Annotated in this window: 101 protein-coding genes (2 of these 101 cut by a window edge); 40 read left to right on the forward strand and 61 right to left on the reverse strand. The window is 70.8% G+C overall.

Features of this window, described 5'->3' with window-relative positions; all coding sequences use genetic code 11:
* On the reverse strand, nt 1-234 hold the 5' portion of the coding sequence (locus ACSDR0_RS03055; RefSeq protein ID WP_435287156.1) for a DNA translocase FtsK. 2,295 nt of this gene lie to the left of the window's left edge; the window shows 234 of its 2,529 coding nt (coding positions 1-234); its start codon is at nt 232-234; its stop codon lies off the left edge, out of view.
* 219 nt (nt 235-453) lie between these two features.
* On the opposite strand from ACSDR0_RS03055, the gene ACSDR0_RS03060 reads away from it, so the two are divergent.
* A complete protein-coding gene (locus tag ACSDR0_RS03060) occupies nt 454-1,968 on the forward strand; it encodes a sodium:solute symporter family protein (protein WP_435287157.1) in 1,515 nt (504 codons plus the stop codon).
* 202 nt (nt 1,969-2,170) lie between these two features.
* Here ACSDR0_RS03060 and ACSDR0_RS03065 read toward each other — a convergent pair whose 3' ends face one another.
* The 4 genes from ACSDR0_RS03065 to kduI all read right to left on the reverse strand — a co-directional run bounded on the left by ACSDR0_RS03065 (nt 2,171) and on the right by kduI (nt 4,790).
* Entirely contained in the window at nt 2,171-2,356 is a 186-nt protein-coding gene (locus ACSDR0_RS03065) for a tautomerase family protein (protein WP_435287158.1), read from the reverse strand.
* 105 nt (nt 2,357-2,461) lie between these two features.
* A complete protein-coding gene (locus ACSDR0_RS03070; RefSeq protein ID WP_435287159.1) occupies nt 2,462-3,223 on the reverse strand; it encodes an IclR family transcriptional regulator in 762 nt (253 codons plus the stop codon).
* Nucleotides 3,224-3,240: 17 nt separating this feature from the next.
* The gene (locus ACSDR0_RS03075; RefSeq protein ID WP_435287160.1) at nt 3,241-3,978 is read right to left on the reverse strand and encodes an SDR family oxidoreductase; all 738 of its coding nucleotides are present in this window, start codon (nt 3,976-3,978) and stop codon (nt 3,241-3,243) included.
* A complete protein-coding gene (kduI, locus tag ACSDR0_RS03080) occupies nt 3,978-4,790 on the reverse strand; it encodes a 5-dehydro-4-deoxy-D-glucuronate isomerase (RefSeq protein ID WP_435287161.1) in 813 nt (270 codons plus the stop codon). Before kduI ends, ACSDR0_RS03075 begins: the two co-directional genes overlap by 1 nt.
* 212 nt (nt 4,791-5,002) lie before the next feature.
* Between kduI and ACSDR0_RS03085 the strand changes: the two genes are divergently transcribed.
* The gene (locus ACSDR0_RS03085) at nt 5,003-5,677 is read left to right on the forward strand and encodes a hypothetical protein (RefSeq protein WP_435287162.1); all 675 of its coding nucleotides are present in this window, start codon (nt 5,003-5,005) and stop codon (nt 5,675-5,677) included.
* A 199-nt stretch (nt 5,678-5,876) separates the two neighbouring features.
* Here the strand turns inward: ACSDR0_RS03085 and ACSDR0_RS03090 are convergent, their stop codons facing one another.
* Together ACSDR0_RS03090 and dapA are read right to left on the reverse strand one after the other, a co-directional pair.
* On the reverse strand, nt 5,877-7,562 hold the full coding sequence (locus tag ACSDR0_RS03090) for a ribonuclease J (protein ID WP_435287163.1): 1,686 nt from the start codon (nt 7,560-7,562) through the stop codon (nt 5,877-5,879).
* Between the two features lie 164 nt (nt 7,563-7,726).
* The gene (gene dapA, locus ACSDR0_RS03095; protein ID WP_435287164.1) at nt 7,727-8,653 is read right to left on the reverse strand and encodes a 4-hydroxy-tetrahydrodipicolinate synthase; all 927 of its coding nucleotides are present in this window, start codon (nt 8,651-8,653) and stop codon (nt 7,727-7,729) included.
* A gap of 615 nt (nt 8,654-9,268) precedes the next feature.
* Between dapA and ACSDR0_RS03100 the strand changes: the two genes are divergently transcribed.
* From ACSDR0_RS03100 to ACSDR0_RS03110, 3 genes are all read left to right on the forward strand, one after another.
* Nucleotides 9,269-9,991 (forward strand): GntR family transcriptional regulator, encoded by a 723-nt coding sequence (locus tag ACSDR0_RS03100; RefSeq protein ID WP_435287165.1) that lies wholly within the window; start codon nt 9,269-9,271, stop codon nt 9,989-9,991.
* A 302-nt stretch (nt 9,992-10,293) separates the two neighbouring features.
* A complete protein-coding gene (locus tag ACSDR0_RS03105) occupies nt 10,294-11,361 on the forward strand; it encodes a glycerophosphodiester phosphodiesterase family protein (RefSeq protein WP_435287166.1) in 1,068 nt (355 codons plus the stop codon).
* Nucleotides 11,362-11,610: 249 nt separating this feature from the next.
* Nucleotides 11,611-12,267 carry a JAB domain-containing protein gene (locus ACSDR0_RS03110; protein WP_435287167.1) on the forward strand — a complete coding sequence of 219 codons (657 nt, stop codon included), beginning with the start codon at nt 11,611-11,613 and terminating at the stop codon, nt 12,265-12,267.
* A 191-nt stretch (nt 12,268-12,458) separates the two neighbouring features.
* Here the strand turns inward: ACSDR0_RS03110 and ACSDR0_RS03115 are convergent, their stop codons facing one another.
* The gene (locus ACSDR0_RS03115) at nt 12,459-12,782 is read right to left on the reverse strand and encodes a hypothetical protein (RefSeq protein WP_435287168.1); all 324 of its coding nucleotides are present in this window, start codon (nt 12,780-12,782) and stop codon (nt 12,459-12,461) included.
* A gap of 107 nt (nt 12,783-12,889) precedes the next feature.
* Here ACSDR0_RS03115 and ACSDR0_RS03120 point away from each other — a divergent pair, with 107 nt between their 5' ends.
* Nucleotides 12,890-13,375 (forward strand): GntR family transcriptional regulator, encoded by a 486-nt coding sequence (locus tag ACSDR0_RS03120; RefSeq protein ID WP_435287169.1) that lies wholly within the window; start codon nt 12,890-12,892, stop codon nt 13,373-13,375.
* A gap of 146 nt (nt 13,376-13,521) precedes the next feature.
* Here ACSDR0_RS03120 and ACSDR0_RS03125 read toward each other — a convergent pair whose 3' ends face one another.
* Both ACSDR0_RS03125 and ACSDR0_RS03130 read right to left on the reverse strand, forming a co-directional pair.
* On the reverse strand, nt 13,522-13,998 hold the full coding sequence (locus ACSDR0_RS03125; RefSeq protein WP_435287170.1) for a peroxiredoxin: 477 nt from the start codon (nt 13,996-13,998) through the stop codon (nt 13,522-13,524).
* Nucleotides 13,999-14,212: 214 nt separating this feature from the next.
* Complete coding sequence (locus tag ACSDR0_RS03130; protein ID WP_435287171.1) at nt 14,213-15,004, reverse strand: YoaK family protein; 792 nt, start codon at nt 15,002-15,004, stop codon at nt 14,213-14,215.
* 154 nt (nt 15,005-15,158) lie between these two features.
* Between ACSDR0_RS03130 and ACSDR0_RS03135 the strand changes: the two genes are divergently transcribed.
* Nucleotides 15,159-15,368 (forward strand): hypothetical protein, encoded by a 210-nt coding sequence (locus ACSDR0_RS03135; protein ID WP_435287172.1) that lies wholly within the window; start codon nt 15,159-15,161, stop codon nt 15,366-15,368.
* Between the two features lie 84 nt (nt 15,369-15,452).
* On the opposite strand, the gene ACSDR0_RS03140 is transcribed toward ACSDR0_RS03135, so the two are convergent.
* Nucleotides 15,453-16,475, reverse strand: coding sequence for a hypothetical protein (locus ACSDR0_RS03140; protein ID WP_435287173.1), 1,023 nt, complete (start codon nt 16,473-16,475; stop codon nt 15,453-15,455).
* Nucleotides 16,476-16,609: 134 nt separating this feature from the next.
* The gene (locus ACSDR0_RS03145; RefSeq protein WP_435287174.1) at nt 16,610-17,557 is read right to left on the reverse strand and encodes a DMT family transporter; all 948 of its coding nucleotides are present in this window, start codon (nt 17,555-17,557) and stop codon (nt 16,610-16,612) included.
* A 46-nt stretch (nt 17,558-17,603) separates the two neighbouring features.
* Here ACSDR0_RS03145 and ACSDR0_RS03150 point away from each other — a divergent pair, with 46 nt between their 5' ends.
* A complete protein-coding gene (locus tag ACSDR0_RS03150) occupies nt 17,604-18,998 on the forward strand; it encodes a PLP-dependent aminotransferase family protein (protein WP_435287175.1) in 1,395 nt (464 codons plus the stop codon).
* 131 nt (nt 18,999-19,129) lie between these two features.
* Here ACSDR0_RS03150 and ACSDR0_RS03155 read toward each other — a convergent pair whose 3' ends face one another.
* Complete coding sequence (locus ACSDR0_RS03155; RefSeq protein WP_435287176.1) at nt 19,130-19,435, reverse strand: hypothetical protein; 306 nt, start codon at nt 19,433-19,435, stop codon at nt 19,130-19,132.
* A 153-nt stretch (nt 19,436-19,588) separates the two neighbouring features.
* Here ACSDR0_RS03155 and ACSDR0_RS03160 point away from each other — a divergent pair, with 153 nt between their 5' ends.
* From ACSDR0_RS03160 to ACSDR0_RS03180, 5 genes are all read left to right on the forward strand, one after another.
* On the forward strand, nt 19,589-20,182 hold the full coding sequence (locus ACSDR0_RS03160) for a CGNR zinc finger domain-containing protein (protein ID WP_435287177.1): 594 nt from the start codon (nt 19,589-19,591) through the stop codon (nt 20,180-20,182).
* 132 nt (nt 20,183-20,314) lie between these two features.
* Nucleotides 20,315-20,926 (forward strand): GNAT family N-acetyltransferase, encoded by a 612-nt coding sequence (locus ACSDR0_RS03165; protein WP_435287178.1) that lies wholly within the window; start codon nt 20,315-20,317, stop codon nt 20,924-20,926.
* A 25-nt stretch (nt 20,927-20,951) separates the two neighbouring features.
* Nucleotides 20,952-21,821 carry a 1,4-dihydroxy-2-naphthoate polyprenyltransferase gene (locus ACSDR0_RS03170; protein WP_435287179.1) on the forward strand — a complete coding sequence of 290 codons (870 nt, stop codon included), beginning with the start codon at nt 20,952-20,954 and terminating at the stop codon, nt 21,819-21,821.
* Between the two features lie 353 nt (nt 21,822-22,174).
* A complete protein-coding gene (locus tag ACSDR0_RS03175; protein WP_435287289.1) occupies nt 22,175-22,621 on the forward strand; it encodes an RNA polymerase sigma factor in 447 nt (148 codons plus the stop codon).
* Nucleotides 22,614-23,561, forward strand: a complete 948-nt coding sequence (locus tag ACSDR0_RS03180; protein ID WP_435287180.1) for a hypothetical protein — start codon at nt 22,614-22,616, stop codon at nt 23,559-23,561. Before ACSDR0_RS03175 ends, ACSDR0_RS03180 begins: the two co-directional genes overlap by 8 nt.
* A gap of 255 nt (nt 23,562-23,816) precedes the next feature.
* Here ACSDR0_RS03180 and ACSDR0_RS03185 read toward each other — a convergent pair whose 3' ends face one another.
* From ACSDR0_RS03185 to rimP, 15 genes are all read right to left on the reverse strand, one after another.
* Nucleotides 23,817-24,326: a GNAT family N-acetyltransferase gene (locus ACSDR0_RS03185; protein ID WP_435287181.1), complete on the reverse strand. Its 510-nt coding sequence runs from the start codon at nt 24,324-24,326 to the stop codon at nt 23,817-23,819.
* Nucleotides 24,295-24,471 carry a hypothetical protein gene (locus ACSDR0_RS03190; protein WP_435287182.1) on the reverse strand — a complete coding sequence of 59 codons (177 nt, stop codon included), beginning with the start codon at nt 24,469-24,471 and terminating at the stop codon, nt 24,295-24,297. Before ACSDR0_RS03190 ends, ACSDR0_RS03185 begins: the two co-directional genes overlap by 32 nt.
* A gap of 191 nt (nt 24,472-24,662) precedes the next feature.
* Nucleotides 24,663-25,400 (reverse strand): 4-hydroxy-tetrahydrodipicolinate reductase, encoded by a 738-nt coding sequence (gene dapB, locus ACSDR0_RS03195; RefSeq protein WP_435287183.1) that lies wholly within the window; start codon nt 25,398-25,400, stop codon nt 24,663-24,665.
* Between the two features lie 93 nt (nt 25,401-25,493).
* A complete protein-coding gene (locus ACSDR0_RS03200) occupies nt 25,494-26,807 on the reverse strand; it encodes a M16 family metallopeptidase (RefSeq protein WP_435287290.1) in 1,314 nt (437 codons plus the stop codon).
* Nucleotides 26,807-29,155 carry a polyribonucleotide nucleotidyltransferase gene (locus ACSDR0_RS03205; RefSeq protein ID WP_435287184.1) on the reverse strand — a complete coding sequence of 783 codons (2,349 nt, stop codon included), beginning with the start codon at nt 29,153-29,155 and terminating at the stop codon, nt 26,807-26,809. The genes ACSDR0_RS03200 and ACSDR0_RS03205 overlap by 1 nt, the downstream gene beginning before the upstream one ends.
* A gap of 318 nt (nt 29,156-29,473) precedes the next feature.
* The gene (gene rpsO, locus ACSDR0_RS03210) at nt 29,474-29,743 is read right to left on the reverse strand and encodes a 30S ribosomal protein S15 (RefSeq protein WP_389912439.1); all 270 of its coding nucleotides are present in this window, start codon (nt 29,741-29,743) and stop codon (nt 29,474-29,476) included.
* A 284-nt stretch (nt 29,744-30,027) separates the two neighbouring features.
* The gene (locus ACSDR0_RS03215; RefSeq protein ID WP_435287185.1) at nt 30,028-30,981 is read right to left on the reverse strand and encodes a bifunctional riboflavin kinase/FAD synthetase; all 954 of its coding nucleotides are present in this window, start codon (nt 30,979-30,981) and stop codon (nt 30,028-30,030) included.
* A 162-nt stretch (nt 30,982-31,143) separates the two neighbouring features.
* Entirely contained in the window at nt 31,144-32,043 is a 900-nt protein-coding gene (gene truB, locus ACSDR0_RS03220) for a tRNA pseudouridine(55) synthase TruB (RefSeq protein ID WP_435287186.1), read from the reverse strand.
* Nucleotides 32,044-32,073: 30 nt separating this feature from the next.
* Complete coding sequence (locus tag ACSDR0_RS03225; protein WP_435287291.1) at nt 32,074-33,069, reverse strand: DHH family phosphoesterase; 996 nt, start codon at nt 33,067-33,069, stop codon at nt 32,074-32,076.
* Entirely contained in the window at nt 33,069-33,557 is a 489-nt protein-coding gene (gene rbfA, locus ACSDR0_RS03230) for a 30S ribosome-binding factor RbfA (RefSeq protein WP_435287187.1), read from the reverse strand. The genes ACSDR0_RS03225 and rbfA overlap by 1 nt, the downstream gene beginning before the upstream one ends.
* Before the next feature lie 68 nt (nt 33,558-33,625).
* The gene (locus ACSDR0_RS03235) at nt 33,626-33,925 is read right to left on the reverse strand and encodes a DUF503 domain-containing protein (RefSeq protein WP_329091737.1); all 300 of its coding nucleotides are present in this window, start codon (nt 33,923-33,925) and stop codon (nt 33,626-33,628) included.
* Between the two features lie 109 nt (nt 33,926-34,034).
* The gene (infB, locus tag ACSDR0_RS03240) at nt 34,035-37,229 is read right to left on the reverse strand and encodes a translation initiation factor IF-2 (protein WP_435287188.1); all 3,195 of its coding nucleotides are present in this window, start codon (nt 37,227-37,229) and stop codon (nt 34,035-34,037) included.
* Between the two features lie 143 nt (nt 37,230-37,372).
* Complete coding sequence (locus ACSDR0_RS03245; protein ID WP_435287189.1) at nt 37,373-37,675, reverse strand: YlxR family protein; 303 nt, start codon at nt 37,673-37,675, stop codon at nt 37,373-37,375.
* Nucleotides 37,659-38,666, reverse strand: coding sequence for a transcription termination factor NusA (gene nusA, locus ACSDR0_RS03250; protein ID WP_435287190.1), 1,008 nt, complete (start codon nt 38,664-38,666; stop codon nt 37,659-37,661). The genes ACSDR0_RS03245 and nusA overlap by 17 nt, the downstream gene beginning before the upstream one ends.
* A gap of 12 nt (nt 38,667-38,678) precedes the next feature.
* Nucleotides 38,679-39,179 carry a ribosome maturation factor RimP gene (gene rimP, locus ACSDR0_RS03255; RefSeq protein ID WP_435287191.1) on the reverse strand — a complete coding sequence of 167 codons (501 nt, stop codon included), beginning with the start codon at nt 39,177-39,179 and terminating at the stop codon, nt 38,679-38,681.
* Between the two features lie 191 nt (nt 39,180-39,370).
* On the opposite strand from rimP, the gene ACSDR0_RS03260 reads away from it, so the two are divergent.
* From ACSDR0_RS03260 to ACSDR0_RS03275, 4 genes are all read left to right on the forward strand, one after another.
* Nucleotides 39,371-39,856: a hypothetical protein gene (locus ACSDR0_RS03260; protein ID WP_435287192.1), complete on the forward strand. Its 486-nt coding sequence runs from the start codon at nt 39,371-39,373 to the stop codon at nt 39,854-39,856.
* The gene (locus ACSDR0_RS03265; RefSeq protein ID WP_435287193.1) at nt 39,853-40,320 is read left to right on the forward strand and encodes a ferritin-like domain-containing protein; all 468 of its coding nucleotides are present in this window, start codon (nt 39,853-39,855) and stop codon (nt 40,318-40,320) included. The genes ACSDR0_RS03260 and ACSDR0_RS03265 overlap by 4 nt, the downstream gene beginning before the upstream one ends.
* 191 nt (nt 40,321-40,511) lie before the next feature.
* On the forward strand, nt 40,512-40,709 hold the full coding sequence (locus ACSDR0_RS03270) for a DUF4236 domain-containing protein (RefSeq protein WP_435287194.1): 198 nt from the start codon (nt 40,512-40,514) through the stop codon (nt 40,707-40,709).
* An 83-nt stretch (nt 40,710-40,792) separates the two neighbouring features.
* Nucleotides 40,793-41,002 (forward strand): DUF4236 domain-containing protein, encoded by a 210-nt coding sequence (locus ACSDR0_RS03275; protein WP_435287195.1) that lies wholly within the window; start codon nt 40,793-40,795, stop codon nt 41,000-41,002.
* A 100-nt stretch (nt 41,003-41,102) separates the two neighbouring features.
* Here ACSDR0_RS03275 and ACSDR0_RS03280 read toward each other — a convergent pair whose 3' ends face one another.
* From ACSDR0_RS03280 to ACSDR0_RS03305, 6 genes are all read right to left on the reverse strand, one after another.
* On the reverse strand, nt 41,103-42,845 hold the full coding sequence (locus tag ACSDR0_RS03280; protein ID WP_435287196.1) for a proline--tRNA ligase: 1,743 nt from the start codon (nt 42,843-42,845) through the stop codon (nt 41,103-41,105).
* Between the two features lie 98 nt (nt 42,846-42,943).
* Entirely contained in the window at nt 42,944-43,510 is a 567-nt protein-coding gene (locus ACSDR0_RS03285) for a hypothetical protein (protein WP_435287197.1), read from the reverse strand.
* Between the two features lie 372 nt (nt 43,511-43,882).
* A complete protein-coding gene (locus ACSDR0_RS03290; RefSeq protein WP_435287198.1) occupies nt 43,883-44,494 on the reverse strand; it encodes a hypothetical protein in 612 nt (203 codons plus the stop codon).
* A gap of 121 nt (nt 44,495-44,615) precedes the next feature.
* Complete coding sequence (locus ACSDR0_RS03295) at nt 44,616-45,656, reverse strand: fatty acid desaturase family protein (protein ID WP_435287199.1); 1,041 nt, start codon at nt 45,654-45,656, stop codon at nt 44,616-44,618.
* Between the two features lie 138 nt (nt 45,657-45,794).
* Complete coding sequence (locus ACSDR0_RS03300) at nt 45,795-46,730, reverse strand: pyridoxal-phosphate dependent enzyme (RefSeq protein WP_435287200.1); 936 nt, start codon at nt 46,728-46,730, stop codon at nt 45,795-45,797.
* 161 nt (nt 46,731-46,891) lie between these two features.
* Nucleotides 46,892-54,619 (reverse strand): amino acid adenylation domain-containing protein, encoded by a 7,728-nt coding sequence (locus tag ACSDR0_RS03305; protein ID WP_435287201.1) that lies wholly within the window; start codon nt 54,617-54,619, stop codon nt 46,892-46,894.
* A gap of 318 nt (nt 54,620-54,937) precedes the next feature.
* Between ACSDR0_RS03305 and ACSDR0_RS03310 the strand changes: the two genes are divergently transcribed.
* Together ACSDR0_RS03310 and ACSDR0_RS03315 are read left to right on the forward strand one after the other, a co-directional pair.
* On the forward strand, nt 54,938-56,269 hold the full coding sequence (locus tag ACSDR0_RS03310) for an FAD-dependent oxidoreductase (protein ID WP_435287202.1): 1,332 nt from the start codon (nt 54,938-54,940) through the stop codon (nt 56,267-56,269).
* 160 nt (nt 56,270-56,429) lie between these two features.
* The gene (locus ACSDR0_RS03315; protein WP_435287203.1) at nt 56,430-57,644 is read left to right on the forward strand and encodes a DUF6986 family protein; all 1,215 of its coding nucleotides are present in this window, start codon (nt 56,430-56,432) and stop codon (nt 57,642-57,644) included.
* Between the two features lie 96 nt (nt 57,645-57,740).
* Here the strand turns inward: ACSDR0_RS03315 and ACSDR0_RS03320 are convergent, their stop codons facing one another.
* From ACSDR0_RS03320 to ACSDR0_RS03330, 3 genes are all read right to left on the reverse strand, one after another.
* Nucleotides 57,741-58,415 carry a copper homeostasis protein CutC gene (locus ACSDR0_RS03320; protein WP_435287204.1) on the reverse strand — a complete coding sequence of 225 codons (675 nt, stop codon included), beginning with the start codon at nt 58,413-58,415 and terminating at the stop codon, nt 57,741-57,743.
* Nucleotides 58,416-58,458: 43 nt separating this feature from the next.
* Complete coding sequence (locus tag ACSDR0_RS03325) at nt 58,459-59,082, reverse strand: GNAT family N-acetyltransferase (RefSeq protein ID WP_435287205.1); 624 nt, start codon at nt 59,080-59,082, stop codon at nt 58,459-58,461.
* Between the two features lie 272 nt (nt 59,083-59,354).
* Complete coding sequence (locus tag ACSDR0_RS03330; protein ID WP_435287206.1) at nt 59,355-60,101, reverse strand: GntR family transcriptional regulator; 747 nt, start codon at nt 60,099-60,101, stop codon at nt 59,355-59,357.
* Nucleotides 60,102-60,238: 137 nt separating this feature from the next.
* Here ACSDR0_RS03330 and ACSDR0_RS03335 point away from each other — a divergent pair, with 137 nt between their 5' ends.
* The 3 genes from ACSDR0_RS03335 (at nt 60,239) to ACSDR0_RS03345 (ending at nt 65,350) form a co-directional block, all read left to right on the forward strand.
* Nucleotides 60,239-60,589 (forward strand): hypothetical protein, encoded by a 351-nt coding sequence (locus ACSDR0_RS03335; protein ID WP_435287207.1) that lies wholly within the window; start codon nt 60,239-60,241, stop codon nt 60,587-60,589.
* 234 nt (nt 60,590-60,823) lie between these two features.
* A complete protein-coding gene (locus tag ACSDR0_RS03340) occupies nt 60,824-64,045 on the forward strand; it encodes a BTAD domain-containing putative transcriptional regulator (protein ID WP_435287208.1) in 3,222 nt (1,073 codons plus the stop codon).
* 102 nt (nt 64,046-64,147) lie between these two features.
* Complete coding sequence (locus ACSDR0_RS03345) at nt 64,148-65,350, forward strand: FAD-dependent monooxygenase (protein WP_435287209.1); 1,203 nt, start codon at nt 64,148-64,150, stop codon at nt 65,348-65,350.
* Nucleotides 65,351-65,451: 101 nt separating this feature from the next.
* Here the strand turns inward: ACSDR0_RS03345 and ACSDR0_RS03350 are convergent, their stop codons facing one another.
* Together ACSDR0_RS03350 and ACSDR0_RS03355 are read right to left on the reverse strand one after the other, a co-directional pair.
* Nucleotides 65,452-66,252, reverse strand: a complete 801-nt coding sequence (locus tag ACSDR0_RS03350; RefSeq protein ID WP_435287210.1) for an alpha/beta fold hydrolase — start codon at nt 66,250-66,252, stop codon at nt 65,452-65,454.
* A gap of 58 nt (nt 66,253-66,310) precedes the next feature.
* Nucleotides 66,311-67,057: an alpha/beta fold hydrolase gene (locus tag ACSDR0_RS03355; protein WP_435287211.1), complete on the reverse strand. Its 747-nt coding sequence runs from the start codon at nt 67,055-67,057 to the stop codon at nt 66,311-66,313.
* A gap of 126 nt (nt 67,058-67,183) precedes the next feature.
* Between ACSDR0_RS03355 and ACSDR0_RS03360 the strand changes: the two genes are divergently transcribed.
* Both ACSDR0_RS03360 and ACSDR0_RS03365 read left to right on the forward strand, forming a co-directional pair.
* Complete coding sequence (locus ACSDR0_RS03360; protein ID WP_435287212.1) at nt 67,184-67,834, forward strand: GntR family transcriptional regulator; 651 nt, start codon at nt 67,184-67,186, stop codon at nt 67,832-67,834.
* Between the two features lie 2 nt (nt 67,835-67,836).
* The gene (locus tag ACSDR0_RS03365; RefSeq protein WP_435287213.1) at nt 67,837-68,874 is read left to right on the forward strand and encodes a 1-aminocyclopropane-1-carboxylate deaminase; all 1,038 of its coding nucleotides are present in this window, start codon (nt 67,837-67,839) and stop codon (nt 68,872-68,874) included.
* Nucleotides 68,875-68,925: 51 nt separating this feature from the next.
* Here the strand turns inward: ACSDR0_RS03365 and ACSDR0_RS03370 are convergent, their stop codons facing one another.
* Nucleotides 68,926-69,669 carry an SDR family oxidoreductase gene (locus ACSDR0_RS03370; protein WP_435287214.1) on the reverse strand — a complete coding sequence of 248 codons (744 nt, stop codon included), beginning with the start codon at nt 69,667-69,669 and terminating at the stop codon, nt 68,926-68,928.
* Nucleotides 69,670-70,002: 333 nt separating this feature from the next.
* Between ACSDR0_RS03370 and ACSDR0_RS03375 the strand changes: the two genes are divergently transcribed.
* Nucleotides 70,003-71,301 (forward strand): DUF2252 domain-containing protein, encoded by a 1,299-nt coding sequence (locus ACSDR0_RS03375; protein ID WP_435287215.1) that lies wholly within the window; start codon nt 70,003-70,005, stop codon nt 71,299-71,301.
* On the opposite strand, the gene ACSDR0_RS03380 is transcribed toward ACSDR0_RS03375, so the two are convergent.
* The 5 genes from ACSDR0_RS03380 to ACSDR0_RS03400 all read right to left on the reverse strand — a co-directional run bounded on the left by ACSDR0_RS03380 (nt 71,298) and on the right by ACSDR0_RS03400 (nt 77,362).
* Nucleotides 71,298-72,281 carry an ABC transporter ATP-binding protein gene (locus tag ACSDR0_RS03380; protein ID WP_435287216.1) on the reverse strand — a complete coding sequence of 328 codons (984 nt, stop codon included), beginning with the start codon at nt 72,279-72,281 and terminating at the stop codon, nt 71,298-71,300. The two genes, ACSDR0_RS03375 and ACSDR0_RS03380, sit on opposite strands and share 4 nt — an antisense overlap.
* Entirely contained in the window at nt 72,278-73,285 is a 1,008-nt protein-coding gene (locus ACSDR0_RS03385; RefSeq protein ID WP_435287217.1) for an ABC transporter ATP-binding protein, read from the reverse strand. The genes ACSDR0_RS03380 and ACSDR0_RS03385 overlap by 4 nt, the downstream gene beginning before the upstream one ends.
* A gap of 64 nt (nt 73,286-73,349) precedes the next feature.
* Nucleotides 73,350-74,222, reverse strand: coding sequence for an ABC transporter permease (locus ACSDR0_RS03390; protein WP_435287292.1), 873 nt, complete (start codon nt 74,220-74,222; stop codon nt 73,350-73,352).
* Nucleotides 74,223-74,356: 134 nt separating this feature from the next.
* Nucleotides 74,357-75,406 carry an ABC transporter permease gene (locus ACSDR0_RS03395; protein WP_435287218.1) on the reverse strand — a complete coding sequence of 350 codons (1,050 nt, stop codon included), beginning with the start codon at nt 75,404-75,406 and terminating at the stop codon, nt 74,357-74,359.
* Between the two features lie 6 nt (nt 75,407-75,412).
* Nucleotides 75,413-77,362: an ABC transporter substrate-binding protein gene (locus ACSDR0_RS03400; RefSeq protein WP_435287219.1), complete on the reverse strand. Its 1,950-nt coding sequence runs from the start codon at nt 77,360-77,362 to the stop codon at nt 75,413-75,415.
* Nucleotides 77,363-77,601: 239 nt separating this feature from the next.
* Here ACSDR0_RS03400 and ACSDR0_RS03405 point away from each other — a divergent pair, with 239 nt between their 5' ends.
* Complete coding sequence (locus ACSDR0_RS03405; protein ID WP_435287220.1) at nt 77,602-78,363, forward strand: SDR family oxidoreductase; 762 nt, start codon at nt 77,602-77,604, stop codon at nt 78,361-78,363.
* Nucleotides 78,364-78,576: 213 nt separating this feature from the next.
* A complete protein-coding gene (locus ACSDR0_RS03410; protein ID WP_435287221.1) occupies nt 78,577-81,108 on the forward strand; it encodes a M14 family zinc carboxypeptidase in 2,532 nt (843 codons plus the stop codon).
* Between the two features lie 100 nt (nt 81,109-81,208).
* Here ACSDR0_RS03410 and ACSDR0_RS03415 read toward each other — a convergent pair whose 3' ends face one another.
* From ACSDR0_RS03415 to ACSDR0_RS03425, 3 genes are all read right to left on the reverse strand, one after another.
* Nucleotides 81,209-82,042, reverse strand: a complete 834-nt coding sequence (locus ACSDR0_RS03415) for an ATP-grasp domain-containing protein (RefSeq protein ID WP_435287222.1) — start codon at nt 82,040-82,042, stop codon at nt 81,209-81,211.
* Between the two features lie 733 nt (nt 82,043-82,775).
* Nucleotides 82,776-83,789 (reverse strand): nitronate monooxygenase, encoded by a 1,014-nt coding sequence (locus ACSDR0_RS03420; RefSeq protein ID WP_435287223.1) that lies wholly within the window; start codon nt 83,787-83,789, stop codon nt 82,776-82,778.
* A 357-nt stretch (nt 83,790-84,146) separates the two neighbouring features.
* Nucleotides 84,147-85,352 (reverse strand): barstar family protein, encoded by a 1,206-nt coding sequence (locus ACSDR0_RS03425; RefSeq protein ID WP_435287224.1) that lies wholly within the window; start codon nt 85,350-85,352, stop codon nt 84,147-84,149.
* 28 nt (nt 85,353-85,380) lie between these two features.
* Between ACSDR0_RS03425 and ACSDR0_RS03430 the strand changes: the two genes are divergently transcribed.
* Entirely contained in the window at nt 85,381-85,503 is a 123-nt protein-coding gene (locus ACSDR0_RS03430) for a hypothetical protein (RefSeq protein WP_435287225.1), read from the forward strand.
* A 256-nt stretch (nt 85,504-85,759) separates the two neighbouring features.
* Here the strand turns inward: ACSDR0_RS03430 and ACSDR0_RS03435 are convergent, their stop codons facing one another.
* The 3 genes from ACSDR0_RS03435 to ACSDR0_RS03445 form a co-directional block, all read right to left on the reverse strand.
* Nucleotides 85,760-86,662, reverse strand: a complete 903-nt coding sequence (locus ACSDR0_RS03435) for an SDR family oxidoreductase (RefSeq protein ID WP_435287226.1) — start codon at nt 86,660-86,662, stop codon at nt 85,760-85,762.
* Nucleotides 86,663-86,770: 108 nt separating this feature from the next.
* On the reverse strand, nt 86,771-87,472 hold the full coding sequence (locus ACSDR0_RS03440; protein WP_435287227.1) for a pentapeptide repeat-containing protein: 702 nt from the start codon (nt 87,470-87,472) through the stop codon (nt 86,771-86,773).
* 67 nt (nt 87,473-87,539) lie between these two features.
* Nucleotides 87,540-89,060, reverse strand: coding sequence for a glycoside hydrolase family 3 protein (locus tag ACSDR0_RS03445; protein WP_435287228.1), 1,521 nt, complete (start codon nt 89,058-89,060; stop codon nt 87,540-87,542).
* A gap of 540 nt (nt 89,061-89,600) precedes the next feature.
* On the opposite strand from ACSDR0_RS03445, the gene ACSDR0_RS03450 reads away from it, so the two are divergent.
* Both ACSDR0_RS03450 and ACSDR0_RS03455 read left to right on the forward strand, forming a co-directional pair.
* Nucleotides 89,601-90,290 (forward strand): TetR/AcrR family transcriptional regulator, encoded by a 690-nt coding sequence (locus tag ACSDR0_RS03450; RefSeq protein ID WP_435287229.1) that lies wholly within the window; start codon nt 89,601-89,603, stop codon nt 90,288-90,290.
* 82 nt (nt 90,291-90,372) lie between these two features.
* Entirely contained in the window at nt 90,373-91,056 is a 684-nt protein-coding gene (locus ACSDR0_RS03455; protein ID WP_435287230.1) for a DNA alkylation repair protein, read from the forward strand.
* 42 nt (nt 91,057-91,098) lie between these two features.
* On the opposite strand, the gene ACSDR0_RS03460 is transcribed toward ACSDR0_RS03455, so the two are convergent.
* On the reverse strand, nt 91,099-91,722 hold the full coding sequence (locus ACSDR0_RS03460; RefSeq protein ID WP_435287231.1) for an NYN domain-containing protein: 624 nt from the start codon (nt 91,720-91,722) through the stop codon (nt 91,099-91,101).
* A 569-nt stretch (nt 91,723-92,291) separates the two neighbouring features.
* A complete protein-coding gene (locus ACSDR0_RS03465) occupies nt 92,292-92,906 on the reverse strand; it encodes a TetR/AcrR family transcriptional regulator (RefSeq protein ID WP_435287232.1) in 615 nt (204 codons plus the stop codon).
* 95 nt (nt 92,907-93,001) lie between these two features.
* Between ACSDR0_RS03465 and ACSDR0_RS03470 the strand changes: the two genes are divergently transcribed.
* Complete coding sequence (locus tag ACSDR0_RS03470; protein WP_435287233.1) at nt 93,002-95,194, forward strand: MMPL family transporter; 2,193 nt, start codon at nt 93,002-93,004, stop codon at nt 95,192-95,194.
* 364 nt (nt 95,195-95,558) lie between these two features.
* On the opposite strand, the gene ACSDR0_RS03475 is transcribed toward ACSDR0_RS03470, so the two are convergent.
* The 6 genes from ACSDR0_RS03475 to ACSDR0_RS03500 all read right to left on the reverse strand — a co-directional run bounded on the left by ACSDR0_RS03475 (nt 95,559) and on the right by ACSDR0_RS03500 (nt 101,776).
* Nucleotides 95,559-96,443 (reverse strand): chitosanase, encoded by an 885-nt coding sequence (locus ACSDR0_RS03475; RefSeq protein WP_435287234.1) that lies wholly within the window; start codon nt 96,441-96,443, stop codon nt 95,559-95,561.
* A gap of 291 nt (nt 96,444-96,734) precedes the next feature.
* Nucleotides 96,735-97,646, reverse strand: a complete 912-nt coding sequence (locus ACSDR0_RS03480) for a carbohydrate ABC transporter permease (RefSeq protein WP_435287235.1) — start codon at nt 97,644-97,646, stop codon at nt 96,735-96,737.
* Nucleotides 97,646-98,548 carry a carbohydrate ABC transporter permease gene (locus ACSDR0_RS03485; protein WP_435287236.1) on the reverse strand — a complete coding sequence of 301 codons (903 nt, stop codon included), beginning with the start codon at nt 98,546-98,548 and terminating at the stop codon, nt 97,646-97,648. Before ACSDR0_RS03485 ends, ACSDR0_RS03480 begins: the two co-directional genes overlap by 1 nt.
* A 142-nt stretch (nt 98,549-98,690) precedes the next feature.
* Nucleotides 98,691-100,100, reverse strand: coding sequence for an N-acetylglucosamine/diacetylchitobiose ABC transporter substrate-binding protein (ngcE, locus tag ACSDR0_RS03490; RefSeq protein ID WP_435287237.1), 1,410 nt, complete (start codon nt 100,098-100,100; stop codon nt 98,691-98,693).
* A 39-nt stretch (nt 100,101-100,139) separates the two neighbouring features.
* Nucleotides 100,140-100,898, reverse strand: coding sequence for a sugar isomerase domain-containing protein (locus ACSDR0_RS03495; RefSeq protein ID WP_435287238.1), 759 nt, complete (start codon nt 100,896-100,898; stop codon nt 100,140-100,142).
* Between the two features lie 2 nt (nt 100,899-100,900).
* On the reverse strand, nt 100,901-101,776 hold the full coding sequence (locus tag ACSDR0_RS03500; RefSeq protein WP_435287239.1) for a MurR/RpiR family transcriptional regulator: 876 nt from the start codon (nt 101,774-101,776) through the stop codon (nt 100,901-100,903).
* Nucleotides 101,777-102,060: 284 nt separating this feature from the next.
* Between ACSDR0_RS03500 and ACSDR0_RS03505 the strand changes: the two genes are divergently transcribed.
* From ACSDR0_RS03505 to ACSDR0_RS03540, 8 genes are all read left to right on the forward strand, one after another.
* Nucleotides 102,061-102,429: a hypothetical protein gene (locus ACSDR0_RS03505; RefSeq protein WP_435287240.1), complete on the forward strand. Its 369-nt coding sequence runs from the start codon at nt 102,061-102,063 to the stop codon at nt 102,427-102,429.
* A gap of 167 nt (nt 102,430-102,596) precedes the next feature.
* Nucleotides 102,597-103,190 (forward strand): HAD family hydrolase, encoded by a 594-nt coding sequence (locus tag ACSDR0_RS03510; protein WP_435287241.1) that lies wholly within the window; start codon nt 102,597-102,599, stop codon nt 103,188-103,190.
* 61 nt (nt 103,191-103,251) lie between these two features.
* Nucleotides 103,252-103,887 carry a MerR family transcriptional regulator gene (locus tag ACSDR0_RS03515; RefSeq protein WP_435287242.1) on the forward strand — a complete coding sequence of 212 codons (636 nt, stop codon included), beginning with the start codon at nt 103,252-103,254 and terminating at the stop codon, nt 103,885-103,887.
* Between the two features lie 258 nt (nt 103,888-104,145).
* On the forward strand, nt 104,146-105,159 hold the full coding sequence (gene glnII, locus ACSDR0_RS03520; protein ID WP_435287243.1) for a glutamine synthetase: 1,014 nt from the start codon (nt 104,146-104,148) through the stop codon (nt 105,157-105,159).
* 204 nt (nt 105,160-105,363) lie between these two features.
* The gene (locus ACSDR0_RS03525) at nt 105,364-105,954 is read left to right on the forward strand and encodes a TetR/AcrR family transcriptional regulator (protein ID WP_435287244.1); all 591 of its coding nucleotides are present in this window, start codon (nt 105,364-105,366) and stop codon (nt 105,952-105,954) included.
* A 339-nt stretch (nt 105,955-106,293) separates the two neighbouring features.
* On the forward strand, nt 106,294-107,220 hold the full coding sequence (locus tag ACSDR0_RS03530; protein ID WP_435287245.1) for a TrmB family transcriptional regulator: 927 nt from the start codon (nt 106,294-106,296) through the stop codon (nt 107,218-107,220).
* Nucleotides 107,221-107,304: 84 nt separating this feature from the next.
* Complete coding sequence (locus tag ACSDR0_RS03535) at nt 107,305-108,984, forward strand: FAD-dependent oxidoreductase (protein WP_435287246.1); 1,680 nt, start codon at nt 107,305-107,307, stop codon at nt 108,982-108,984.
* A gap of 44 nt (nt 108,985-109,028) precedes the next feature.
* Nucleotides 109,029-110,450: an ATP-binding protein gene (locus ACSDR0_RS03540; RefSeq protein ID WP_435287247.1), complete on the forward strand. Its 1,422-nt coding sequence runs from the start codon at nt 109,029-109,031 to the stop codon at nt 110,448-110,450.
* Nucleotides 110,451-110,560: 110 nt separating this feature from the next.
* On the opposite strand, the gene ACSDR0_RS03545 is transcribed toward ACSDR0_RS03540, so the two are convergent.
* Complete coding sequence (locus ACSDR0_RS03545) at nt 110,561-111,820, reverse strand: alpha/beta fold hydrolase (protein WP_435287248.1); 1,260 nt, start codon at nt 111,818-111,820, stop codon at nt 110,561-110,563.
* Between the two features lie 418 nt (nt 111,821-112,238).
* Here ACSDR0_RS03545 and ACSDR0_RS03550 point away from each other — a divergent pair, with 418 nt between their 5' ends.
* Complete coding sequence (locus ACSDR0_RS03550; protein WP_435287249.1) at nt 112,239-113,624, forward strand: GH1 family beta-glucosidase; 1,386 nt, start codon at nt 112,239-112,241, stop codon at nt 113,622-113,624.
* 255 nt (nt 113,625-113,879) lie between these two features.
* On the opposite strand, the gene ACSDR0_RS03555 is transcribed toward ACSDR0_RS03550, so the two are convergent.
* Nucleotides 113,880-113,899 carry the final stretch of a hydroxyacid dehydrogenase gene (locus ACSDR0_RS03555; protein ID WP_435287250.1) on the reverse strand. 1,003 nt of this gene lie beyond the right edge of the window, so 20 of the gene's 1,023 nt are visible here — the last part of the coding sequence; its start codon lies off the right edge, out of view — the gene reads right to left on this strand; its stop codon occupies nt 113,880-113,882.

The following is a 113,899-nucleotide window of genomic DNA, read 5'->3' on the forward strand; positions in this document are numbered from 1 at the left end:
GATGCCCCCGGCGAGGAGCATCCAGATGCCCATGAACAGCTTGCCGATCATGATGAGCACCCAGCTGATCGGGTCGTGCTGGGGCGAGGGTTTGCGGGCCTGGCTCGTGCTCCTCGCCCGGCCGGCGGGCGCCCGCCTGGCGGAGGCCGTACGGGCCTGGGAGGCGCCCGAACGGCCGGAGGACCCCTTGCCGGGGGGCTTTCCTGAGGAGCCTTTAGACGTACGGGTGGCCATGCTAGGGAGGTTAACGAGACGGATGGTGGATTGCGCGCCGACTCGCCGGAGCGGTCGGCCCTCGTGGGCGTTTCACAGGATCGGCCGATACCTCGTGAACAGTGATGAAGAGCACTAAAAGTCCCATTAGTCCACCGGAAAGCGTCTTCCATTCCATGTATTGACATTGCGTTTCATGTAGTAGAACCTCCTGACCAACAGGGCGTTGGGAGGAGACACATGTCCGCACTCGACTGGTCCGTTCTGGGCGCGTACTTCCTTGTCATGATCGGTATCGGCGTGTGGTCGAAGCGCCGCATCAAAACCGTGATCGACTTCTTTACCGCCGGGGGCCGTATCCCCTGGTGGCTGTCCGGCATCTCGCACCACATGTCGGGATACAGCGCGATCATGTTCGTGGCGTTCGCGGCCGTGGCCTACAACTACGGGCTCGCCATGTACGTCTGGTGGGCGCTGACGATCGGCCTCGGCGTCGGGATCGGCGCCTTCGTGTGGGCGGCCCGCTGGAACCGGCTCCGTTCCAAGCACGGCGTGGTCTCCCCGCTGGAATACCTGGCCCGGCGCTACAACCTGCCGACCCAGCAGGTGCTGGCCTACAGCGGCGCGCTGCTGAAGGTCGTGGACATCGCGGCCAAGTGGGTGGCGATCGCCATCCTGCTCAAGGGCTTCGCGGGCATCCCGATCCAGTGGGGCATCCTGGTCACCGGGGCCGTCACGCTGGTCTACATCACCGCCGGAGGCTTGTGGGCGGACGTGCTCACCGACTTCGGGCAGTTCCTCATCCAGGGCGTCGCGGGCATCGCCATGTTCGTCGCGATCATGGCCCAGCTGGACGGCGTCGCCACCCTGTGGACCATGTGGGACAAGCTGCCCCCGGGCCACGGCGAACCGTTCGCCGGGCCGTACACCACGACGTTCTTCCTCGCCCTGCTCTTCATCAAGACCTTCGAGTACAACGGCGGCATGTGGAACCTGGCCCAGCGCTACATGGCCTCGCCCTCGGGCTCGGCCGCCAAGCGTTCGGCACTGCTGTCCAGCGCGTTGTGGCTGGTCTGGCCGCTCATCCTGTTCATCCCGATGTTCGCCGCGCCGCTCATCGTGCCGGGCCTGGCCAACGCCGAGGAGGCGTACGTGCGGCTGGCGCAGACCCTGCTGCCCCAGGGCGTGATCGGGCTGGTGCTCGCGGGCTTCTTCTCGCACACCATGGCCATGGTCGCCTCCGACGCCAACGTGATCTCCTCGGTCATCACCAGGGACATCGCCCCGGTGATCGTCCGCAAGGTGCGCGAGCTGTCGGCGCGGGCCGAGCTGACCTTCGCCCGGGTGACCACGTTCACCTTCGTCCTGATCAGCATGGCGATCGCGATCTCGACCGAGGGGCAGGGCGTCGTCCTGAAGATCGTCGTCGACCTGGTCGCCGCGACGATGGGACCGATCTCGATCCCGCTGATGCTGGGCATGCTGCCGTGGTTCAAGCGAAGCGGCCCGACCGCGGCCATCGTCTCCTGGGCCGCCGGGCTGGGCGTCTGGGCGTACGTCAAGTGGATCATCGAGTCCAAGGACACGGCGATGGTCGTCGGCGTGCCGCTGGTCACCTCACTGGTCCTGTACGTGGCGATCGGGTTCCTGAAGCCGGAGAACCGCGAGGACAGTGACGCGCTCGTCGACTCCCTGTCCACCGAACCCGGGTCCACCGACCCCGAGCAGCAGCAGCGGGCCGGGGCGGTCGGCTGACGGCCCCCTCCGGCGCGGCGCCGGGCCCCCACCGCCGGTGGGGGCCTTCGGGCGCGGCGCGGCCGCGTGGCCGTCCCGGCCGTCCCCGGGCGCGGCGGGCTCCAGGACCCGCCCGCCCGGGGACATGCTCCTTCCACCGGGAGGGGGAGGGAAACACCCGGACCGCGAACTCGGCCGGTCCCGGAGCCGGGCTCCGTGCGGGTTACCTGTCGGACTGCAGGAGGCCGCCGTTGGCCACGTCCGACTTCTCGATCTCGGTGAAGACGATGCGCACCGACTCGCGGCGCGCCTTCAGGATGTCCACGGCCGCCTCGGTCAGCGCGGCCACGAACTCGCGGCGCTGGTCGAGGGTCCTACCGGACAGGAGTTCCACGGTGATGTTCGGCATGTCGAAGTATCCTCCAAGCTCAAGTTGTTGCATAACATGAGATCACATTCCATTACATGGAACAACCTGTCGCCGTAACCTGATCCGGAACCGAAGGCCGGCGGATCACTTGAGCACCGGGGCTGGGGCGCCGAGGGCGGCGGAGACCTCCCGGGCCGCGGAGACGACCTCGGGGGCGAACCGCTCCAGGTCGTCGCGGCCCATGTCCATCGCCAGGGCGGAGATGGAGATGCCGCCGAGCACCTGGCCGGTGTGGTCGAAGACCGGGGCGCCGACGCAGAGGATGCCGGGCAGGTTCTCCTCGTTGTCGAGCGAGTAGCCGCGGGACCGTACCAACGCCAGGTCGGCCAGCAGGTCCTCCGGCGTCGCCAGCGTGGTGGGGGTCGGGGCGGGCATGCCCGTACGGGCGCAGATGGCGCGGACCTCGTCGGCGCCGAGCTGGGCCAGGACCGCCTTGCCGATCGCGGTGCAGTGCAGGCGCAGGCTCATCCCCACGCGGGAGGGCATCTGGTAGGGCCGCCGGCCCTCCAGCTTGTCGACGTAGACCGCCTCGTCGCCGCTGCGGATCGCGAAGTGCGTGGTGTAGCCGATCCTCTCGTGCAGGGCGTTGAGCGCGCCGGAGGCCTGGCGGGCCGGGTCGAAGCGGCTCATGACCCGGCCGGCCAGCGTGAGGATCCGGGGACCGGGCTCGTAGCCGCCGTGACCGTCGGCCCGCGCGAACCCCCACTCGACGAGCGACTGGAGGATGCGATGGACGGTCGACTTGGACACCCCCGTCGCGGCGGCTATGTCGGTCACGCGGTGGTGCTCGGCGATCGCCTCCAGCACCGCCAGCGCCTTGTCGATGGAACTGCCTTCCCTGACCACGATCGTGAGCCTACTGGTCAGCGCGCCAACCAGCCTCCGTCGACCGCCAGCAGGTGCCCGTTGACGTAGTCGGAGGCCCCGGACGCCAGGAAGACGGCGGCGCCCACGAGGTCCTCGGGGGTGCCCCAGCGCCCGGCGGGGATACGGCCCCTGATCTCGGCCTCGCGCGCGGGGTCGTCCCAGAGCCGCTCGGTGTTGCCGGTCCTGATGTAGCCGGGGGCGATCGCGTTGACCTGCACCCCCGAGCCCGCCCACTCGCAGGCCAGCGCCCGCGTGAGCCCCGCCACGCCGTGCTTGGCCGCGGTGTAGCCGACGACGTTGACGCCCCCCTGGAAGGACAGCATGGAGGCGATCATGATGATCTTCCCGGAGCCCCGGGCGAGCATCCGCGTCCCGAGAACCTGGCTGAGCAGGAAGACCGCGTCCAGGTTGACGTCGAGCACCTCGCGAAAGGACTCGTGGGGGTGCTCGGCGGCCGGGGCCCTGCGGATGATCCCGGCGTTGTTGACCAGCACGTCGACCGCTCCCAGGCGCCCGGCCGCCTCGGGGACGTTCCGGGGGTCCGACAGGTCGAGGATCCACCGGGAGGCCTGTCTGCCGGTCTTGCGGACCTCGGCCTCGACCTCGTCCAGGTCGTCGTCGCGGCCGTGGAGCACGATGTCGGCCCCCGCCGCCGCCAGGCCCACGGCCAGGGCCCGCCCGATCCCGGTCCGCGCGCCGGTGACGAGCGCGGTCCTGCCCTCCAGCGAGAACATCAGCGCAGCTCGCCGATCTCGACCTGCTCCATGTCCTCGAAGGCCTGGTTCTCCCCGCCCATGGCCCAGACGAAGGCGTAACTCCTCGTGCCGAAGCCGCAGTGCACCGACCAGGACGGGGAGACGACCGCCTGCCGGTCGGCGACCACCAGGTTGCGCGTCTCGTCGGGCCGTCCCATCAGGTGGATCACCCGTTCGCCGGGCGGCAGGTCGAAGTAGAGGTAGACCTCGGTCCTGCGCTCGTGGGTGTGGCAGGGCATGGTGTTCCACATGCTGCCGGGCTCCAGCACGGTCACGCCGAGCACGAGCTGGCAGCTCTGGATGCCCTTGGCGTGGATGTACTTGTAGATCGTCCGGTCGTTGGAACCGTCCTGGCCGCCCAGCCGCACGGGCTCGGCGTCCTCCAGGGTCGCGGCGGTCGTCGGCAGGGCGGCGTGCGCGGGGGTGGAGACCAGATAGAACACGCCCCCCTCGAAAACCACCTCGCGGGCCCCTCGGCCGACGTAGAGGCACTCCTTGGAGGCCAGGGGGTACGCGGTGCCGTCGACGGTCACCGTGCCGGGCTCGCCGATGTTGACCACGCCGAGCTCACGGCGTTCCAGGAAGTACTCCGACCTGAGCGGGTCGGGGCTGTGCAGTCTCAGTGGCCCGTCGTCCGGCAGGGCTCCGCCGACCACGATGCGATCCTCGTGGGAGTAGAGCAGGCGGACCTCCCCGGGTACGAAGAGCTGCTCCACCAGGAACCGGCGGCGCAGCCAGTCGGTGGTCGCCCCGGTGATCTGGTCGGGTGCCGTGGCGTGCCGTACCTCCATCGCCCCTCCATTGTTCTATTACATGAAATTAGAAGCTGCTACATAGAACACTGTGAGCATACAACGGCCCCCTTCCCCGTGCACTCACCGCGATTCCGGCCGGATGCCGGCGCCCGGAAAACGACCGCCCCGAGCGAGAACTTTCCGCGCCGAACCCGGGTCCCACATAGGGGATCGCCACCGAACGGATGGGAAGACCGATGACGACTGGCATGGCACGGACGACGACCCGGCTGGTAGCGGCGGGCACGATCGCGGGCGCGGTTCTCGCGACCTCCCTCGTGGGCGGCACCGCCCTCGCCGAGACGGGCGAGACGGGAGGGACCGTCGCGGGAATCCCGAAGAACTTCCTCCTGCACGAGGCCCAGGCTCGCAAGCCGGTGAGATATCCGGACGAGGAGAAGTGGACCATCAGCGACAGGCTGGGAGGGAACCTGGAGATCAACCCGTGTGACCTGCGCCGCCCCGCCGATCGCGACCGGACGGCCATGCGGACCGTGACCTACCAGGCCCCCGAGCACCACTCCGGCGAGCAACTGGTGATCTACCGCTCCGCGTCCGCCGCGCGCAAGGCGCTGACCGGGCTTCTCGGGCAGGTCCGCAGGTGCGCCCGCGTCAAGTCCGAGGGATCGGTCACCAAGACCTGGGCCGAACCCGTCCGCGCCGGCGACCAGGCCATGAAGATCGCCGTTCAGGGCTACGACGCCAAGGGCGTGCGTCCCGCCATCGGCGGGCAGCGGGCCGTCGTCGTACGCGAGGGCCGGGCCGTGGCGATCTATCTGGTGGCGGGTGAGTACGGCAAGGTGCGCGGCTCCGACTTCACCCGGCAGCTGAAGGACGCCAGGAAAATGGCGGCCAAGCTCTGCTCCCTGCCCGGCGTCTGCTGACCCGCCGGGGAGCCCGTACGCCGGCGTCCGCTGACCCACCGGGGAGAGCCCGTACGACGGCGGACCCCTGTCAGGGCCCGAGGATCCGCATAGTGACGGACGCCCCGTCAGGGCCCGAGGGTCCGCATGACGGCGGACACCGCCGTCAGGGCCCGAGCGTCCGTACGGCGGCCGGCGAGGCCGCCGTACGGTGCGGGGGTCAGACCTCGACCACCACGGGGATGATCATCGGGCGGCGGCGGTAGGTGTCGCTCACCCAGCGGCCCACGGTCCTGCGGACCACGCGGCGGACCTGCTGGATGTCCACCACCCCGTCGGCCGCGTTGTCCTGCAGGGCCCTCTCGACCTGCGGCAGGATGTCGTCGAACATGGCGGGGTCGATGCCGGATCCCCTGGCGTGGATCTCCGGGCCCCCGGCGAGCTTGCCGGTGGCGGTGTCGACCACGATGACGATGGAGATGAAGCCCTCCTCGCCCAGAATGCGGCGGTCCTTCAGCGCGAAGTCGGTGACGTCGCCCACCGAGGTCCCGTCCACGTAGACGTAACCGGCCGGAACCGCGCCCACGATCTTGGCGCGGCCGTCGACCAGGTCCACCACGACGCCGTCCTCGGCGATCACGATGTGGTCGTCGGGCACCCCGGTCAGCGCGGCGAGCTTGGCGTGCGCCCGCAGGTGACGCCACTCGCCGTGCACCGGCATGAAGTTGGACGGCCGCGTCAGGTTGAGCACGTACAGCAGCTCACCCGCGGCGGCGTGCCCGGAGACGTGCACCTTCGCGTTGCCCTTGTGCACCACGCGGGCGCCCCAGCGGGACAGCCCGTTGATCACGTTGTTGACGGCGGTCTCGTTGCCCGGCACCAGCGAGGAGGCCAGAAGGACCGTGTCGCCCTCGGCGATGCGGATCGGGTGGTCGCGGTTGGCCATGCGCGACAGCGCCGCCATCGGCTCGCCCTGGGACCCGGTGCAGATCAGCACCACGTCCTCCGGCGGCCAGCCCTCGATCTCCTTGGCGTCGACGATCAGGCCCGGAGAGACCCTCAGGTAACCCAGGTCGCGGGCGACGCCCATGTTGCGCACCATCGAACGGCCGACCAGCGCGACCTTGCGGCCGTGCTTCTCCGCCGAGTCGATGACCTGCTGAACGCGGTGGATGTGGGAGGCGAAGCTCGCCACGATCACACGCTTGCCCGCGGTGCGGATGACCTCGTCGATGACCGGCGCGATCTCCCGCTCACTGGTGACGAAGCCCGGCACCTCGGCGTTGGTCGAGTCGGACATCAGCAGGTCGACGCCCTCGGCGCCGAGCCTGGCGAACCCGCCCAGGTCGGTCAGCCGCCCGTCGCTGGGCAGCTGGTCCATCCGGAAGTCGCCGGTGTGCAGGACGATGCCCGCGGGCGTCCTGATCGCGACGGCCAGCGCGTCGGGGATGGAGTGGTTGACGGCGAGGAACTCGCACTCGAACGGCCCGAACCCGTGCCGCTCGCCCTCCACGACCTCGCGCTTGTTCGGCTGGATGCGGTGCTCGGTGAGCTTGGCCTCGATCAGCGCCAGCGTCAGCCTGGATCCCACGATCGGGATGTCGCGGCGCTCGCGCAGCAGGTAGGGCACGGCACCGATGTGGTCCTCGTGCGCGTGGGTCAGGACCACGGCCTCGATGTCGTCCAGGCGGCCCCGGATGTATTCGAAGTCGGGCAGGATCAGGTCGATGCCGGGCTGGTCGGGCTCGGGGAAGAGCACCCCGCAGTCGACGATCAGCAACCGGCCTTCGTACTCGAACACGGCCATGTTGCGGCCGATCTCACCGAGACCGCCCAGCGCGACGATGCGCAGGGCACCGTCGGGCAGTGCGGGCGGCAGCCCGAGTTCGGGATGGGGGTGACTCATTCGGCCACACCTCTCTCAGAGATCTCACATGCGACGGAGGCCCTCGCGGGCAGCAGGACTACTCCCTCGCCGAGCACTCCGTCCCCCAGCGGACCGTTGTGTCTTCTTTCTCGCAAACTCTCGTTCCTCCCGGATGCGGCCGGTGAAGGCCGCGGCGTTTTATCTCATGTCACAACTTCGTCGGGCAGCTTCACACCGCCCGCGATCAAGTCTTCGCGCAGCCTGGCGAGCTGCTCCCGGGTCGCCTCCACGAGGGGCGACCGCATCGGTCCCGCGGGCTGCCCGACCAGGGACAGCGCCGCCTTCGCCATGATCGCGCCACCGGCCCGCATCATGATCCCCGAGACCACGGGGAGCAGCCTGCGGTGGACGGCGAGCGCACCCGCGACGTCACCCGAACGGTACGCCTCGATCATCGCGGCGATCTCCGCGCCGGCGACGTGTCCGATCACGCTGACGCACCCCACGGCCCCCACCGACAGCCACGGCAGGTTGAGCGTGTCGTCACCCGAGTAGTAGGCGAGGCCGGTGGACGCGATGATCTGCGACCCCTCGAACAGGTCGGCCTTGGCGTCCTTCACCGCGACGATCCGCTCGTGCCCTGCGAGCCGCACCAGCGTCTCACTCTGGATCGGCACGCCGCTCCGGCCGGGGATGTCGTAGAGCATCGCCGGCAGGGCCGTCGCGTCCGCCACCGTGGTGAAGTGGCGGTAGATCCCCTCCTGGGGGGGCTTGCTGTAGTACGGCGTCACCAGCAGGAGACCGTGGGCCCCGGCGCGCTCGGCGGCTTTGGCCAGCTCCACGCTGTGGCGGGTGTCGTTGGTCCCGGCCCCGGCGACGACCGTGGCGCGGTCGCCGACCGCCTCGACGACGGTGCGCAGGAGGCGCTCCTTCTCGTCGTCGGTGGTCGTCGGGGACTCCCCCGTCGTACCGCTCACGACGATGCCGTCGTTACGCTGCTCGTCCACCAGGTAGGTGGCGAGGCGCCCCGCTGTCTCGTAGTCGACCGCTCCGTCACTCGTGAACGGCGTGACCATGGCGGTCAGCATGCGGCCGAAGGGGGCGTCGGAGGTTCCAGTTGGCGCTGCCATAGACCGAACGCTACCTGGATCCGCTGAAACGGTGGACCCCGCCACCCCGCCTAACCTCCGTCCACCGATGGGCCCAAGAGCGAACATCCCCCCGAGGTGCCCGCTGCACACCGTACACGCGGATATACACCGCCGCGGCGACGGACCCCGGGCGACGCCCTCCCCCCGGCCGTTCCAGCCCGTCGTATAGGGGACGGAACGCCGACCGGAGCGGGCGGCAGGGCCGCCGGGCCGGGCGGGACGGATCCGGCCGGTCGCCGTCGCGAGGGAAGCCGGTCGACCGCGAGGGGGCGAGGGAGAGAAGCGGCCCGAAAACGGCATTCGCAGGCCCTGTGTCCGGTTACATGAAATAACGAGAACTTTGTCCGCTTTGTCGGCGGCGAGGGCGTCCTTGAACGAGAAAGAGGCCGCCGATATGTGCTCGGGGGTACACACATCGACGACCTCTACCTTGAATCGGTGGTCCTTACGCGGGCGTTACAGGGTCTCTGAGATATTTTTGGACACTTCTGGGAGTGGCCGTAAAGTTGGAGCTCCAAATCGGAGCCATTACCCTGCGTTGTGCATTGAATACGACAGGATGGGACAACGCCCCAGACCCCCAGGGATGGACACGTGGCAAGCTCCGATCCTGTCTACCTGCGCGTCGTCGCCGACATCCGGCGCCAGATCGTCGACGGCTCCCTTTCCCCCGGCGCCTCGATCCCCTCGCGCGCCCAGCTGACCAGGAAGTACGGCGTGGGCGAGACCGCCGCCCGGCACGCGCTGCGCGTGCTCGCCGCCGAGGGCCTGATCGTCGGCCGCGTCGGCTCGGGTCACTACGTACGAGAACAGCCGGTGCTGCTCCCCCTGCACCGATGGCGTTTTCACGACCACCACGCCCCCTTCGGGGCCGACATCCAGTCGCAGGGCACCCGGGCCACCTGGGACTGGCGGGCCGAGCCCGCCGACGCCACCCCCGACATCGCCCACCGCCTCCGGCTGGACGAGTCGGCCCCGGTCACCCGCACCCACTACGTCTTCCGCGGCGACGGCAAGCCGATCCAGCTGGCCACCTCCTACGAGCCCGCCGAGTTCGGCGAGACCGCCGAGGAGAGCCCCCGGAGCCTGATCGCCCGCCTGTCGGCCATCGGCGTCAAGGTCACCGAGATCGTGGAACAGGTCTACACCCGCGTCCCGCAACCGGCCGAGAGCGACGCCCTCGCCCTGCCCGCGGGCGTCCAGGTCCTGCACGTGGAGCGCACCCACTGGGCCGGAGACCGCCCGGTGGAGACCAGCGACATCGTCATCCCCGGTGACCGCTTCCGCCTCGTCTACGCCCACCCCCTGCACCCCTGACACCCTGGTCCGAAGACCGGCGCCTCCCGTCGGCGCGGCACGTTTCCGTGCGGCCGGGAGCGGGTCCTCACCGTCTCCGTATCGCGGCAACCGCGTGTCGCCCGTCATGGAAGCCCCGGAAGCCGGAAGGACGCCTGCCGACCCGCGATGCCACACCGGGCAGGAAAACGGTCATAAAGCTTTAAAATTCCCTTCAACCCCAATACCCTCTCTGGCCGCACGTGTGGCTGATTCTTCGACGGAACGGATCGTTCAACCATGATCCGTTCATCTGATTGATCAGCTATGAAGAGGGACAACAGATGCGTAGATGGCGTGCGGCCACAGCAATCGCAACGATCGGTGTCGCGGTGGGGGCGCTGTCCGGGACGGCGATCGCCGACGGGGACGGCGACGGCGACAGGCACCACCGTCGCGCCTTCGACCTGCAGGCCCACCGGGGCGGGCTGGGGTTGGTCGTGGAGAGCACTCTCGCCTCGTTCGCCAACGGGCTGGAAGTCGGGGTCAGCACGCTCGAACTCGACGTGCAGATCACCGAGGACGGCAAGGCGGTAGTGACCCATGACCGGCAGATCAACGGCAGGAAGTGCCGGGACACCGCCCCCGCGTTCGACGGCGACCCCGAGTTCCCCTATGTCGGCAAGTTCATCAACACGCTGACCCTGGCGCAGGTCAGGACCATGGACTGCGGCAGCCAGACGCTGGCGGAGTTCCCCGGCCAGCGGCCGGACCCCGGAGCCCGGATGCCCCTGCTGAGCGAGGTGTTCGACCTGGTCAAGCGCTACCGCGCGCACGACGTCATGCTCAACGTCGAGACCAAGGTCGAGGCCGGGGCGCCGCAGCAGACGGCTCCCAGGGAGCAGTTCGTCCAGGTCACGGCGGCCGAGATCCGCAAGGCCGGGATGCGGCGCCAGGTCACCGTCCAGAGCTTCGACTGGGGCGCCCTGATGCGGATGCGCCAGGTCGACCGCAAGCTGCCCCTCGTGGCTCTGACCAACCGGGACTTCCTCCAGACCGGACAGCCCGGCGCGTCCCCCTGGCTCGGCGGAATCGACATCGACGACTTCGGCGGCGACCCGCTCAAGGCGATCAAGTCCTTCGGCGCGACCGCCTTCTCCCCCGTGCACGGCACCCCGCAGAACGGGAAGATCACCGACCCCGGCTACCAGCCCTACGTCACCAAGGAGATGGTCGACCAGGCGCACCGCCTCGGCATCAAGGTGATCCCGTGGACCGTCGACGACGAGCCGACGCTGAACAAGCTCATCGACGACGGCGTCGACGGCATCATCACCGACTACCCCGACCGCCTGCGGAAGGTGATGTCCGACCGCGGGTTCAGGCTTCCCCAGGCGTACTCCCCCAGGTAGTCCCGGCCGGGGGTCCTGCGCCGGTTTCGCGACCACACCGTCGTCACCGACACCGCCTGGCGCCGCATCCCCCGTGACGGGGGAGCCCGGCAGGTGAGTGGGGAAAGGACACCTGACGGGCCGCTGTCCGGCGGTCCCGCACCGGCCCCTCCGACCGATGCGGAACCGCCGCCCGGCCTCTCGCCATCCGGCCGGAATGTCGGCGCCACCTGGTACAACCGACCTGGTTTCCCGAGCCGGAGGTGCCGATTGCGCGTCAAGGACATGCCCGCCAACGACCAGCCGCGCGAGCGCCTCCTGGCCGGTGGGGCGACCGCGCTGGCCGACCGGGAGCTGCTCGCCCTGCTGATCGGCTCCGGCAGCCGGGGCACCAACGCGATGGAGCTGGCCTCCCATCTGATCGCCCACTGCGGCGACCTGCACGGCCTGGCCCGCTCCGACGCCCACCGCCTGATGCGGGTGCCGGGCATCGGCCCCGCGAAGGCCGCCAGGGTCATCGCCGCCTTCCATCTCGTACGGCAGGCGCAGGCGGAGCCCGAGCGCCGCCGCGTCACCTGCTCCGGGGACCTGGCCGCCGTGGCGGCCCCGCTCCTGCGCGGTCTCAGCCACGAGCGGGTGGTCGTCGTGGTGTGCGACCCGAGCGGCGCGGTGACCCGCAAGGCGATCGTCAGCGAGGGCGGCAGCGACCACGCGCCCGCTCCGGTCCGCGAGATCATGAGCACCGTCCTCACCTCGGGTGGTTCCTCGTTCGGCCTGGCCCACAACCACCCCAGCGGCTCCCTCGACCCCAGCCCCGCGGATCTGGAGGTCACCGCCCGCCTCCGCGACGCCGCCGAGACCGTCGGTCTCCGCTTCCTCGACCACCTCGTCGTCACCGACACCGCCTGGCGCCGCGTTCCGCCGTGACGAGGGAAAGAGCCCGGCAGGTGGTGTGGGAAGGGACGCCTGCCGGGCCGCTGTCCGGCGGTCCCGCACCGGACCCTCCGACCGATGCGGGACCGCCGCCCGACCTCCCCGGACGACATGGCTCCTTCAGGGAGGTCGGGGGCTTTTCGTGGGCGCCGGTCCGGAGTCGTCCTCATTCCGGCGCCCGATCGTCAGTGGGCGGCGCCCATCAGGAGCCGAAGCCACAACTCCTGTGTTCGCTTGGCGACCACCCAGGGCGACTCGTGCACGACCACTCCCTTTCTCGCCCGTTCCGTTCGCCGTACGAACATCAGCCCGCCCGCCTGACAGAGCTCGTAGAAGGTGGGAAGGCAGTCACAGGTGTGCTCCTTGATCCGCAACCGGTCGGCCCTCGGCCGCTCGGGCCTCCAGTCGATCGGCTCGTAACCCACCTGCAACGGCGCCACGTGATGCCCGTGATGCCGCCCACCCGGCACCCCCGCCACCACGAGGACTCCCACCCCCCACGTGCTCACCGAGCCATCATAGTTCACTCGGTCTCTACTGGTCTAGCTCACCTATCTGCTCGTTCATCAAATGTCTGGTTTGCGGGTATACGTACCTTGTGGTCTATGATGCGGGCATGCTTGACCGCGAAGGCCCCGTCCCGGTCTACAAACAGGTCGCCGAAATGATCCGTGCGCGCATCGAGGCGGGCGATCTCGGCCTCGGCGAGGCCGTGCCCAGCGAGACGGAACTCGAAGTCGAATACGGCATCGCCAGGACGACGGCACGTCGAGTCGCGAGGGAGTTGCGCGAGCAGGGCCTGGCGTACACGGTCCAGGGAGAAGGAACCTTCGTCGGCGAGCCCGGGACCCCACGGCCAGAGGACCAGATCCCCGTATATCAGCAGATCGCAGCCGATATACGGCGTCAGATTCAGGCGGGCGAGCTACGCCCGAACCGGCGGGTGCCCAGCGAGAAAGAACTCATGCAGAAGCACGGCGTCGCCAAGGCCACCGTGCGCCAGGCGATGGCGTTCCTGCGCGACCGGGGATGGGTTTTCACCGTGTCATATCGCGGCACATACGTGTCGCCCGCCGAAAACTGGCCCGAGGCGACAAAGTAGCGTCGATGCCCACAAACTCATCTCTATGGGTCTAGCACTCGTATCGGCTGGTCGAAAGTCGTTCCCCGACGCAGCCCTTACATGTTGTCGCCGGAGAAGTGGCTGAAACGCACGCACAAGGGCACGGTTCTTCAACCAACGAACGGTTACGGGTGAGGGCGGGAGCGGAGGACCTCCAGGGCGCGGTCGGCGTGGGCCTCCATGGAGCTCTCGCTGTGGATCACTTCCAGGAGGCGGTGGTCCACGTCGATGACGAAGGTCATCCGGCGGGTGAGGAACGGGCCCACCGCGACGGTACGGCGGGCGCCGAGGCGCCGGGCGACGATGCCGTCAGGGTCGGAGAGCAGGGGATAACCCAGCTGGTTGGCCTGGGCGAACCTCGCCTGCCGGTCGACCTGGTCGCGGCTGATCCCGATTCTGGTCGCCCCCTCGGCGGCGAAGTCGGCCGCCAGGTTACGGAAGTGGCAGCTCTGGGCCGTGCATCCGGAGGTCATGGCCGCCGGATAGAAGAAGAGCACCACCGGCCCCTTGGCCAGGAACTCGCTGAGCCGCCTCCGCGTACCCGTCTCGTCGAGAAGCTCGAAGTCCTCGACCACATCTCCCACCGCGAGGCTCACGCCCACAAGTCATCTCCTAACGTCATCGGAAGATCTCCGCTCGCCCCCGGCCGTCGTGATCGGCGAGGGTGGGAGTCGGAGTCCCAGCCTCATTTCTAAGCGATTCACCGGCCGAGTGACAGGCCCACAGCCGACCCACCCTGGAATATCCGTTCTCGTCCTTCGGAAACCCCACGAATCACCGCTGCACCTCCCAGCCGTCACTCCGGCTCGGCCGCCCTCAGTGTCCCCTGAGGCGGACCCCTCGCACGTGCGGGTGTACGACGAGCGCGAGCAGCGTGAAGACCGGGGCGACCACGGCGGCCCAGGGCGGCGCGAGGCGCAGGAGCAGGGACGCGCAGAGGGCACCGAGGACGAGGGCGACGACGATGGCGGCGCGACGCCGGTTGTCGGTGGACCAGCCCGACGCCGAGGTCTCGAACAGCGCGGTGAGGGTGCCCGTGACGAACGTGGTCGTGATGCCGGCGAGGTCGACCCGGCGGGCCGCGGCGGCCTGCATGCCCATGGCGCAGGATCCCGCCCCGATCAGCGCGAGGACCACGGCCGGGCCGGGTGCGCCCCCGCTGAGCGCCCAGCCGGCGAGGAAGACGATCTGGAGGGCCAGGTCGGCCCACAGGAGCCTGGTGACGGTCAGCGGCCACGACGCGCTCCCCCTGTGACGCCCCGGCATTCTGAAGCCGATGAGAAGCCCCATACAGAACCCCGCGCAGGCGAGTCCGGAACGCAGCGCGTGAAGCACCCAGTCCTCGCGGCCGGCGAGGGCGAAGAGGATGAGATTGCCCGTCATGTTCGCGGTGAAGACACCGCCCAGCCCGAGAAAGGCGATCGCGTCCATCGCCCCCGCCGCCAGCGTCAGCAGCACGAGAGCGACATGACTGCGCCGCTGGACGGACCTCGTCTCGGATGCTCGTACGGGAACGGGCTTCTCGCCGGACGCGGGAGCCGGACCGGAAGCGGGCTCGGAAGATGGGCCGACGGGCACCGCGGGGTCTTCGCCCTCAGGGCGAGTCATGGGGCTGATCGGCCATCTGCCGTCCTCCGGGGTCATGCGGTTGCGCGCATGGTGCATTTTCCCAGCTTGAAGCGGTTTCACCCGGCTTCCCACCCCGGAAGCAATTGCTTCGAAGTCGGCCTCACGCTTGCGGGGATCGCCCTATCTTCGTCGCGTGCCCTGGATCGAGGAGCGGACCAACACCGTCGACACCGACATCACCGAGATCAAGAATCATCTCGGCGCCATGAAGCGCTCGGCCGACGCCATCGAGAAGAACATCGATGTCATGCGAGACGACATCGCCGGACTCAAGGCCGGGCAGATCGAGATCCGCGATCTGCTCGCCCGTGTCGTCGCGCGGCTGGAGGGCGTGGCCTCGTAGTCCGTATGAGGTCCGGACGGCAGCGAGCCCCGGCCCGGGGAAGGCCGGGGCTTTCGTATGCCACCGATCAGGCACTCGTTCGTGCTAGAACACCGGGATGATGTCCTCGGGGTCGAGGATGTCGACCTGGACGCCGTCGATGTCGAGTTCGGGGATGGCGGGGAACTCGATGCCCCAGCGTTCGACGATGGCGCGGATCCTGGCCATGGCCACCCGCCAGTTGTCGGCCTGTTCCTCGTAGGAGAGCACGCCGAGGCCCGCGTCGCGGGCGTGGTCCATCAGGACGCGGTGGTTGTGCAGGAAGTACGGCGGGAGCTCCCAGAAGCCGCCGGGGGGCTCCCAGAGGATCATCGAGAGGAAGACGAAGCCCGCGCGCAGCTGGCGGGTGATCAGGGAGCGGGTGTCGTCGGTGAGGCCCGGCCACTCGTTCTCCAGGATGGTCATGCAGATCTGGAGATGACGCGACTCGTCGCGGCCGATGCGGTGGAACATGTCGCCGAAGACGGGGTGCCTGGTCCCGGTGGCCATGCCCCGGAACAGGGTGGAAGCGGCCATCTCCCCCATCATGAAGCTGGTGAACAGCACCGGCAGGCTGTATCTGCCGACGGCGCCGCTGTAGCCCGTCCAGTAGCGGCCACCGTTGTGATAGAGCCAGCCGATGTTGTTGTGGGCGGCCTTCTCCAGGTCGGTGGCGGGGGTCCAGTCGAGCGGCCCGCCCGGCCAGAGCCTGGCGATGGTGCGCTGACAGCACTCCTCGTGGTTCATCTCGTCACGGGTGATCGAGAAGAAGCACTTCCTGACCGGGTCCTCCTCGTGCTTCTCGAACGCCTGGATGGTGGCGCGGGCGAAGACGGCCGGGCCCGAGGCGTCGAAGTTGGCGAGCACCGAGAACCAGTACATGATCCCGAGGCGCTGCTCGTGGGTGAAGTCGCTCGGCCTGAGATCGTCCCAGGGCAGGTCGGCCGGATTCCAGACCACGCGCTTTGACTTCTCGTAGATGGCGGCGAGTTTCTCGGTCTCGACCCGCCACTCCATCGGGTAGATGTTCGGCTGGGGAATCTCGGGAGCGGGCCAGAAACCACCCTCGGGAATCGTCAGGTCCGCCATGGCCGCACCCCCTGTGACAGCTTCGTTTCACATTTTGCGCCCGTATGTCACGTCTTTCAAGAACACCCCGGGATCCGGCCCGGTGCGCCCCGCTTCGGGATCCAGCACAGGATCCGTCCCGGCCCCAAAGGTGCTCAGGAGCGGGCTCGCTGCGTCAGGGCGACGCACGCCAGGACGGCCAGCGCCGCCGCGATCGTGACCGCGCCGAAGAGTTCGCCGAGCAGCAGCCACGCCCACAGCAGCGTCAGCAGCGGCTGGGCGAGCTGGGTCTGCCCGGCGCGGGCGATGCCGCCCATGGCCAGGCCCGCGTACCAGGGGATGAAACCGAGGAACATCGAGACCAGGCCGACGTACGCGAACCCGGCCAGCGAGGCGGCGGTGGGCCGCATGTCGGTGGTCAGCGCGAGCGCGACGGTGATCGGCACGGTCAGCGGGGCGGCGAGGACGAGGGTGTGGGAGATCACCCGCCAGCCGGGGGTCTCGCGGGCCAGGCGTCCGCCCTCGGTGTAGCCGACGGCGGCCGACAGCAGCGCGCCGACGAGCAGCAGGTCGGCTCCGGTGACGTGGCCGCCGCCCATGCTGAGGGTGAAGGCGGTGATCGACACGGCCCCGAGGCCGCAGGACACCCAGAACAGCGCCCTGGGCCACTCCCCGGCCCGCAGCACCGCGCAGGCGGCGGTGGCCGCGGGCAGCAGCCCGATCACCACGGCCGCGTGCGAGGTGGAGGCCCCGGCGTAGAGCGCCAGGCCGCTGAAAAGGGGGAAGCCGAACACCACGCCCGCCACGATGACGCCGTACGACCGGAGGTGGGACCTGGGCGGCAGCAGCGGCACCCTGGCCACGAGCAGGAACGCGGCGGCGGCTACGGCCGCGACGGCGGCCCTGCCGACCGCCACCAGGTAGGGGTCGAAGCCCTCCATCGCGAAGACCGTCGCCGGGAACGACCCCGAGAACGCCAGCACCCCGAGCCCGGCCAGCAGGGTCCCCCGCCAGGCCCTGCCCTGCGCCCCGGGCGGCACCGCGCCGGTCGGCCGCCGATCGTGGCGCGCCTCCCTCGGCGGCACCACAACGGTCGGGACCATGCCCTCCGCTATCCGATTTGGTACGATAGCGCTACTCTTTTCACTCATGAACGACGATAGCAGTATCGTCCGGCTGACCGCCACGCTCCGTGATGAGGTGTCGCGGCTCCGTCCGGGCGACCGGCTGCCGTCGAGCCGGGAGCTGGTCCGGCTGCACGGCGTGAGCCCGGTGACCGTGTCGCGCGCGATCGGCAGGCTCACCGCCGAGGGACGGGTGATCACCAGGCCCGGTAGCGGCGCCTACGTGGCCCCGGCGATCACGCGGGGCGGCGACAACGCCGACATGTCGTGGCAGACGGTCGCGCTCGGCGACAGGGTGGTGGACGACAGCGAGGTCAGCGGCCTTCTCACCGGGCCGCCCGAGGGGGTCATCCCGCTCACCGGCGGCTACCTCAACCCGGCCCTGCGACCCTCCAGGGCCCTATCCGCCGCCGCCTCCCGCGCGCTGCGCCGCCCCGACGTCTGGGCGATGCCGCCGCTGACCGGTCTCCCCGAGCTGCGCAGGTGGTTCGCCCAGGAGCTGGGCGGTGACGTCACCCCGTCGGACGTGCTGGTCGTCAGCGGCGGGCAGGCGGCGCTCATCCACGCCTTCCGCGCCCTCGCGGCCCCCGGCACCCCCGTACTCGTCGAGACCCCCACCTACCCGGGCGCGCTCGCGGCGGCGCGGGCCGCCGGGCTCCGCGCGACGGCCGTGCCCATGGACCGCGACGGGGTGCGGCCCGAACTGCTCGCGGAGGCGTTCGCCGTGACCGGCGCGCGGGTCTTCCTCTGCCAGCCGACCCTGCACAACCCCACCGGCGCGACCCTGACCCTGGAGCGGCGCGAGCAGGTGCTGGCGATCGCCCGCGCCGCCGGGGCGTTCGTGATCGAGGACGACTACGCCCGCTACTTCGCCACCGCCCCGGTGCCGCCGCCGATGGTCGCGCTGGACGCGCACGGCACGGTCGTGCACATCAACTCGCTGACCAAGGTCCTGTCACCGAGCCTGCGGGTCGCCGGGGTCGTCGCCCGGGGCCCCGCCGCCCGGCGGCTGAGGGCGAGCCAGCTCGTGGAGTCGTTCTTCGTGGCCAGGCCGCTCCAGGAGACGGCGCTGGAGCTCGTCGGCTCGCCGGCCTGGCGGCGCCACCTGGCCGCGCTGGGCACCGAGCTGTCCCTGCGCAGGGACACCCTCGTCGCGGCCCTGACCGCCCGGATGCCGGACGCCACAATCCACCTCGTCCCCCGCGGCGGCCTGCACATGTGGGTACGGCTCCCCGAGGACCGGGACGAGGAGACCGTGGTGGAGTCCGCCGGGAGGGCGGGGGCACTGGTGAGTCCCGGGCGCATCTACTACCCGGCCGAGCCGCCGGGCCCGCGCATCAGGGTGACCCACTCGGCGGCCATCCACACGGCCGAGCTGGTCGAGGGCGTCCGCAGGCTCGCGACGGCCCTGGACGGTTGACCACCGGGTGGCGACGGCCCGGGAAGGCCCCTGACCTCCCGGGCGGCGGCCCTGGAAGGCCCCTGACCACCTCGCCGCCCTCCCGCGAGGCCGGGCGGCGCCCCCTGCCGCCCGACCCCGCGAGAGAGTGGTCAGGTGGCCGCGAAGACCTCGTGGTGGGTGACCGTGAGCTCGCGCTCGACCAGGAAGCGGTCGTCCTCGTCGTAGAAGACGGCGCGCGAGGGGTCGTCCCCGGCGAAGGCGGCGATCGCCTCCCACGACTCCCAGAGCGAGGTCAGCAGGAACTCCGCCCGCTCCCCCGCGTCCCGGCGGGTGAAGCACACTCCCCGGTTGCCCTCGGTCGAGGTGTAGCCGACGTATCCCGTGGCCAGCAGGTATCTCTCATAGGCGGCGGCGTCCTCGGCGCGGGTCCAGCCTCTCCACACCCTCATGATCATGATTGCTCCTCCGGTACGACACGCGCCTGCCGGTCTCGCGGAACGCGAGATAAGCCAGGTACCACATGAGACCTCCTTAAAACACCGTCTATCACGCTATGACGGTGTCGAAAGGAACACAACCCCCTAATGGCGTACAGTGGTTGCGAAGAGGTGAGCGACGACATGGACAACCCCTCCGACCTGGTAATCGACTTCGTGAACACGTACGACGTCGAGGAGGAGGCCGACTCGATCCCCTCCCCGGCCGCGCTGACCGCCTGGCTGGGCAGGCGAGGCCTGATCGGCCCGGCGGACGCGGCCGACGAGACGGACCTGGCGACGGCCGTCGACCTCCGCGAGGCGCTGCGCGAGGCACTCCGCCGCAACCACGACCGTCCCGGCACAAAAGGCGAAACAGGCGGCGCCGGCCACGGTGGCGGCGATCACGAGCTCGGGCTGTCGACGTCCTTCGCCGCCCTCCCGCTGCGCGTCGCCCTGACCTCCGAGGGGCCGGTGCTCCAACCTGTCGCGACCGGCGTCCCCGGCGGGCTGGCCGGGATCGCCGCCGCCGTGATGAGCGCCCATTCCGGCGGGATGTGGCCGCGTCTGAAGGTCTGCACCGAGAGCACCTGCCAGTGGGCGTTCGTCGACTCGTCCAAGAATCGCTCGCGGTCGTGGTGTTCCATGAGGGTCTGCGGCAACCGCACGAAGACAAGGGCATATCGGGCTCGGCGGCAGACGGAGCCGGGTTCACGTCATCTCTGAGTCGGATTCCCCGATACGGTGTAAGAGCCTGTCTCACGGATCCACCCGCCTGATGCCCGCTCGCGTGGCACGAGATCCACGAGACAGCGCGTTCCGAGGCGACGGCAGACGGCAGAGAAGGAGCGGGCCGAGATGGCAGACGTAGGCGTGCGGGCGGCTCGGCACGAGGATGTCGCCGCGGTGACGGGCACCCAGATCCGCGCGTGGAAATACGGCTACCGGGATTTCCTTCCCGAAGGACCGCTGGAGCAGATGACCGGCCCGGCGGCCGAGAACATGTGGCGCCAGCAGTGGGAGGACGCGATCACCTCGCCGCCCAGCCGCAGGCACCGCGTGCTGGTGGCCGTGGAGCAGGTCGTCCTCGACACCGACGCCTTCCCGGCGCTCGGTCCCGGCGGCATCGAGGCCATGGCCGCGCTGCAGGGCGCGGAGAAGGTCGCCGGTCTGGCCTCACACGCCCCGGCGGAGGATCCCGACCTCGACCCGACCACCGCCGGAGAGATGCTCACGTTCCTGATCGACCCCGACCACGTCCGGCGCGGCCACGGCAGCCGGTTGCTGAACGCCACGGTCGACTACCTCCGTGACGACGGCTACCACGCCATCGTGACCTGGGTCTTCGCCGAAAACTACGCGGTCCGCGGCTTCCTGGAGTCCGCCGGGTGGGGCGCCGACGGGGCCGAGCGGGTCATCGACATGGGCCGTACGGTGCGGATGATCCGCCTGGCGACCGACATCAGCTAGAGCCGGAGAGGAACCCCGCAACCCCATGGCCACCCCGAGCCAGTGGATCGCCGGAGCACGTCCGCGCACCCTTCCCGCCGCCGTCGTCCCCGTCGCCATTGGCACCGGAGTCGCGATCGGGTACGCCGGAGGGGTGTGGTGGCGGGCTCTGCTGGCCCTGTTCGTGGCCCTAGCCCTCCAGGTGGGCGTCAACTACGCCAACGACTACAGCGACGGCGTGCGCGGCACCGACGAGGACCGGGTCGGCCCGATGCGCCTGGTCGGCTCGCGCGCCGCGTCGCCCCGCCAGGTCCTCGTCGCGGCCCTGTCCTGCTTCCTGGCCGCCGCGGTGGCCGGGCTGGTGCTCGTCGTGGCCACCGGGGCCTGGTGGCTGCTGCTGGTCGGCGCGCTGGCGATCGCCGCGGCCTGGTTCTACACCGGCGGCTCCAGCCCGTACGGCTACCGGGCACTGGGCGAGGTCTCGGTCTTCGTGTTCTTCGGCCTGGTGGCGGTGGCGGGCACCACGTACGTCCAGCTCGAACACCTGCCCTGGCTCGCGGTGGCCGCGGCCGTACCGGCGGGCCTGCTGGCCTGCGCGATGCTCGTGGTCAACAACCTGCGCGACATCGTGACCGACGGTCCGGCGGGCAAGCGCACCATGGCCGTGGTGCTCGGTGACCGCCGCACCCGGGTCCTCTACACCCTCTGCCTGGTGCTGCCCCTGGTGATCGCGCCCGCGCTGGCTCCGTGGCAGCCGTTCGCGGCGCTGGCGCTGCTCGCCGCCCCGCTCGCCATCGCCCCGGTGCAGGCCGTACGGGCGGGCGCGACCGGCCCCGCGCTCATCGCCACGCTCCAGCAGACGGGCCGCTTCCAGCTCGTGTACGGCCTGCTGCTGGCCATCGGCCTGGCCCTCTGAGGCTGCCCGCCATCGGCCTGGCTCTCTGAGCCTGCCGCCGAGGCTCGGCTGCCCGGTCTTCCTCACCGACCTGCGCCCCGGCCCGCACCCTCGGCATCCGCGTCCGGCCCGGCGCCGAAGCCGTCTCGGCCGCGCTCGCCGGGCACGACCCCGGCCGCCGACGCCACTGACCGTCGCCCTCGCGCGTCCGGCTCCGAGCAGGCGATCACCGCCCCGGCGGCGTCGGCCCTGGATCGGATGCGCGGCCGTGAATTCAGGACATCGACCGGGAAGCCGTGTGACCATTCCCGCCCGGATCGCGTCTGGTCTGTTGTGACAATCACAAGAGCGCGGGGGGCATCATCATCGAGGAGCTGTACCGCGAGCACTGGGCGCTCGTGTGCGGGTTCCTGTTACGCCGCACCCGCGATCCCCACCTCGCCGAGGACCTGGCCCAGGAGACGTTCGTCAAAGCGACCGGGGCGCTGCTTGGCTGGCGCGGCGAGAACGCGGCCGCGTGGCTGCTCACCATCGCCCGCAATGTTCTGGTCGACCACGTTCGGCGCCACCGCCGCGAGCTGGCCCTGCCCGACTCCGACGAGCTCGGCGTGCCCGCGCTGCACGTCGAGTCGCTGGGCGTGCGCGACGTCCTGGACCGGCTGCCCGAGCAGCACCGCAGGCTGCTCACCCTGGTCTATTTCGAGGGCTTCTCGCTGGTCGAGGTGGCCGCGATGACCGGTAGGAAGCACGCCACGATCAAGACCGCCGTGTGGCGGGCCAGAGCCGCCTTCGCCGACATCTACGGAGTTCCCCATGACTGAAGATGAGCTGCCGCCCATGCCCGACTTCGACCCCAAGGCGACCCGCCGGGCGGTCCGGCGGGGTCTCACCCGTACCGCGACCATGGTGCTGGCGGCGCTGGTCGTCCTCGTCCTGGTGGCGACGGCCGGCTCCAGCCTGATCCAGCGGCGCGGCGACCGGGAAGAGCGCATGACGGACGTGCTCGGCACCGCCTTCAAGATCTACAACCCCGGTTACGACATCGAGGTCCGGAACTGGGGTGCCACCACGCCGCTGTCGATGTCGTTCACCGTGGCCGTCAACCCGATGCGGGCCATCGGCGGGTTCGTCGTCGGCTACGGAGGCGCGGAGCACGTCATCACCCAGGACTTCTTCGGCCATGTCGGCAGGCTGCCGCTCGGCAACGACGCCAACACCACCCTGAGCAGGGCGCTCGTCAACGTGAGCACCGGCAACCAGCCCAAGCAGGACAGTCGCAAGGTCCTGGCCAGGCTCCCGGAGGAGCTCAACGCGCTGGCGGTGGTCGAGTTCGCCAAGCCGCTCACCAACGAGGAGCTGATCGCCTTCACCGCCAGACACCAGTCGAATGCCGAGAAGGTGGTGTACGAGCGGCGCCCCAGGTCGATCCCCATCACGTGGGGAGGGATGACGATGTGGGACCGAGCCCCGATGCCGGAAATCGGAGCCGGAGAGGACCATGTGATCGAGCCCGACGAGGCGATCAAACTGGACCTCGCGAACTTCCGCCGCTGGGTGGGCATCCTCAAGGACCACGACGACGACAACCTGCACGACTTCGACCTGAGCCTGGCCCGCCTGCGAAAGGCCGCGAACGACGGCCTGGCCTACGCCTACGTGGACTCGCTGGCCACGATCGGGGAACTGCGGAAGATCATCGAGGATCCACTGGTCCGGACGGTCCGCGTAGTGGATGTCACCTACGACCTCGAACGGCCCTAGACGGCCAGGGTGGAGAGATGGGCGGGCACATGCCCCCGCCCACCTCTCCACTCTGGCCACGAACTCCGCCGCGTGGTCAGGCCGGTGATGGCGCAGGCGGCCGCGCGCCCCCAGCGCGGGCACGCCGAGCTCGTCGGAGCCGGGCGGGGCCAGCCCTGCGGCGCCCTCACGTCAGAGCAGGTAAAGAGCACATCCGTTGGATTTTCGGCGACTGCCACCGAGACCCCGGCTCCCCGGTCCGCCGAACCGGCCCCCTCACAGGAGGCGGCGCATCACGACGCGGGGGGCGATCTCGATGCCCAGCTCCCGCTCGTGGCGCACCAGCTCGGCCATCTCCGGACCCCACTCCGCGGGGTCGAGCACGGAGAAGCCGCGCCGGGCGTACCAGGGCGCGTTCCAGGAGACGTCGCGGTAGGTCGTCAGCGTCACGGCGGCGAAGCCGGCCGCGGCCGCGTGCTCGCAGACGGCCTCCACCAGGCTCCCGCCGGCACCCCTGCGCCCGTGGTCGGGGTGGACGGCGAGCTGGTCGAGGTGGAGCTGCCCGTCGACCTCGCCGAACAGGGCGAACCCGACCGGCGGGTCGCCCGCCACGAGCACCCGGGAGGGGTCGTCGGTCTCCTCGATCATCGTGGTCCCCGGCGGGAAGGTGATCCCGACCTGGGCGAAGACCCCGTCGGCCGCCAGCTCCACCGCCACCAGCCCGGCGAGCTCCTCCGGCCGAGCCCAGCGGACCTCAGTCGAAGTCGAAGATCGAGTGCTTGTCATAGAACTGGAGGATATAGCGGCATCGCTCGCAGATCATCAGGGTTACCCGGTGTGAGGTGATACCCCAGCGGCTGTCGAGCCTGCCCTCCTCCATCTGGAACCGGGTGCCTTGACAGAGCGGGCAGGCGAGCTCGGGAGGCGTCATGGTTGAGCAACGAGCGGCGCAGGGGCCGGGGTTCCGGAGACGGCGAGACCGGTGGGATCACCCGCCGGTGCGGTGACCATGAAGCATGACCGGATTCTCGGTCGCCGCCTTGCCGAAGCCGCCACCTGAAGTCACGAGTCGCCGAACCCGGCGGGCGTACGTGGTCACCGCAGACGTACGCGGTCACCGCGTCAGAGGTCGAGAAGACGCTCCAGGCCGACGGTCAGGCCGGGGAGCTCGCGGACCCGGCGCACGCCCAGGAGCACGCCCGGGGTGAACGACGAGCGGTTCGTGGTGTCGTGGCGGATGGTGAGGATCTCGCCGTCGCCGCCCAGGATGACCTCCTGGTGGGCGATGAGCCCCGCCAGCCGTACCGCGTGCACGCGGACCCCGTCGATGTTGGCGCCGCGCGCCCCGTCGAGCTCCGTGCTGGTGGCGTCGGGCATCGGCGCCGCCCCCGCCTTGCGCCGGGCCTCGGCGATCAGCTCGGCCGTGCGGCGGGCGGTGCCCGAGGGCGCGTCGGCCTTGTGGGGGTGGTGCAGCTCGACGATCTCGGCCGACTCGAAGTAGCGGGCGGCCTGCTGGGCGAAGTGCATCATGAGCACGGCCGCGATGCCGAAGTTGGGGGCGATCAGCGCGTTGACGCCGGGGTTGGCGTCGAGCCAGCCCCTGACCGTCGCCAGCCGCCCGGCGTCGAAGCCGGTGGTGCCGACCACCGGGTGGATGCCGTGGGTGACACACCATTCGAGGTTCTTCATGACGACGTCGGGGTGGGTGAAGTCGACCACCACCTCGGCGCCTTCCAGCTCCTCGATCGGGTTGCCCTGGTCGACGGCCGCGACCAGCTCCAGATCGTCCGCCGCCTCGACGGCCCTGCACACTTCGACACCGACGCGCCCTCGGGCGCCGAGAACTCCAACCCTGATCACGGGCCCAAGGCTATACCGAAGGACCTCGGGACAACGGACGGCCCCGGCGTGGAAACGCCGGGGCCGCTCGTACGTGGGAGGCGGAAAGGACCGTCAGCCGGTGATGACCGCGCTGAAGTCCCTGTCCTCCTCGTAGGGGCCGATGACCGCGAGGGACATCGGGCGGGTGAGGACGTCCTGGGCGACCTCGGCGATCTGCTCCGGGGTCACCGCGTCGATCCTGCCGAGCAGGTCGTCGACAGAGAGCAGCTCGTCGAAGACCAGCTCGCCCTTGCCGATCCTGGACATCCGGGAGCCGGTGTCCTCCAGGCCGAGCACGAGGCCGCCGCGCATCTGGCCCTTACCGCGGACGATCTCCTCCTCGGTGATGCCGTCGGAGACCACGCGGAGCACCTCCTCGCGGCAGATCTTCAGCACGTCGTCGATCTTCGACGGCAGGCAGCCGACGTAGATGCCGAACTGGCCGGTGTCGGCGAGGGCGGAGGTGTAGGAGTAGGCCGAGTAGGCGAGGCCCCTCTTCTCCCTGATCTCCTGGAACAGCCGCGAGGACATGCCACCGCCCAGCGCCGCGTTGAGCACGCCGAGCGCGAAGCGGCGCTCGTCGGTGCGGGTCAGCGCGGTCGTGCCGAGGACCAGGTTGGCCTGCTCGGTCGGCCGGTGCACCACCCGCGTGCCGGAGCGGACCTCGACGCCGGGCCCCGACACGCGCGGGGGCACCGGCGAGGCGTCCCCGCCCAGGGCCCCGGCCCGCTCGTAGGCGGCGGCGACCAGCGCCACGACCCGCTCGTGGTCGATGTTGCCCGCCACCGACACCACGGTGTGGGTGGGCAGGTAGTAACGCCGGTAGTACTCGGCGATCCGGTCGCGGGTGACCGCGGTGATCGAGTCGACCGTGCCGAGGATCGGCCTGCCGACCGGCGTGTCACCGTACAGCTCGGCGGAGAACTGCTCGTGCACCACGTCCGAGGGATCGTCGTCGTGCATGGCGATCTCCTCCAGGATCACGCCACGCTCGGCCTCGACGTCCTCTTCGGTGATGAGCGAGGAGGTCACCACGTCGGCGAGCACGTCGATCGCCACCTGCAGGTCCTCGTCGAGGACCCGCGCGTAGTAGCAGGTGTACTCCTTGGCGGTGAAGGCGTTGATCTCACCGCCGATGCCCTCGATGGCCGCGGAGATCTCCAGGGCGTCCCGTGTGGGGGTGCCCTTGAACAGCAGGTGCTCAAGGAAGTGGGAGGACCCCATGTTCTGGGGGGACTCGTCTCTCGATCCGATGCCGACCCACATGCCGACCGCGACGGAACGCACGGTCGGCATGGACTCGGTCACCACCCGGAGCCCACCGGGAAGGACGGTGCGCTTCACGACCCCGGCGCCGTCCTTGCCGGGGTGCAGAGTGGTGGTGATCACGAGTTGCGGTCTTCCCCTCCGCCGCCCCCGCGGTTACCGCCGCCGCCGTTGCTGCTGCTGCGGGTACGGGTGCGGCGGGGCCGCTCCTCACGGGGCTTGTCGTCGGCGGCGGGCGCCTCGGCCACCGGGGCCGCCGACGTCTCGGTGTCGCCGGACTCGGCCTTGGCCGCGGCCTCCTTCTCGATGACCTCGACGGGCACCAGGGAGAGCTTGCCGCGCGAGTCGATCTCGGCGATCTCCACCTGGACCTTCTCGCCGACGTTCATGACGTCCTCGACGTTCTCGATGCGCTTGCCGCCGTGCAGCTTGCGGATCTGGGAGACGTGCAGGAGGCCGTCCTTGCCCGGCATGAGGGAGATGAAGGCGCCGAAGGCCGCGATCTTGACGACCGTGCCCAGATAGCGCTCGCCGACCTCCGGCATGTGCGGGTTCGCGATGGCGTTGATCGCCGACCTGGCCGCCTCGGCGGACGGGCCGTCGGTGGCGCCGATGTAGATGGTTCCGTCGTCTTCCAGGGTGATCTCGGCGCCGGTGTCGTCCTGGATCTGGTTGATCATCTTGCCCTTCGGGCCGATGACCTCTCCGATCTTGTCCACCGGGATCTTGATCGTGATGATGCGCGGGGCCGTCGCGTTCATCTCCGCCGGGGAGTCGATGGCCTCCTGCATCACGTCGATGATCGCGAGGCGGGCGCCCTTGGCCTGCTTCAGCGCGGCGGCCAGCACGGAGGCGGGAATGCCGTCGAGCTTGGTGTCGAGCTGGAGGGCGGTGATGACGTCCTTGGTGCCGGCGACCTTGAAGTCCATGTCGCCCATGGCGTCCTCGGCACCGAGGATGTCGGTCAGCGTGACGTACTGGTCGCCCTCGTTGATGAGGCCCATCGCGATGCCCGCGACGATGCCCTTCAGCGGGACACCCGCGTCGAGCAGCGCCATCGTCGAGGCGCACACCGAGCCCATGGAGGTCGAGCCGTTGGAGCTCAGCGCCTCGGAGACCTGGCGGATCGCGTACGGGAACTCCTCGCGCAGCGGCAGCACCGGCAGGAGCGCCCGCTCGGCGAGCGCGCCGTGGCCGATCTCGCGCCGCTTGGGCGAGCCCACCCGGCCGGTCTCACCGGTGGAGTAGGGCGGGAAGTTGTAGTTGTGCATGTAGCGCTTGGTGCGCTCGGGGTTGAGCGTGTCGATCATCTGCTCCATGCGGAGCATGTTGAGCGTGGTGATGCCCAGGATCTGGGTCTCGCCGCGCTCGAACAGGGCCGAGCCGTGCACGCGGGGCACGATGTGGACCTCGGCGCTGAGCTGCCGGATGTCCTTGACGCCGCGGCCGTCGATGCGGACGCCCTCGGCGATGACCCGCTCGCGCATGAGCTTCTTGGTCAGCGACCGGAACGCGGCGCCGATCTCCTTCTCGCGGCCCTCGAAGTCGGGGCCGACCTTCTCCAGCACCAGGGCCTTGACCCGGTCGAGCTCGCTCTCGCGCTCCTGCTTGCCGGCGATGGTCAGCGCGGCGGCGAGCTCGCTCCGCACCGCGCCGGTCACGGCCTCCAGGACGTCGTCCTGGTAGTCGAGGAACAGCGGGTACTCGGCGGTCTCCTTGGCGGCGACCTTCGCGATCTTGGTCTGTGCCTCGCACAGCACCTTGATGAACGGCTTGGAGGCCTCGAGGCCCTGGGCCACGGTCTCCTCGGTCGGCGCCACGGCACCCTCGGCGACCAGCTTGAGCGTGTCGCGGGTGGACTCGGCCTCGACCATCATGATCGCGACGTCGCCGTCGTCCAGGACGCGGCCCGCGACCACCATGTCGAAGGTGGCGCTGGCCAGCTCGGTGTTGGTCGGGAAGGCGATCCACTGGCCTTCGATCAGCGCGACGCGGACGCCGCCGATCGGGCCGGAGAACGGCAGCCCGGCGAGCTGGGTGGAGAGGGACGCGGCGTTGATCGCCACGACGTCGTACAGGTGCTCGGGGTGGAGCGCCATGACGGTGGCGACCACCTGGATCTCGTTGCGCAGGCCCTTGACGAACGAGGGACGCAGCGGCCGGTCGATCAGGCGGCAGGTGAGGATGGCGTCCTCGGAGGGACGGCCCTCACGCCGGAAGAACGAGCCGGGAATGCGGCCCGCGGCGTACATTCGCTCCTCGACGTCCACCGTGAGGGGGAAGAAGTCGAGGTTTTCCTTGGGGTTCTTGGACGCGGTGGTCGCGGAAAGGACCATCGTGTCGTCGTCGAGGTAAACGACGGCGGAACCCGCCGCCTGGCGCGCGAGCCGCCCGGTCTCGAACCGGATGGTACGTGTGCCGAATGAGCCGTTGTCGATAACGGCTTCGCTGCTGTGGACACCCTCCACGGGGGACCTCCTTGTGGTCGGTCGCCCGCGTCCGGCCAGACGCACGTGTCGCGCCTGGTTCGTCGTGTTGCCGGCTCCCCGTAGGTGCAGCGCCGGTCTTCGATCGAAGCGCCCGGTTCCGTATGGTCTATGCCATGATGACCGGGGGCCACTACCGAGGACCGGCCCTCCGACGCCGTGGGGCGCGCTTGCTTGCGGACGCGGGGCACTGTCTCGGCTATTCAGTTTGCTCACTGGGACGGCGTCTTCGTGGCGCGACGCGCCGACACCGTCCCATATGAGATGAGGGAGCGGCGCGAACGCCACTCCCTCACAACACTATCGGCGCAGGCCGAGGCGCTCGATGAGCGAGCGGTAACGCGTGATGTCCTTGCTCTGCAGGTACTTCAGCAGCCGGCGACGGCGGCCGACGAGCAGCAGCAGGCCACGACGGCTGTGGTGGTCGTGCTTGTGCACCTTCAGGTGCTCGGTGAGCTCGCTGATGCGCTTGCTCAGCAGCGCGATCTGCACCTCGGGGGAACCGGTGTCGGTCTCACCCTTGGCGTAGTCACCGATGATCTGCTTCTTTGCTGCGGTGTCGAGCGACACTTTTCTCCTTGAACCTCTGCGGGCACGCGCAATTCCGGCTCCCCGAACGACCGTGCGTGCCTACAGTCGCCGTGGCGAGGCCAGCACCGGGACCAATGGACACCGGTTACAGAGCTGACATGCCAGGTTACCACCGGCTTCGGCGCCCCCGCACATCGTACGAGAGCCCGGCGAGCTCCGCCCGAAAACCCCTGCGAAACCGGGGATCCGGGCCCTGAGGGTCACGTGGGGTGGGAACAACGAGGCACAGGGGCCACACGGGATCACCCCGGCCCCGGAACCGGTCAGCTCGTCAGGCGCCGCACCTCGTCGACGTCGGCGTGGATCTGCGCGACGAGCGCCTCGATCGAGTCGAACCTGGTGTTGCCGCGCAGCCTCGGCCCGAAGTCGACGGCCACGTGCGCGCCGTAGAGGTCGAGGTCGTCGCGGTCGAGGGCGTACGCCTCGACGGTGCGGGGCACGCCCTCGAAGGTCGGGTTGGTGCCCACGGAGATCGCCGCGGGCCAGCGCTCCCCGCCGTACACGGCGGGCAGGTTGCCGGTCGCGACCCCCTGCAGCCAGCCGGCGTAGACGCCGTCGGCGGGAATGGCGGTGAACTCCGGCGACTCCAGGTTGGCCGTCGGGAAACCGAGCTGCCGGCCGCGCTGGTAACCGCGGACGACCACGCCCTCGACCCGGTGCGGGCGGCCGAGCGTCTGCGTGACCGCCTCCATGTCGCCGGAGGCGATCTGCTCGCGGATCAGGGTGGAGGAGATCGTATCCCCGTCGCTGACCAGCGGGACCGCCTCGGCCACGAAATCGTACTTCTCCCCGAGGGTGCGCAGCGTCTCCACGTCACCGGAGGCCTTGTGGCCGAAGCGGAAGTTCTCCCCCACCACGACCCCTGCGGCGTGCAACCGGTCGACGAGCACGGTCTGCACGAACTCGTCCGGGCTCATCCGGGAGAACTCCAGCGTGAACGGCAGGACGCACACCGCGTCGACGCCCAGACCCGCGAGAAGCTCGGTGCGGTGCCTGGCCGTCGTCAGCCTCGGAGGGTGCGTGCCGGGCCGCACCACCTCCTCCGGATGCGGGTCGAAAGTCACCACCACCGAGGGAACCTCAAGACGCGCGGCCATCGCGACGGCGCGGGCCACCATCTGCCGGTGCCCTCGGTGAACTCCGTCGAAGACGCCGATCGTGACGACGGACCTGCCCCAGTCTTCGGGCACGTCGTCCAATCCGTGCCAGCCTCGCACCGCAGCCTCTTCCCCTCGTAGCGGATGAACTCCTAAAGCCTGCCATGCTCCCGGTCCTTCTCCCCAATCGGGGAGCCCCTTGACCTCGACATGCCCCTGACCTCGAAAGAGTCTCGGAGGAACCCTAAAGGACGAACCAGACAGGAAATAACAGACAGACCGTCAGGGGACGAAGACCGCCAGGGACTTGGCGATCTGGCCGTGCTCCTCCACCAGCGCCACCAGGGTGCCGTCGGGGCCGAACACCCCGATCGGCCCGCTCCCCATGCCCAGCGCGGGCAGCCGCCCGCCGTGTGCGACGGAACCCGCCTCCTCGGCGGTCACGTCCCGGCGCGGGAAGGCCGCCGCGACCGCGTCGGCCATCGGCAGGATCACGCACTCGGCGGCGAGCCGCTCCAGGGTGTGGGCCGCCGACAGGTCGTAGGGGCCCACCCGGGTGCGGCGCAGGGCGGTCAGGTGCCCGCCGACCCCCAGGCCCGCGCCCAGGTCGCGGGCGAGCGCGCGGATGTAGGTGCCGCTGGAACAGGTCACCGAGGCGTCGACGTCGACGAGGTCACCGTGCCGGCGTACGGCGGTGATCTCGAAGCCGGACACGGTCACCGGACGAGGCTTGAGCTCGACCTCCTCGCCCGCCCTGGCCCGCTTGTAGGCCCGCTCGCCGTTCACCTTGATGGCGCTGACCTGCGGCGGGATCTGCATGATCGGGCCGGTCAGCGCGGCGACGCCCTTTCTGACGTCCTCCTCGGCGACCCGCGCCGCCGACGCCGTGGCGAGGATCTCGCCCTCGGCGTCGTCGGTGTTGGTGGACTGGCCGAGGCGGATCGTGGCGTCGTAGCCCTTCTCGGTGAGCGCCAGGTGGCCCAGCAGGCGGGTGGCCTTCTCGACGCCGACCACCAGCACTCCGGTGGCCATCGGGTCGAGGGTGCCCGCGTGGCCGACCTTGCGGGTGCCCGCGATGCCGCGGAGCTTGGCCACGACGTCGTGCGAGGTCCACTCGGCGGGCTTGTCAACGATGATCAGCCCGCTGGGCGGCGGGGTGCGCTTGGCGCGAGCCGTACTCATTTTGGTCCTTACAGGCGTGCCGGGAAGGTTTTACAGCAGTGCCCGGAGACTCGCGATCGTCTCCTCGACGGGCTGGTGAGAGGTGAAACCCGCCGCCTTGGCATGCCCGCCGCCTCCCAGCGCGGTGCTGACGCGCGAGACGTCCACCCCGCCCTTGGAGCGCATGGAGACCTGCCAGACGCCGTCGTCGTCCTCCTTGAGGATCGTGGCGACATCCGCCTCGTCGGTGCGCCGGATCACGTCGATGATCCCCTCGACCTCGTCGTACGGCAGCCCGTGCTCGGCGCGGTCGGCGCGGGTGACGAACGTCCAGATCAGGCCGCCGCCCACCTCGGGCTCCAGCCGCACCCGGTCGAGCACGACGCCGAGCACCTTCAGGTAGCCGAACGGGGAGCGGTCCCACAGCTCGCGGGCGATCTTCTCGGGGTTGATCCCGGTGGCCAGCAGCCGGGCGGCCATGGCGTGCGCCTCGGGGGTGGTGGAGGAGTGCCTGAAGGAGCCGGTGTCGGTGACGAGCCCGACGTACAGGCAGGTCGCGATGTCCCTGTCGACCGGCAGGCCGAGCCGGTGGAGCAGCTCCTCGGCGAGCACGGCGGTGGCCGCGGCGCCGGGGTCGACCAGGTTGAGGGTGCCGAACCCGGTGTTGGACGGGTGGTGGTCCAGCACGACCAGCTCGTTCGCCTTGATCGTGTTGCCGGTCAGCACGCCGAGACGCCCGACGGTGGGAACGTCGAAGGTGACCATCACCTCGGGCGCGGCGGGATAGTGCGCGGGGTCGGCCAGCAGGTCCTGCCCCGGCAGGAAGCGCAGCAGCCTGGGCACCGTGAAACGCCGGTCGCCGAAGGAGGCCGTGACCCGCTTGCCGGCCGCGCGCAGCGCGAGCCCGACGCCCAGCATGGAGCCGAGCGCGTCGCCGTCGGGCGAGACGTGGCAGGCCAGCGCGATCTCGTCCGCCGAGGAGATGAGCTCGACGGCCCGGGCCCAGTCTTGACCGGACACCGGGCCGTCGTCGCGCAGGTCGGGCATCACGTCGCGGAGTGTCCCGCGCGTTCCGAGGATTCGTCTTCCTCGTCCCCGGAGCCGTCGCCGTCTTCCCTGTCCTCGGGCTTGCGGTAGGGGTCGGCGTCGCCGGCGTGCGCGGCTCCCTCGGCCCGCTTGGCGATCTCCACATCCCTGGCCTTCGCCTCGGCGAGCAGGTCCTCCAGGTGACGGGCGGTGTCGGGGAGCGGGTCGTGGGTGAACGTCAGCGTCGGCGTGTGGCGCAGGCCCGTCTGGCGGCCCACCTCCGAGCGGATGAGCCCCTTGGCGCTCTCCAGTGCCACGGCGGAGTCGGCCCGCTCCGCCTCGGAGCCGAACACGGTGTAGAACACCGTGGCCTCGCCCAGGTCGTTGGTGATGCGCGTGTCCGTCACGGTCACGAACCCCAGCCTGGGGTCCTTGATACGGCGCTCCAGCATCTCCGCCACGATCTGCTGGATCCGATCGGCGATCTTGCGCGCGCGTGCGGCGTCCATAGCTCCCCCCTTCTCACGGGGATGGCCGGTAGCGGTAGGGGTGCTACCGCGACCGGCCGTCTCCGTATCTAGTCTTCGTCCTCGTTGTAGAGCCGATGTCTGGCGGACAGCAGCTCGATCTCCGGGTGGAAGGCGATCAGGCGCTCGCAGTCGTCGAGCACCGCGCCGCAGTTGGCGGCGGTGGAGGAGACGACCGCGATCCCGATCTCGGTACGGCGATGCAGGTCAAGATGGCCGGTCTCCGCGACGGCCACACCCGGGAACCGTCGCTGTACCTCGGCGACGATGGGACGTACCACCGAGCGCTTCTGCTTCAGCGAGTGGACGTCGCCGAGCAGGATGTCCAATGTCAGGGCACCTACATACATAGTGGGTCACTCGCCACGGTTGTCGCCGTGCCACGGGCGCGGGCCCCGCCCACCGGCCGCGCCCCCGAGGGGCGCGGCCGGTGAAACGGTTCCTCTGCCTGTCGAGGCATCAGGCTCGCGGCTTCTCCCGCATCTCGAAGGTCTCGATGACGTCATCGATCTTGATGTCGCTGTAGCCGACACCGATGCCGCACTCGAACCCTTCGCGGACCTCGGTCGCGTCGTCCTTGAAACGGCGCAGCGAGGAGACGGTGAGGTTGTCGGAGATGACGACCCCGCCGCGGATGATCCGGGCCTTGCTGTTGCGGACGATCGTGCCCGAGCGGACCAGAGCACCGGCGATGTTGCCGATCTTCGGCACCTTGAAGACCTCGCGGACTTCGGCGGTGCCCATCTGGACCTCTTCGAACTCCGGCTTGAGCATGCCCTTGAGGGCCGCCTCGATCTCCTCGATCGCCTGGTAGATGACCGAGTAGTAGCGGATGTCGACGCCCTCGCGCTCGGCCAGATCGCGCGCCCTGACCTCGGGACGCACGTTGAAGCCGATGATGACGGCGTTGTCGTCGGCGACCGCCAGGTTGACGTCGTACTCGGTGATCGCACCGACGGCGCGGTGGAGCACCCGCAGGCGCACCTCGTCGCCGACGTCGATCTTGAGCAGCGCGTCTTCCAGAGCCTCGACGGAACCGGAGACGTCGCCCTTGATGATGAGCTTGAGCTCGTCGACCTGGCCCTTCTCCATCTCGCTGAAGAGCTCTTCGAGGGTGCGGCGACGGCCGGACTTGGCCATGTCCGCGATGCGCTTGCGCGCGGCCCGCTGCTGGGCGATCTGGCGCGCCATCCGGTCGTCGGTGACGACGATGAAGTTGTCACCGGCACCCGGCGTCGCGGTCAGACCGAGGACCTGCACCGGACGGGACGGGTCGGCCTCCGGGATCGCCTCGCCCTTGTCGTCGAGCATCGCCCGGACGCGGCCGAAGGCCTCGCCACAGACGATCGAGTCGCCGACGCGGAGCGTGCCGCGCTGGACCAGCACGGTCGCGACCGGGCCGCGGCCCTTGTCGAGGTGCGCCTCGATGGCGACGCCCTGGGCGTCCATCGTGGCGTTGGCCCGCAGGTCGAGCTCGGCGTCCGCGGTGAGCAGGATGGCCTCGAGCAGCTGCTCGATGCCGATCCCGTTCTTGGCGGAGATGTCGACGAACATCGTGGTGCCGCCGTACTCCTCGGCGACCAGACCGTACTCGGTGAGCTGGGCGCGCACCTTGCCCGGGTCCGCCCCCTCCTTGTCGACCTTGTTGACCGCGACGACGATCGGCACGTCGGCCGCCTGGGCGTGGTTGAGCGCCTCGACGGTCTGCGGCTTCACGCCGTCGTCGGCTGCGACGACCAGGACGGCGATGTCGGTCACCTTGGCGCCTCGGGCACGCATGGCGGTGAACGCCTCGTGACCCGGGGTGTCGATGAAGGTGATCTTCCGGTCTTCGCCCTCGTGCACGGTGGCGATCTGGTAGGCACCGATGTGCTGGGTGATGCCACCGGCCTCCCGCGCCACCTCGTTGGTGTTGCGGATGGCGTCGAGCAGCTTGGTCTTACCGTGGTCGACGTGACCCATGACGGTCACCACCGGCGGGCGCGCGACCAGGTCGGACTCGTCGCCCTCGTCCTCGCCGAACTCGATGTCGAAGGTCTCCAGGAGCTCGCGGTCCTCCTCCTCCGGGCTGACCACAAGCAGGTTGTAGTCGAGCTCGGCGGCCAGAAGCTGGAGCGTCTCCTCGTTGACCGACTGCGTGGCGGTCACCATCTCGCCCAGGTGCAGCATGATCTGCACCAGGGACGCCGGGATCGCGCCGATCTTGTCGGCGAAGTCCGACAGGGAGGCGCCGCGCGACAGGCGGATCGTCTGCCCGTTGCCGCGAGGGGCCTGCACGCCGCCGATCGCCGGGGCCTGCATGTTGTCGAACTCTTGACGCCGCTGGCGCTTGGACTTGCGACCGCGGGTCGGGCGTCCTCCGGGACGGCCGAACGCGCCCGCGGTGCCTCCACCGCGACCACGGCCACCGCCGCCGGGACGGCCGGCGAAACCGCCGCCGCCACCACCGGGACCACCGGTTCCGGTGCCGGGACGGCCTGCGCCGCCACCGCCACCCGGACGGCCGGCGAAACCGCCGCCACCACCGGGACGACCGCCGCCACCACCGGGACGGCCTGCGCCGCCACCACCGGGACGACCGGCACCCGCACCGCCGCCGGGACGGCCTGCGCCGCCACCGCCGCCACCGGGACCGGCGGGCCGGCCCTGGGGCATCATCATCGGGCTGGGACGGGGACCACCGGGACGCGGGCCACCGGGGCCACCCGCGCCGCCACCGGGCCTCGGACCACCGGCACCGGGCCCCGGACGCGGGCCACCGGATCCGGGCGGGCCGGAACGGGCGCCGGGCGGACGGGGACCGGCGTTGTCGCGGTCCTGGCGAGGACCGCGGTCCTCGCGGGGGCCGGGACGCGGTCCTCTGTCGCCGGGGCCGCCGTCACGGCCGGGTCCACCGGGACCACCCGGGCCGCCGGCGCGCGGCGGACGGGCCTGGCCCATGCCGCTGGCGTTGGACGAGAACGGGTTGTTGCCGGGGCGCGGGCCACGCGGGCCCGGACGCGGGCCGGGCTTGGGCGCACCGGCGCCGGGGGCACCGGCACCGGGCCTGGCACCCGAAGGCGCTCCACCCGGACCACCCGGGCCACCCGGGCCACCCGCGGGACGACCGCCCTCGGGACGCGCCTCGGGGCGCTGGGCGGGACCCGGACGCGGCGCGGGCCTGGGGCCCGGCTTGGGGCCAGGGCCCGCGGCCGCCGGGCGGCCGCTGTCTGTGCGGGGTGCCTCGAACCGCGGGGCCTGCACCTGCGGCGGCTGCTGACGCGGCGGCTGCGGGGGCTGGACCGGCGGAGCCGGGGGAACGACAGGCGGAGCCGCCTGCGGCGCGGGGGCCGCGGGACGAGCCTGTGGCCCCGGACGAGGACCCGGCCTGGGGGCCGGTCCCGGCTTGGGGGTTGATGTCGACGCCGAGGGGGCGCCGTTCGGCTGGCCGTCACCCGGCCGAGGTGCCGCCTGAGGCGGCCTGGGGCCTCTGCCCCTGTCGGACGAGCCCTTACTGGGGCCGCCCAAAGCTTCCGTGAGCCTGCGGACTACCGGTGCTTCGATAGTCGAGGACGCCGAACGCACGAACTCGCCCATCTCCTGGAGCTTGGCCATAACGACCTTGCTCTCCACACCGAACTCCTTGGCGAGCTCGTATACGCGGACCTTCGCCACTGCACTCCCTTGTCTCGGCCCGGGAGGCGGTGCCGCCGGACCGTCGTTACGTTGACGTACTCATCGCCGCATGCTCATCAGGCGCTCATAGCTATCTGACCAGCCCATCAAATCGGCGTCCTACATGACAGTCGGTAACCATTTCACCCGATCCTTTCAGCCTGTTGCTCTTCCAGGTGGCCGCGCAGCCGCGACAGGTCGAGTGTTTCCGCGACGCGAAAAGCACGCGGAAACGCTCGGCGACGCTCTGCGAGTTCGAGACAGCTCAGGGTGGGATGCAGTGAAGCACCACGCCCACGGAGTCGTCTTCGCAGGTCAGGGACGATAACGCCCTCGACCACCACCAGGCGGAGCAGCTCGGAGGAAACCGTGCGAACCCGGCACCCCACACATGTTCTCAGTGGGGCAGCCTGGCCACCATATTCCAGCTTACCGTGTGGACGCATCTGCGGAACCGGCCGCGTCCCCCGGCTGGGTGTCGGGACGGATGTCGATCCGCCAGCCGGTGAGGCGGGCGGCCAGCCGGGCGTTCTGGCCCTCCTTGCCGATGGCGAGGGAGAGCTGGTAGTCCGGCACGGTCACGCGCGCCGCGCGGCCGTCGAAGTCGATCACCTCTACGTGGGAAACGCGGGCCGGGGACAGCGCATTCCCCACGAAGTCCGCGGGGTCCTCCGACCAGTCGATGATGTCGATCTTCTCGCCGTGCAGCTCCGTCATCACGTTGCGTACCCGTGAGCCCATCGGGCCGATGCAGGCGCCCTTGGCGTTCACCCCCGGGCGCCGCGACCTGACCGCGAGCTTGGTGCGGTGACCGGCCTCGCGGGCGACGGCGGCGATCTCGACCGTGCCGTCGGCGATCTCGGGCACCTCCAGCGCGAAGAGCTTCTTCACCAGGCCGGGGTGGGTGCGCGACAGGGTCACCGAGGGGCCCTTGTGGCCCTTCTTGACCTGCACCACGTAGCAGCGGATGCGGTCGCCGTGGACGTACTCCTCGCCCGGGACCTGCTCGCTGTGCGGCAGCACCGCCTCGATCTTGCCCAGGTCGACCAGGACGACCCTCGGGTCCTTGCCCTGCTGGATGACTCCCGCCACCAGCTCGCCCTCGCGGCTGGCGAACTCACCGAAGTTGATCTCGTCCTCGGCGTCGCGGAGCTGTTGCAGGATGACCTGCTTGGCCGTGGTCGCGGCGATGCGGCTGAAGTTGCCCGGGGTGTCGTCGAACTCCCTGAGCACCTCCCCGCTCTCGTCGTCGAGCTCGGCGGCGAAGATCGTCACGTGCCCGGACTTGCGGTCGAGCTCGGCGCGCGCCTTGGCCGCCGCGCCCTCGCTTCGGAAATACGCGATCAGCAGCGCGTCCTCGATCGCCTTGACGACCAGGTCGAAGGAGATGTCCTTCTCCCGCTCCAGGCTGCGCAGGACGCTCATGTCAATGTCCACGAGGCTTCCCCCTTAGCCCTCGTCGCCGTCTTCGCCGTCGTCTTCGGCGTCGTCGAGCCGGCGGAATTCCACCTGCACCCGTCCTCGGGTCAGGCCCTCATAGTCGATGCGGCGCGGCGCGCCGTCGACGTCCAGCTCCACGCCGGTCTCGTCGGTGGCGACGATCCGGCCCTCCACGGCGGTGCCGTCCTTCAGGTCGGCCTTGACCAGCCTCTTCACCGCGCGGCGCCAGTGGCGCGGCTCGGTCAGGGGACGGTCGACTCCCGGAGAGGAAACCTCGAGCACGTACGGGGTGGCCCCCATCGCCTCGTCGGCGTCCAGCGTCGCGGAGACGGCGTGGCTGACCTCCGCGACGTCGTCGAGGCTCACGCCCCCGTCACGATCGACCACGACACGCAGCAGCCGCCGCTTGCCCGCGGGGGTGACCGTGACGTCCTCCAAGTCGAGCCCTTCGGCTCCGACGACAGGTTCCAGAAGCTCTATCAGGCGGTCGCGGGATGTGGCGCTGCCCATGCCGACCTCCCATTGTCACGATCTCAGCCGGGCGGACCTCGCCCATGCGATTAACCAGCCTATCCACACCAGGGCGTAGAAACAGCGCCACTCGGTGTGGCGGAGCCGCCCGAGAAGCGAGGTGAGTGCCATTATTCCAAGCCCGTACGATGCTAAGTGCGTCAGCTGCCGAAACAGAACCGGAGGTCGTCGTGCGTTCCGTCTCCCGGCGCGCCCTGTTGCGGGGCGGTGCTCTCGGGGTGGCGGCCGTGACGGTCGCGGGGTGCGCCGCCGAGGAGCGGGTGCCGCCCGTGGCCGCGCCGCCCGACCCCGAGACCCTGCTCCTGCGTGAGCTGATCGCGGGCAAGGAACGGACCGTCGCCCTGTACGCGGCCGCCTCGGCCCGGCTCGAACCCTTCAGGCAGCGGCACGAGGCCCATCTGGCCGAGCTCCGCCGCCGCCTCCCGCCCGCCCCGGCGTCCGCGGCCGCGACCCCCGCGCCGTCGCCCACCCCCTCCCCGTCCGGGAGCGCGGCTCAGGGCGCCACGTCGGTACGGGCCCTGCGGGACCTGGAGCGCAAGGCCGCGGCGCTGCGCACCCGCCAGATCGAGGGCGTGTCGCCCCCGCTGGCCCAGCTGCTCGCGTCCATCGGCGCCTGCGAGGCCGCGCACGCCCTGGCCCTGTCGAGGTCGTTGTGAGAGGCGCCGCGGCCGACCGGGGGCTCGCCACGGCGCTGGCGGCCGAGCACGCCGCCGTGTACGCGTACGGGGTCCTCGGGGCCAGGACCACGGGCAGGCTGCGCGTGGCGATGACGGTGGCCTACAACGCCCACCGGGCCCGCCGCGACCAGCTCCGCACGATGATCATCACCGCGGGCGGCACGCCCGCCGAGCCGGCGGCGGTCTACGAGCTCCCGGTCATGCCGTCCAGCGCGGCGCAGGCGGTGGAGCTGGCCGTGCTGGTCGAGCGGGGGGTGACCGGCGCCTACCTGGAGCTGGCGGCGTCCGCGGACACCGACCTGCGCAGGATCGGCGCGCTGGTCATGCAGGAGTGCGTCACCCGCTCCTACAGCCTGCGTCCCGAGATCGAGGCCTTTCCCGGCATGCCGCCCCGGACGGCGCCCGAACCCACCGCCACCCCCACGGCGACCACGTCCCAGTGACGTTTCCCGCCCGTTCTCACGGGTGACCGCCCTCCCGGCGGAAAGGCGGGAGGCGCACTGGTCAGCGCGGAAATCCGTGTCCTGCAGAGCTCTCCGGATTCGCGGGCCACGACGCGAACCCGCTTTCGGCCATGTTTGCATCGCGTCCGCCGGGTAGCTGAATGTCGCGACATACGCCTAAGGAGGAAGTAATGGGCTGGGGATATCGGAAATCCATGAAGTTCGGTCCGTTCCGTCTTAACCTTTCGCGGGGCGGAGTGGGCCACAGCTGGGGAAACCGCGCCTTCAGGGTCACCAAGACGGCCGACGGGCGCCGCACCCTGAGCATCAACCTTCCCGGCGGCTTCCACTGGCGCAAGACGCTCAGCGGTAACGGCAACCGCCGCTGATGGGCATTACCCGGGAACCGTTCGCCGGCGTCACTCGTTCTCATGACACGACGCGAGGTTTCCGGAAGTCCGGGGAGAAGGCAATGGGCTGGGGATACAGGAAGTCGATCAAAGTCGGTCCCTTCAGATTCGACCTGTCTCCGAGGGGGGTCGGCCACAGTTTCGGCAATCGTAGATTCCACGTCACCAGAACTCCTGACGGCCGCAAATACGTGACCGTCAACCTGCCGGGCGGATTCCACGTGGGCAAGGCGATCGGCCGGAGTTCCCGGCACCGTCACCACCACTACTGACGCGGGGCCACACACGTAAAAGGAGCGGCCCACCCCTTCGAAGGGGTGGGCCGCTCTCACGCGTTCGGGGTGGCAGGCCTCCTTCAGGAAGCGGCCGGGGTCACCCCTGGCAGGCCGCCACGACGCGGTCGACGGCCTCGGCGAGCGGGATCTCCTCCTTGGCGCCGGTGGCGCGGTCGCGCAGCTCCACGACGCCCTGGGCGAGACCTCGGCCGACGATCAGGATCGTCGGCATGCCGAGCAGCTCGGCGTCCTTGAACTTCACACCCGGCGAGACGCCCGGACGGTCGTCCACCAGGACGCGCAGCCCGCGGCCCTCCAGCTCCTCGGCGATCCGGGTGGCGGCCTCGACCTGACCGTCCTTGCCGGTGCCCACGATGTGGACGTCGGCGGGGGCGACCTCGCGGGGCCAGACCAGCCCGAGCTCGTCGTGCGTCTGCTCGGCCAGCACCGCCACGGCCCGGGAGACGCCGATGCCGTAGGAGCCCATGGTGACGCGGATCGGCTTGCCGTCGGGGCCGAGGGCGTCGAGCTTGGCGGCGTCGGCGTACTTGCGGCCGAGCTGGAAGATGTGGCCGATCTCGATGCCGCGGTCGATGGACAGGCCGGAGCCGCAGACCGGGCAGGCGTCGCCCGCGCGGACCTCGGCGGCCTCGATGGTGCCGTCGGCGACGAAGTCACGGCCGGCGACGACGTCCGCGGCGTGCTTGCCGGGCTCGTTGGCGCCGGTCACCCAGGCGGTGCCGTCGACCACGCGGGGGTCAACGAGATAGCGGATGCCGAGGTCCTTGAGGACCTGGGGGCCGATGTAGCCGCGGACCAGGCCGGGGTGCCTGGCGAAGTCCTCGGCCTCGAAGATGGTGGGCTCGCCGGGGGCCAGGGAGGCCTCCAGCCGCTTGAAGTCGACCTCGCGGTCTCCGGGCACGCCGACGATCAGGGTCTCGGTCTTGCCCGAACCGGGGACGGTCACCTTGACCACGATGTTCTTGAGCGTCTGGGCGGCGGTGACGCCGAGGCCGTGGTGCTCGTTGACGTGGTTGACGAGTGACTCGATGGTCGGGGTGTCGGGGGTGTCGAGCACCCGCATGGCGGGGCGCTCACCGGTGATCGCGGCCGGCGCGGTGGTGACGACGGCCTCCGCGTTGGCCGCGTAGCCGCAGTTGTGGCAGGCCACGAAGGTGTCCTCGCCGGTGGCGGCCGGGGCGAGGAACTCCTCCGAGGCCGAGCCGCCCATCGCCCCGGACGTGGCGAAGCAGATCTTGTAGGCGATGCCGAGCCGGTCGAAGGTCTTGATGTAGGTCTCGCGGTGGCGCTCGTAGGAGCGCTTGAGGCCGTCGTCGTCGAGGTCGAAGGAGTAGGAGTCCTTCATGACGAACTCACGCCCGCGCAGGATGCCGGCCCGGGGACGGGCCTCGTCGCGATACTTGGTCTGGATCTGGTAGAGGGTCACCGGATAGTCCTTGTAGGAGGCGTACTCCCCCTTGACCATGTCGGTGAACATCTCCTCGTGGGTGGGCCCGAGGAGATAGTCGGCCCCCTTGCGGTCCTTGAGGCGGAAGAGCGTGTCGCCGTACTCGGTCCAGCGGCCGGTCGCCTCGTAGTATTCGCGGGGCAGCAGGGCGGGGAAGAGCACCTCCTGACCGCCCATCCGGTTCATCTCCTCGCGCACGACGCGCGTGACGTTCTCCAGGACCGTCTTGCCGAGCGGCAGCCAGGAGTAGACGCCGGGTGCGACGCGGCGGACGTAACCGGCGCGGACGAGCAGCTTGTGGCTCGGGACTTCCGCATCTGCCGGGTCGTCCCTCAGCGTTCGAAGAAACAGCGACGACATGCGCAGCAGCACGGCTACTCCTAGTTAGCGAGGTTCGGTGTTCTACAGGCTATCGAGTCTCGCAAGCCGATTGGCTGCCGTCGACCGCTTCCGGGCCCGGCGGCGGGGCCTCAGAGCCCTGTGAGGAAGACGAAGTAGGAGGCCCCGAGGATCAGGGCGATCAGCGCGGAGCAGGCCCGGTCGCATCCGCGTCCCAGCGAGATCAGCATTCCCAGCGTGATCGCGACCACCACCGCGACGCCCCACGGCCAGAAACCGGGGACGTGCTCGGGCCCGCCGGGCATCGCCTTGTCGATCCCGTCGAACAGGGCCAGCCCGGCCGCGCTGCCGGCCGCGACGTCTCCCCAGCGGTCGAAGCGTTTGGCGAGGTAGGACAGGATGCCGATCGCGACGAGGTTCGCGATCATGAGGTTCATCGAGGCGCCGTCGTCGCCGAGGCTGATGCGCCAGGCGTTCGACGCGAAGATCGTGGCGACGAGCATCGAGAGTATCGGCCCGAACGCGGCCAGCACGCTGGAGAGCACCGCCCAGCCGAAGCTCGCCGCGGTCCGTCCCGTGACGACGACGAGGAGGAGATACGCGTACGGGTTGTAGAGCGCGTACAACAGCGCGGGCCCGTAGGCCAGCAGCGCTCCGACACCGCCGAGCAGCATCCCCACGAAAAGCGAGAGGACCATGTGCCGGAGAATGGCGCGATCCCGGCGGTCTCTCGCGACGAAGTCAAGCGTGTAATTACGTTCTACCAAAGCCACCGATCCCCCGATCACACTTGCTAGTGGCTGTCAGCAGTGTATCTGACCAGGGATAACTCCTCGAACGCGTCAAGTTCCGTAAAGTAAACGAGCGCTTGGTCAATCTGTTGTCACGGGCCTTTCCCCGGGCATTGCCATGCCCTTTCCCGAGCGGCGGCCGGAGCCCGGCGACACCGCCCGATCCTTTCTCTCCCGGCATTCCGGGCGCCCTCCGATATCGGGGGCGGTTCACCGCCCCGGACGCCCGGGGCGGGTGCCCGCGCGAGGGAGCGGCACCGGCTCGGCCGCTCCGGGGCGTCAGCCGCCGAGAAGGATCTCCCAGGGGTGGCGGGAGGTGGTTCTGCGAGTGGTGTCGAGCGCCTCGCCGAGGCGGCGCAGACCGGCCCTGCCGTGGAAACGCTCGCGGCGCACGGGATCGACGGCGCGCAGGACGAACGGGACGCCCATCACCTCCAGGGTGGCCTCACCGGCCGTGGCGGGGCCCGAGCGGGCGACCGGGGCGCCCGGACAGCCGGGGTCGCGGACGTGCCTGTCCAGTACGGCGGCGATGTCGGCCGCGCCGGGGCCGTCGCGCCACTCGATGTGCCAGCCGTGGCCGGGCCCGCGCCACCAGGTCAGGTCGCGGCAGGACTCCATGAGCTCCGACTCGCCCGCCAGCGCGGCCATCACCCGCCCGAACGCCTCGTACCTGAGCCCGCAGGAGGACCGGCCCTCCTCGGAGACACCGGGGACACCGGGAACGCCGGGGGAGCCTGAGACGTCCGGGGTGCCGGGAGAGGCGGAGAAAACGGGAAAGGCGGAGGAGCCGGGAGTGTGTCCTGTTCCGTGCGGTCCTCTCGTGTCCTGAAGCGGGCTGTCCTTCGCACGCCGGGCATTTGCTTTGCGGCGTTTCTCCGCTCCTGAACTCACGAGAACCCACTGTGATCCGCCAGGCTTGTCCTCGCAAGTGCTGATTCGGTACCTGACCGTACGCCCCGGGCCCCCGCACCGGCCGGCGCCGGCGCGGGGGCCGGGGAGACGGCGGGAACCGTCAAGAGGAGCTCGTCCGGTCCGGGGCCGAGACCACCGCCTCGCGGTCGTGGAGCCGGACGTCACGCCGGGCCTCGGCGGGCACGGCGTCGCGCCGGGCCTTCACCGGCGTGGCGGCGTTGCGCCGGGCCTCGGCGAGCACGGCGCGGAAGAAGTCGGCGTAGCCGCGCTGCACGAACGCCCCGTACCGCTGGACCTCCGGGTGCCGCTCGCGCAGCCGGTGGAGCGGCACGTTCATCGCAGCGTGGTGCTCGATGTGCAGGTTGTTGCCGTTGGTGTACCAGGTGCTGAACCAGCCTCCGGTGATCGACCGGGTGTTGCGGAGCACGTCGGTGGTGTCGTTGTCGCACAGCACGTGCTCGGGAAGCTCGACCAGGAAGTGCAGCGGCACCGCGACCAGCAGCAGCGGCAGCAGCCACAGCCGTGCCACGATCCCGGCGTGGCCGCTCGCCGCCAGGGCCACGGCCGCGAGCACGAGCAGGCCCAGCCCCACGTGCTCGGCCACGATACGGCGGCGCATCCGGGGCGCGATCGAGCCGAAGGCGTACTGCCACCTGCCGCTCGCGCTGCGGACGCAGTCACCGAGCACGTCGGCGATCCGCCGGTAGTCGAACGCCCCCCGCAGCAGCACGGCCGGGGTCAGCGGTGCCCGGGTGTCGAAGCCGAAGAACTCGGTGTCCCCCGGCGTTCCCAGGGCGCGGTGGTGCTGCAGGTGCCTGATCCGGTAGTGGCTGTAGACCACCAGCAGCGGGAACCCCAGCGGCACCCCGACGATCCGGTGCAGGCGCGCGCCGCGAAAGGCCGCGTGGTGCAGGCACTGGTGCTGCAACTCGACCGCGTGGGTGAACATGGCGCCCAGCAGCACGATCCCGGCCACCGCCGCGAGCGGGTGGGCCGAGAGCGCCAGCCAGGCCCCGAACGCGGTCAGGGCGGCCAGCAGGGCCAGCTTGCCCCAGAAGATCCACTCGTCGCGCCGGCCGACCGCGCTTCTCCTGTAGAGCAGCACCGGCCCCGGGACCGGTGTCTCGGTTACGTCAGTCATCAGGTCCATCTCCAAGAATCGATCAGAGGGCCGGTACGGTCGCGGTCGCCACGGCCCGCCCACGGGTCGCGATCACCGCGGCCCGCCCGTACGGCAGGCGGACAGGCGGACAGGCCGACCCGCAGGCCGGCGAACAGGTCAGCGGCCACTCAGCACGACGACGTGGGTGCTGCCCGCGTCGAGGGTCGTCGCCCGGCCCAGCAGCCCGGCCAGCGCCACCGCTCCCGCCGCCGTGGGGGTGGGGCCGTGGACGGCCAGGGCGTCCCGCGCCCGGAGCAGTTCCGCGTCGCTCGCGCCGAGCACCTCGCCGCCGCCGGACCGGATCGCGTCCATCGCCGCGGCCCCCTGCAACGCGTGCCAGTTGACCAGCGGCTGGTTGTGGTCCGTCGTGGCGACCGCGTCCGGCGCCAGCGGCAGATACTCCCCCGGCCAGCTGGTCACGATCGGGTTGTTGCCGGCCGATCCGACCCCCACGATCCGGGTGGGCCAGCCCAGCGCGACCAGGCGCCGGTGTACGGCGATCGCCGTGGTCCCGTTGCCGACCGGCAGCCAGACGGTGTGCGGGGGGCCGTCCAGCTCCGCGGCGAGGGCGTCGACGACCTCGCCGTGCCCCGCCAGCACCTGGGGCTCGCAGGGACCGTCGACGTTGCCGTCGAGCGCCCCCCTCTCGGCGGCGATCCTCCGCGAGGCGTCCACCGCCTCCTCGTAGCTCCCGTCGACGAGGACCACCCGGGCGCCGAGGGCGCGCATGGCGGCGCCTCCGTCGCTCCAGCCGGAGGGGAGCACGACGGTGACGGCCAGCCCTGCGGCGGCACCCGCGGCGGCCGCGGCGCGACCGTAGTTCCCGCAGGTGGCGACCACCACGTCGCGGTACCCGGCCTCCAGCGCGTGGCGGACGACCGCGCGGGCGGCGGGCTCCTTGTGGCTGCCGGAGGCGTAGCGGGTCTCGTCCTTGATCAGGACACGGACGCCGGGGACGAGCCCGCGCGCCTCGATCAGCGGAGTCTGCCCGGCGTGCTCGGGGAACGGCCCGGCGGGGGCGGCGGGTGGGGAGGTGCTGATGTCGAGCGTCACGGGAGATCCTTCGAGGGGGAACCGACATGGCGGGCGGGGACACCGGGGTCCGGCGGGGCGTGGTCGACAGGCCCGCCGGCCGGCGTCTCCGGGGAACTTGAGGGTGAGGAAGCGGGGCGCGGGGACCCGCCGGGCCGTAACCCGCCGGGCCTGTCCGGACGTCAGGAACGCGTGGTGGCCAGCAGCTCGTCGGCGTGGCGCTGCATGGTGTCCCGGTCGCCGATCCGGGCGGGCGGCAGGGCGTCGGGAAGCTCGTCCTCCAGGAACCGCAGCCTCCGGTGGAGCCAGCCGCGTACCGCCCAGGCCAGCTGTACGAGCCCGCTGACGACGATCAGCAGCGCGAGGCCGCGCCCGGGCCCGGTGCCCAGCAGCGGGCCGACGGAGTCCGCGAGCGCGCCGCCCGGTTCGAGAAGGGGCCGGAACACGTGGTCGGCGAGCGGCCCCACCACCAGGAAGCCCAGCGGCATGGTCAGCATCATCACCGTGATGAAGATGGACAGCACCCGGCCCTGCAGCTCCAGGCCGACCTTGGTCTGCAGCAGCGCGATCCAGTGCCCGTTGATGAGGGACTCGGTGAAGGAGAGGACGAACATGCCCACGACCGCGAACCAGGTGGCCGTGCCGAGGCCGACGAAGGCCATCGCGACGCTGGCGACCCCCATGAAGAAGATCATTCCCTCGGTGCGGCGGCGGGTGCCGCCCCACAGGCTCATGGTGAGCGCGCCGAGCAGGCCGCCCACCCCGCCCGCGGACAGCACCAGCCCGAGAGCCTGCTCGGACTGCTCGATGAGGATCATCGGCGTGATCACCGCGAAGCCCAGCGTGTAGAAGAGGTGGTCGATGACGAAGAAGCGCAGCGCGATCCGCAGGCCCGGCCTGCGGGCGACGTAGCGCCAGCCGTTGGCGATCTCCGTTCCGAACGACTCCTCGCGCCTCCGGAACATCCGGTCGGGGAACCGCACGGCCAGCAGGGTGCCCGCCCCGACCAGGAAGGTCGCCGCGTCCACCAGCAGCACGCCCCGGACCCCGATGACGCCGATCAGGCCCGCCCCGAGCATCGGAGCGAACACCGCGCCGGCGCCGGTGCCCAGCTGGGCGATGCCGTTGGCGTGGCCGAGGTAGCGCTTGGGGACGATCTGTGCCACCGCCGCCAGATAGGCCGGGCGCTGGAAGGCCCCCGCCAGCGAGGTCAGCGCGAGCGCGGCGTACACCTGCCACATCTCCAGCCTGCCGCTGAAGAGCAGGACGGCCAGGACCGCGGTGGCCACCCCCGACGCCGAGTCGGCCGCCAGCATGACCCGCCGCCGGTCCCAGCGGTCCGCGACGGCGCCCGCGATCGGACCGGCGAGGATTCCCGGCAGCAGCCCCACCGCGGACATCACCCCGAAAGCGGTGACGTCGCCGGTGCGCTGGTAGACCCAGATGCTGAGGACCAGCGTGCTCAGGCCGCTGCCCACCAGGGAGACGAACTGGCCGAGCGCGACGAGGGCGAAAATCCCCAGGCTGGGGGCCGCGGCGGCGCCGCGCCCTGTGCCAGCGGTACCGGGCGGGGCGCCGCCGGCACCCCGCCCGGCGTCCCCGGCACCCCGCCGCGTGCCGTCGGCGGCACTCCCGGCCTCGTCCGGATCCTCCCGCGCGGGAGCGGACGGTACGGGCTCGGCTTCCGTCTCCCGCCAGCGCCGGGCGGCGGTGTCGATCACCTCGGCGACCTCGGGGGCCTGGTGCTTGATGAAGAAGTGGCCGCCGCCGGGGATCACGGCGTGCTCGACGCTCTCGGAGAAGTGCGCCCACTCCTGGTGGCGCTCCTGGTGGAGTTCGGTCACCCTGTCGCGCTCCCCCACCAGGCTGAGGATCGGCGAGCGCAGCCTGCGGTACCCGGTCCCGGTGAACGCGGCGGTGAAGTACTCCTCCGCGTCCCGGGCGTCGTGCCGCACGTTGCGCAGGGCGAACGCCTGCTCGGCCGGGTCCTGGAGCTCGGTGAAGCCGCCGCGGGCCCGCAGGAAGGACAGGTACTCGCGGTCGGAGGTGAGGCGGTCGACGGGCAGGACCCGGTAGACCCAGTCGAAGAACCGTCCGGGCAGCCGGGCCGTGGGGAAGCTCGCGCCGAGCACCGTGCCGAGCAGCCGCACTCCCGCCTGCTCCGCCTGCCGGGCCACCTCGACGGTCAGCGCCGTGCCCATGCAGTGCCCGTACAGCACGACCGGGCCGGGGATCTCGCGCATCTCGGCCACCACGAGGGCGGCGAGTTCCTCGCACGGCAGCAGCGGTTCCTCCGGGCGGCCGATGTCGTGGCCCGGCAGTTCCACGGCGTACAGGACGCAGTCATCCGGCAGTGCCTCGGCCACCGGGTGGTAGCTCACGGCCTGCCCGCCCGAGTAGGGGACGCAGACCACGGTGAAGGCCGGGGAGCCGCTTCGCGCGAGATCGCCGGACAGGCGGCGCAGCAGGCGATCCCCGTCCGCGGGGCCGGTTCCCTCGGCGCGGGCGTCGAGCAGGGCGGCGAGCCGGGCGACGGTCGGGTTCTGGTACAGGTCGATCACGCGCAGCGCCGGGTCGATCCGCCGGACCAGGCGGAGGGCGCTGAAGGAGTCGCCGCCCAGGGCGAAGAAGGTGTCGTGACCCCCCACCCGCTCGACCTGCAGGACCTCCGACCACACCTCGGCGATCCGGATCTCGGTGGGCGTGGCGGGCCGGACGTGGCGGGAGGCGTCGGCGCCCTCCGGCGGGGCGGGCAGGGCCCGGCGGTCGAGCTTGCCGTTGGGGGTGAGCGGCAGCGAGGCCAGGGAGACGATGCGGGCGGGGACCATGTGGGCGGGCAGGACGTCCGCGAGCTCACGGCGCAGGTCCGCCTCGTCGGTCACCCCACCCGGCCTGGTCGTCACGTACCCGACCAGCTGGGCGGTTCCACCGGAGATGTCGTGCACGGCGGCCGCGCAGGCGAGGACGTCGGGACGTGCCCCGAGAGCGGCCTCCACCTCGCCCAGCTCGATCCGGTAACCGTTGACCTTGACCTGGTCGTCGAGGCGGCCCAGGAACTCCACCGTCCCGTCGGCGCGGTACCTGGCGCCGTCCCCGGTCCGGTACATGCGCGCGCCCGGCACGAAGGGGTCGGCGAGGAACCGTTCGGCGGTCAGCTCGGGACGGCCGTGATAGCCGGCGGCCACGCCGTCACCGCCCAGATACAGCTCGCCGACGACACCGGGCGGCACCGGGGAGCGCCCGGCGTCCAGGACGTACGCCCGGTTGTTGGCGAAGGGCCTGCCGATGGGCAGGGGCGCCTCGGCGGGCATGCCGTCCGTGTCGCCGTCGAAGTACACGTTGTCGACGGTGACCTCGGTGACGCCGTACGCGTTGACCACCCTGCCGCCGGGCCCGACGAGGCGCCGCGCCTGGCGGTACTCGCGCACGTGCCACTTCTCGCCGCCGCCGATGAGGAGCCGGACGAAGTCCAGCGTGGCGCCGGTGGCTTCCGCGTGGGAGAGCAGCCCGCGCAGGACGGCGGGGACGAGTTCCGTGCACCGCACGCCCTCGCGGCGCATGAGGTCCAGCAGCGCGGCCGGTTCCAGGAGTGCCTCCCGGGGGACCACGACGAGCCGTCCTCCCGTGCACAGGGCGCGCAGCGTCTCGCCGACGAACATGTCGAAGGAGAAGCTGGCCGCCTGCTGGTAGGTCCAGTCGGGGCTCAGCCGGTAGTCGTGCTGCCACATGTGCACGGCGTGCACCAGGTGGCGGTGGGTGACCACCACGCCCTTGGCGCGACCGGTGGAACCGGAGGTGTAGATGACGTACGCCGGGTCGTCGGGCCCGCAGGAGGGGTCGAGGTCGGTGTCCGGAAGCCGGGAGATCGCCGCGCCGTCCGTGTCCAGGGCGAGGACCCGCGGCCACGCTCCGTCACCGGCCACGCCGGGACTGCCCGGTTCGCCGGTTTCCCTGGGTCCGGCGGACGGCGAGGGGGCGAGGCCGGTGCGGGTGACCAGGACGGCGGCGCCGCTGTCCCGGAGCATGTAGCGCAGCCGCTCGGCCGGATAGGCGGGGTCCAGCGGGACGTAGGCCGCGCCGGACTTGAGGACGGCCCACATCGCGGTGAACAGCTCCACCCCCCGGTCCAGGCAGATGGCGACCAGGGCGCCGGGACCGGCGCCGCGCTCCTTCAGGGCGCGGGCCAGGCGGTTGGCGCGGGCGTTGAGCTCACCGTAGGTGACGGTGGTCCCGTCGTGGGTCAGGGCGGGCGCCTCGGGGGTCGCCGAGGCGTGCGCCTCGAAGAGCCGGTGCACCGGCAGGTCGGTGGGCCGCTCCACCCGGACGTCGTTCCACGTGTGGAGGATCCGGTGCCGTTCGGCGTCGGACAGCAGCGGCAGCTCCCCGACGGAACGGTCCGCGGACCCGGCGGCGGCGTCCAGGAGGGTCAGGAGCTGGTCCAGCAGGCGGTCCACGGTCGCCGGCTCGAACAGCTCGGTGGCGAAGTCCGCGCTGAGCACCGGTCCGCCGGCCGGGAAGTCCAGTCCGATCGACAGGTCGACCATCCCGGCCATGGGCGCGGTGTCGCCCGCGTACCGCCAGCGCACCCCCGCCTCCTCCACGCCGCCCGAGGGGGTGTTGTGGACCGTGAGCATCACCGGGCCGAAGGGGTTGCGGTCGAGCGCGGGCGAGAGCCCCAGCAGGGCGGGCAGCGCGGGGAGCGGCAGCTCCTGGTGGTCCAGGTCGGAGACGGTGTCGCGCCGCACCGCGGCCAGCAGCTCCGCGAAGGTGCCGCCCGCGAGGACGTCTCCGCGCAGCGGGAGAATGTTGAGCAGCGGGCCGACGGCCGTCTCCTCGTCCAGGCTGCCACGGCAGGCCACCGGGGCGAGAACGGTGACGTCCTCGCGTCCCGTGACCCGCCACATCAGTGTCCGCACACCGGCGAGCAGGACCATGAACAGGCTCGCGCCGTGGTCGCGGCCGACGGTCTCCAGACGTTCCAGGAGCCCGTCGGGCAGCGGGCGGGCGACACGTTCGGTGCGGTAGGTGCGGGCGGCGGGGCGGGGGCGGTCCGCGGGCAGTTCGACCTCGAGATCGGCTCCCGCCAGGCGGTGCCGCCAGTACGCGGCGAGCGAGGGCCGGGCCGCCCGCGCGGCGCGGACCGCCGCCAGGCGGGAGAAGTCCGTCCCCGGGGCGGGGAGGCGGGCCGGGACGCCGGCGCGGGCCGCGCGGTACAGCTCGGCGAGGTCGGTGAGCACCACCCCGGCCGACCAGCCGTCGAAGGCCGTGTGGTGGACGATGAGCAGCAGTTCGTGGTGGTCCCCCGCCATCCGGAGGAGGACGGCGCGAAGCAGCGGTCCTCGCGCGAGGTCGAACGGCTCCGCGACGGCCCGGCGGCGGATCGCCTCCGCGTCGTGCTCGTCCGGCGCGTCGGCCTCGTCGAGCCTCACCGGACCCGGCGGGTCTACGACGGTGACGGGCCGGCCGTCCTCGCCCGCCGGATACCGGGAGCGCAGGATCGCGTGCCGGGCGGCGAGGGCGTCCAGCGCCTCGCGCAGCGCGACGGTGTCCAGCGGCCCGTCCAGGCGGTAGCGGATGCCGAGATTGTGGACCGGGTTCTCGCCGTAGAGCTGCTCCGCCATCCAGAAGTCGGCCTGCAGGGGGGTGGGGGCCACCTGTCCCCCGTCGTCCGCCGGCGAGTGGTCCTCGTTCGCGAAATGCCCGGCACCGGCGGCGTGGGACTCCCGGAGGACGGCTCCGGCGAGTCCGGAGACGGTGGGGGCCGCGTAGAAGTCGGCCAGGGTGAGCTCGGCGCGGTGAGCGCCGCGAAGCCTGGTGAGAACCCGTACGGCCGCGAGGGAGTCACCGCCGAGCGAGAAGAAGTCCTGGTCATCGCCGATGTCGTGACGGCCGAGGACCTCGGCCCAGATCGCGGTGACGGCGTCGGCGAATCCCCGGTCGGCGGTGTTCCCGGTGTTCCCGGTGTTCCCGGTGCCTCCGACGTTTTCGGCGTTTTCGGCGTTTCCTACGGTGGCCGCGCGTCCACGGGCGATGTCCTCGCCGGTCGCGCGTCCACCGGACGTGTCTCCGGTGGCCGCCGTGCCGACCAGCGCCGCCCGGTCCACCTTGCCCTGGACGGTGATCGGGAAGGACGGGTGGAAGGTGAAGGAGGCGGGCACCATGTGCGCCGGCAGCGACCGTCCGAGCTCCCTCCGGAGGAGCGCGGCGGACGGCACCTCCACGGACGGGGCCTCGGCGGACGGATCAACGGTCTCCACGAGCAGGTGGGCCGCCAGCCTCGGCGCGCCGGGGACCCGCTCGTCGAGGCCCACCACGGCGTCGCGGACCCCGGGCAGGCCGCACAGGGTGGACTCGATCTCGCCGAGCTCGACGCGGAAGCCACGGATCTTGACCTGGTGGTCGTCGCGGCCCAGGAACACCAGCGAGCCGTCGGCGCCCTGTCGGACGCGGTCGCCGGTGCGGTACCAGGCCGTCCGCTGCCCGGCGGGCACGTCGGAGGCCGGGCCCGCGAAGCCGGGGGCCGGACTTCTGCGGTCGGAGACCAGGCCTTCGCGGCCGGGGACCGGACTTCCGGGATCGGAGACCGAACCTTCGCGATCGGAGACCGGACCTTCGGGGTCGGAAACCGGGCCTTCGCGGCCAGGAGCGGGACTTTCGGGGCCGGGGACCGGACCTTCGGGGCCGGGGACCTGCCCCGAGTAGAAGCGCTCGGCCGTGGCCTCCGGCCGGCCGAGGTAGCCGAGCGCGACCGTGGGACCGCCGATGTGCAGCTCGCCCTCCGCTCCCGGGGGTACGGGGCCGCCGTCGGCACCGGCCACCAGGCACCGCACACCCGGAATCGGAAAACCGATGGGTACCGGGCCCTCGCCGTCCCAGTCGCCGAGGTCGGCGACCGTGGCGACCACGGTGGCCTCGGTGGGTCCGTAGGTGTTCAGCAGGCGGGCCCCGGCGCCGGGGCCGCGCCGCCAGGCCCGTACCACCTCGGGCCGCGCCCGCTCACCGCCGATGATCACTAGGCGCAGGGCGGGTGGCCACCGCAGGTCCGGGTCGGACAGGGCTTCGACGAGTTCGTGCCAGTAGGCGGTGGGCAGGTCGAGCACGGTGACACCGAGCTCGTGGCAGCGCTCCAGCAGCAGGTCGGGGCGGCTGATCATGTCGTCGTCACGCACCACCACGGTCGCACCGCGGGTGAGCGCGGGAAAGATCTCCTCCACGCTGGCGTCGAAGCTGAGCGAGGCGAACTGCAGGACCCGGTCGACGCCGGTCAGACCGTACGTCTCCACGGCGGCACCGCAGAAGTGGGCCAGCGCCCGGCCGGACACCGCGACGCCCTTGGGGCGGCCGGTGGACCCCGAGGTGAAGATGACGTAGGCGGCGTCGCCTGGACGATCGTCCCGCGACCACGGGCTGTTCCCCGGTCCCTCGTCGTCACCGTCGCGGGCGTCGGCGGCGAGGAACGAGTCGAGGAACAACAGGTTCGCGGCGGGAGGCAGCACGGTTCGCAGCGCGGTGGTGGTGACCGTGGCCCGAAGACCCGCCTCCTCGGCCATGAGTGCCAGACGGTCGGCGGGATAGGCCGGATCCAGCGGCACGTAACCGGCTCCCGCACCCAGGATCCCGAGCATCGCGACGATCGCGTCCGCTCCCCGGGGCAGGAGCAGGCCGACCAGATCGCCCTCCCCCACCCCGGCGGAGCGGCGAAGCCCGCGGGCGAGCGCACCGGCCCGATCGACCAGGTCGGCGTAACTCAGCACCCCCGAGGCGTCCAGGACCGCGGGAGCGTCAGGGGCCTGACGGGCTTTCGCCTCGACGGCCTCCAGGATCCACCGCGCGCCGCGCGCGCCGGCCGGGAGAGAACGAGGGGCGGGGGATACGGCGGGGACAGCGTTGTCCCGAACCGGGGAGAGCATGGTGCGGTCGGCCTCTCGTCACAGAACTTGACCGCCCGCGTACGCAGGAGTGATCACAGGCGGTAGCGCGTCACCGCCCGGCTACACAGGAGTGATCACAGGCGGTAGTGCAGCAGCGATCCTGCTCTGGTTCGATGAACACAGAAGGTCACAAACGTGATATTCCAGCCGATGCCGAGTGACAACTTGATCATGCGACCGCCCCTCACCCACGAACGACTCGATCATGTGGGCGCGTGAGTCTGGCAGGTTGCCCCCTCGGTGATACAGAATCGAGCAGGGCATCGCGTTCATGACATCCAACGCCGAGGAGGCGATATGTCACTGCGAGTCGCGATCGTGGGGTCAGGACCCGCCGGGATCTATACCGCCGAGGCCCTGACGAAGCAGGCCACCGTTCCTCTCAGGGTGGACGTGCTGGAACGGCTGCCGACTCCGTACGGGCTGGTGCGGTACGGGGTGGCTCCCGACCACACCTCGATCAAGTCGATAGCGGGCTACCTGCGCGGCGTGCTGGAGCTTCCCGAGGTGCGGTTCCTCGGCGGTGTCGAGCTGGGCAAGGACGTCGACGTCACCGACCTGCTCGACTGCTACGACGCCGTCGTCTACTGCACCGGCGCGATGGTGGACCGCCGGATGGGCATTCCCGGCGAGGACCTGCCGGGCAGCGTGGCCGCCACCGACTTCGTCAACTGGTACTGCGGCCACCCCGACATGCCCGCCGACCGCTTCGTCCTCGACAGTCCCGAGGTCGCGGTGATCGGCGTGGGCAACGTGGCGGTCGACGTGGTGCGCGTCCTGGCCAAGACCGCCGAGGAGCTGCGGGCCACGGACGTGCCCGAGGAGGTGCTGGCCCGGCTGGCCGCCAGCGAGGTGAAGACCGTCCACATGATCGGACGCCGGGGGCCCGAGCACGCCAAGTTCACCCTGAAGGAGCTCAGGGAGCTGGGCGAGCTGACCAACGCGGACGTGCGCGTACGACCGGAGGAGTGCGTGGCGGACGTCACGGCCGCGTCCCGGCAGATCCGGGGGAACGTCGAGGTTCTGCAGAGCTGGGCCACCCGCGCCTCCAGGGGCCGTCCCCGGCGGCTGGACGTGCGGTTCTGGATGCGCCCGGTGGAGATCCTCGGCGAGGGGCGGGTGGAGGCGCTCAAGCTGGAGCGCACCCGGCTGGTGGAAGGCCGGGTCGTCGGCACCGGCGAGTTCGAGACCCTCCCGGTCGGCATGGTGCTGCGCTCGGTCGGCTACCAGAGCGTTCCCCTGCCCGGCGTCCCGTTCTCCGAGGCCACCATGACCGTGCCGAACGAGGCCGGCCGGGTCCGCGACCGCGAATACGTCGCGGGCTGGCTCAAACGGGGTCCCACCGGTGTGATCGGCACCAACAAGTCCGACGCCGCCGAGACGGTCCGCACCCTCCTCGCCGACCTGACCGATCGCGATCCGGTACGCCGCGCGGACCTGGACGACCTCCTCGCCGCGCGGGGCGTCCCGCCGATCACCTACGAGCAGTGGCTGTCCATCGAGGCGGCCGAAGCGGCCCTGGCCAGGTCCCTCGACCGGGGCGAGCGGGTGAAGCTCCTCGGCCTCGCCGCCATGCTCACCGCCTGCGACCGGGAACCACGGCCGGGAAGCGACGCGGAGATCGGCTGAACAGACCGCACCGGCCGGACCAGCTGAACAGACCGGACCGGCCGGACGTCGGGGACGGCCGGTGACCAGGACGCGTCCGCACCGGCGTGCCCGTTCGAACCCGCGCGTCCAGCCCGAACCGGCCCCCACTCGAACCGGCACGTCCAGGAGGAGCACCAGCATGCGCGTCACGCTCGCCGACCCGTCCGCCCTGATCCCGGGTTTCGAGCAGACCCATCGCGAGCAGTCCGCGCTGTATCCGTACCGGCCGGTCGAGTGGCAGCCCGTGCACACGGTCTACGTCCCGGCCGACCGGTTCGACGCCGGGACGACGCGGGAGTGGGGTGAGGCCGCGCTGGAGCTGTTCCGGCGGCACCTGCCGGAAGGCGACCTGGCCGCGATCCTCGGCACGACTCCCGGAGTGTCCCTGGGCGCGGGCGGGGCCGTCGCCGGGGCCGTGCACGGGAGGGTGGCCGCCAAGCTCGCCCGGGAGCCCGTCGAGGACCTGCGGATCGACTTCGAGGACGGCTACGGGACGCGTCCCGGAGAGGAGGACGGCCACGCCTCCGCCGCCGCCAAGGCGATCGCGGCCATGCACGCGGCCGGGACGCTCCCCCGGCGCTGGGGGCTGCGGGTGAAGTCGTTCGCCGACGGCGACCCGGTCCGCGCCGTCAGGACCCTGGACGGTTTCCTCACCGGCGTGACCGAGCGGGCCGGGCACCTGCCCGAGGGATTCGTCATCACCTTCCCGAAGGTGCTGATGAAGGACTACCTGTACCAGTTCGCCGACTGCCTCGACGCGCTGGAGGAGGGGCTGGGCCTCGGCCGGGGCACGCTGAGGTTCGAGATCCAGGTGGAGGCGCCGCAGACGGTGCTGTTCCTGGACGCGGGCCTGGTGACCTCCCTGCGGGGCAGGCTGGCGGCGGCGCACTTCGGCGTCTTCGACTACACGGCGAGCTGCGCCCTTCCCCCGCACGAGCAGCGGCTGGACCACCCCGCCTGCGACCACGCCAGGCACGTCATGCAGACGGTCTTCGCCGGGACCGGGGTCGAGCTGTCGGACGGCTCGCTGGCCGCCTCCCCCGCCTCGGACGGCGGCCGTGACGTGCGGGACCTGTGGCGGCGCCACGCGGAGCTGGTCGGGCACTCCCTGACCCACGGCTTCTACCAGGGCTGGGACATGCACCCCTCACACCTGGTCAGCCGGTACGCGGCGGTCTACGCCTTCCACTTGTCCCGGTACGGGGAGTACGCCCACCGGGTGCGCGCCTGGGAGGAGCGGCGCGACGCCGGTGAGGGCGTGATGGACGAGCCCGCCACGGTCAAGACCATGGCCGCCGCCCTCCGCCGTGCCGACCTGGCGCTGGGCACCGACCCCGCGGAGCGACCGGTCTGACCCCGGTCACCTCTCAGGCCCGCCTCCGGTCGCCCGTCCCGCCGAGCCGGGGGAACGGCGCTTCGCGACCGGTCACCGCGAGGCCTCGCGGACGCCTCAGTCGATCAGGGCGCGCCACTCGCGGACCCGGCGGGCGTCGACCGGGTCCGACCAGGACGCCCGGACGGCGCTGCCGACGTGGAAGGCCCGCACGCCGTACTCCATCAGCACCCCGACGTGGCTGGGCCGCAGCCCGCCGCCGGCCATGATCAGCGGGCCGTCGCCGGCCTCGCACCGGCTCTTGAGCAGCGGCAGCCCGTCCGCCACGCCACCGGGCGCACCCGAGGTGAGCACGGTGGCGAGGTTGGGCAGGAGGCGGACGGCGCGCCAGCTCGCCTGGGTGTCGGCCGCGTGGTCGACCGCCCGGTGAAACGTCCAGGGCAGCGGCGCGACCGCGTGGATGAGGGCCTCGGTGGCGGCCAGGTCGACCACTCCCGCCTCGTCGAGGAAACCGAACACGAACCCGGCCGCGCCCGCGTCGGCGAGGGCCCTGGCATCGCGGCTCAGGGCCTTCAGCGACTCGGGCGTGGCCAGGAACGAGGCCTCGCCGCGCAACATCACCATCTGCGGGAGCGCGCACTCCTTGGAGATCGCCGCGACCGTTTCCGCCGCCGGGGTGAGCCCGTCGGAGGCCATGTCGGCGACGACCTCCAGACGATCGGCGCCGCCCGCTTCTGCGGCGACGGCGTCACGCACATCGAGCGTGATCACCTCAAGCAAGGATCCGGTCATGAATGGAGGCTATCGGATGGCTTTGTCCTGGGATCGCCGTGGTTCAGACATGCTCGGGGACGGACGACCCGCGCCGGTCCGAGAAGGGCAGCGCGAGGCCGGACGCGCGGGCGCGCAGGCCCCCCGGCCGCTGGAACAGGGCACCCGAGGCGCGATGCGGCAGGTCGACCGTGCGGAGATGCGCGAAACGCTGTCCCCGATAGTAGTCCTGCAACCTCGGGTTGTCCTTGGAGCAGTCAAGCCGGAGCCATTTTCTCCCCAAGGCCAGGACCCGCAGGCCCGCCCAGTCGAGGAGCGCCTCTCCCAGGCCCGTGCCGGCGTGGTCGCGCGCCACGGCGAGCTTGTGGACGTAGAGCGCGGCACCGGGGTCGTCCCCCCGGCTCCAGAACTCGGGGTCGGCGTGACCGTCCAGGGCGAGGGTGGCGAGGGGGCCGTCCGCCCCGTCCTCTCCGTCCTGCCTGTCCAGCAGGTACAGGACGCCCTCGCCGATCAGCGGGGTGATGCGCCCGGCGGGGAAACCGTCGGCGGGCCACTGCCGCACGCCGCGGCGGTTCAGCCATCCGGCGGTCTCGGCGAGGAGCGTGAGCACCCCGTCGAGGTCACCGTCCGTGGCCCTGCGCAGCGTGAACGGGCGCGTGGCGGTGGGACTGGCGGTGTTCGAGTGCATGGTTCATCCCTTCGTTGCGTTCGGTGCATGAGTTGACACGGAGCGTGTCCATGTGATGGCGCACGGCGTCCATGCCGGGCTAGGCGGATGCCTAGGGGCCTGAGGCGAGTGGGGAGACCGCGATCGGCGGGGGGAGCGGAGAGAGACCGGCCGGAGCCGGAGACGCGGGCAGGCGGGGAGAGCCGCGTCTAGCCGCCCGGCGGGCGCGGCCCTGTGTTCGCCCGCGGCGCGGGCGGAACGGGGGCCGGCCCGTCAGGGCGGTCACGGAGACGTCAACGGCTTTCCAGCTCGTACCGGATCAGGTGCTTGTCGGCGGGCAGGACCGACACCGCCACGCGTACGGGGGTGTCGTCCTCGTCGTAGCCGACCCGGATGTAGACGACGACCGGCGTGCCGAGCTGGAGCTGGAGCCGCTCGGTCTCGGCACTGTTGGGCATCCGCGCCCAGATGTCGTCGACCACCCGCACCTGCCGGTGGCCGAGTTCCTCCAGGACCTTGTTGGCCCCGCGCACGATGTCGCCGGGGCGGGTGATCTCGGAGTCGGCGACCAGGGCCAGGGGGAAGTAGGAGTCGTTGGTGTTGTACGGCTGGCCGTCCACGAAGCGCAGGCGGCGACGGACCACGGCGAGCTCGTCGTCCGAGAGCTCCAGCCTGCTGGCGATCTCCTCGGCCGGTTGCACGATCGAGACCTCGATCTCCTGGCTCGGCGCGCGCCCCTCGCGGGAGACGGCCCAGGCGAAGGCCTCCAGGGTCTCCTCGCGGCGTGGCTGCAGCTCGCGCTGGGGATGCATGAGCAGCGGGCGGCGTTCCCTGACGACGGTGCCCCTGCGGGGGGTGCGGGTGACCAGGCCCTCGTTCACGAGCTCGCCGAGAGCCAGCCGTACGGTGTTGCGGCTCACCTGGTGCAAAAGCATGAGTTCCGCCTCGGTCGGCAGCTGATCCCCCGGTCCGAGCGCACCGGAGTAGATGGTCCTCCGTAGGTCGGAGGCCACCTGTTGATACAGCGTTGACCGTGCCATTAAGTCCCCTTTGTGCCAACAAAACTAGACGATCTGGTTCTAGCGGGGAACAAGCCCCTTGACCCAACCTCCCAAGACCCGCATTATCCAATCGTTGGTACAAATCCACCGAAAGGTCAGCGAGGGGGTGGAGGCCGGTGCTGTCGGTCCGCACGGATACGCCGTACCTGCCCTGGCGCGATCCCCGCGAGGCAACACGTTTACTGCGCTACGCGTTGCACCGCCAGGGGTTCACCCACACCTACCAGAGCAACGGAAACGGCATGTCCGTGCTCTCGGTACTTACCGACCTAACCGTTTGGTGTAAAAACGGGATGTTTGTCTGGAATGAGGACGGCCTTGAGTCGTCCCACCCGGCAGACGACCCGGTGGGAGCGGCTCGCCTCATCGCACGGCACTACCGGCGGCCCGCACCCGACGACCTCCCGGAGAAGGAGGCGGACCAGTCGGTCCGCGCCTTCGCCGCCACAGACTCCGAGCGCGACTAGCAGGCCGAGGACCCCATCCCTCGCCGGGGTCCTCCGCCGCCGCGCCGGGGGCGGAACGCGTCCTGGCGGGTCCCCCACGCCCGCCAGGGCGCGCTTCCCATCGCGGGAACGCGTCCGCGGGACGGGAATCCGCCAGGGCATGGCCGCTCGCCTCCCCCACACCCCGCCGCCGGGCGGTGGGCGGCTCGCCCGGACGGAAGACGTAAGACCGCGCGAGGGAAGACAATTGCCCCCATGCGGTTCGGGATCCTGGGCACCACACGGGCATGGCACGACGGCGCCGCCGATGTCAACGACGCCGGCACAGGCGACACTGACACAGGCGACGGCGGCGGCGAGGTGCGCGTCGGCGGGCCGGCCCGGAGGGCGCTGCTGGGCCTGCTGCTCGCCCGCGCCGGCGAGGTGGTGACGGCCGACCTCCTGATCGACGACCTCTACGGCTCGCGGCCTCCGGGAGGGGCGGCGCACGCCCTGCAGTCGCAGGTGTCCCGGCTCCGCCAGGTCCTGGGAGGCGAGGCCGAGATCGAGGCCGTCCCCTCGGGATACCGGCTCGCGATCGATCCCGGCGACCTCGACGCCCACCGCTTCGAGCGGCTGTCGGACGAGGGACGCCGGGCCCTGCTCGGCGGTGACCCGGCGGAGGCGGCCGTGCTGCTGCGGCGGGCCCTGGACCTGTGGCGGGGACCCGCGCTCGCCGACGCCGCGGACGCCGCCTCCGTACAGGCCCTGGTCCTGCGGCTGGAGGAACGCAGGCTCGGCGCCCTGGAGGACCGGATCGAGGCCGACCTCCGGCGGGGCGAGCACCGGGCCGCGGTGCCCGAGCTGCAGGAGCTGACCGCCCGGTACCCGCTGCGCGAGAGGCTCAGGGGCCTTCTCATGCGCGCCCTGCGGGCGGGCGGCAGGCAGGCGGAGGCCCTGCTCGCGTTCGAGGAGACGCGGCGGATCCTGGCCGACGAGCTGGGCGCGGACCCCTCGGCCGAGCTGGCGGCCGTCCACCAGGAGCTGCTCAGGGGCGAGCGGCCGTACGAGCCGCCCGCGCCACCGGCGCAGCTGACGAGCTTCGTGGGCCGCGCCGAGGACCTGGCCGAGGTCACCCGGCTGCTCGGGGCGGCACGCCTGGTCACCCTGCTCGGCCCCGGCGGGGCGGGCAAGACCAGGCTGTCGATCGAGGTCGCGAGCAGGCTGCCGGACGTCTGCTTCGTCGAACTCGCGGCGTTGCGCGACGGGCGGCGGCTGCCGCAGACCCTGCTCGGCGCGCTCGGCCTGCGCGAGAGCGGGCTGCTCACCGTGCCCGAGGAAACGGACCCCGTCTCCCGGCTGCTCGCGGCGCTGGCCGACCGGCCGCTGCTGCTCGTCCTCGACAACTGCGAACACGTCGTCGAGGCGGCCTCGGACCTGGCCGCGCGGCTGCTCGCCGGATGCCCCGAACTGCGCGTGCTGGCGACGAGCCGGGAGCCGCTCGGCATCACCGGCGAGAACCTGTGGCCGGTCCGGCCGCTCGGCCCGTCCCCCGCCGCGCGGCTGTTCACCGACCGGGCCTCGGCCGTACGCCCCGGTTTCGCGCTGGACGAGGCCGGGGCCGAGACCGTGCGGCGGATCTGCCGCGAGCTCGACGGCCTGCCGCTCGCCATCGAGCTCGCGGCGGCCAGGGCCCGCACGTACGAGCTCCCCGAGCTCGCCGCCCGCCTGGACGACCGGTTCCGCCTGCTGTCGCGGGGCAGCCGCACGGCCGACGCCAGGCACAGGACGCTGCGCGCGGTCGTGGCGTGGAGCTGGGATCTGCTGTCCGGGGCCGAGCAGGTGATGGCCAGGCGCCTGACGGTCTTCTCCGGCGGCGCGACCGCCGAGGCCGCGGCGCGGGTCTGCGGGGTGCCCGACGCCGAGGACGTCCTCGACTCCCTGGCCGACAAGTCGCTGGTGGAGGTGGGCGGCGGGCGCTATCGGATGCTCGACACGATCCACGCCTACTGCGCCGAGCAGCTGGAGGTGGCCGGGGAGTCCGAGGCCCTGCGGCACGCGCACGCGGACCACTTCCTGGAGCTGGCGCGGGAGGCGGATCCCCACCTGCGGCGTGCCGAGCAGCTCCGGTGGCTGGAGGTCCTCGCCGCGGAGGACGCCAACCTCCAGGCCGCGCTGCGCTGGGCCGTCGAGGCCGGGGAGGTCGAGCTCGCCCTGGAACTGTTCGCCTGTTTGTCACCATATTTCTGGATGCGCGGTATGCGGACCCTCGCGACGGCACCGGCGGTCGCGCTCCTGGACATGATCGGCGACAGCCCGCCCCCGGGACTCGGGGACGGGTACGTGCTCTGTGCCCTGGCGGCGGCGGCCGGTGACAGCGGCCAGGAGGCGTGGGAGCGCCACCGGGCGACGGCCGAGGCGGCCGTCGTCGACCCGGACCGGCCGCACCGCCATCCGGTCATCACCTTCCTGTGGCCGATGATCAACTCCGGTGCGGAGAATCCGGGCGTCGCCCTCGCGGTGATCGCCAGGGGGCGGGCGGGGAACGACCCCTGGGAGAGGGCCGTCGTCCACCTGCTGTGGGGATACCCGCAGCTCGCCGCCGGGGACCTGGCGCAGGCCGAGCACGAGTTCACCTCGGCCGCCGACGCCTTCCGCTCGCTGGGCGACCGGTGGGGGACGTCACTGGCCCTGGACGCGCTGGCCGGCCTGGCGGCCCTGCGTGGCGCCCCGGAGAAGGCGATCATCCTGACCGACGAGGCCCTCGCCCTCACCGAGCGGCTCGGCGCCCTTGAGGACCTCCCCGACCTGCTGTGCAACCGGGGCGACTACCGCGTCCGGACCGCGCGGGCCGGGAGGGACCCCGCGGGCACCGGCTTTCTGGAGGCGCGCGCCGACTACGAACGGGCCGCCGAGATCGCCCGCCGCGCGGGCAGCCCCGCCTACCTGGCCGCGCCGCTGCGCGGCCTCGGCGACATCGCGCGCCTGGAGGGCGACCTGACCGGAGCGCGCGGGCTGTACGAGCAGGCGCTCGACCGCTTCGAGACGCACTGGGTGCGGAGCGCCGGAAACCGGACGGCCGCGCTCCTCGGGCTCGGCAGGATCGCCGAGGCCTCCGGCGACCTCACCGGAGCCCGCGCCCTGCACCGGCGGGCCGCCGAGGTGGCGGTGGAAACGGGGGCGATCACCGAGAGCGCCCGCCCGATCGAGGCCCTGGCGGGAATCACCCTCCTCGAAGGGGACGCCCCCGCCGCCGCCATGCTCCTCGGCGCGGCCGTCGCCCTGCGAGGGGTCGCCGTCGAGGACGACCCCGACGTCTCCCGTACGGCCGCCGGCGCGCGGGCCGCGCTGGGCGAGACGCCGTACGAGGCCGCCCACCGCGAGGGCGCGCGGCTGTCCGCGACGGACGCGCTCCGCCTGGCCGGCGTCTCCGAGGCCTTCGTCCTGACCTCACCGATCAGCGGCTTCGCCGACCACAGGCCGGTCCTGCCCGGCTGACCGGGGGCGTACGCGGCTCCGTGCCCTGCCCATGGATCACGGAGGTGAGGGCGGTGAGCGCACGGTGAGGGGGCGGTGAGCGCCCCCGGACAGGCTTGCCCCATGAACACCACCCCGCGGCTCAAGAACAAGAACATCCTGATCTCGGGGGCCGGCGTCGCCGGTCCGGCGCTGGCCCACTGGCTGCACCGCCACGGCTTCACCCCCACGATCGTCGAGCGGGCGCCCGACGTCCGCGACGGCGGCTACGCGGTCGACTTCCGCGGTGAGGCCCACCTCACCATGCTCGACCGGACGGGAATCCTGGACGACATCCGGCGCGAGCAGACGAACATGGGCGCGATGGCGTACGTCAACGGCGCGGGCAAGAAGATCTCCAGCATGCCCGCCGACGTCTTCAGCGGCGACGTGGAGATCCTGCGCGGCGACCTGGCGCGCATCCTGTACGAGCGCACCCGGGACCACGTCGAGTACGTTTTCGACGACTCCATCGCCTCCCTCACCGAGGACGCCGAGGGCGTCCAGGTCACCTTCGAACGCGGCGAACCGCGCCGGTTCGACCTGGTCGTGGGGGCCGACGGGCTGCACTCCACCGTCCGGGCGCTCGCCTTCGGGCCGGAGTCGCGGTTCGTCAGGGACATGGGCCTGTACTGCGCGATCTTCACCACCGGCAACCACCTCGGACTCGACCACACCGGGCAGATCTACAACACCCCCGGCAAGCTCGTCGGCATGTACAGCGCCCGGGGGAACACCGAGGCGAAGGCGACGTTCTACTTCGCCTCCCCGCCGCTGAGCTACGACCGCCACGACACCGGGCAGCAGAAGAAGATCCTCGCCGAGGCGTTCGCCGACGTCGGCTGGGAGACCCCCAGGCTGCTGGACGCGATGTGGGACGCCCAGGACTTCTACTTCGACTCGATCAGCCAGGTCCACATGGACAACTGGTCGCGCGGCCGGGTCACGCTGCTCGGGGACGCCGCCTGCTGCGCCTCGCCGCTGTCCGGCATGGGCACGGGCCTGGCCATGATCGGCGCCTACGTCCTCGCCGGGGAACTGGCCGCCGCGGGCGGCGACCACCGCGCGGGCTTCGCCGGCTACGAGAAGGCCATGCGCGAGTACGCGACGGGGTGCCAGAAGTCGGGCGACGGAGTGGGCAAGTGGATGGTTCCCGACAGCCGGTTCATGGCCTGGTTCATCAACCAGAACTACAAGCTCCTGCCCTACGTGCCGTGGAAGGGGCTCATCGCCAGGAGCATCCGGCAGACGGCGAACGCCATCGCCCTGAAGGACTACGAGCGCTGACCCGGCCGCACCTCACACCTTCGGCGAACGCCCTCCTTCGCGGCGAACCTCGAACGGGCGAACCGCTCCGCGAGGAGCCGTGCGGCGGCCGGGTGGCCGCGTCAGGAGGTGGTGGCGCGGGCGGCCTTGTGGATGAGGCCGGCCACCGCGCCGGGCTCGGAGACGGTGACGGCGTGGGAGGCGTCGATCTCGACGGTCGTCGACCCCGCCCTCTTCGCCATGAAGCGCATCGACTCCGCCGGGATGGCCAGATCCTGGGTGGTGACCATGCTCCAGGACCTGATGGTCTTCCAGGCGGTCCTGGTGGCCTTGTCCTCAAGGGCATCGGCGGCGATGGGACGTTGGGTGACGGCCATCAGGTCGGTGGTCCGGCGGGGCACGTCGGCGGCGAACACCGCGCGGAACTTGTCCTGCTGGATGTAGAGGTCGTCTCCGACGATGCCGCCGGAGAGCGGGAACGGGACGGACTTGAGGGCGGGGCCGAGCTCGCCGCCGGGGAACTTGGCCGCCAGCTCGCCGGTGCTCTCGCCGACCTCGGGCTGGAAGCTGGCGATGTAGACGAGGGCCTTCACGTCGCTGTCACGGTCGGCGGCCTCGCTCATCACGCTGCCCCCGTACGAGTGGCCGGCGAGGACGATCGGGCCGTCCACACTGTTCAGGACGCTGCGGAGGTACTGCGCGTCGTGGCGCAGGCCGCGGAGCGGGTTGGCCGGGGCGATGACCGGATAGCCCTTGCGTTTGAGGTCGGCGATCACCCCGTTCCAGCTGGAGGAGTCGGCGAAGGCTCCGTGGACCAGGACGACCGTGGGCTTGGCCGAAGCCGCGTCGGCGGTGGCGACACCGGTGGAGAGGAGCGCGGCGACGGCCGCACCGGAAGCGAGGGCTGTGCGCTTGAGGTTCATAGGGAACTTCCCTTCCGTTCTGTGAAGATGTGATCAGCGGGGTTCCGCGGAGATGTGGTCAGCGGGTGGTGGCGTGGGCGGCGGCGTCGATGAGGTCGGCGACGGCGTCGGGCCGGGAGACGGTGACGGCGTGGGAGGCGTCGATCTCGACGGTCGTCGACCCCGCCCTCTTCGCCATGAAGCGCATCGACTCCGCGGGGATGGCCAGGTCCTGGGTGGTGACCATGGTCCAGGACGGGATGGTCTTCCAGGCCGCCCTGGTCGCCTTGTCCGCCAGCGCGGTCGCTTCGATGGGCCGCTGCGTGGCCGCCATCAGCTCGGCCGTCTCCGGGTCGACGTCGGCGGCGAACACCGCGCGGAACCCGTCCTGCCGGATGTACAGGTCGGTCCCCGTGCCCCCACCGGCCGCCGGGTACGGCACCGGGTAGAGGGCGGGGCCGAGCTCGCCGCCGGGGAACCTGCCCGCCAGCTCGCCGGTGCTCTCGCCGATCTCCAGATTGAAACTGGCGACGTAGACGAGCGCGACGACGCCGTCGGCACCGTCGGCCGCCTCGCTCATCACCGATCCGCCGTACGAGTGGCCGGCGATCACGATCGGACCGGTCAGACTGTCGAGCACGCTGCGCAGGTATTCGGCGTCCTCCCGCAGTCCGCGCAGCGGGTTGGCGACGGCGATGACCGGGTAGCCGCGGCGCTTGAGGTCGGCCACCACGCCGTTCCAGCTGGCGGACTCGGCGAAGGCGCCGTGGACCAGGACGACGGTGGGAGTTCCTGCCGCGGCGGGCTCGGGGGACGTGGTGCTCATCAGGATTTTCCTTCCGGTTCGGAGAGTGGCGGCTGCCGCTCTGAAATGAAATATGCAATATATTGCTAACACTGTCAACAGCGCGGTCCGGTTGAAGATTTCCGCTCGGTGTGCGCAATATATTGCATGCCCATCCCGCACAACACGCCCGCCATCGACCGGCACCTCCTGCGTGACGACGTCTACCACCGCCTGCGCGACGCCATCGTCGACGGCAGCCTCGCGCCCGGTGAGCAGTTACGCGACGTCGAGCTGGCGACCTGGCTCGGGGTCAGCCGCACTCCGGTCCGCGAGGCGCTGCTGCGTCTCGCGGAGGCCGGGCTGGTCGTGGCCCAGCCGGGACGCTCCACGACGGTGAGCTCGCTGAACATGCGCGACGTCCGTGAGGCCCGCGACGTGGTGGCGGCGATGCACGAACTCGCCGTCCGTGAAGCGGTGGGCGGTCTCACCGAAGCCGACCTCGACGCGATGCGCCAGGCCAACGAACGGTTCCGCGCGGCGATCGAGAAGGGCGACGTCGAGGCGGCCCTGCGCGCCGACGACGAGCTGCACGGCATCCCCGTGAGGGTGGCCTCGAACCGGGCCCTGGCCTCGGTCCTCGACCAGTTCACGCCGGTACTGCGACGCGCCGAGCGATTGCGCTTCTCGTCGCTGGGCGGGCGCGTGTCCCTCGTCCGGCACGACAACCTGATCCGGCTCTGTGCCGCCGGAAACGCGGACCAGGCGGCGGCGGTCGCCTTCGACACCTGGCGCACCCTGCCCGCCACCGAGGAGTGAGCATGACCCTGTCAGACTTCCCCCGCCACCCGCTGACCTTCGGGCCGAGCCCCGTCCACCCACTGCCGCGCCTCACCCGCCACCTCGGCGGGGCGTCGGTCTGGGCGAAGCGCGAGGACTGCAACGCGGGGCTCGCGTACGGCGGCAACAAGACCCGCAAGCTTGAGTACATCGTCCCGGACGCGCTCGCACAGGGCGCCGACACGCTGGTGTCGATCGGCGGGTACCAGTCCAACCACACCCGCCAGGTCGCCGCCGTCGCCGCGTCGCTGGGGTTGAAGGCGGTGCTGGTGCAGGAGAACTGGGTCGACTGGCCCGACTGCGTCAACGACCGGGTCGGCAACATCATGCTGAGCCGGATCATGGGCGCCGAGGTCCGGCTCGACCCGGCCGGTTTCGGCATCGGCTTCAAGGACTCGTGGAACCGGGCGATCGAGGACGTGAAGGCGCGCGGCGGTACGCCGTACCCGATCCCGGCGGGCGCCTCCGACCACCGGCTCGGCGGGCTCGGGTTCGCGAACTGGGCGTACGAGGTGGCGCGGCAGGAACGCGAGCTGGGCGTCTTCTTCGACACCGTCGTGGTCTGCACGGTCACCGGCTCGACCCAGGCCGGCATGATCGCCGGGTTCGCCGCGCTCGAGGAGGCCGGTGGCCGGCCGCGCCGGGTGATCGGGATCGACGCCAGCGCGAAGCTCGAGGAGACCCGCGACCAGGTCACCCGGATAGCGACGGCCACGGCCGAGCTCATCGGCGTCGGCCGGTCCCTGCGGGACGACGAGATCACCATCCTGGAGGGGTGGGCCGGCGACCTGTACGGGATCCCGGTGCGGTCGACCCTGGACGCGATCCGGCTCACCGGCGAGCTCGAGGGCGTGATCATCGACCCGGTCTACGAGGGCAAGTCGATGGCCGGCCTGATCGACCTCGTCACCGGCGGGGAGATCCCCCGCGACTCCACCGTTCTGTACGCGCACCTGGGCGGCCAGCCGGCGCTGAACGCCTACAGCGGCCTGTTCACCCACGCGCGGCCGCTGACCTGACGCCGGCCGGCACGTTTCCCGCCGGTGGCGGTGGATCGCCGGCGGGACCGTTCAGCTCAGGCCGCCGTTGGCCTGGAGGTTCTGGCCGGTGAGCCAGCGGCCGTCGGGGCCCACCAGGAAGGCCACGACGTCCGCGATGTCCGAGGGGTCTCCGAGGCGGGAGAGCGGGGTCAGGGCGGCGATCTGGGTGAGGAGCTCCTCCGGGTTGGTGCCGCGCAGGAGGTCGGTGTCCGTGGCGCCCGGGGAGACCGTGTTGACGGTGATGCCCCGCCCGCCGAGCTCGCGGGCCGCGACGGAGGTCAGCTGTTCGAGAGCGCCCTTGCTCGCCGCGTAGGGGGCGATACCCGACGCGGGGCGGACGGTGTTGAGAGTGGAGATGTTGACGATGCGGCCGCCGTCGCGCATGTGCCTGGCGGCGTACCGGATGGTCAGGAAGGCGGCCTTGGCGTTGACCGCCATGGCGCGGTCGTACAGTTTCTCGGTGGTCTCCGCGATGGGGACCGGGGTGAAGCTCAGCGCGGCGTTGTTGACCAGGATGTCGAGGCCGCCGAGAACCTCATCCGCGGCCTCCATCAGCCACTCGGCGGCACCCCGCTTCCCGAGGTCGACCTGGACCGCGCGGGCGTTCCCGCCCGCCTCCTTGACGACGCGCTCCACCTCGCCCGCGGACGCGGCGGCGTTCGCGTAGCTGAAGAGAACGTCCGCCCCGTCGCGGGCGAGGCGCTCCACGATCGCCCGGCCGATGCCCCGGGACCCCCCGGTGACCACCGCCGCCTTGCCCTCCAGCACCGCCATGCCGACCTCCGCGCCTCTCCTGTGAACTTCTCAGCCGTCCCGCCGGGCCGCCCCGTTCCCCTCGCCGCCGGAGCCACCGCCTCCGTTCCGGGAACGTCCGTGTCCGCCGGGCCCCACACCTGCCGTTCTCCCGCGTCCCGCCGTCCGCCGCTTCCGGCCTCCACCGCGAACCTATGATCGACCGGCGCGGTTGTCGACGCCTTGCCGCCCTCTCGGAGGATCGCGCCCGACCCCGTGAACCAGGACAGAACACGACGGGCTCATTGGTGCGTTCCAGATCCGTGATGCCGCGGATGTGGCGGAGTTTCGGTCCCGAGACCTAATCTGCCCACCATGACCACCGATGGGCGCTCGGCGCACATTCTCGACGTCCTGATCACCGAATTCGGTGATTCCATGAAACGCGACCCCGCCGCCTTCCGGCGCAAGTTCCGGAAGATGGCCGCCTCCCCCTTCGCCTTCTACCGGGGCAGCGCCTGCCTGTTCTACGCGGACATGACCGGCGCGTTCGCCGACGACGCCTTCCTGGACGAGCAGACGCGGCGCGTCTGGATCCACGGCGACCTGCACGCCGAGAACTTCGGCACCTACATGAACGCCTCGGGCGTCCTGGTGTTCAACGTCAACGACTTCGACGAGGCCTACGTCGGCCCGTACATCTGGGACCTGCGGCGGTTCGCGGCCAGCGTCGCGCTCATCGGGTACGCCAAGGCGCTGTCGGACGACGTCATCACCGGCCTGGTGAGCGGGTTCGCCCACTCCTATCTCTCCGAGCTGCACGGCATCTCGGCCGGCGGGGACGACGCGATCGGCGCGCTGACCCTGGAGACCACGAGCGGCGTGCTCCACCGGGTGCTGCAGCTCGCCCGGCTGAACACCCGGGTGGCGCTGCTGGACGTGGAGACCACCATCGAGAACTTCGACCGCAGGTTCGCCGTCATGGACGGCCGCTATCCGGTGGACCAGGAGACCCGCGAGGCGGTGGAGGCGGCCTTCCTCGACTACCTGACGACCCTTCCCGCGGTCTCGGAGATCGAGCACAAGATCAAGGACTTCGCGCTGCGCACCGGCATCGGGATCGGCTCGGCCGGGCTGCCCTCGTACAACATGCTCCTTGAGGGCCACACCCAGGCCCTGGAGAACGACGTCGTCCTCTACATGAAGCAGGCCCAGGTGCCAGCCGTGGCGCGGCACATCACCGACGAGAAGGTGCACGGCTACTTCAAGCACCAGGGCCACCGCACCGCCGAGTCGCAGCGGGCCCTGCAGGCGTACGCCGACCCGTGGCTCGGCTACACCACGCTGAACGGCGTCGGCCAGATGGTCGCCGAGGTCTCCCCCTACTCCGCCGACCTGGACTGGGGTGACGTCAACGAGCCGGACGAGCTGGCCTCGGTCATCCGCGACCTGGGCCGGGCCGTGGCCAGGATGCACTCGGTGGCCGACGACGAGTCCAGCCACGACCTGGTCGACTTCTCCACCGAGGACGCGATCGTGGCCGTGATCGGCGGCGACATCGACGGCTTCACCCGCACTCTCGTCGACTTCGCCCACTCCTACGGGGCGCGGGCCAGGGCCGACCACGGTCTCTTCGTCGACCTGTTCAGGAACGGCCGCCTCCCCGGCCTCTAACCCCCCGCCCCCTGACGGGCGGCCGAGCGGGCCTCGGCGTGGTGGCAGGCGACCTGGGCGGCGGCCGAGGACGGCAGGACGGGCAGCGGCCGTGACGCGCACAACCCGTCGACCCCCGTCTCGGCCGCCGCGCCCGAGGCCAGGACCTGGCAGCGCGGGTGGAAGCGGCAGCCCGCCGGGATCCGGGTCGGGTCCGGTGGCTCGCCGCCCAGCACCACGGGCGACGGCGACTCCGGCAGGACCGACAGCAGCGCCTGGGTGTACGGGTGCGACGGCGCCGTGAGGATCCGCTCCACGGGGCCCGACTCGACGATCCTGCCGAGATACATCACCGCGACGCGGTCGGCGATGTTCCAGGCCAGCCCGAGATCGTGGGTGACGACCAGCGCCGACAGGCCCAGCTCGTCGCGGAGGCGAAGCAGCAGGGCGAGGATCTCGCCGCGCACCGACGCGTCCAGCGAGGCCACCGGCTCGTCGGCGACCAGCACCCTGGGGTCGAGCGCGAGGGCCCCGGCGATGACGACGCGCTGGCGCTGGCCGCCGGACAGCTCGTGCGGGTAGCGGTTGAAGAACCGCTCGGCAGGCCGCAGCCCGGCGCGCGACAGCGCCGACGCGACCCGGTCCCCCTCGTCGGGCAGGCGGTGGATGCGGGGCCCCTCGGCCACCGCCTCGTAGACGGTGTGCCGGGGGTTGAGCGATCCCGTGGGGTCCTGGAGCACAAGCTGCACCTCGCGCCGGTGGGCCCGCAGGGCGCGCGAGGAGTAGGCCAGCGGGACCCCGCCGTACAGGACCGACCCCGAGGCGGGCCGCTCCAGGCCGAGCAGGGTGCGGGCCAGCGTCGTCTTGCCGCAGCCGGACTCGCCGACCAGCGCGACGATCTCCCCCTGGCCCACCGCGAGATTCACCCCGTCCACCGCGCGGGCGCGGCGCCCGCGCGAGACGAACTCCACCCGCAGGTCCCGCGCTTCGAGCAGGGTCATCGGGCCTCCTGGTGGACGCGGACGTGGACGCACGCGGCGGTGTGCGACACCTCGGCGCTTTCGATGCGGCCCTCCTCGGTACGGCTGGCGGGCCAGAGCTCGACCGGCTCCGACGCGCACGAGACGAGCGCCACCGGACAGCGGGGATGGAAGGAGCACCCCGTGGGCAGGTGAGCCGGGTCGGGCGGGTCGCCGCCCAGTCCCCTGGGCGCCAGTCTGGACGCGGGATCGCCGACGGTGGGGAAGGCCTCGGCCAGCGCCCTGCCGTAGGGGTGCCTGGCGTCCCGGAAGACCTCGCGCGAGGGACCTGACTCGACCACGCGGCCCGCGTACATGACCGCCAGCCGGTCGCACGTCGCGGCCAGCACCGACAGGTCGTGGGAGATCATGATGAGGCCGATCCCGTGCTCGGCGACGAGCGAGCGGATCAGCGAGAGCACCTGCGCCTGGATCATCACGTCCAGCGCGGTGGTCGGCTCGTCGGCGACGATCAGGCGCGGGGAGCAGGCGAGCGCCATGGCGATCATCACGCGCTGGCGCTGCCCGCCGGACAGCTCGTGCGGGTAGCCGCCCGCCCGCCAGGCGGGCAGGCCGACCTGCTCCAGCAGCTCCGCCGTCCTGCGCCGCGCCGCCGCGCCGGTCGCCATGCCGTGCACCCGCAGCGGCTCGGCGATCTGGTCGCCGATCCTGCGCACCGGGTTCAGGGCGTGCTGGGCGCCCTGGAAGATCAGGGAGGCCGACGCCCACCGGACCGCGCGCAGCCGCCCCCAGCTCATCGTGAGAACGTCCTCACCGTCCAGCAGGATCTCCCCGGACACCAGCGCGTCCCTCGGCAGCAGCCGCAGCAGCGACATGGCCAGCGTCGACTTGCCCGACCCCGACTCCCCCGCCACGCCGAGGGCCTCGCCCTCCGCCAGGCTGAGCGAGACGCCCCGCACGGCGGGGACGTCCCCGGCCGCGCTCCGGTAGGTCACCGCCACGTCGCGCAGTTCGAGCAGGCTCACGAGACCCCCCGGGGACGCGGGACGGGCAGGGCCGGGGCTCCTGGAAGCCGCGGGTCGAGTACGGTCACGAGGCCCCCCGCAGGCGTGGGTTGAGTACGGTTTCCAGGGCGCGCCCGCAGAGGGTGAACGCCAGGACGACCAGGATGATGCACAGGCCGGGCGGCAGCACGTACCACCAGGCGCCCGAGGTGGCCGCGCCCCAGTCGTAGGAGCCGCGCAACATGCCGCCCCACGACACCTGGCCGGAGTCGGCGCCGAGGAAGGCGAGGGTGGACTCGGTGACGATGGCGCTGGCCACCGTGAGGGTGGTGTTGGCCAGGACCAGCGGGGCGACGTTCGGCAGCACGTGCCGGGTCATGACGTGCCAGTGCCCGGCGCCCAGTGCCCTGGACCTTTCGATGTAGGGCCTGGCCTCGACCGCCAGCGTCTGGGCCCGGATCAGCCTCGCCGTCGAGGCCCAGGAGGTCACCCCGATCGCCAGGATGATGGTGGACGCGCCTCCGCCGAGGACGGCCGCGAGCACCAGGGCCAGGACCAGGGCGGGCAACACCAGGAACCAGTCGGTGACACGCATCAGCACGGCCGAGGCCCAGCCCCGGAAGTGCCCGGACGCGATACCGAAGACCGTACCGATCACCATGCTGAGCAGGGCCGACATGAACCCGATGAGCAGCGAGACCCGCGAGCCCCACAGGAGCATGAGCAGGACCGAACGGCCGGACTCGTCGGTGCCGAGCGGAAACTCCGCGTTCGGCGGCGCCATCTTGGCGCCCGTCGCCCTGGTCACGTCCATGCCGGACGGGTCGGTGACCAGCGGCGTGACGAGGGCCGCCAGGACGGCGACCAGCAGGATCGCCGCGCCGTACAGCCCGGCCCTGTTCCCGCCGTACGCGCGGCGGAACCGCGCGAGGGCGGCGCGGCGGCGCGTCCTGGCGATCGCGCGCGAAGTCCCGGTGGCACCGGCGGTCCCCCGCGGGGTCCCCTCTTCGGGCCTCTCCTCCGCGCGCGAAGTCCCGGTGGCACCGGCGATCCCCTGCGGGGCACTCTCCCCGGGCCTTCCCTCCCTCGTGCTCACGCCGACCTCACCCTCGGATCCAGGACGTGGTAGACCACGTCGGCCAGCGTGTTCATGACGATCACCGCGACGCAGACGAGCATGAAGGTCCCCTGCATGACCGCGTAGTCGGGGCCCCTGATCGCCTCGACGAACAGCAGGCCGAGGCCGGGCCAGGAGTAGACGAACTCCACCGAGACCGCGCCGCCGACCACGAACCCGATCTGCATGAACACCAGGGTCACCGTCGGCAGCAGCGCGTTCGGCACCGCGTGGCGCCGCCGGACCTCGTCGTCGCGCAGTCCCTTGGCGCGGGCGGTGGTCACGTAGTCCTGGCCGATCTCGTCGAGCAGCGAGGAGCGCATGACCAGCAGGTACTGCGCGTAGACGACGGCGACCAGGGTGAGGCACGGCAGCACCAGGTGGTGGGCGACGTGGAGGAGGTAGAGCGGCCCGCCGGGCGCGTCGACGTCCTCCATGCCCCGGGTGGGGAACATTCCGGGTATCGGACCCATCCCCGCGGCGAAGACCATGAGCAGCAGCAGTCCCAGCCAGAAGGTCGGCACCGACCACAGGGTCAGCGCGGTCCCCGTGGAGAAGCGGTCGAACCGGCCGCCGTGGCGCCAGGCGGCCCTGGTGCCCTGCCACATGCCCAGGCCGACCGCGACGGCCAGCCCGGTGCCCACCAGCAGCAGTGTCGGGCCCACCCGCTCGCCGATGAGCTCGGCGACCGGCCTGCGGTACTCGTACGAGGTGCCGAGGTCCAGCCGCAGGGTCCGCAGCACGAAGTCCAGGAACTGCTCGCCCAGCGGCCTGTCCAGGCCCATCTGCCGCCTGAGCAGGGCTAGCTGCTCCGGCGTGACCGGCACGTCGCGGGTGTAGGCGATGGTGGGATCGCCGGGGATCAGGCGGAACAGGAAGAACGTCGCGACGATCACCAGCCCGATGCCGAGCAGCGCCCCGCCGAGCTTGACCAGCGCGTAACGCGCCACGCTCCGGCGGGCGCCGCCCCCTCGGTGACCGTCACCCGGCGGCGCCTTCGTCAGTTCGTCCGGCAGTGTGCCCATCGGCCGCTACTCGCGGTCGTCGGCGGTGGCGCGGCGCCGCCTGGTGAGGAGGAAGACCCCGGCTCCGACCAGCGCGACGGTGACCACCGCGACGGTCAGGACGACGCCCCCCGTGGAATCGTCGTCGGCCGGGGCGGCGCGCTCCACCGCCCGCAGGGAGTAGACCGGCCAGTAGCCGCTCCCGCCGTACAGGATGCCCTTGTCCTCCGGGATCGGGGTGATGGAGGCGATCCGGTCCTTGCGGTAGCCCTCCAGGTTGTTGGGATAGTAGAGCGCGATGACGGGGGCCTCGGTGTAGAGACGCTCCTGCATCCGCTTGATCAGTGCGACGCGCTCGGCCCTGTCGAGCTCGGCCAGCTGCGCCTGGTAGAGCCTCTCGAACTCGTCGTCGCAGAAGAACGACTCGGTGCCGCCGCCCTCGCCGCTCGCGGTGGGCCTGCGGCTGCACAGGTGGGTGGCCAGGACCTCCTCGGGGTCCGGGTTGACCGACCAGCCGCTGATCGCGATGTCGTAGAGCGCCGTGCCGCCCGTCTCCTCGGTGAACTTGTTGGCGTCGAGCTTGCGGGTGGTGATCTGGATGCCGATCTCCCTGAGCCAGCCGGTGAGGAACTGGGCGAGCTTGTCCTCGACGGGGTCCTCGGTGTGGACGCTGAAGCGCATCTCCAGCTTGCGGCCCCCGCCGGGCATGGTCCTGATCCCGTCGGCCCCCTTGGCGTACCCGGCCTCGTCGAGGATGCGGTTGGCCTCGGCCGGATCGAAGGTGACGGCCTTGTCGCCCTCGGCCCTCCAGAAGAACTCCCGGTACATCGGCGGGATGATCGAACCGTCGGCCGGAACGGCGAGCCCGTTCTGCACCTGCTCGACGAGGGTCTTCTTGTCGATCGCACGGTGGATGGCCCCGCGCACCCTGGCGTCCTTCAGCGCGGGGTGCCCGTCGCCGATCGGCTCGCCGTCCGCCGTCTCGGCGCCCGGGTTGAGCTGCAGGTAGCTGGCGCGGCGGCCCGGGGTGTTCCACTGCACGAGGTTCGGGTCACCCGCGAGGGCCTCGAACTGCGGGGGTGCCAGCCGCCCGATCCAGTCGACGTCGCCCTTCTTCAGCCCGGCGTTCGCCGCCTCCGGGTTCTCGTAGAAGACGACGTGCAGCTCGTCGATGTGGGGGGCGCCGCGCCAGTACGACGGGTTGGCCCGAAGCTTCACGTAGTTGTTCTTGCTGTGCTCGACGGCGATGTAGGGGCCGCTGCCGACGCCGGGGTAGGTCTCGTTCTCGAAGGTGCCGATGTCGGGAACGCCCTCCCACACGTGCTTGGGCACGATCGGGATCGGCAGCTCCAGCATCGAGGCCTGCGGCTTCTTGGTCTTGATGACCAGGGTTCGGTCGTCGGGCGCCGTCACGGTGTCGAAGTTCTCGACGGCGGGGCCGTTGGCCGCCTTGGCCGCGTCGTCCGTCATGATCTTGTTGAAGGTCCACGCGGCGTCCCCCGCGGTGACCGGTTCGCCGTCCGACCAGGTGGCCCCGGCCCGGATCATGAAGGTCCAGGTCAGCTTGTCCGGTGACGTCTTCCACGACTCGGCGAGGTCGGGGCCGGGCTTCAGGGTCTTGGGGTCGGGCACCGTGAGGTAGCCGTACGTCCAGCGGTGGATCGACGTCGAGATCAGCCGGACCGCCAGGAACGGGTTCATCGAGTCCATGCTCTGCGTCGCGCCCAGCCGGATGATCTTCTTCTCCGGCCGGGGCGCCCGCGCGGCGGAGAGCGCGAGGGCCCCGGCAGACGCGGGACGCTCCGGGGATGACGCGTGCGCCATGGGAGACGCGGGACGCTCCAGGGGTAAGGCGTGCACCTCGGGAGACGCGGGACGCGTTGGAGGTGACGCGTGCGCCACGGGAAGCACCGCCGTCGCCAGCGCCATTGACAGTCCCAGGCTCAGCGCCGCCAGACGCGCACCCGTTCTGAGCATGCCGTACCCCGCCTTCGGATCGGTGACTCCTTGACAACGAAGGCACACCATATGAACGGCGCGTGTCAACGAGCGGTGGAAGATTGTTTCACTCTCGTTTTATTTGGCGACATTATTTTTCAAGGCCTCCGCCACGAACCAGCACGAACGGGATTGCAGATTAGAAACAGGGCGCCCGACACTCGGAACCGACCAGTTGGTATGGACGGGGTCATCGAGGGTGCGGCATGCTACAGAACATGACTCTGTTCTCGGTGGAAGGCAAGACCGTCGTCGTCACCGGCGGATCCCGGGGAATCGGCCGGATGATCGCGGCCGGGTTCGTCGACGCGGGAGCCACGGTTTACATCTCCTCGCGGAAGGCGGCCGAGGTCGGCAAGACGGCCGCCGAGCTGGGGTGCACCGCGATACCCGCCGACCTGTCCACGGAGGACGGGGTGTCCGCGCTCTTCGAGGCGGTCGCGGAGCGGGAGTCCCGGCTTGACGTGCTGGTCAACAACGCCGGGGCCACCTGGGGAGCGCCGCTGGAGGAGTATCCCGAGCAGGCCTTCGACAAGCTCTGGGGGATCAACGTCAAGGGCGTGTTCTACCTGACCCAGCGGTTCCTGCCGCTGCTGCGCGCCGCCGCGAGCCCGGAGGACCCGGCCAGGGTGATCAACATCGGCTCGGTGGACGGCCTCCGGGTGCCGACGATGGAGAACTACGCCTACTCGGCGGCCAAGGCGGCCGTGCACATGCTCACCCGGCACCTGTCCCAGCGGCTCGCCAGGGAGTCGATCACGGTCAACGCGATCGCCCCGGGGCCGTTCGAGTCGAAGATGATGGCCTTCGCGCTCGACGACCCGGCGATGCGCGCGGCGGTCGCGTCCCACGTCCCGATGGGCAGGATCGGCAGCCCCGAGGACATGGCGGGGACCGCGATCTTCCTGTCCTCGCGCGCCGGCGCCTACCTCACCGGGACCGTGATCCCGGTCGACGGCGGCATCTCGGGTCACGCGTAGGGCCTGGCCGCCCTTCTCGGTGACCTGGGAGCCCCGCCCGGCGGCCCGGGAGCCCTGCTCGGTGACCCCGGAGCCCTGCTGACGGCCGGGACTCTTCGCTCACGGCCGGATTATTGGCATCTTTCATCACAAATGCCCCAAAAGCGCCATCCGTAACACAAGTGTAAAATTTTACCCCTTGCCGTCATTTCTTTCAGATGACAGCTTTACCTCATGCTGAAGCGTTTCAAGGTGATGGCACCGGCCGTACTGGCCGTTGCCATCGCTCTTCCCGCCGGAGCCGCCCAGGCGGATCCCACTCCGGCCGCGCCCCCCGTGACCACCTGTGACGCTACCCAGACGCCCCCGGCGTACAACGGCAAGGTGCCGACGCCCAAGAGCGTTCTCGGCTTCGATCTCGGCGAGCGGGAGGTCACCTCGGCCGAGTCCGACACCCTGCTCACCGCGATCGACAGGGCCAGCGACCGGGTCGTCTCCGGCACCCTGGCCACGACCGCCGAGGGACGGCCGCTGAAGTACGCGATCGTCGGCACCTCGAACAACATCCGGAACCTGCGCGCGATCGAGGCCTCGATCAAGCTGCTGCGCAACCCCCTCACCCCCGCCTCCGCGGCGAAGGTCCTCGCCAGGAAGACGCCCGCGATCCTGTGGATCGCCGGAAACGTGCACGGCGGCGAGGAGAGCGGCACCGACGCGGCGCTGAGGACCCTGCACGACCTCGCCGGGCGGGACGACTGCGCGGCCAAGCGCATCCTCGACAACGCCGTCGTGGTGATCCTGCCGACGCAGAACCCCGACGGCCGCGAGGCGGACACCCGGCGCAACGCCTACTCGTTCGACATGAACCGCGACTGGTTCGCGCGGACCCAGCCGGAGACCGACGGCAAGATCGAGCTGATGCGCAAGTATCCGCCGCAGCTCTTCATCGACGCCCACGAGATGGGCGGCACCGAATACTTCTTCCCGCCGAACGCCGACCCGTTCTACCACGACATCGCCGAGCCGACGATCGACTGGATCAACAACACCTACGGCACCGCGATGATCGACGAGTTCACCAGGCGCGGGATCCCGTTCTTCAACCGCGACGTCTACGACATGTTCTACATGGGCTACGGCGACACGGTCCCGACGGCCGGGTTCAACGCGGCGGGCATGACGTTCGAGAAGGGGAACGCCTCCCCGATCGCGGCCCGCGCCTTCGAGCAGTGGCTGACCCAGTGGGTCTCGCTCTCGGCCGCGGCGGCCAAGAAGACCGAGATCCTCACCACCTGGCACGGCATGTACGCCGAAGCGCTCAAGCAGGGGCTCGACGGCAGGCTGGAGCCGAACCAGGTCTACAACCCGGGCAACGAGGTCATCACCCAGGTTCCCGACCGCAAGGTGCGCCACTACTTCCTGCGCGCCGACGACCCGGCCAAGAAGGCGGAGACCGAGCTGATCGTACGGCGGCTCCAGCGCATGGACGTCCAGGTGTTCAAGCTGGCCCTGCCGCTGACGGTCAAGGACTTCAAGGCGTACGGCAGGCCCGAGGCCAGGACCACCCTGCCCAGGGGCACCTACTGGATCCCGATGGCCCAGGGCCAGAAGCACTGGGTCCAGGCCATGCTGAACGAGGACACCTACACGCCGTTCCCGTACTTCTACGACGTGACCGCGTGGAGCCTGCCGCTGCTCGGCAACGTCTCCGGCGGGTCCTCCGGCCAGGTGCTGCTGCCCCTCGCGACGCCGGTCCAGCCGGTGAACGCCCCGTCGACCAAGGTCACGACCTCCCGCAAGATCGGGGTCCTGCAGCTGTCCGGCGGCACGGCGCAGAACGCCGCCGAGTCCTCCGGCTGGCTCCGTCACCGCCTCGACCGCGACTGGAAGCTGCCCTACACGGTGCTCACCCCGGCCGACGTCGCCGCGGGCAAGCTGACCGGGCTCGACGTCGTGCTCGTACCCGACGGCTCGGCCAACGCGGCGAACACCACCCTCGGCGACGCCGGGCGCGCGGCACTGCGCGACTGGGTCAACGGCGGCGGCCGGTACGTCGGCTGGGCGGGCGGCACCCAGCTGGCCGTCCTGGCCGGTGTCTCCGGCGTGACGCTGACCGAGCCGACCTCGGACGTCCCCGGCTCGCTCTTCAGGACCAACGTGACCGCCGGTCCGCTGAGCGGGAACGTCGGGTCGAGCGTCATGCAGTTCTACGCGTACGACCTGGTCATGCGTGCCGCCGACCCCGCGCACGTGGTGTCCTCCTACCCGGCCGCGGACTCGCCCGACTGGTTCCAGTCCGGCTTCGCGCTGGGCGCCGAGGAGCTCGGCGGGACGGCGGCGGCGGTCGACGAGCCCGTGGGCGACGGTCACGCGGTGCTGTTCGCCGCCGACCCGAACTTCCGCGCCTTCACCGACGGCACGATGAAGATCATCTCTAACGCGATCACCGCCGACCTGCCGTCCGCCTCCGCGCGGGCGCGGGCGCTGGCCCCCGCCCCCGAGGCCTCCCGGGCCGCCGCGGCCATCCCGGACCGCGGGGCGCCGATCCGCGTCACGGTCCCCGCGTCCGACCGCGACAAGGTCACCGCGGCGCTGAAGGGTTTCGGCGCCACCTGGACCGAGCAGCCCGCCACCGGCGGGGCGCTCCGGTTCACGGTCGCCAACCCCGAGGAGCTCGACCTGCACGAACACCCCTGGGCCCGGAAGCTCCCCGCCGCCCTGCGCACCGCCGGGGTCTCCCCGCTCGCGGTGGTGATGCCGCACTGACACCGGCGCGGCGCGCGTCCCGTTCCCGGGACGCGCGCCTTCGCGTCTGTGCCGGCGTCCCGTACGGGACGCCGGAGTACCGCGACCCGGGTACGAAGCGTCAGAGCGCCTCGGCCAGGGCACGGGCCAGGTTGGCGGCGGCCTCGGACGCGTACCGCAGGAACAGGTACGGCTCGGTGAGCTCGATCTCGATGAGAGCCGGACTTCCGTCGGCCAGACGGACCAGATCCACCCGGGCGTAGAGCACCCCGGGGAACTCGCCGAGCACCCGCTCGGCCAGGGCGAACTGGTCGGGCTCGGGGGCGCGGAGCTCCCCGTGGTCGTTCCCCTGCCCCGGCCTGCTCGCGCTCTCCACCAGCATCGCGTTGCGCCGGACGGCGTGACTGAACCGGCCGCCGAAATACAGCAGCGAGGTCTCCCCCTCGGTCTCGACCATGTCCAGGTACGGCTGGATCATCGCGGTCCGCCCCCCGGCGGCCAGCCTTGCCGCGTGGGCCTCGGCCTCCTTCCGGTCCCCGGTCCTGATCGTGTCGCGGGCCCCCGCCGAGATCGAGGGCTTGACCACGTACTCGTCCAGGACGGGAAAGTCCACGGCCTCCCCCGGCCCGACCCAGTAGGTCGGAATGGACGGCACGTCCAGCTCCCGCAGGTAGGTCTTGTCGGTGTTGCGCTCCAGCACGGCCGCCGGATTGAGCACCCGCGTGACCGACTCCGCCCGGTGGGCCCACGCGAGGAACTCCACCCGCCGCTCCACGTAGTCCCAGGGCGTACGGACCACGACGGCGTCGAACGCGGCCCAGTCGACCTCGGGATCGTCCCACCGCACGATCTGCCCGGCGATCCCCTCCTCGGCCCACGCCGCGACGGCGACCTCCTTCTCGTCGTCGATCCCGTCCGGGTCGGCGAAGGTCACGTACGCCACGGAAACACCCACGAAAAACTCCTTATGTCAGCACCAAACAAACACAAGGCACCTTACCTGGAAGCGGTGTGCGGGGCTATGACCTGTATGTTCTGCATCTCCAGTCTGCGCTGTCTGCGCACTATGGAACTCGCGCTGTGCCGTCCGTGCGCGCTCCGGTGGGCGGGTGCTCCGGCCGGCCGTCTCAGTGGCCGTCTCGTCATTCAGGCCTCCGGCCTCGCGGGCGCGATGGTTGCGGATCTTTATAAGCCGGCCGGAACACCCACCCACCTCCGCGCCTTCCGCCCCGCCGTACCGCGTGCGGACCGTAGCCGCTCACCCCCGGGCCGCCCATCGAGCTCACCGCCGCTGAAGCCGTCACGACGAGACCGCCCAGGGCGAATCGCCGTAGCTGAAGCGTGTCTCTCCGACACAGCGCAGGGTTGATCACCGTAAAGGTCAGGAACGGAGGGCATCTCGTCCGGCCACCCCGACCGTGAACGGACGAGCCTCTGGACCCCTCACCAGGGCGATGAAGACCACCCGGTCCCACCAGTTCGCCCTGCAGAAAATCTGGTTGCGACCCCTCGCAGGGTGATGAGGACGCTCCTCCATCCATTGATCCAGCTCGAGATGACGCGGTTGCGACCCCTCACAGGGGTGATGAGGACTTGACGCTACGGGGAGGGACGCATCCCTGCCCCGCCTCAACGCGATCCGGACCGCTCAGGGTCCGCGGGCGGGCCGGAGACTTCGAAGGTCGTTCTCAGATCGCGGACAGGTCCGTGGTGATGTCCGCCGCCGGTGTGTTCCGTGCCTGGTTCCAGGAGGTCCCGGCCCACAGGTGCAGTGTCTCGGCGTCCCCGCCGGCCACCGCGGCGCGCCGTAGCGGCGCCGTCAGGTGATGGATCTGCGGATAGGCCGCGGGCGCCCGGCCGGAGTACTCCGTCATGAATCGGTTGACCAGGCCGCGCGCCGGACGTCCGGTGAAGGCTCTGGTCACGGCGGTGCGGGTGAAGCGGGGATCGGTCAGCGCCGCACGGTGGACCACGCTGGTGCCGCTCTCGGGACAGAGCAGGTAGGCGGTGCCCGCCACGGCCGCGACCGCTCCCGCGGACAGGATCCGGGAGACGTCGGCGGCCGAGGCGATACCGCCGGCCGCGATGAGGGGAAGCCGTGACACCTCTCGTACCCGGGACAGCAGGCGCTCCAGGCTCATGGCCTCGACGTCCGCGTTGGTGAACGACCCGCGATGGCCACCCGCCTCCTCCCCCTGGACGCACAGCACGTCGGCCGCCGAGGCCAGCCGCGCCTCGTCCGCCGACGTCACCGTGACCACCACGGTGGTCCCCCGGTGGCGGAACGCCTGGATCAGCTCGTCCTCCGGACAGCCGAACGTGAACCCCACCACCGCGGGCGGATCCGCCAGCAGATCCGCGACCTTGGCGGGGAAATCGTCATCACCCCCGCGCGGGACCCCCAGGGTGGCGCCCAGCCGCTGCGCCTCCCCCTCGATGACCCGCGCATAGGCGTCGATCTCAGCCTGATCGACCTCGTCGGCCGTCGGCATGAACACATTCACCCCGAACGGACGGGACGTGAGCTCACGCGTCCGCTCGATCTCCTGGCGCATCTGCGCGGCCGTCTTGTAGCCGGCCGCGAGAAACCCCAGGCCGCCGGCTTCGGACACGGCCGCGACCAGTTCGGGGGTGGACGCCCCACCCGCCATGGGAGCCTGCACGACCGGCAGCCTGAACGGCCACGACACCGAATCGGACATCGGCTTCTCCTCTTTCGGCGCCCTTGGGGCGGTACCACCGGCGCCACGACGGCGAACGGGACCGGACGGCCACATCAACCCGGGCACACCACGGGCGATCTCCATCAGGCTCTGAAAGCCTATGCCACCACCCTTCGCCACCTCACACGCGAGTCCGAGGTAGCTCCAGGCCAGGTGGCCGGATCGCATCGCGCGGACGGATCCGCCACCTCATGATCCGGATCCCGAACAGGGCCTAAACTTGGCTTTTAACCTCCGATTTCCGTATTTGCCCTGTTGGTGCAGATGGTGACCCATCGCGGACTGTGGCGGTGAGGCCATGTCGACTCGCAAGACGAGAGGCGACCAGCGGTTGAGTCAGCGGAACTCGACCTCGATATCGTGCTCGGAAAAGATCTCCAGGAGGTCGTCCAGTTCGACGCTAGGCCCCCAGTCGCGCAGGCGGTGGTCCGGCCGGTCATAACCAGGGGCGAGATGTCGGCGGGCCACGTCGGAGTGGTGCCAGACCAGCCGGAATGGGCTGGCGGCACCCCATCCGTGGCCGAGGCAGTCGTCGAGGTGGCCGAGGTTCCAGCCGAAGTAGCCGCCGGGACCGTTGATCGCCTCGCCGATGGCGCAGTAGAAGGCGTCGATGTCGGTGACGAAACGGCCGTCGAGGTGATACGTCGTTCCAGCCGGTTTGTCAGGCAGGCCCTGAGGGCGGTGACTGGCCGCCAAGCCGGACCATTCGTGCCGCAGCAGCCGGTCGTAGCGTGCCCACAGGTTGGGCTCGGCCGGGCCGCCGTCGTACCACATCTGGAAGATTTCGCGGGCGCCGCTCGGCGTTGGCTCCTCCATCCCGCCGTCGAGGGCGATGTCCAGCAGGCCGTCGCCCAACCTTGACGGGCAGACCGAGACGACGGTGGCCGACAGCACCCCGGCTCCTCCGGCGATGCGTCCGTCGCGTTGGATGGCCACGACGGACGCTGTGATCCTGCACCCCTCGACAACCCCTGGCAGCGGCGCTTCGGGACGGAAGCCGATCAGCGTCACCGGCCGGACGGGCGTAGTGGGGCGCTTGCGGAAGACTCCGGCGACATCCAGGCACTCGCCGAGATTCTCGTTATTGAGCGCGGCCAGGCGGAACCCCGTCACGTCGGGCTTCTCCTCCGGCATCCCCCACTCCGGAAGCAGTCGGATATATCCGTGTAAGTCGAGGTCCACCAGACCCGCCCGCGCCGCCGACGGGCGTCGGTCGACCACGGTGACGTCGATGAGCTCCTCATCGCATGTGCACCCGTGCTCGTGCTGCAGGCACCTGGCGGGCCGCTGCTGCGGCCGGTGGACGGGAACGAGGGCGATGCTGGGCAGCCACGCCCGCTCGGTCCCTGTATGCCGCAGCGCCTTCAGCAGCGGACCCGCCGGATCGCAGCCGAGCAAACTGAAGATCTCGGGTGGGGGGACGGGCTCAAGGTCCACGAAGAGCCCGTCGATGTCGTGGCAGACGCCCGGCGTGACGTCCACCTCACTGGTGTAATCGTCCAGCAACAGCCACCGCGCGCCCGACAAAGCGGAAGTCGTCATCGCGACAGATCCTAATGCTGGAGAACCGATGGACACAGCTGAGCGGTACCGGCGCTTCGCCACCATGGAGACCTGCGGGCACTCTCCGTCGTACGGCCTGCTGACGAGCCGGATCGCCGACGTCCCCGCGCCGCCCGACGCCGCAGCTTGATCTTAACCCGCACCCTTTCGGGCAGCTCGTCGATCCATGGGCGCCTTGGCCGTTCGCGAGACAGTAAGGCGGCCTTGGCGTGATCATGTACGTTGCTGAAAAAACCGCCGATCACTACCAAAGCCGTGAAGCCCGGCCCCGGACGGTCACTCGGCTCCAAGAACCGCCGACCCGCACACCACTACGACGCGAGCAAGACCATCAAGCGAGAAACCACCCTTGCCGCCCGGCTTGGACAGACGGGTCAAAGATCAAGCTAAGCCCCGCGAACCGGTTCCGGGTCGGGGGTGTCGACGAGGAGCTTGGCGACGGCGTCGCCGATGTCGGCGGGGTCCCAGCGGGCGCCCAGGTCGGCGCGGGGGCCGTGGCGCCAGCCGTCGGCGAGGGAGATGGCCCCGCCCTCGACCTCGAAGACCCTGCCGGTGACGTGCCGGGACCCGGCCGAGCCGAGCCAGGCCACCAGCGGGGCGACGTTGGCCGGGTGCGTGGCGTCGAAGCCGCCCTCGGGCCCGGCCGGCGTGGCGGGCACCTCTCCGGTCATCCGGGTGCGAGCGGCCGGGACGATCGCGTTCACCGTGACGCCGTAGCGGCCGAGCTCCGCCGCGGCAACCTGGCTGAGTGCCACGACGCCCGCCGTGGCCGCGGAGTGGTTGCCCTGGCCGACGCCGCCGAACAGCCCGGCCCCGGAGGAGGTGTTGATCACCCGGGCGTCCACGGGCTCGCCCGCCTCCGACCGCTCCCGCCAGTGGGCGCCCGCGTGCCGCAGCGGCAGGAAGTGGCCCTTGAGCTGGACCCGGATCACGTCGTCCCACTCCTGCTCGGTCATCGAGACCAGCATCCGGTCACGGACGAACCCGGCGTTGTTGACCAGTGCGTCCAACCGCCCGAAGGCGCTCAGCGCCATCTTGACCAGGCGGGCCGCGCCGTCCCACTCGGTGACGTCGTCGCTGTTGGCCACGGCCCGGCCGCCCAGGTCGCGGATCTCCTCGACCACCTCCAGGGCGGGGCCCGCGGAGCGCCCGTCGCCCTCGCGGCCGGTGCCGAGGTCGTTGACCACGACCCTGGCTCCCTGCCTGGCGAACTCCAGGGCGTGCTCCCTGCCGATGCCGCGCCCGGCACCGGTCACGATCACCACACGCCCATCACAGATCCCGCGCATGCCAGGGCCCCTTTCGCCACGATCATGCAGAGTTTCCCGGCTGTTTACCTTTCATGTCTAGATGCGATCTTTAACCGGTACGGCGAAGCCGTGACGGGCCCCGAACCGTCAGTTCACGGTGAGGCCGCGGGCGGCGAGGATCAGGGCGGCCTGGGTGGGGCTGATGACCGCTCCGCGCAGTGACCGGAGCCGGGTGTCGTCGACCTCGCCGAGGTCGGCGCCGCGCAGGTCAGCCTTGGTGAAGACCGTCTCGACGATCCGGGCGCCGATCATGCGGCAGTCTTCGAACACGGTCTTGGTGAAGTCGCAGCCCGACAGGTTGGCGTCGTCGAAGCGGACGCCCCGCAGGTGGAGGCTTCGGAGTGAGCAGCCGGTGAGGTCGGCCAGCGCCAGGTTGGAGCCGTCGAACCGGTAGCCGGTGCCCCGGCAGGCGGACAGCACCGCGCCGATCATGCGGCAGCCGGTGAAGGTGACGTCGGTGAGCAGGGCCAGCTCGAAGCGCGCGCCCGACAGGTCGACGTCGGTGAAGGTCGCGTCGACGAGCTCGGCGTTCGCGAACTTGAGCCCCGCTCCCCCGCCCCCGGAGAAACGCGCCCCGTCCAGGTCCGCGCGGCGGAAGTCGGCCCGATCCAGCACGCACCTCTCGAACGAGGCCTCCACCAGCGACGCCCCGGTGAGGTCGGCGCCGGTGAGATCGCACTCCCTGAACACGTAGGGCCCGTCACCGGTCAGATGATCGCCGAGCGAGAGCCCGGCCAGATCGACCCCGTGGATCTCCCGCTGGTCCGCCAGCAACTGTGCCGCATTCATCCCGCGATTCAAGCAGCCCGCCCCGACAGAATCCTCACCGCCGTACTCCGGGCAGGGCGCTTTGCGGTCAGGTGGTGCCCGTGTCTCCGGCGAGGAGCTCGGCGGCGGCCTGGCCGCAGACGCGGGCGGCCCCGTGGGTGGCGATGTGGACGGCGCCGAGGTCGGAGCGGCCCGGCAGGCCCATCTCGACCACGACGGCGTCGGCGCGGGCGGCCAGCAGGTGCCGGAGCGCGTCGGCCTGCCAGGGGTGGCGGTGCGCGTCGCGGACGACGATGACCAGGGGCCGCTCGGCGGCCGCGGCGAGCACGGCCTCGATGGCGCCTCCGGTGGCGGTGGAGGCGGCCAGCCGGGTGACCGTGGTGCCGGGGAGGAGCTTGCCGAGCGGCTCGCCGACGCCCCACGGAGTGTCCTTCTCGATGGCGAGGTTCATCTCGGGGGCGAGCTCGACGACGTGCGGCGGGGCGGGCAGGGGAAACACCGCGGCCGCGGAGCGGCGGGTGATCCGCAGAGCCCGCCGGGCGGCGGCCAGGCCGATCGACGGGGTGCCTGGACCGGAGGTGCCGGGGCGCGAGAGCGCGCTCCGGTGGGTGGTCGTGGCCCAGAGGGCCAGTTCGCAGACGCGCCGGGAGGCGTCGGCGAGCCGCTCCTCGGAGAGCCTGCCCTCGATCACGGCGTCCACGATCGCGTCGCGGATCCCGATCGCGGTCTCCTCCCCCGCGTGCTCGCCACCCACGCAGATCGCGTCGGCGCCCGCGGCGACGGCGAGGACCGAGGCCCCGCCGATGCCGTACGGGCCGGAGACGGCGGCCATCTCGATGCCGTCGGTGACGATGACGCCCTCGAAGCCCAGCTCGACCCTGAGCAGGTCGTGCAGGACCGGGCGGCTGAGGGTGGCGGGCATCGCGGGGTCCAGGGCGGGAACGAGCAGGTGCCCGGTCATGACCGTGCGCACCCCCTGCTCGACGGCCGTGCGGAATGGCCGCAGCGCCACGTCGCGCAGGTCACCGGGGGTGGCGGTGACGAGCGGCACCCCGTGGTGGGAGTCGACCGAGGTGTCGCCGTGGCCGGGGAAGTGCTTGGCGCAGGCGGCCACCCCCGCCGACTGCATCCCCCGGATCCAGGCGGCGGCGTGCCGGGCGACGAGGTCGGGGTCCGCGCCGAAGGAGCGCAGGCCGATGACCGGGTTGTCGGGGTTGGAGTTCACGTCGGCCGAGGGGGCGAAGTTGAGGTTGACGCCCGCCAGGGCCAGGTCGCGGCCGAGGTCGGCGGCGAGTTCCTCGGTGAGGCCGGTGTCGTCGACCACGCCGAGGGCGAAGCTGCCCGGCCGGGTGCTCCCGTCCGCGGCCTCCAGGCGGGTGACCTCTCCGGACTCCTCGTCGATGCCGACCAGGACCTGGGGGTTCTCCTCGCGGAGCGCGGCCGTGAGATCGGCGACCTGGGAGGGGGTGGCGATGTTCCTGGAGAAGAGCACCACCCCGGCCAGTCCCTCGCCGAGACGGCGTCGGATCCAGTCGGGCGGGGACTTGCCCTCGAAGCCGGGAAAGACGACCGTCTCCGCCAGACGGAGCAGCTCTGGGCCGCGCTTCATTCACCCCTCCTCGCCTGACGGCCGGTCGGCGTTCCTGCCGAAGACGCGCAGACACCACGTTGTCACCGGACCCCTGGGGAAAGCGCTCCCACAGCGGCTTGGCGCAAATCTAATAGGAAAGTTTCCTAATTGCTAGTGGGCTGACCATAGGCCTTCGACTCGGGATTTTGCAGATCGGAACGATGGACGAGTCAAAGGTCCGCTGATAGGGAGGCGGGAAACGAAGGGTCTCCCCGTACGGCGGGACCCGCCACCACCCGCGTGGGAAAGACGGATTCGCCGCCGCCATCGGTGAATCCGCCCGCGCGGCACCGGGCACGGAAGGGCTCACCCCCGGCCGCCCGGCGCCCGGCACGGGCCCCGCTCCCGGCGGCACACCGAGGCGCGGACCGCGCCGGCGGCGTACGCCTCGCCCATCGCCCGCCCCCTTCCGCGCCCGCCCGGCATCAAAGGTAGCAAGCATTTGGTCACGGAAGAGGACACGGATGAGCTGGCGCGTTCAGGTGAACAAGCGATTGCGCAAGGGCTCATAATGGGGGCGTGAACACGCGAAAGAACTCCGGCGGCGCGACCACGACCCCGGTCAGGCGCCAGGGCGGGACCAAGCGCGCGGCCACATCCGGCCCCGCCTCAGAGCGCCGCGACCATCTCGTCAAGCTCGCCGCCGAGCTCTTCGCCCGCAAGGGCTTCCAGGCGACCACCGTTCGGGAGATCGCGGAGGAGGCGGGCATCCTGTCCGGAAGCCTCTACCACCACTTCGACTCCAAGGAGACGATCGTCGACGAGGTGCTGACCACCTTCCTCGACGACCTCGTCGGCCGCTACCGCACCGCCCTGGACCAGAACGGCGACCCCCGCACGATCCTCTCAGAGATGGTGCGCATCGGGTTCAGCACGCTGGAGCCCCACCGCGCGGCGATCACCGTCATGCAGAACGACTGGAACTATCTGAGGTCACTCCCCGGCGACCGCTTCGACTACCTGGTCAGGGCCGAGGACGAGGTCGAGCGCATGTGGGTGGAGCAGATCAAGCTCGGCCAGGCCGACGGCCTGTTCCGCGCCGACGTCGACCCCAAGCTCACCTACCGCATGATCCGCGACACCATCTGGGTGGCGGTGCGCTGGTTCCGCCCCGGAGGCCGTCTCAACACCACCGGCCTCGCCGAGCACTACATCACCGTCCTGTTCGACGGCCTGGCGACCGGTGAGCGGAGCAGCCAGAAGGCATGACGCCCGCGGAACCCGGCGCGGCGAGGGGCGCGGCCTGTGAGAATCAAGCGTCCGCGAAGCGAACGGGAAGTGGTGGGCGAGCATGGAGATACTGCAGAAAGCCGTGCGGATGGCGCTCACCGACGCGGCCGATCCCGCCAAGGCCTCGGCCATGCAGGCCTACATGAAGTCGTCGATGCCGTTCCTCGGGGTGCAGGCCGCGCCCCGCCGCGCCGCGCTGAAGCGGGTCTTCGCCGACTATCCCGTCGACGCGGCGTCCGTGTGGCGGGAGGCGACGCTGACCCTGTGGCGCGGGGCCGAATACCGCGAGGAGCGCTACGCGGCGATCGAACTGTCCGGCTTCCGCCTCTACCGCGCCTTCCAGACGCTCGACGCGCTGCCGATGTACGAGGAGATGATCGTCACCGGAGCCTGGTGGGACTACGTCGACGAGCTCGCCGTCCACCGCGTCGGCGGCCTGCTCGCCGCCTTCCCCGACACCATGCGCCCCCTCATGCTCCGCTGGGCCCGCGGCACCGACCTGTGGAAGCGCCGTACGGCCATCCTCAGCCAGAACCGCTTCAAGTCGGCCACCGACACCGGCCTGCTGTACGCCTGCATCGAGCCGAGCCTGTCCGACAACGACTTCTTCGCCCGCAAGGCGATCGGCTGGGCCCTGCGCGAGTACGCCAAGACGAACCCCGGCGAGGTCGTCCGCTACGTCGACCACACCCGCATCAGCGGCCTGAGCCGCCGCGAGGCCCTGAAGAACCTACCGACCCGATAGCCCGGACGCCGCCATCGCATTACCCGACGAGAGCCGCATGCTTCATCCGTAATTGCGGCGATCCTTGACGAGGACAAAATCCCTGGCACTCAACGTCGTGTGCCACAGGTTTCGCCCCGGGATCTTGAGTCGACGGGATCCGTCCCAGCCCGCCGTCTCGACCTTCACCCGTCCCACCCGGGCCGCCATTTCCAACGCCGGCTCCATGTCGGTGTCATGCGAGGCGAGGATGACAACGTTGTACGGTCCAGACTGGGCCTGTTGCACTAATTCAAGGGCAATCATGACGTCAATCCCCTTTTCGCGGGGGCGGTCAAAGCGTGAGGGCTTTCCCCAGTCTGATGGGTACCGAAGTGTGCGATATGTTACGCAAACCCTCGCATCGCGTGTCCACGCCGCCCGCTGACGTTGGCTGACGCTGTAGAGAACCGGCTCCTTGGCGTTGCTCGGAGCACCCCGGTAAACACAGACCTTGGCAAGGGTGAGCGTCTTCTGATGGGGCTGCTGACGGGCGGCACGAACTTGGAGCACGCGCTCGGCGAAAGCCAGAGGATCAATAAGCGCTTCCTTTACCGGAACCCCATGAGGGGGATACAGATCCCAGGCCGTGAGGTGAATGTTCTGATAGTCAATCAAAACACATGCGGCGAGCGTGTCGCTGACCACCACTGTGCACCCCGGAAAATAAAATGCCCGCCAGTTCCGGAGAACGGCGGGCAGCAACGGGTTAATGATAGTTCCACATGCGCATCCGCGCAACATGCCCGGGTCAAGGTTAGATCAAATGAACCCAACGCGCGTGGATACCAATCGGTAACAGAGAGTGCGGCCCTGTTGCGTCACGCGGCCGCACCCGAATGAGCCTTGCCCCCGGAGATCGACAAGATCAATGATCGCGCCCTTGCCGACCACGCGAAACAAACAAGCCACCAGGATTCCTCGCAAAACGACAGAAGACTGAGCTTGGATCCACCGAGCCGAATCTGACACGAATGCCGTAAAACGCGAGGAATTGCCCTCCGACCTGGGATGGTGGGAGTTCCTGAGGCTTCCGTCAACCAGTTCGAGATGGCACCTCCAAAGTGCAAGTCTTTCATGCTCCGGCCAAGACCCATGCGATCTTCGACGAGGAGCACCTGGTCGCCTATGCGGGGCTGGTGTCGGTGATGCGGCGGCCGAGCGCTGCGGTCTGGACGGGCGGGTGGGCGAGCACGTGGCGAGCGCCGACCCGCCCCTCACTCGCCGAGTGCGGGGGTCAGGTAGCCCACCAGCATCGTCTTCAGCTCGGCGATGAGCTCGGCGGAGCGCTGCGGCGGCGCCGAGGCGACAAGCGGCATGACCGCCTTCACCGTCGCCAGCGACATGGTGGCCAGCGTGAGACAGCGCTCCTGGTCCAGGTGCGGGGCGCGTATCGAGAGGACCTGCGCGACGCGCGTGGCGATGCCCGCGTGGAGCTGCTCGGAGGCCCAGGCCAGGCGGTCGCCGGTCGCCGAGCCGTGCAGCAGTGCCCAGTAGGCGGGGCGGCTGCCCTTGAAGTCGGCGATCTCATCGACGAGTTGGTCGACCAGCTCGGGCAGCGGTATCCGCGTCACGTCGCCGGTCAGCCGCTCGTTCCAGTGCTGCCGCCTGCCGTCGGTGAACCGGGCGAGCAGGGCCTCCAGGATCTCTTCCTTGTTATGGAAGAACTGGTACAGCGAGCCCGGCGACATCCCGGCTCGCGCGGCGATCGCGTTGGTGGTCGCCTCGGCGTAGCCGATGTCGGCGATCACCTCCTCCGCCGCGTCGAGGATCTCCTCCATGCGTTTGAGGCCGCGCGCCTGGCGGCGTACAGGCTTGCGTGTCTCGACCACGGATCACCGTCCACGTTGACAAATGCGAGCTTTTACTTGTATTTCTGATTCCAACGCTAAATACGAGTAGTTTACCGACTTCGGGGTTGATCAAGATGACCGTCCGCACCCATGCCCCTCCGGTGGCCGCGCCGCCGGTGCCCCCGCTGCGCCGCCTCGGCTACCTGCTGGTACGGCGCCGCCGCCTGGTGATGATCCTGGCCCTGCTCGGCACGGTCGTCATGGGCACGCTGGCGGCCGGCACCGTGAGCGGGCTGTCCCTCGCCCGCTACGACGCGCCGGGCTCGGAGTCCGACCAGGCGCAGAACGAGCTGGCCGAGCGGTTCGGCACGGGTAGTGCCGACCTCGTCCTGCTCGTCACCGCCAGGGGCGGGAACGTGGACGACCCCGCCGTGGCCGCCGCCGGCCGGGAGCTGACGAGCCGGCTGGCCGCCTTCGACGGCGTGGCCGAGGCCGCCTCCTACTGGTCGCGGGGCACCCCCGCGACGCTGCGCAGCGAGAACCGCGCGCACGCGCTCGTGCTCGCGCGCATCCCGGGGGACGCCAACCTGGTCAGGGGACAGATCCTGCCGCGAATCATCCCCGAGGTGACCCGAGGCAACGACACGATCACCGTTCAGGCGGGTGGCGGGGAGGAGGTCTACCGCCAGACCGTCCCGCTGGCCAGGCAGGACTTCGTGCGGGCCGAGATGGTGATCTTTCCCCTGGTGTTCATACTGCTCTGGATCTTCCTACGCCGCCTGGTGGCGGCCGTGGTGCCCATCGTGCTGGGCGTCTTCGTGATGGTGGTCTCGCTGGCTCTGATCCGCCTGCCGCTGCTCTACTCCGATGTCTCCACCTTCGCGCTCAACCTGACGCTGGCGCTCGGCCTCGGCCTCGGCATCGACTACGCGCTGTTCATAGTCTCGCGGTTCCGCGAGGAGGTACGGCTGGGCCATGACCGGCACGAGGCGGTCGCCAGAAGCGTCGAGAAGGCAGGCCGTACGGTGATCTTCAGTGGGGTGACCGTGGCGGCCTCGCTCGCGGTGCTGCTGCTGATGCCCTTCGACTTCTTCCGGTCCTTCGGCTACGCGGGGATCGCGGTGGTCATCGGGGGAGTGGTCGGTGCCATGATCGTCCTGCCCGCGGTGCTCGCCGCGATCGGTGACCGGGTGCTGCCCCGCCGTACGAAGGAGGAGAACGGCACGTTCTGGCGCGGCCTGGCCACGCGCGTCATGCGCAAGCCGCTGATCTTCGGCGGAGTGGCGACGGTGGTGCTCCTGCTGCTCGGCTCGCCCTTCCTCGGGCTGAACTTCGGCGTCGCAGACGATCGCATCCTGCCCACCTCGGCGCCGGCGCGGCAGACCTCCGAGGTGATCCGGGCAGAGTTCCCCGCGGAGGAGAGCGACGCGCTGCAGGTCGTCTCCGCCGGGGCCGCCGACGCGGCGGGGGTGCCCGGCTACGCGGCCGCGCTGTCGCGGCTGCCCGGGGTCGCCCAGGTGGACTCGGCGGCGGGATCCTACGCCGAGGGGCAGCGGGTCGGCGACGGCGATCCCGGGCGGTTCCAGGGCGACGAGGGGACCTGGCTGTCCGTGGTGCCGACCGCGGAGCTGATGGAGCGTGATCCGGTGGGCCTGGTGCGGGACGTGCGGACGCAGGCGGCGCCGTTCGAGGTGCTAGTCGGCGGCTACCCAGCAGAGCTCGGCGACTACCGGCAGGCGGTGGTGGACCGGCTCCCGCTGCTGCTCGGGCTGATCCTCGTGGTGACGTTCGTCATCCTGTTCCTGATGACGGGAAGCCTGCTGATCCCGTTGAAGGCCACGGTGCTCAACCTGCTGAGCCTGTCGGTGATGCTGGGCGCGCTCGTGTGGATCTACCAGGATGGGAACCTGTCGGGCCTGCTCGGCTTCACCGCGACGGGCACCCTCGATCCGAGCATTCCCATCCTGATGTTCTGCATCGGGTACGGGCTCTCGATGGACTACGAGGTGTTCCTGCTGTCGCGGATCAAGGAGGAGTACGACCGCACGGGCGACACCGTCGCCGCCGTCACGGCAGGGCTCCAGCGCAGTGCTCCGCTGATCACCGCCGCCGGTGCGATCCTGGCGATCTCCTTCGCGGCCTATGTCACCGCGGGCGTCTCCTTCGTGCAGATGCTCGGCGTCGGGATGGCGGTGGCGATCCTGGTGGATGCCACGATCATCCGGGCGATCATGGTGCCGGCCTTCATGCGGCTCGCGGGCCGGGCCAACTGGTGGGCGCCCGGCCCCCTGCGGCGGCTGCACGCGCGGATCGGGCTGAGCGAGTGATCCGTGCGCGCCCGGTTGTTCGCGTCCACCCGGACGCGCCCGGGGTTCAGGTGAGGTCGCGGGCCCAGATCTGCTCCACGATGGGCTCGCGCTACTCGGCGACGCTGCACGCGACCAGATCCTGGAGCGGGTGGGCGCGGGCCTGTCCGGGGTGCGGGCCGCGTCTCACCAGCCGAAACGGCCCTCGCGGAGGAATTGGACCGAAGAATGATCACAAGAATTCACGCCGTGGATCCAGGCTGAGGGCCGACGCTCTCATATGGCTGACGATGACTCTCGTTATTCGAGAGCGTCAACGGCGCCGATCGGGGGTGTCGCGGAGAGGCCCCGGCGGGGTGGGGTGCCGCCGGGGCCTCGCGGGGGGTCAGCTGATCTTGAAGGGGTCCCCGTAGACCTTCCAGGACAGCGGGGTGTTGAGGTCGAGGTTGCCGTTGTTGAGGAAGACGCGCTGGGCGGTGTCGACGCGGCTGGTGTCCTCGTGGGCCTCCTCGGCCTTCATGGCGACCTTGCGGGCGTCGAGGAAGGCGTGCAGATACTTCTTCTCGTCGCCGCCCTGCGCGGGGGGCTTCGCCTTCTTCAGGGCGTTCTTGCGGATCGCGCCGAAGCTCTGGGGGTCGGTGCCGCCGCCGTGCATGACGATGGCGTCGTAGTAGGCGAACTGCCCGAGGGCGCGCAGGCCGTCCTTCTTGGCCTGGTTGACCGCGGGGTTGAAGTAGACCCGGTCGCGCTCGTCGTTCTGGGCCTGCTGGAAGACCGTGTCCTTGGCGGCGGTGGCCCAGTCCTTGGTGTAGTTCGGGTCGAGGCCCTTGTGGGAGTCGGTGCCGTCGACCTTGCGCAGGGCGGGAAGATACTTGGCGAGCACGTTCCCCGGCTTGAGCCGGGCGTAGCGCTCAACGAGGTCGAGCATGTCCCCGGTGCCCGAGCAGAAGCCGATGATCCCGGCGGTGTAGCCGCGGCCGTCGTCGATGTCCTCGATGTACTTGTACTGCGCCTTCCAGTTCAGCGAGGAGTTCTCGGCGCTGGACACCAGCTGCATGGCGATGTCCTTCTTGCGCGGGTCGGTGAGGTCGACCGCGGCGGAGGAGACGGACAGACCCGCGGGCGCCGCGCCCGTGGCCTCCGCGGGCGAGAGCGTGGCGGCGTGCCCGGCACCGGCGGGGGCGATCAGGACCGGGACGGCGACCGCGGCCGAGGCCAGCAGGAAGCGCGGGCTACGGCGGCCGGAGCGGGGGTTCGACGAGAAGGACACGTGTCTCTCCAGGGGAAGGGGAGGAAGGAACGCCCGGAGGCTCTCCGGAGGGGGAACACCCTCGATGGAGGAGGGCGGGTCCGCGAAGGCTCTCCGGGGAGGGGCCGGGGGCAGGACAGGGACGGGGACGACCAGGTGCAGGGCTCGGGCGAAGGGGCGGCCCCGGGTGAGGGGACCCGCATCGTTCGTTAGGAAACCTTCCTAACGAACTTACCCCGCAGCACTCCCCGCCTGTCAACCCGTTCGCGCCGGCCGAACCTGAAGGCAGCCTTAGGAAAGGCTTAAGCGGCCCTACTTGATCGCGCCCGCGGTGAGGCCCTTCTGGATCTGACTCTGGAAGAGCGTGTAGACGATCAGCATCGGCAGGATCGCCATGCTCAGCGCGGCGAACAGGGCCGACCAGTCGGCGTCGTAGCCCGCGGCCGTGGAGATGTCGGCGATGCCCTGGGTGAGCACCCACTTGTCCCGGTCGGAGTTGAGCAGGACCAGGGGCAGCTGGTACTGGTTCCACTGGCCCAGCACGTTGAAGATGGTCACGCTGACGATGCCCGGCTTGGCCATCGGCAGCATGATCTGGAAGAACACCCGGGCGTGCGAGGCCCCGTCCACGAAGGCCGCCTCGGCCACCGCTCCCGGCAGCGTCCTGAAGAAGGCCGCGAGGAAGAAGACGGTGAAGGGCAGCGAGTAGGCGATGTAGACCAGCACCAGCCCGCCGTGCGTGTTCAGTCCGATGAACGGGCCGACCACCGGGAGCGTCCCCATGTTCTGCACGACGAAGAACAGCGGGGTCAGCGCCAGGTAGACCGGGAAGGCCAGGCCGGAGACGAACAGCAGATAGATCGCCCGGTTGCCCCGGAAGCGGTAGCGGGCCAGCACGTACGCGGCCATCGAGCCGAACAGCATCGTGCCGAAGGTGCCGAAGGCCACCACGACGACGCTGTTGATCATGTACTGGCCGATGTGCGCCTGCTCCCAGGCGCGGGCCCAGTTGTCGAGGCGGATGGAGGCCGGCAGCGACCAGGCGTCGCCGAAGATCTCGTCCTCGCTCTTCACGGACGCCAGGAACGTCCACACGATCGGCACGACGACCAGGACCGTCCAGACCAGCAGCGCGACGTGCGTCAGGGCCGACAGGGGTCCCAGGCGCCTCCTGCGCTCCTCGCGGGCGAGGGCCCTGCTCCGGGGAATCACGACGTCCGCCACTAGAACTCGATCCGCTCACGCCGCGACAGGCGCAGGGCCAGCGCCGCGAACCCGATGGTGAAGAAGAACAGCACCACGCCCATCGCCGAGGCGTAGCCGAACTTGAAGTACTGGAAGGCGGTGCGGTAGATCTCCGCCGCCATCACGGTCGTGGAGTGGTCGGGGCCGCCGTGCTCGGCCGTCATCACCCACACGATGGCGAAGACGTCCAGTGCGGCGATGCCGAGATAGACCCAGCCGACCTGAATGGTGTCCCACAGCAGCGGCAGCGTGACCCGCAGGAACAGCTGCGCTCCCCCCGCGCCGTCGATCGCCGCCGCCTCGAACAGGTCGCGCGGGATGGAGGCGATGCCCGCGGAGAAGAGCACGACGTAGAAGCCGACCGCCTGCCAGACCAGCACAGCGAGGATCGACCAGAACGCGACGTCGGTGCTGGACAGGAAGCCGATCGGCTCGAACCCCAGGGCGATGAGCGGCGCGTTGAGCATGCCGCTGCGGTCGGGCCTGAAGACCTGCTGGAACAGTACGGCGACCACGGCGACGGCCAGCACCTGGGGGAAGAAGAACACCACGCGGTAGAACTTCGACCCCCAGATGCCCCCGGTGCCGCCCCGCCCGCCCGCGTTGAGCAGGAAGGCGAAGAAGAGCGCGATCCCGAGGGTGAGGATCGGCATCAGGATCAGCAGGACGAGGTTGTGGCCGACCGCCTGCCAGAACACGTTGTCCGCCAGGAGCCGCCGGAAGTTCTCCAGGCCCACGAGGCGCGGGCTCGCGTTCACCCCGCGCCAGTCGGTGAACGCGATGTAGAAGGCCTGCGCGTAGGGCGCGATCACATAGATCACGTAGAGCGCCACCGGGATCGCGAGGAACCCCGCGACGAACCGTGTCCTGCCGTGGTCCATCGCCGGCTTACCGTTCCCTCTGCGGCTCGCCGGCGCCCGCCGGCGTCGTCCTGTCGTCGTTCATGACCTGGTCACCCTTCCCCGTCCCGCCGTGCCTCGTGACCGGCGGGCCGTCCCCTGAACGGTCCGCCGCGTGCCGCCGTCACCGGCTGAACTTCTTCACCGAGGAGTCCTTCTTGATGGCGTCGGCCTTGCCCTGCGCCCGGTCCGCCCACTGGTCGACGGTCAGCTTGCCGGCCATGAGCTGCCCGGTCGCGGCGGCCACCTCGTCGTGCAGCTCGACGTACCACTTGCGGAACAGGAACCAGACGGCGTTGTCGCCCGCCGCCTCCAGCGCGGTCGAGGCGCTCTTCAGGCCGGGCTTGAGCGTGCGGCCCTCGCCGGCGCCCTTGACGACCGTGAGCGTGGAGACCATCTCCATGAACTTGCCCGCGCCCTCCTTGGAGAGCATGGCGCGCATGTACTCCAGGCCCGCGCGGGGGTTGGCCGACTTCGCCGGGACGACGTACTCCTCGCCCGGCTGGCCGTGCAGGGTGCCGTACGGGAGGGCGTCGGAGGAGCCGAAGTCGGGGAGCGCGAACATCGCGTAGTCGAAGCCGGCCGGGGTGGAGTCCTTCTGCTCGTTCTCCAGCCAGGAGCCGCAGGGCAGCATGGCGACCTGGCCCTTGTTGTGCGCCGTCTGGGTCTGCACGTGGTCGAGCCCGGCGGTGCCCTGGAGCAGATACTTCGACCCGATCTCGACGAAGGCCTCCGCGGCCTGCCTGACCGGCTCGGCCTTCCAGGCGCCCTCCTGGAGGTTGTCGATGTTCTTCAGCACGTCCTTGCCGCCGATCTTCGCGGCGAGCGTGAGGATGGTCTCGTAGATGTAGAACGGGTGCTTGCCCGCGTAGGTGAAGGGCGCCATCTTGCCCGACTTCTTGATGGTCTCGCACAATGCCAGGAAGTCGGCCCAGGTCTTGGGGACCTGCCAGCCCTCGGCCTCGAAGAGCTTGCGCGAGTACCAGATGCCCCAGACGGTGTTGGCGTAGTTGAGGACGTACGGCTTGCCGTCGTAGCTGCCCAGCTGGATCGCGTTCGGGTCGATCGTGTCGCGCACCTTGACCGCGGGGTCGTCCCAGCTGGGCGCGTCGTACAGCGGCGTGAGGTCGGCGAGCTGGCCGTCCTGGACCAGGGCGCCGAAGTCCATGGCGTTGGCGCCGGAGTTGTTGACGAGCTCCGGCGGGTCGCCGCCGGCGAAGCGCGGCTGGAGGGTCTTGGCGACCTCCTTGGTGGCGTTGTGCTTGATCTCCAGCTTGGGGTGCTTGGCCTTGAGCAGCGGCTCGTGGACGTCCGTGGCGTAGGCGTCGCCGAAACCGCCGTCGAAGATCCAGATCTCCAGGGGCCTGTCCTCGGCGAAGCCGAGCGGGTTGGCCGCGGTGGTGGCCCCGACGACGGGCGCCGAGGACGCAGCGCCGCCGTTGCCCGCGGGGGTGGCGCACGCGGACAGGACCGGCAGGGCGATGCCCGCCAGGGCCGCGCTGCGCAGGAGCTCACGCCTGGATAGCTGGGTCATGCTTCCTCCTGGAAGTCGCCTGGGAGTGGAAGGCGGTGGTCAGGCACCTCGCCGGATCCTTCCGGCGTAGCGGTTCTCAAGGGCGCGGTTGTGCTCGTCGCCGCCGGTCACGTTGGCGGAGCGGTAGATCGGCGGGGTCAGGCCCGCCTCGGCCAGGCCGCGCACCACCTCGGCCACGACCATCTGGGCCAGCAGCGCCGAGGTGATCGTGGACACCGCCCCGAACGTGCCGCCGTCCTGGAGCGGGAGGACCGCGTCGCCGTACGGGGCGCGGTTGTCGAGCACCACGTCGGCGAGGTCGAGCAGCTTGCGGCCCGAGGGGTGGCGGGAGGTCATCGCGGTGCTGTGCTGCACCGACGTCAGGGCGATCAGGTCGTGCCCGTGCTCCTTGACGATCGAGGCCAGCTCGACCACCGACCCGTTCACCCCGGAACTGGAGATCAGCACGAACACGTCCCGCGGCTGGACGGGAGCCAGGTCGTAGATCCGCCGGGCGACCGAGGGGTCGCGCTCCAGCTCTCCGGGGACTCCCAGAAGGGTGCCGACCGGGGCGTCCCCGTACAGGACGACGTCGCGCAGGGCCAGGCGGTTGCTGGGCACCAGGCCGCCCGCGCGCCCGGCGATCTCCATGGCGATCGCCTCGGAGTGCCCGGAGCCGAACGCCTGGATCACGCCGCCGCCGCGCAGGGACTCGACGATCAGCGCCGCCGCGGCCCCCACCGCGGCGGTCTGGGTCCTGGAAACCTCGTCCACCAGGGCCTTGACCTCGTGAACGTATTCGGAAGCACCGATCTCCACGGTCAGCTCCTCTCCACGCGATGGCTCTCCAGAGCCCGGATCGTCAACTCGAAGGCCTCGTTGGTCTGCTCGTAGGTGCGCTGCGCGACCGCGACATAGACGGTGTCGAGGACGAAGAGCTGGGAGTGGACGGCGGCCAGGCCGCCCAGCCGGAAGGTGGTCTCGCGGCTGGCCGTGGTCAGCACCAGGTCGGACAGCTCGGCCAGCGGGGAGCGGGCGAAGGAGGTGACCGCGACGGTCAGCGCGCCCCGGTCCCCGGCCTCGCCGAGGGACTCCAGCACCTCGCGGGTACGGCCCTGGTGGGAGATGCCGATCGCGACGTCGCCCTCGCCGAGCAGCGCGGCGTCGGCGAGGGCCTCGTGCGCGTCGGCGTGGCTCCAGCAGGGGACCCGGATGCGGCGCAGCCGCCCGCCCATCATCAGGGCCACCGCCCCGCTGGTGGAGACCCCGAAGATGAGGACGCGGCGGGCCGCGACGATGGCCTCCGCGACCGTGGCGACGGTGCCCGCGTCCAGCTGGGCCGCGGTCTCCTGGATGAGCCGGGAGTCGGCGGCGGCCATCACGCCGATCGCCGCGTCGAGCGGGTCGGTGGGGCCGATCTCGTGACCCACCCCCGCGTCCCAGTTGGCCTGGGCGGCGCGCCCGTTCTCCGTGGCCAGCGCGACCCGCAGCCCCGCGTACCCGGCGAAGCCGAACACCCGGCAGAAGCGGGTCACCGTGGCGGGCGAGCTGCCGCTCCGCTCGGCCAGCGTGATGATCGTGGATCGCGCCGCCTCGGCGGGGTCGGCCAGGATCGCCTCCCCCACCCGGCGCAGCGCCTCGGGCAGCGCGGGCGTCTCGGTCTGGATACGTCCGAGCGCACCTGCGGCCACAAGCATTCCTTTCATTGAAAGTCATCTGGGTGAAAATTATTCTCAAGTCAAGCTCGCGTCAAGACCGTCGGGAGCGCGATCGGGGCGGTTCCGGGCACGGGCGGGGGCGCGGGCGGGCACGGACGGGGACGCGGGCGGGGCACGGATGGGGCACGAGTGGGGGCGCGGACGGGGTATCACGCCCGTGGTGCCGGGGCTTCACGAAAATTCCGACAACCTTCGGCGCCTTTCGAGCGTCGTTTCTAACAGAGGTTCCAGAAAACGAGCCGCCCGACGGAGGCGAACCCCAGATGACTCGACGTCCGGCCGACACGCCGCACCAGGTTTCCAGCGCGCACGTCCACGACGAGCTGGCCGCCAGGCGCGCCCGGCGCGCCTGGGACCAGAGATTGCGCAACGACCCGCACATCCGGCTGCTGGAGCGCGAGCACGGCATCCGCTTCACCGTCGAGGAGCTCCAGGCGGCCGACCGGCAGGCTCAGGAGCTGCTGGCACCGCTCCGCCAGGAGCAGCCCGTCGACGAGGAGACGCGGTCCCTGCAGCTGCTCGTCTGGCGCCGCCTGGGCCCGAAGGGGTTCCAGGGGTTCATGCAGGAGCTGGAGGAGATGGAGGCCGAGCTGGCCGAGGCTCGGCACGACGGCTGGGGCGAGATCAGCTAGGCCCTCCCCGGCTCCGGCGGGCCCTCGCGCCCGCGCGCTCGCCGTCGCGGTCTCACCGGCTTCATGGTGACGCGACCACCCCCCAGGCAAGTGCTTACCTGTTTTCATGAGCGATGAACCGTCAACGGTAAAGTGGTGGCGGATCCACCGTCACGCGTTAGGCGACCATGCTTCACCAGCGACTCCAGCCCTCCACCCCGTACGCCGCCCTGATCTTCGACTGTGACGGGACCCTCGTCGACACCGCCTCCGCCAACGAGAACGCCTGGCGGACCGCCCTGGCGGGATGGCAGGTGGACCTCGACCCCGCGTGGTACCAGGCCCGCACCGGCCTGTCCGCCGACCGCCTGCTGGCCGAGCTGGAGACCGAGACCGGGGCCGAGTTCGACTACCACGCGGTGCGCACCGCGGCGCTGGACGCCTACCAGTGGTTGATCCACACGGTCACCCCGCACCGGCCGGTCAGCGCGGTCGCCGAGGCGCACCGGGGACGGGTGCCGATGGCCGTGGCCTCGGGAGGCGCCCGCCAGGCCGTGGAGGAGACCCTGCGCGTCACCGGCCTGCGCCCCCTCTTCGACACCGTGGTCACCAGGGACGACGTCCGCTACGGCAAGCCGGCCCCCGACGTCTATCTCCTCGCGGCGCGTCTTCTCGGCGTCGCCCCGTACGCCTGCGTCGCCTACGAGGACACCGACGAGGGGGTGGCCTCCGCCCTCGCCGCGGGGATGACCGTCATCGACGTCCGCCCCTCGCTCCACTAGGCCCGCCTCGCGGCCGGGGCCCGAGACCGCTCCCCGCATTGGCTACCTGTACTATCCAACGATGCGGATATCCGAGCTCAGCGCCGCATCGGGCGTGCCCATTCCGACGATCAAGTACTACCTGCGCGAGGGCCTGCTCCCCGCCGGAGAACAGACCTCCGCCACCAGGGCGCGGTACGGCGAGGACCACCTGCGCAGGCTGCGGCTGATCCGGGCACTGCTGGAGGTCGGCCGGCTGTCCATCGCCTCCATCGGCAAGGTGACGGCCGCCGTCGACGACGAGAACCTGAACCTGCACCACGTCCTCGGCACCGCGCATTACGCCATCGCGCCCGCGGTCGAGCCGCACGCGTCCGGCGAGGAGTGGACACGCGCCCGCGCCGAGGCCGACGCCGTGATCGCCGGGCTCGGCTGGCAGGTCGATCCCACCGCCCCGGCCCGCGACGAGCTGGCCCAGGCCATCCTCACCCTCGGACGGCTCGGCATGCCCACCGGCGGCGAGGCCCTGCGGCCCTACGCCGACGCCGCCCTGCGGCTCGTGACCGAGCACGAGATCGGCACCATCCCGCGCGACGGGTCCCGCGAGGCCGCGGTCGAGGCCATGGTCCTCGGCACCGTCGTGTACGGCAGGGTTCTCGACATCATGCGACGGCTCGCCCACGAGTCGGTCTCGGCCCGCGTTTTTGGGACGCCCTAATCTCATGTGGGGCAAAGGTGACAAAACCACTCTAGAGCAATAATCCGTTTCCGCTGTGACGGATGTCTCCATCGTTCCAATCGTCCCGCGAAAGGGCAGCTCACAGCCCTGAAACGGGCGTGTGCGGATTTCAATACGGCCACTGCCTGCCCATATAGGCCTGGGTAACACCCTGTTCACACACGGGCAACAGTTGCGAAATCGCGACTTGCGAATCTTTGAGGGCAGCAGATCCCTCCATCCTCAAGGACTCCGCCGATGACCTTCAAGGCTGAATACATCTGGATCGACGGCACCGAGCCGACCGCCAAGCTTCGTTCCAAGACCAGGGTGATGGCGGACGGTGCGGAGCTCCCGATCTGGGGCTTCGACGGGTCCAGCACCAACCAGGCCGACGGCTCCTCCTCGGACCGCGTGCTCAAGCCGGTCTTCACCTGCCCGGACCCGATCCGCGGCGGCAGCAACGTGCTGGTGTTGTGCGAGGTGCTCAACATCGACATGACCCCGCACTCCAGCAACACCCGCGCCGCCCTCGTCGAGGTCGCCGAGAAGTACGCCGGCCAGGAGTCCTGGTTCGGCATCGAGCAGGAGTACACCTTCTTCAAGGAGGGCCGCCCGCTCGGCTTCCCGATCGGCGGCTTCCCGGCCCCGCAGGGTGGCTACTACTGCGGCGTCGGCGCCGACGAGGTCTTCGGCCGCGAGATCGTCGAGAAGCACCTCGACTACTGCATCGAGGCGGGCCTGGCCATCTCCGGCATCAACGCCGAGGTCATGCCGGGCCAGTGGGAGTTCCAGATCGGCCCGGCCGGTCCCCTCGAGGCCTCCGACCACATGTGGATCGCCCGCTGGCTGCTCTACCGCACCGCCGAGGACTTCAACGTCGCCGCCACCCTGGACGCCAAGCCGGTGAAGGGCGACTGGAACGGCGCGGGCGCGCACACCAACTTCTCCACCAAGGCGATGCGCGAGAAGTACGACCCGATCATCACCGCCTGCGAGGCCCTCGCCGCGAACGCCCTGGAGCACGTCAAGCACTACGGCTCCGGCATCGAGGACCGCCTCACCGGCCTTCACGAGACCGCCCCCTGGAACGAGTTCAGCTACGGCGTCTCCGACCGCGGCGCCTCGGTCCGTATCCCGTGGCAGGTCGAGGTGGAGAAGAAGGGCTACATCGAGGACCGGCGTCCGAACGCCAACGTCGACCCCTACCTGGTCACCCGCCTCATCGTGAACACCTGCTGCTCCGCCCTGGAGAAGGCCGACCAGGTCTGATCCCGGCCGCAGACTCGAAGGCCGCGAACACCCTGCCGGGGGCGTCCGCGGCCTTCGGCGTTCCTCCGCCCTCCCGCCCCCGGCCCGGCCGCCGGTGTCCGGACCGCCTCCGGGAGGACCGGCCCGCGAGACCGCCGAGCGCGACGAGTGCGATGATCCGGGCAAGACGAGACGTTGCGACTCGCAAATGGTACATTCGGCCCCGTGAAAACACCGAACCCGGCCCGTCGCAGCGAGCAGTCGCGCCAGGCCATCCTGAGCGCCGCCTTCGACCTGGTCGCCGAGGCCGGATACGCCAAGCTGACGGTGGAGGCGATCGCCGCCCGCGCGGGGGTGGGCAAGCAGACGATCTACCGCTGGTGGCCCTCCAAGGGCGCCGTGTTCGTCGACGCCGTCCTCTCCCAGACCGGAGGCGAGGGCGGCGACCTCGCGCTGCCCGACACCGGCGACCTCGGGGCCGACCTGCGCGTCGTGCTGCGGGCCATCGTCGACGAGTACAACGATCCCAGGCTCGACGCGATGAGCCGGGCGCTGACCGTCGAGTCGCTGAACGACCCCGGGATCAACACCGAGATCACCGGGCGGATCATGGGGCCGCACCTGGAGGCGACCAGGGACCGGCTGCGCGGCGCCCAGCAGGCGGGCCAGGTGGCCGAGGACGCGGACCTGGGCGTGGCCGTCGAGCTGCTGTACGGGCCGATCTTCCACCGCTGGATCCTGCGTACCGCCCCTCTGACCCACGAGTACGCCGACACGGTCGTGGAGTTCGCCCTGCGGGCCCTGCGGGCGCCGTAGCGGGGCCGCGGCCGAAAGCGCGAGTCGGACCGAAATTACCACCCGTCCCACCCGCACGGGACGGGCCACGGCTTCACGGCACACCCTCCCGGAGACCCCCGCCGCACCGGCCGGGGTCGGGGCCGGGACGGGCCCTGGCGCGTGCTCGCCACCGGGCTCCTGAGCACGCACGATGAATCCATCAGAACCGAATAAAAGTAAAATATTTACGCATGGAGCGCTCCCCGGTTCCGTTACCCCAGTTCCACGGGCCGGGAAGACTTCACGTCACGAAAATCCTACAAAACAGGTGCTTTAGGACAGCGCTAAACGGGTAGCTGGCGCCGTACCATAACTGCGATGCGGGACGTAGTGGAGCAATTACAGCGCTTGGGCATGTCGGGCTACGAGGCCAAGGCGTACGTCACCCTGGTCGGTGCCGGACAGCCTCTCAACGGCTACGAGGTCGCCAAACGTTCAGGCGTGCCGCGCAGCACCGTCTACGAGACGCTCGGCAAGCTGGTGGCCAAGGGCGCGGCCTACGAGCTGCGCGGCTCCGACGACGCCACCGACTACCTGCCGCTGCCGCCGAGGTCCCTGCTGGAGCGCATGCGCAGGGAGTTCGACGACTCGATCGAGTCGCTGGAGGTCGCGCTGCCCGCGATCGTGGCGCCGCCCAAGGCGTACCTGATCCACAACCTCAAGGACGCCGGGGCGCTGCTCGAACGGGCCGAGGACGTGGTGGCCGGGGCACGGGGCGACCTGTTCCTGTCGATCTGGCCCGAGGAGATGACGCTGCTCTCGCCGCTGATCAAGCGGGCGGTCGAGCGCGGGGTCGAGACCTCGGTGATGCACTTCGGAGCGGCGCGGGAGCCGGTCGGGAACCTGTACGAGCACCGCTTCCCCTCCCCCGGCGCCGTCCCCGAGGGCGAGGGGAGCGCGAAGGAGAACCCGGACCACCGGCTGCTGGTCGTCACGGGCGACCGGCGGGAGGCCCTGGTCGGCGGCTTCGCCGGCGGCACCGCGTGGGGCGTCTACACCGAGGACCCGGCCGTCGTCGCGATGGCGGTCGAGTACGTCAGGCAGGACATCGCCCTGCAGATCCTCGCCGGCCGGGTCGGGCACGAGGCCATGCGCGAGCTCTGGGCCGCCACCCCCGAGCTCAGGCGCTTCCTCTCGGACCGCGACCGCCCGGCCGCCCTGTTGCGCGCCGCCGGGATGCCCGGTCACCGTCCCTACGGTTCTCCTCCGCCCCCTGGGACCCCTGTCCCCCACGACCACGCCTGACAGATGTTGGTTTAACACTGGTATGACATCCTTCGGAGAGATTGTCTCCATATCGGATGTCTCCATATCGGGGGAAGGCAGGACATGGAAAAACCGGTCATCATGACGGTCGACGACGATCCCGGGGTGTCCCGTTCCGTCGCCCGCGACCTGCGGCGCCGCTACGGCCACTCCTACCGGGTCGTCCGGGCCGACACAGCGGCCGACGGCATCGCCAGCGTCCGCGAGCTGCGGCTCCGGGGCGACGACGTGGCGGCGATCCTCGCCGACTACCGGATGCCCCAGATGAACGGCGTGGAGTTCCTGGAGCAGGCCATGGACCTGTATCCCTACGCGCGCCGAGTGCTGCTGACCGCCTACGCCGACACCGAGGCCGCGATCCAGGCGATCAACGTGGTCGACCTCGACCACTACCTGCTCAAGCCCTGGGACCCGCCGGAGGAGAAGTTCTACCCGGTGCTGGACGCCCAGCTCGACGCCTGGCAGCGGACGGACCGGCGCGAGTCCGACGAGCTGCGGGTGGTGGGAGCGCGCTGGTCGGCCCCCTCGTACGAGGTCAGGGACTTCCTGTCGCGCAACCAGGTGCCCTACCGCTGGATGCTGGCCGACTCGCCCGAGGGCTCCGAGCTGCTCGCGGCGGCCGGGGAGAAGGTCGTGGGGGAGAAGACCGCCGTCAGCCCGGCCAAGCTGCCGCTGGTCATCACCGGTGACGGCACGAAGCTCACCGCGCCGAGCCCTTCCGAGCTGGCCCAGGCCGTGGGGCTGTCCACCGCCCCGGCCACCGACTTCTACGACCTGATCGTGATCGGGGGCGGTCCCGGAGGGCTGGGCGCCGCGGTCTACGGCGCCTCCGAGGGACTGCGCACGGTGATGGTCGAGCAGCACGCCTCGGGCGGGCAGGCGGGCCAGAGCTCCAGGATCGAGAACTACCTGGGCTTCCCCGACGGCGTCTCCGGCGCCCAGCTCGCCGACCGGGCGCGGCGCCAGGCGACGAAGTTCGGCGCCGAACTGCTCACCGCCCGCACGGTCACCAGCCTGGAGGTCAAGGGCCGGGCGCGGGTGGTCGGCTTCGCCGACGGCGGCACGATCGCCGCGCACACCGTCATCCTGGCCACCGGCGTCTCCTACCGGCGGCTGAACGCCCCCGGCCTCGACGACTTCATCGGCTCCGGCTGCTACTACGGCGCGGCCATGACCGAGGCGCCCGAGTGCGCGAACCGCGATGTCTACATCGTCGGCGCCGCCAACTCGGCCGGCCAGAGCGCGGTCTACCTGTCGGGGTACGCCAGCACGGTCCACCTGATCGTCAGGAGTGACGGGCTGGAGCGGACCATGTCGCACTACCTGATCGAGCAGATCTCGCGGATCCCGAACATCGAGGTGCACACCGAGACCGAGGTGGTCGGCGCCGAGGGCGAGGGCCACATGGAGCGGATCACGCTGAAGGGCCCTGAGGGCGAGCGCACCGTCGAGGCCGAGTGGCTGTTCGTCTTCATCGGTGCCCAGCCGATCACCGACTGGCTCGGGGAGACCATCGAGCGCGACGCCAGGGGCTTCGTCCTCACCGGCCCCGACCTGACCGCCGACGAGAACAGGCCCCGCAACTGGCCGCTCCGGCGGGAGCCGTACCACCTGGAGACGAACGTGCCGGGGGTGTTCGCCGCCGGAGACGTGCGGGCCGACTCGATCAAGCGGGTCGCCTCCGCGGTCGGCGAGGGCGCGATGGCCGTGGCCCTCGTCCACCGCTACCTGGAGAAGACGTGACCGCCCCGGACGAGGTCCTTTGCGGCGCTCACGAAGGAGGCCACATGATCGACACCGATGTGCTCCGCGGGCTGTTCCTCTTCGAGAAGCTCGACGAGGAGAAGCTCCAGTGGCTCGCGAAGTACGGGGACGAGGAGGAGTACGACGCGGGCGAGGCGATCATCAAGCAGGGTGATCCGGCCGACTGCTTCGCCGTGCTCGTCGAGGGCGAGGTGGTGATGATCACCGAGACCACCGCCGGCCCGGTCACAATGACCCCGACCGCGCAACCCGGCGCCTATGGCGGCGCGGTCCTGGCCTACCTGGGCGACCGCGCCCCTGCCACCTACAACCACACGCTGCGCGCCACCAAGCCGACGCGCATGTTCATGCTTCCGGCCAGGAAGTACGGCAAGATCATGGCCGAGTGGTTCCCCATGGCGGTGCACCTTCTGGACGGGGCCCGCCTGGGCGGGATGGCCCAGCGGGAGTTCGTCGACCGGCGGCAGCGGCTGACCGCGCTCGGCACGATCACCGCCGGGCTCACCCACGAGCTCAACAACCCCGCCGCGGCGGCCGTACGGGCCGTGGACGACCTGCGGGAGAGGATGAGGACCTCGCGAAGGCGGCTGGCCGCGCTGGCCGAGGACGGCATCCAGCCCGAGCGGCTGAGCGCCCTGATCGACCTGCACGAGGCGTGCGTCGCCAGCACCTCGGAGGCGCCGTCCCGCTCCCCGCTGGAGATCTCCGACGCCGAGGACGAGCTGTCCGACGCCCTGGAGGAGGCGGGGGTGGAGGACGCCTGGCAGATCGCTTCGCCGCTGGTGGCGGCCGGTTTCAGGGTCGGCAAGCTGGACGCGGTCCGCGAGGCGCTGGGCGAGCGCTATCTGGACGAGGCGATGCACTGGCTGTCGGAGGCCTGCGAGATCACCCAGATGCTGAACGAGGTGACGGACGCGACCGAGCGGATCTCCTCCCTGATCGCCTCCGCCAAGCAGTACTCCCAGATGGACCGGGCGCCGTACCAGACGGTGAACGTGCGGGAGCTGCTGGACAGCACCCTCACCATGTTCCGGGGCAAGATCCCTCCGGGGATCACCATCGCCACCGACTACGACCCCGAGTTGCCGCCCATCCCCGCCTACGCCGGGGAGCTCAACCAGGTGTGGACCAACCTGATCCACAACGCGCTGGACGCGATGGCCGGCACCGGCGTCCTGACCGTCCGCACCCGCCTCGAGCACGACACGATCGCGCTGATCGAGATCTGCGACACCGGCCCCGGCGTCCCCGCGGCCCTGCGCGAGCGGATCTTCGAGCCCTTCTTCACCACGAAGGCGGTCGGCGAGGGCACGGGACTCGGCCTGGACATCTCCTTCCGCATCGTCGCCGGTCGCCACGGCGGTGACCTGCGCGTGGAGTCGGAGCCCGGCGACACCCGCTTCCAGGTGCGACTCCCCCTCACCGAGACGTCCAGCCCCACCTGAGGCCGTCACGTGGGGTCTCCCGCCCGGTGGCGGGGCCCCACGACGTCCGAGGGCGTTCGGGCGTCGTGGGCCCTTTCAGGAGCCGTGGACGTTCGGGGGGAACGGACCCTTTAGGAGCCGTGGACGCCGTTGGAGATGTCCATCAGGCGGGCGAGGACGGCGCCCCCGGAGACGCGGACACCGTCGTGCTGCCACTCGTTGGTCACCCAGGTCCGCACGTTGCCCACCGCGCGCGCGGTGCGCATGGACAGGCCCTCGTCGACGTACATGTCGTCGTAGTAGACGGCGGCGGCCACCGGGACCCGGTTGGCGGCCAGCCGGGCGGGATCGTAGAGGGCGGGCCAGTCCGAGGCGGTGGCGAGGATCTCGGCGGCGCCCTTGAAGGGGCGGAGCGCGGCGATCTCGTCGAACATCCAGGGGTAGATCATCTCCCCGGTGGGCAGCGTCGGCCCGGCGTCCTCGCGGAACTCCTCGGGCAGCAGCCGGTGCGCGGCCCAGCCGGTGGCGCCGCCCTGGGCGTAGATCGACTCGTGCAGGACCGCGTAGAGCGGGTTGCCGACGAAGCCGGTGGCCATCATGACCTCGTACAGGAACAGGTCCGAGAGCCTGTCGCCGGTCCATGCCTCCTCCAGCACCCAGTGCAGGTACTCGGCCCCGTCGCTCATGCCCAGGCACATGCCGAGAGTCTGCAGGCGGCGTACGGTCAGCACGTCGCCGTCGGGCAGGAGGACCTCGTGAAGGCGCAGGTGGGCGGCTATCGCGTCCAGGCGCTCCGAGTCCTGCGGGTAGCGGGCGAAGTAGCGGTTCGCCTTGTCGCGGACGCGTGGGTAGGTGCGGGAGTAGACGTCGTCGGCGGTGGCGTCGAGCCCGGCCAGGCCACCGGTCACGTAGCAGGCCGCCAGGCCCTCGGGAGCCCGGGAGAGGTAGGTCAGCGTGATGAAGCCGCCGTAGCTCTGGCCGAGGGTCTCCCACGGCCGGTCACCGGAGAGCTCGCGCCGGATCAGCTCGGCGTCGGCCACGATCGAGTCGGCCCGGAAGTGTCCGAGACGGGCGGCGAGCTCGGCGTCCGTGCCGCGCGCGGTCTTCGCGGTGACGGGGGTGCTGCGGCCGGTGCCCCGCTGGTCGAGCAGGAGGACCCGGTGGGTCTTCAGCGCGTGCCCCAGCCACCCGTCGGCGGCGGCCGGACGCGGTGACTTGCCCCCGGGACCGCCCTGCAGGAAGAGCAGCCACGGCAGGTCCTCCCCCCGCCGTACCGGGTCCACCGCCTCGCGGGCGAAAACCTCGATCGTCTCGCCGCCGGGGTCGGCGTGGTCGAGGGGAACGGTGAACACGTGGTCGGTGAGCGCCACACCGGGCAGAAGGACAGTCACGCACGGAAAGCTACCGGACTCGCGCGACGGCCTCGCCTCCCGGCACCCGGCCGGCATGCCGTACGGTCGTGCTCGCCGGTCCTTCACGGACCGCGACGAGAGCCGGCTCCCGCGAGTCGGCTCCTACCGGCGTTTCGCCGCCTCTCCGGCACGGATCGGCACTGTCCGTAACCTGGGAAACGACTCGATAACACCACCTTGACGCAGACGGAGCTTTGCCTCTTAAATTTCAATATGAATTAAGCCTCGAAGTTGAGCAGTCACCACTCCCCGTGAGCGCTCACAAAGCGCGGGAGGGTGACTCGATGCGCAGAGGGCACCGGCTGAGCGCTGCCCCGGCGCCCCTGCCACCGATCGTCGTCCCGGCGCTGCTCCGAAGGCGACACATCCGCGTAACCACGCAAGGAGCGATCAAGGGATGACCCAGACCGACGACCGGACCGGCACCGGCCTGGCCCTGTTCCCACCCGCCTTCCGCTGGGGGGTCGCCACCGCCGCCTACCAGATCGAGGGCGCCACCGCGGAGGACGGCCGCACCCCCTCCATCTGGGACACCTTCTCCAGGACCCCCGGGCGGGTGCACCTCGGCCAGACCGGCGACGTCGCCTGCGACCACTACCACCGCTACGCCGAGGACGTGGCCCTCATGAAGGGCCTCGGCGTCGACACCTACCGCTTCTCCGTCTCCTGGCCCCGGATCAAGCCCGACGGCACGGGACCGGTGAACCCCCGCGGCCTCGACTTCTACGACCGGCTGGTGGACACCCTGCTGGCCGCCGGGATCGAGCCCATGGCCACGCTGTACCACTGGGACCTGCCGCAGACCCTGGAGGACCGGGGCGGGTGGACCGTGCGGGACACGGCCCACCACTTCGCCGGGTACGCGGAGGCGGTGTACGACCGGCTCGGAGACCGGATCAGGACCTGGACCACCCTCAACGAGCCGTGGTGCTCGGCGTTCCTCGGGTACGCCACCGGCGACCAGGCGCCCGGCCGCACCGAGCCGGCCTCGGCCTTCCTCGCGGCGCACCACCTGCTGCTCGGCCACGGGCTGGCGGCCCGCGCCCTGCGCGCGGCGGGCGCCAGGGAGGTCTCCGTCACGGTCAACCTCACCCCGGTCTCCCCCCGCGACCCGCAGGACCGGCACGACGTCGCGGCGGCCCGGCTCGTCGACGGCCTGCACAACCGGATCTTCCTCGACCCGATCGTGAAGGGGCACTACCCGGCGGACATGCTGGAGCACATGGCCCGCTTCACCGGCCTGGACCACATCGCCGACGGCGACGAGGAGCTCATCGGCGCCCCGATCGACCTCCTGGGGGTCAACTACTACGCGCCGACCTACGTCGCGGCGAAGGTGGGCACGCCCTCCTCCGACCGCTTCCCCGGCACCGAGGGCGTCGAGCACCTCGACCCCGACCTGCCGGTGACCGCCATGGGCTGGCCCGTCGAGGCGGACGGCCTGCGCAGGCTCCTCGTGCGGCTGGCGCGGGACTACCCGTCCACCCCGCTGATGATCACCGAGAACGGCGCGGCCTACACCGACTCGGCCGAGGACGGCAGGGTGGCCGACGCCGAGCGCGTCGACTACCTGCGCACCCACCTGCTCGCCGCCCACCAGGCGATCCAGGAGGGAGTCGACCTGCGCGGCTACCTGGCCTGGTCGCTGATGGACAACTTCGAGTGGGCGTACGGCTACGACAAGCGGTTCGGTCTCATCCACGTCGACTACGACACCCAGACGCGCATCCCCAAGGACAGCGCCCTGTGGTACAGCGGGGTCATCGGCAGGAACGGGATCTGACGAGGGAGTCCCCGCCCCCTGACACGGACGCGCTCCCCGCCCCGGGAAGGGGGCGGGGAGCGCGTCCGTTTCCGTCACGCCGCACGAGGGAGGACGCCCCGGCCGGGCCGGGGGGCGCACGGTTCCGGTTCCACCCCGGGGAGCACACGGCTCAGGCCCGGGGAGCACACGGTTCCGGCCCGGGGAGCACACGGCTCAGGCCCGGGTTTGGAGGCCGCCCGGCGGGCCACGGCGGGAGGCGGCCCCCTCCTCACGTCACGCGGTGATCGCCAGCA

The organism is Streptosporangium sp. G11 (assembly GCF_051192615.1).
Taxonomy (GTDB): domain Bacteria; phylum Actinomycetota; class Actinomycetes; order Streptosporangiales; family Streptosporangiaceae; genus Streptosporangium.

Excerpts from the sequence above, each read along its gene's own strand:
- ACSDR0_RS03150 (WP_435287175.1), top strand. The coding sequence starts at position 17,604 with ATGAACGACGATAGCAGTATCGTCCGGCTGACCGCCACGCTCCGTGAT.
- ACSDR0_RS03155 (WP_435287176.1), bottom strand. The coding sequence starts at position 19,435 with ATGATCATGAGGGTGTGGAGAGGCTGGACCCGCGCCGAGGACGCCGCC.
- ACSDR0_RS03140 (WP_435287173.1), bottom strand. The coding sequence starts at position 16,475 with ATGGCGGACCTGACGATTCCCGAGGGTGGTTTCTGGCCCGCTCCCGAG.
- ACSDR0_RS03445 (WP_435287228.1), bottom strand. The coding sequence starts at position 89,060 with ATGAAGCGCGGCCCAGAGCTGCTCCGTCTGGCGGAGACGGTCGTCTTT.
- dapA (WP_435287164.1), bottom strand. The coding sequence starts at position 8,653 with ATGGCAGCGCCAACTGGAACCTCCGACGCCCCCTTCGGCCGCATGCTG.
- ACSDR0_RS03165 (WP_435287178.1), top strand. The coding sequence starts at position 20,315 with ATGGCAGACGTAGGCGTGCGGGCGGCTCGGCACGAGGATGTCGCCGCG.
- glnII (WP_435287243.1), top strand. The coding sequence starts at position 104,146 with ATGACCTTCAAGGCTGAATACATCTGGATCGACGGCACCGAGCCGACC.
- truB (WP_435287186.1), bottom strand. The coding sequence starts at position 32,043 with ATGAGTACGGCTCGCGCCAAGCGCACCCCGCCGCCCAGCGGGCTGATC.
- ACSDR0_RS03305 (WP_435287201.1), bottom strand. The coding sequence starts at position 54,619 with ATGCTCTCCCCGGTTCGGGACAACGCTGTCCCCGCCGTATCCCCCGCC.
- ACSDR0_RS03065 (WP_435287158.1), bottom strand. The coding sequence starts at position 2,356 with ATGCCGAACATCACCGTGGAACTCCTGTCCGGTAGGACCCTCGACCAG.
- ACSDR0_RS03060 (WP_435287157.1), top strand. The coding sequence starts at position 454 with ATGTCCGCACTCGACTGGTCCGTTCTGGGCGCGTACTTCCTTGTCATG.
- ACSDR0_RS03370 (WP_435287214.1), bottom strand. The coding sequence starts at position 69,669 with ATGGCGGTGCTGGAGGGCAAGGCGGCGGTGGTCACCGGGGGGTCCCGG.
- ACSDR0_RS03320 (WP_435287204.1), bottom strand. The coding sequence starts at position 58,415 with ATGACCGGATCCTTGCTTGAGGTGATCACGCTCGATGTGCGTGACGCC.
- ACSDR0_RS03235 (WP_329091737.1), bottom strand. The coding sequence starts at position 33,925 with ATGTATGTAGGTGCCCTGACATTGGACATCCTGCTCGGCGACGTCCAC.
- ACSDR0_RS03395 (WP_435287218.1), bottom strand. The coding sequence starts at position 75,406 with ATGGGCACACTGCCGGACGAACTGACGAAGGCGCCGCCGGGTGACGGT.
- ACSDR0_RS03435 (WP_435287226.1), bottom strand. The coding sequence starts at position 86,662 with ATGCGCGGGATCTGTGATGGGCGTGTGGTGATCGTGACCGGTGCCGGG.
- ACSDR0_RS03180 (WP_435287180.1), top strand. The coding sequence starts at position 22,614 with ATGACTGAAGATGAGCTGCCGCCCATGCCCGACTTCGACCCCAAGGCG.
- ACSDR0_RS03420 (WP_435287223.1), bottom strand. The coding sequence starts at position 83,789 with ATGTCCGATTCGGTGTCGTGGCCGTTCAGGCTGCCGGTCGTGCAGGCT.
- ACSDR0_RS03275 (WP_435287195.1), top strand. The coding sequence starts at position 40,793 with ATGGGCTGGGGATACAGGAAGTCGATCAAAGTCGGTCCCTTCAGATTC.
- ACSDR0_RS03365 (WP_435287213.1), top strand. The coding sequence starts at position 67,837 with ATGACCCTGTCAGACTTCCCCCGCCACCCGCTGACCTTCGGGCCGAGC.
- ngcE (WP_435287237.1), bottom strand. The coding sequence starts at position 100,100 with ATGACCCAGCTATCCAGGCGTGAGCTCCTGCGCAGCGCGGCCCTGGCG.
- ACSDR0_RS03185 (WP_435287181.1), bottom strand. The coding sequence starts at position 24,326 with ATGACAAGCACTCGATCTTCGACTTCGACTGAGGTCCGCTGGGCTCGG.
- ACSDR0_RS03245 (WP_435287189.1), bottom strand. The coding sequence starts at position 37,675 with ATGCGTCCACACGGTAAGCTGGAATATGGTGGCCAGGCTGCCCCACTG.
- ACSDR0_RS03505 (WP_435287240.1), top strand. The coding sequence starts at position 102,061 with ATGACTCGACGTCCGGCCGACACGCCGCACCAGGTTTCCAGCGCGCAC.
- ACSDR0_RS03455 (WP_435287230.1), top strand. The coding sequence starts at position 90,373 with ATGGAGATACTGCAGAAAGCCGTGCGGATGGCGCTCACCGACGCGGCC.
- ACSDR0_RS03430 (WP_435287225.1), top strand. The coding sequence starts at position 85,381 with ATGGACACAGCTGAGCGGTACCGGCGCTTCGCCACCATGGAGACCTGC.
- ACSDR0_RS03130 (WP_435287171.1), bottom strand. The coding sequence starts at position 15,004 with ATGACTCGCCCTGAGGGCGAAGACCCCGCGGTGCCCGTCGGCCCATCT.
- ACSDR0_RS03315 (WP_435287203.1), top strand. The coding sequence starts at position 56,430 with ATGCGCGTCACGCTCGCCGACCCGTCCGCCCTGATCCCGGGTTTCGAG.
- ACSDR0_RS03325 (WP_435287205.1), bottom strand. The coding sequence starts at position 59,082 with ATGCACTCGAACACCGCCAGTCCCACCGCCACGCGCCCGTTCACGCTG.
- ACSDR0_RS03085 (WP_435287162.1), top strand. The coding sequence starts at position 5,003 with ATGGCACGGACGACGACCCGGCTGGTAGCGGCGGGCACGATCGCGGGC.
- ACSDR0_RS03120 (WP_435287169.1), top strand. The coding sequence starts at position 12,890 with ATGCTTGACCGCGAAGGCCCCGTCCCGGTCTACAAACAGGTCGCCGAA.
- ACSDR0_RS03440 (WP_435287227.1), bottom strand. The coding sequence starts at position 87,472 with ATGAATGCGGCACAGTTGCTGGCGGACCAGCGGGAGATCCACGGGGTC.
- ACSDR0_RS03405 (WP_435287220.1), top strand. The coding sequence starts at position 77,602 with ATGACTCTGTTCTCGGTGGAAGGCAAGACCGTCGTCGTCACCGGCGGA.
- ACSDR0_RS03380 (WP_435287216.1), bottom strand. The coding sequence starts at position 72,281 with ATGACCCTGCTCGAAGCGCGGGACCTGCGGGTGGAGTTCGTCTCGCGC.
- ACSDR0_RS03170 (WP_435287179.1), top strand. The coding sequence starts at position 20,952 with ATGGCCACCCCGAGCCAGTGGATCGCCGGAGCACGTCCGCGCACCCTT.
- ACSDR0_RS03375 (WP_435287215.1), top strand. The coding sequence starts at position 70,003 with ATGACCACCGATGGGCGCTCGGCGCACATTCTCGACGTCCTGATCACC.
- ACSDR0_RS03350 (WP_435287210.1), bottom strand. The coding sequence starts at position 66,252 with ATGAACCTCAAGCGCACAGCCCTCGCTTCCGGTGCGGCCGTCGCCGCG.
- ACSDR0_RS03190 (WP_435287182.1), bottom strand. The coding sequence starts at position 24,471 with ATGACGCCTCCCGAGCTCGCCTGCCCGCTCTGTCAAGGCACCCGGTTC.
- rimP (WP_435287191.1), bottom strand. The coding sequence starts at position 39,179 with ATGGGCAGCGCCACATCCCGCGACCGCCTGATAGAGCTTCTGGAACCT.
- ACSDR0_RS03425 (WP_435287224.1), bottom strand. The coding sequence starts at position 85,352 with ATGACGACTTCCGCTTTGTCGGGCGCGCGGTGGCTGTTGCTGGACGAT.
- ACSDR0_RS03295 (WP_435287199.1), bottom strand. The coding sequence starts at position 45,656 with ATGACTGACGTAACCGAGACACCGGTCCCGGGGCCGGTGCTGCTCTAC.
- ACSDR0_RS03410 (WP_435287221.1), top strand. The coding sequence starts at position 78,577 with ATGCTGAAGCGTTTCAAGGTGATGGCACCGGCCGTACTGGCCGTTGCC.
- ACSDR0_RS03360 (WP_435287212.1), top strand. The coding sequence starts at position 67,184 with ATGCCCATCCCGCACAACACGCCCGCCATCGACCGGCACCTCCTGCGT.
- ACSDR0_RS03330 (WP_435287206.1), bottom strand. The coding sequence starts at position 60,101 with ATGGCACGGTCAACGCTGTATCAACAGGTGGCCTCCGACCTACGGAGG.
- ACSDR0_RS03500 (WP_435287239.1), bottom strand. The coding sequence starts at position 101,776 with ATGCTTGTGGCCGCAGGTGCGCTCGGACGTATCCAGACCGAGACGCCC.
- ACSDR0_RS03485 (WP_435287236.1), bottom strand. The coding sequence starts at position 98,548 with ATGGACCACGGCAGGACACGGTTCGTCGCGGGGTTCCTCGCGATCCCG.
- ACSDR0_RS03355 (WP_435287211.1), bottom strand. The coding sequence starts at position 67,057 with ATGAGCACCACGTCCCCCGAGCCCGCCGCGGCAGGAACTCCCACCGTC.
- ACSDR0_RS03105 (WP_435287166.1), top strand. The coding sequence starts at position 10,294 with ATGCGTAGATGGCGTGCGGCCACAGCAATCGCAACGATCGGTGTCGCG.
- ACSDR0_RS03075 (WP_435287160.1), bottom strand. The coding sequence starts at position 3,978 with ATGTTCTCGCTGGAGGGCAGGACCGCGCTCGTCACCGGCGCGCGGACC.
- ACSDR0_RS03270 (WP_435287194.1), top strand. The coding sequence starts at position 40,512 with ATGGGCTGGGGATATCGGAAATCCATGAAGTTCGGTCCGTTCCGTCTT.
- ACSDR0_RS03550 (WP_435287249.1), top strand. The coding sequence starts at position 112,239 with ATGACCCAGACCGACGACCGGACCGGCACCGGCCTGGCCCTGTTCCCA.
- ACSDR0_RS03345 (WP_435287209.1), top strand. The coding sequence starts at position 64,148 with ATGAACACCACCCCGCGGCTCAAGAACAAGAACATCCTGATCTCGGGG.
- rbfA (WP_435287187.1), bottom strand. The coding sequence starts at position 33,557 with ATGGACGCCGCACGCGCGCGCAAGATCGCCGATCGGATCCAGCAGATC.
- ACSDR0_RS03530 (WP_435287245.1), top strand. The coding sequence starts at position 106,294 with ATGCGGGACGTAGTGGAGCAATTACAGCGCTTGGGCATGTCGGGCTAC.
- kduI (WP_435287161.1), bottom strand. The coding sequence starts at position 4,790 with ATGGAGGTACGGCACGCCACGGCACCCGACCAGATCACCGGGGCGACC.
- ACSDR0_RS03145 (WP_435287174.1), bottom strand. The coding sequence starts at position 17,557 with ATGGTCCCGACCGTTGTGGTGCCGCCGAGGGAGGCGCGCCACGATCGG.
- ACSDR0_RS03310 (WP_435287202.1), top strand. The coding sequence starts at position 54,938 with ATGTCACTGCGAGTCGCGATCGTGGGGTCAGGACCCGCCGGGATCTAT.
- ACSDR0_RS03225 (WP_435287291.1), bottom strand. The coding sequence starts at position 33,069 with ATGCCCGACCTGCGCGACGACGGCCCGGTGTCCGGTCAAGACTGGGCC.
- ACSDR0_RS03515 (WP_435287242.1), top strand. The coding sequence starts at position 103,252 with ATGCGGATATCCGAGCTCAGCGCCGCATCGGGCGTGCCCATTCCGACG.
- ACSDR0_RS03090 (WP_435287163.1), bottom strand. The coding sequence starts at position 7,562 with ATGAGTCACCCCCATCCCGAACTCGGGCTGCCGCCCGCACTGCCCGAC.
- ACSDR0_RS03285 (WP_435287197.1), bottom strand. The coding sequence starts at position 43,510 with ATGGTCCTCTCGCTTTTCGTGGGGATGCTGCTCGGCGGTGTCGGAGCG.
- ACSDR0_RS03470 (WP_435287233.1), top strand. The coding sequence starts at position 93,002 with ATGACCGTCCGCACCCATGCCCCTCCGGTGGCCGCGCCGCCGGTGCCC.
- ACSDR0_RS03510 (WP_435287241.1), top strand. The coding sequence starts at position 102,597 with ATGCTTCACCAGCGACTCCAGCCCTCCACCCCGTACGCCGCCCTGATC.
- ACSDR0_RS03340 (WP_435287208.1), top strand. The coding sequence starts at position 60,824 with ATGCGGTTCGGGATCCTGGGCACCACACGGGCATGGCACGACGGCGCC.
- ACSDR0_RS03540 (WP_435287247.1), top strand. The coding sequence starts at position 109,029 with ATGATCGACACCGATGTGCTCCGCGGGCTGTTCCTCTTCGAGAAGCTC.
- ACSDR0_RS03535 (WP_435287246.1), top strand. The coding sequence starts at position 107,305 with ATGGAAAAACCGGTCATCATGACGGTCGACGACGATCCCGGGGTGTCC.
- ACSDR0_RS03400 (WP_435287219.1), bottom strand. The coding sequence starts at position 77,362 with ATGCTCAGAACGGGTGCGCGTCTGGCGGCGCTGAGCCTGGGACTGTCA.